The organism is Paraburkholderia caffeinilytica (assembly GCF_046030355.1).
In the GTDB taxonomy this organism is placed as follows: Bacteria; Pseudomonadota; Gammaproteobacteria; order Burkholderiales; family Burkholderiaceae; genus Paraburkholderia; species Paraburkholderia caffeinilytica_B.
Genome location: NZ_JAQQCQ010000001.1, coordinates 114,198 through 229,540, shown reverse-complemented (window position 1 = coordinate 229,540; position 115,343 = coordinate 114,198). Strand labels below are relative to the sequence as shown.

The 115,343-nt window shown below is 59.4% G+C and carries 94 protein-coding genes and 5 pseudogenes (1 of these 99 only partly in view); 55 read left to right on the top strand and 44 right to left on the bottom strand.

The features are described 5' to 3' along the window. Positions 1–303 precede the first annotated feature (303 nt). From gspD to gspF, 3 genes are read left to right on the top strand one after another with little or no spacing between them, the layout of a single operon-like run. Complete coding sequence (gene gspD / locus PQQ95_RS00995) at positions 304–2,682, top strand: type II secretion system secretin GspD (protein WP_408433828.1); 2,379 nt, start codon at positions 304–306, stop codon at positions 2,680–2,682. Next, positions 2,679–4,259, top strand: a complete 1,581-nt coding sequence (gspE, locus tag PQQ95_RS00990; protein WP_408433825.1) for a type II secretion system ATPase GspE — start codon at positions 2,679–2,681, stop codon at positions 4,257–4,259. The genes gspD and gspE overlap by 4 nt, the downstream gene beginning before the upstream one ends. A 4-nt stretch (positions 4,260–4,263) precedes the next feature. After that, positions 4,264–5,481 (top strand): type II secretion system inner membrane protein GspF, encoded by a 1,218-nt coding sequence (gene gspF / locus PQQ95_RS00985; protein ID WP_408433822.1) that lies wholly within the window; start codon positions 4,264–4,266, stop codon positions 5,479–5,481. Positions 5,482–5,695: 214 nt separating this feature from the next. On the opposite strand, the gene PQQ95_RS00980 is transcribed toward gspF, so the two are convergent. Further along, positions 5,696–6,109 carry a type II secretion system protein N gene (locus PQQ95_RS00980; RefSeq protein WP_200565611.1) on the bottom strand — a complete coding sequence of 138 codons (414 nt, stop codon included), beginning with the start codon at positions 6,107–6,109 and terminating at the stop codon, positions 5,696–5,698. Between the two features lie 258 nt (positions 6,110–6,367). On the opposite strand from PQQ95_RS00980, the gene gspG reads away from it, so the two are divergent. The 8 genes from gspG to PQQ95_RS00940 all read left to right on the top strand — a co-directional run bounded on the left by gspG (position 6,368) and on the right by PQQ95_RS00940 (position 13,193). Next, entirely contained in the window at positions 6,368–6,832 is a 465-nt protein-coding gene (gene gspG, locus PQQ95_RS00975; protein WP_408433818.1) for a type II secretion system major pseudopilin GspG, read from the top strand. 30 nt (positions 6,833–6,862) lie between these two features. Next, complete coding sequence (locus tag PQQ95_RS00970; RefSeq protein ID WP_408433816.1) at positions 6,863–7,441, top strand: GspH/FimT family pseudopilin; 579 nt, start codon at positions 6,863–6,865, stop codon at positions 7,439–7,441. Position 7,442: 1 nt separating this feature from the next. Further along, positions 7,443–7,859 carry a type II secretion system minor pseudopilin GspI gene (gspI, locus tag PQQ95_RS00965; RefSeq protein WP_408433813.1) on the top strand — a complete coding sequence of 139 codons (417 nt, stop codon included), beginning with the start codon at positions 7,443–7,445 and terminating at the stop codon, positions 7,857–7,859. Continuing rightward, positions 7,837–8,514, top strand: coding sequence for a PulJ/GspJ family protein (locus PQQ95_RS00960; protein ID WP_408433811.1), 678 nt, complete (start codon positions 7,837–7,839; stop codon positions 8,512–8,514). The genes gspI and PQQ95_RS00960 overlap by 23 nt, the downstream gene beginning before the upstream one ends. A gap of 565 nt (positions 8,515–9,079) precedes the next feature. Beyond that, positions 9,080–10,441 carry a type II secretion system minor pseudopilin GspK gene (gene gspK / locus PQQ95_RS00955; RefSeq protein WP_408434533.1) on the top strand — a complete coding sequence of 454 codons (1,362 nt, stop codon included), beginning with the start codon at positions 9,080–9,082 and terminating at the stop codon, positions 10,439–10,441. Between the two features lie 28 nt (positions 10,442–10,469). After that, positions 10,470–11,891, top strand: coding sequence for a type II secretion system protein GspL (gene gspL, locus PQQ95_RS00950; RefSeq protein WP_408433809.1), 1,422 nt, complete (start codon positions 10,470–10,472; stop codon positions 11,889–11,891). Further along, positions 11,888–12,391: a type II secretion system protein M gene (locus PQQ95_RS00945; RefSeq protein ID WP_408433806.1), complete on the top strand. Its 504-nt coding sequence runs from the start codon at positions 11,888–11,890 to the stop codon at positions 12,389–12,391. The genes gspL and PQQ95_RS00945 overlap by 4 nt, the downstream gene beginning before the upstream one ends. 22 nt (positions 12,392–12,413) lie before the next feature. Continuing rightward, positions 12,414–13,193: a type II secretion system protein N gene (locus PQQ95_RS00940; protein ID WP_408433804.1), complete on the top strand. Its 780-nt coding sequence runs from the start codon at positions 12,414–12,416 to the stop codon at positions 13,191–13,193. Between the two features lie 150 nt (positions 13,194–13,343). Here PQQ95_RS00940 and PQQ95_RS00935 read toward each other — a convergent pair whose 3' ends face one another. Both PQQ95_RS00935 and PQQ95_RS00930 read right to left on the bottom strand, forming a co-directional pair. Beyond that, the gene (locus PQQ95_RS00935) at positions 13,344–14,915 is read right to left on the bottom strand and encodes an efflux transporter outer membrane subunit (RefSeq protein ID WP_408433801.1); all 1,572 of its coding nucleotides are present in this window, start codon (positions 14,913–14,915) and stop codon (positions 13,344–13,346) included. A gap of 247 nt (positions 14,916–15,162) precedes the next feature. Then, complete coding sequence (locus PQQ95_RS00930) at positions 15,163–15,522, bottom strand: hypothetical protein (RefSeq protein ID WP_408433798.1); 360 nt, start codon at positions 15,520–15,522, stop codon at positions 15,163–15,165. Positions 15,523–15,774: 252 nt separating this feature from the next. Here PQQ95_RS00930 and PQQ95_RS00925 point away from each other — a divergent pair, with 252 nt between their 5' ends. Together PQQ95_RS00925 and PQQ95_RS00920 are read left to right on the top strand one after the other, a co-directional pair. Further along, entirely contained in the window at positions 15,775–16,317 is a 543-nt protein-coding gene (locus tag PQQ95_RS00925) for a MarR family winged helix-turn-helix transcriptional regulator (RefSeq protein ID WP_408433795.1), read from the top strand. A gap of 135 nt (positions 16,318–16,452) precedes the next feature. Beyond that, a complete protein-coding gene (locus PQQ95_RS00920) occupies positions 16,453–18,015 on the top strand; it encodes a DHA2 family efflux MFS transporter permease subunit (protein ID WP_408433792.1) in 1,563 nt (520 codons plus the stop codon). A 466-nt stretch (positions 18,016–18,481) separates the two neighbouring features. Here the strand turns inward: PQQ95_RS00920 and PQQ95_RS00915 are convergent, their stop codons facing one another. The 4 genes from PQQ95_RS00915 to ada form a co-directional block, all read right to left on the bottom strand. Next, complete coding sequence (locus PQQ95_RS00915; RefSeq protein ID WP_408433789.1) at positions 18,482–18,982, bottom strand: hypothetical protein; 501 nt, start codon at positions 18,980–18,982, stop codon at positions 18,482–18,484. 338 nt (positions 18,983–19,320) lie between these two features. Continuing rightward, positions 19,321–20,937 carry a glutamate--cysteine ligase gene (gene gshA / locus PQQ95_RS00910; RefSeq protein WP_408433786.1) on the bottom strand — a complete coding sequence of 539 codons (1,617 nt, stop codon included), beginning with the start codon at positions 20,935–20,937 and terminating at the stop codon, positions 19,321–19,323. Positions 20,938–21,176: 239 nt separating this feature from the next. Then, on the bottom strand, positions 21,177–22,094 hold the full coding sequence (locus tag PQQ95_RS00905) for a DNA-3-methyladenine glycosylase family protein (protein WP_408433783.1): 918 nt from the start codon (positions 22,092–22,094) through the stop codon (positions 21,177–21,179). Next, on the bottom strand, positions 22,091–23,266 hold the full coding sequence (ada, locus tag PQQ95_RS00900; RefSeq protein ID WP_408433780.1) for a bifunctional DNA-binding transcriptional regulator/O6-methylguanine-DNA methyltransferase Ada: 1,176 nt from the start codon (positions 23,264–23,266) through the stop codon (positions 22,091–22,093). Before ada ends, PQQ95_RS00905 begins: the two co-directional genes overlap by 4 nt. A 388-nt stretch (positions 23,267–23,654) precedes the next feature. Between ada and PQQ95_RS00895 the strand changes: the two genes are divergently transcribed. Further along, entirely contained in the window at positions 23,655–24,080 is a 426-nt protein-coding gene (locus PQQ95_RS00895; protein WP_408433777.1) for a VOC family protein, read from the top strand. A gap of 139 nt (positions 24,081–24,219) precedes the next feature. Here the strand turns inward: PQQ95_RS00895 and PQQ95_RS00890 are convergent, their stop codons facing one another. The 4 genes and pseudogenes from PQQ95_RS00890 to speG form a co-directional block, all read right to left on the bottom strand. Further along, the gene (locus tag PQQ95_RS00890; RefSeq protein ID WP_408433774.1) at positions 24,220–24,777 is read right to left on the bottom strand and encodes a YaeQ family protein; all 558 of its coding nucleotides are present in this window, start codon (positions 24,775–24,777) and stop codon (positions 24,220–24,222) included. Between the two features lie 151 nt (positions 24,778–24,928). Beyond that, positions 24,929–25,340: pseudogene (locus tag PQQ95_RS00885) on the bottom strand (LysR substrate-binding domain-containing protein); the annotation flags it as partial. Between the two features lie 352 nt (positions 25,341–25,692). Beyond that, a complete protein-coding gene (gene sap1 / locus PQQ95_RS00880) occupies positions 25,693–26,031 on the bottom strand; it encodes a surface attachment protein Sap1 (protein ID WP_408433772.1) in 339 nt (112 codons plus the stop codon). Positions 26,032–26,476: 445 nt separating this feature from the next. Beyond that, positions 26,477–27,019 carry a spermidine N1-acetyltransferase gene (gene speG / locus PQQ95_RS00875; RefSeq protein ID WP_408433770.1) on the bottom strand — a complete coding sequence of 181 codons (543 nt, stop codon included), beginning with the start codon at positions 27,017–27,019 and terminating at the stop codon, positions 26,477–26,479. A gap of 277 nt (positions 27,020–27,296) precedes the next feature. Between speG and PQQ95_RS00870 the strand changes: the two genes are divergently transcribed. Next, the gene (locus tag PQQ95_RS00870) at positions 27,297–27,476 is read left to right on the top strand and encodes a hypothetical protein (RefSeq protein WP_408433767.1); all 180 of its coding nucleotides are present in this window, start codon (positions 27,297–27,299) and stop codon (positions 27,474–27,476) included. 234 nt (positions 27,477–27,710) lie between these two features. Here PQQ95_RS00870 and PQQ95_RS00865 read toward each other — a convergent pair whose 3' ends face one another. Further along, complete coding sequence (locus PQQ95_RS00865; protein ID WP_408433764.1) at positions 27,711–28,136, bottom strand: HIT family protein; 426 nt, start codon at positions 28,134–28,136, stop codon at positions 27,711–27,713. 214 nt (positions 28,137–28,350) lie between these two features. Then, entirely contained in the window at positions 28,351–28,878 is a 528-nt protein-coding gene (locus PQQ95_RS00860; protein ID WP_408433761.1) for an Lrp/AsnC family transcriptional regulator, read from the bottom strand. A 152-nt stretch (positions 28,879–29,030) separates the two neighbouring features. On the opposite strand from PQQ95_RS00860, the gene mdeB reads away from it, so the two are divergent. Further along, complete coding sequence (mdeB, locus tag PQQ95_RS00855) at positions 29,031–31,910, top strand: alpha-ketoglutarate dehydrogenase (protein ID WP_408433758.1); 2,880 nt, start codon at positions 29,031–29,033, stop codon at positions 31,908–31,910. Between the two features lie 103 nt (positions 31,911–32,013). On the opposite strand, the gene PQQ95_RS00850 is transcribed toward mdeB, so the two are convergent. The 9 genes from PQQ95_RS00850 to PQQ95_RS00815 form a co-directional block, all read right to left on the bottom strand. Next, positions 32,014–33,123, bottom strand: coding sequence for a diguanylate cyclase (locus PQQ95_RS00850; protein WP_408433755.1), 1,110 nt, complete (start codon positions 33,121–33,123; stop codon positions 32,014–32,016). A gap of 71 nt (positions 33,124–33,194) precedes the next feature. Beyond that, the gene (locus tag PQQ95_RS00845; protein WP_408433752.1) at positions 33,195–34,211 is read right to left on the bottom strand and encodes a chemotaxis response regulator protein-glutamate methylesterase; all 1,017 of its coding nucleotides are present in this window, start codon (positions 34,209–34,211) and stop codon (positions 33,195–33,197) included. 17 nt (positions 34,212–34,228) lie between these two features. Further along, positions 34,229–36,751: a response regulator gene (locus PQQ95_RS00840; protein WP_408433750.1), complete on the bottom strand. Its 2,523-nt coding sequence runs from the start codon at positions 36,749–36,751 to the stop codon at positions 34,229–34,231. Continuing rightward, positions 36,748–37,416 carry a chemotaxis protein CheW gene (locus PQQ95_RS00835; RefSeq protein ID WP_408434531.1) on the bottom strand — a complete coding sequence of 223 codons (669 nt, stop codon included), beginning with the start codon at positions 37,414–37,416 and terminating at the stop codon, positions 36,748–36,750. The genes PQQ95_RS00840 and PQQ95_RS00835 overlap by 4 nt, the downstream gene beginning before the upstream one ends. Before the next feature lie 7 nt (positions 37,417–37,423). Next, on the bottom strand, positions 37,424–38,851 hold the full coding sequence (locus PQQ95_RS00830) for a CheR family methyltransferase (protein ID WP_408433747.1): 1,428 nt from the start codon (positions 38,849–38,851) through the stop codon (positions 37,424–37,426). Continuing rightward, positions 38,848–39,312: a chemotaxis protein CheW gene (locus PQQ95_RS00825; RefSeq protein WP_408433744.1), complete on the bottom strand. Its 465-nt coding sequence runs from the start codon at positions 39,310–39,312 to the stop codon at positions 38,848–38,850. Before PQQ95_RS00825 ends, PQQ95_RS00830 begins: the two co-directional genes overlap by 4 nt. A 77-nt stretch (positions 39,313–39,389) precedes the next feature. Continuing rightward, on the bottom strand, positions 39,390–41,015 hold the full coding sequence (locus PQQ95_RS00820) for a methyl-accepting chemotaxis protein (RefSeq protein ID WP_408433741.1): 1,626 nt from the start codon (positions 41,013–41,015) through the stop codon (positions 39,390–39,392). A 197-nt stretch (positions 41,016–41,212) separates the two neighbouring features. Next, complete coding sequence (locus tag PQQ95_RS36615; protein WP_494471473.1) at positions 41,213–41,371, bottom strand: hypothetical protein; 159 nt, start codon at positions 41,369–41,371, stop codon at positions 41,213–41,215. Next, positions 41,296–41,853 (bottom strand): BRO family protein, encoded by a 558-nt coding sequence (locus PQQ95_RS00815; protein WP_408433739.1) that lies wholly within the window; start codon positions 41,851–41,853, stop codon positions 41,296–41,298. Before PQQ95_RS00815 ends, PQQ95_RS36615 begins: the two co-directional genes overlap by 76 nt. A 289-nt stretch (positions 41,854–42,142) precedes the next feature. On the opposite strand from PQQ95_RS00815, the gene PQQ95_RS00810 reads away from it, so the two are divergent. Continuing rightward, positions 42,143–42,472: an ecotin precursor gene (locus tag PQQ95_RS00810; RefSeq protein ID WP_408433736.1), complete on the top strand. Its 330-nt coding sequence runs from the start codon at positions 42,143–42,145 to the stop codon at positions 42,470–42,472. Between the two features lie 96 nt (positions 42,473–42,568). Here PQQ95_RS00810 and PQQ95_RS00805 read toward each other — a convergent pair whose 3' ends face one another. Beyond that, positions 42,569–42,730, bottom strand: a complete 162-nt coding sequence (locus tag PQQ95_RS00805) for a hypothetical protein (protein WP_408433733.1) — start codon at positions 42,728–42,730, stop codon at positions 42,569–42,571. Between the two features lie 145 nt (positions 42,731–42,875). Here PQQ95_RS00805 and PQQ95_RS00800 point away from each other — a divergent pair, with 145 nt between their 5' ends. After that, a complete protein-coding gene (locus tag PQQ95_RS00800) occupies positions 42,876–43,091 on the top strand; it encodes a hypothetical protein (protein ID WP_408433731.1) in 216 nt (71 codons plus the stop codon). Here the strand turns inward: PQQ95_RS00800 and PQQ95_RS00795 are convergent. Next, a complete protein-coding gene (locus tag PQQ95_RS00795; RefSeq protein WP_408433728.1) occupies positions 43,088–44,299 on the bottom strand; it encodes a tyrosine-type recombinase/integrase in 1,212 nt (403 codons plus the stop codon). The genes PQQ95_RS00800 and PQQ95_RS00795 overlap by 4 nt on opposite strands. 177 nt (positions 44,300–44,476) lie before the next feature. Further along, positions 44,477–45,871, bottom strand: a complete 1,395-nt coding sequence (mnmE, locus tag PQQ95_RS00790; RefSeq protein WP_408433725.1) for a tRNA uridine-5-carboxymethylaminomethyl(34) synthesis GTPase MnmE — start codon at positions 45,869–45,871, stop codon at positions 44,477–44,479. 347 nt (positions 45,872–46,218) lie between these two features. On the opposite strand from mnmE, the pseudogene PQQ95_RS00785 reads away from it, so the two are divergent. Continuing rightward, positions 46,219–46,629, top strand: a pseudogene (locus PQQ95_RS00785) (transcriptional regulator); the annotation flags it as partial. Positions 46,630–46,805: 176 nt separating this feature from the next. Here the strand turns inward: PQQ95_RS00785 and yidC are convergent. The 4 genes from yidC to rpmH all read right to left on the bottom strand — a co-directional run bounded on the left by yidC (position 46,806) and on the right by rpmH (position 49,493). Next, complete coding sequence (gene yidC / locus PQQ95_RS00780; protein ID WP_408433723.1) at positions 46,806–48,467, bottom strand: membrane protein insertase YidC; 1,662 nt, start codon at positions 48,465–48,467, stop codon at positions 46,806–46,808. Positions 48,468–48,497: 30 nt separating this feature from the next. Then, the gene (yidD, locus tag PQQ95_RS00775; RefSeq protein WP_007180115.1) at positions 48,498–48,728 is read right to left on the bottom strand and encodes a membrane protein insertion efficiency factor YidD; all 231 of its coding nucleotides are present in this window, start codon (positions 48,726–48,728) and stop codon (positions 48,498–48,500) included. 118 nt (positions 48,729–48,846) lie between these two features. After that, positions 48,847–49,344, bottom strand: a complete 498-nt coding sequence (gene rnpA / locus PQQ95_RS00770; RefSeq protein WP_408433720.1) for a ribonuclease P protein component — start codon at positions 49,342–49,344, stop codon at positions 48,847–48,849. A 14-nt stretch (positions 49,345–49,358) separates the two neighbouring features. Continuing rightward, on the bottom strand, positions 49,359–49,493 hold the full coding sequence (gene rpmH / locus PQQ95_RS00765) for a 50S ribosomal protein L34 (RefSeq protein ID WP_004198824.1): 135 nt from the start codon (positions 49,491–49,493) through the stop codon (positions 49,359–49,361). Between the two features lie 394 nt (positions 49,494–49,887). On the opposite strand from rpmH, the gene dnaA reads away from it, so the two are divergent. The 4 genes from dnaA (at position 49,888) to PQQ95_RS00745 (ending at position 56,548) form a co-directional block, all read left to right on the top strand. Further along, positions 49,888–51,528 carry a chromosomal replication initiator protein DnaA gene (gene dnaA, locus PQQ95_RS00760; RefSeq protein ID WP_408433717.1) on the top strand — a complete coding sequence of 547 codons (1,641 nt, stop codon included), beginning with the start codon at positions 49,888–49,890 and terminating at the stop codon, positions 51,526–51,528. A gap of 219 nt (positions 51,529–51,747) precedes the next feature. Beyond that, complete coding sequence (gene dnaN, locus PQQ95_RS00755) at positions 51,748–52,851, top strand: DNA polymerase III subunit beta (RefSeq protein WP_408433714.1); 1,104 nt, start codon at positions 51,748–51,750, stop codon at positions 52,849–52,851. Between the two features lie 114 nt (positions 52,852–52,965). Next, positions 52,966–55,437 carry a DNA topoisomerase (ATP-hydrolyzing) subunit B gene (gene gyrB / locus PQQ95_RS00750; RefSeq protein ID WP_408433712.1) on the top strand — a complete coding sequence of 824 codons (2,472 nt, stop codon included), beginning with the start codon at positions 52,966–52,968 and terminating at the stop codon, positions 55,435–55,437. A gap of 796 nt (positions 55,438–56,233) precedes the next feature. Further along, positions 56,234–56,548, top strand: a complete 315-nt coding sequence (locus tag PQQ95_RS00745; protein WP_408433710.1) for a hypothetical protein — start codon at positions 56,234–56,236, stop codon at positions 56,546–56,548. 50 nt (positions 56,549–56,598) lie between these two features. Here the strand turns inward: PQQ95_RS00745 and PQQ95_RS00740 are convergent, their stop codons facing one another. From PQQ95_RS00740 to hsdR, 4 genes are all read right to left on the bottom strand, one after another. After that, complete coding sequence (locus PQQ95_RS00740) at positions 56,599–58,371, bottom strand: hypothetical protein (RefSeq protein ID WP_408433707.1); 1,773 nt, start codon at positions 58,369–58,371, stop codon at positions 56,599–56,601. Between the two features lie 426 nt (positions 58,372–58,797). Beyond that, positions 58,798–60,543, bottom strand: a complete 1,746-nt coding sequence (locus tag PQQ95_RS00735; protein WP_408433704.1) for a restriction endonuclease subunit S — start codon at positions 60,541–60,543, stop codon at positions 58,798–58,800. Further along, on the bottom strand, positions 60,540–62,009 hold the full coding sequence (locus PQQ95_RS00730) for a type I restriction-modification system subunit M (RefSeq protein ID WP_408433702.1): 1,470 nt from the start codon (positions 62,007–62,009) through the stop codon (positions 60,540–60,542). Before PQQ95_RS00730 ends, PQQ95_RS00735 begins: the two co-directional genes overlap by 4 nt. Before the next feature lie 18 nt (positions 62,010–62,027). Continuing rightward, positions 62,028–64,373 carry an EcoAI/FtnUII family type I restriction enzme subunit R gene (gene hsdR, locus PQQ95_RS00725; RefSeq protein WP_408433699.1) on the bottom strand — a complete coding sequence of 782 codons (2,346 nt, stop codon included), beginning with the start codon at positions 64,371–64,373 and terminating at the stop codon, positions 62,028–62,030. Positions 64,374–64,761: 388 nt separating this feature from the next. Here hsdR and PQQ95_RS00720 point away from each other — a divergent pair, with 388 nt between their 5' ends. The 24 genes and pseudogenes from PQQ95_RS00720 (at position 64,762) to PQQ95_RS00605 (ending at position 92,548) form a co-directional block, all read left to right on the top strand. Continuing rightward, positions 64,762–65,208 (top strand): helix-turn-helix domain-containing protein, encoded by a 447-nt coding sequence (locus PQQ95_RS00720; protein ID WP_408433696.1) that lies wholly within the window; start codon positions 64,762–64,764, stop codon positions 65,206–65,208. Positions 65,209–65,507: 299 nt separating this feature from the next. Then, entirely contained in the window at positions 65,508–66,206 is a 699-nt protein-coding gene (locus PQQ95_RS00715) for a TnsA endonuclease N-terminal domain-containing protein (protein ID WP_408433694.1), read from the top strand. Next, positions 66,187–68,214 carry a TnsB C-terminal domain-containing protein gene (locus tag PQQ95_RS00710; protein WP_408433691.1) on the top strand — a complete coding sequence of 676 codons (2,028 nt, stop codon included), beginning with the start codon at positions 66,187–66,189 and terminating at the stop codon, positions 68,212–68,214. The genes PQQ95_RS00715 and PQQ95_RS00710 overlap by 20 nt, the downstream gene beginning before the upstream one ends. 49 nt (positions 68,215–68,263) lie before the next feature. Continuing rightward, positions 68,264–69,280 carry a TniB family NTP-binding protein gene (locus tag PQQ95_RS00705; RefSeq protein WP_408433688.1) on the top strand — a complete coding sequence of 339 codons (1,017 nt, stop codon included), beginning with the start codon at positions 68,264–68,266 and terminating at the stop codon, positions 69,278–69,280. A gap of 22 nt (positions 69,281–69,302) precedes the next feature. Continuing rightward, positions 69,303–69,656, top strand: a pseudogene (locus PQQ95_RS00700) (TniQ family protein); the annotation flags it as partial. 48 nt (positions 69,657–69,704) lie between these two features. Continuing rightward, the gene (locus tag PQQ95_RS00695; protein ID WP_408434557.1) at positions 69,705–70,739 is read left to right on the top strand and encodes a hypothetical protein; all 1,035 of its coding nucleotides are present in this window, start codon (positions 69,705–69,707) and stop codon (positions 70,737–70,739) included. Positions 70,740–70,741: 2 nt separating this feature from the next. Next, a pseudogene (locus PQQ95_RS00690) lies at positions 70,742–71,098 on the top strand (TniQ family protein); the annotation flags it as partial. Between the two features lie 156 nt (positions 71,099–71,254). Further along, positions 71,255–72,091: a helix-turn-helix domain-containing protein gene (locus PQQ95_RS00685; protein WP_408434554.1), complete on the top strand. Its 837-nt coding sequence runs from the start codon at positions 71,255–71,257 to the stop codon at positions 72,089–72,091. A 27-nt stretch (positions 72,092–72,118) separates the two neighbouring features. Then, positions 72,119–72,616, top strand: a complete 498-nt coding sequence (locus tag PQQ95_RS00680; RefSeq protein WP_408433685.1) for a 3'-5' exonuclease family protein — start codon at positions 72,119–72,121, stop codon at positions 72,614–72,616. Between the two features lie 621 nt (positions 72,617–73,237). Continuing rightward, on the top strand, positions 73,238–74,332 hold the full coding sequence (locus tag PQQ95_RS00675) for a hypothetical protein (RefSeq protein WP_408433684.1): 1,095 nt from the start codon (positions 73,238–73,240) through the stop codon (positions 74,330–74,332). Positions 74,333–74,351: 19 nt separating this feature from the next. Beyond that, a complete protein-coding gene (locus tag PQQ95_RS00670) occupies positions 74,352–74,903 on the top strand; it encodes a MarR family transcriptional regulator (RefSeq protein ID WP_408433682.1) in 552 nt (183 codons plus the stop codon). 191 nt (positions 74,904–75,094) lie between these two features. After that, entirely contained in the window at positions 75,095–75,844 is a 750-nt protein-coding gene (locus PQQ95_RS00665; RefSeq protein ID WP_408433679.1) for a multiubiquitin domain-containing protein, read from the top strand. Next, positions 75,819–76,991: pseudogene (locus PQQ95_RS00660) on the top strand (ThiF family adenylyltransferase). Before PQQ95_RS00665 ends, PQQ95_RS00660 begins: the two are co-directional and overlap by 26 nt. Further along, positions 76,988–77,449, top strand: a complete 462-nt coding sequence (locus tag PQQ95_RS00655; RefSeq protein WP_408433677.1) for a ubiquitination-like system serine protease family protein — start codon at positions 76,988–76,990, stop codon at positions 77,447–77,449. The pseudogene PQQ95_RS00660 and the gene PQQ95_RS00655 overlap by 4 nt, the downstream one beginning before the upstream one ends. Positions 77,450–77,634: 185 nt before the next feature. Further along, on the top strand, positions 77,635–78,390 hold the full coding sequence (locus tag PQQ95_RS00650; protein ID WP_408433674.1) for a hypothetical protein: 756 nt from the start codon (positions 77,635–77,637) through the stop codon (positions 78,388–78,390). A gap of 60 nt (positions 78,391–78,450) precedes the next feature. Beyond that, a complete protein-coding gene (locus PQQ95_RS00645; RefSeq protein ID WP_408433672.1) occupies positions 78,451–79,536 on the top strand; it encodes a hypothetical protein in 1,086 nt (361 codons plus the stop codon). 9 nt (positions 79,537–79,545) lie between these two features. Beyond that, positions 79,546–80,088 carry a hypothetical protein gene (locus PQQ95_RS00640; RefSeq protein WP_408433670.1) on the top strand — a complete coding sequence of 181 codons (543 nt, stop codon included), beginning with the start codon at positions 79,546–79,548 and terminating at the stop codon, positions 80,086–80,088. Positions 80,089–81,309: 1,221 nt separating this feature from the next. Beyond that, complete coding sequence (locus tag PQQ95_RS00635; protein WP_408433667.1) at positions 81,310–83,868, top strand: type VI secretion system Vgr family protein; 2,559 nt, start codon at positions 81,310–81,312, stop codon at positions 83,866–83,868. Further along, the gene (locus tag PQQ95_RS00630) at positions 83,843–84,883 is read left to right on the top strand and encodes a DUF4123 domain-containing protein (protein WP_408433664.1); all 1,041 of its coding nucleotides are present in this window, start codon (positions 83,843–83,845) and stop codon (positions 84,881–84,883) included. The genes PQQ95_RS00635 and PQQ95_RS00630 overlap by 26 nt, the downstream gene beginning before the upstream one ends. A gap of 45 nt (positions 84,884–84,928) precedes the next feature. Then, positions 84,929–87,805, top strand: a complete 2,877-nt coding sequence (locus tag PQQ95_RS00625) for a T6SS effector BTH_I2691 family protein (RefSeq protein WP_408433661.1) — start codon at positions 84,929–84,931, stop codon at positions 87,803–87,805. Between the two features lie 8 nt (positions 87,806–87,813). Then, positions 87,814–88,548, top strand: coding sequence for a putative type VI secretion system effector (locus PQQ95_RS00620; RefSeq protein WP_347143851.1), 735 nt, complete (start codon positions 87,814–87,816; stop codon positions 88,546–88,548). 72 nt (positions 88,549–88,620) lie between these two features. Next, positions 88,621–88,872 carry a PAAR domain-containing protein gene (locus PQQ95_RS00615; protein WP_408433658.1) on the top strand — a complete coding sequence of 84 codons (252 nt, stop codon included), beginning with the start codon at positions 88,621–88,623 and terminating at the stop codon, positions 88,870–88,872. A gap of 104 nt (positions 88,873–88,976) precedes the next feature. After that, positions 88,977–91,814: a T6SS effector BTH_I2691 family protein gene (locus tag PQQ95_RS00610; protein ID WP_408433655.1), complete on the top strand. Its 2,838-nt coding sequence runs from the start codon at positions 88,977–88,979 to the stop codon at positions 91,812–91,814. Further along, positions 91,811–92,548, top strand: coding sequence for a putative type VI secretion system effector (locus tag PQQ95_RS00605; protein ID WP_347143848.1), 738 nt, complete (start codon positions 91,811–91,813; stop codon positions 92,546–92,548). Before PQQ95_RS00610 ends, PQQ95_RS00605 begins: the two co-directional genes overlap by 4 nt. Before the next feature lie 445 nt (positions 92,549–92,993). Here the strand turns inward: PQQ95_RS00605 and PQQ95_RS36630 are convergent, their stop codons facing one another. The 8 genes from PQQ95_RS36630 to PQQ95_RS00560 form a co-directional block, all read right to left on the bottom strand. Then, positions 92,994–93,680, bottom strand: a complete 687-nt coding sequence (locus tag PQQ95_RS36630) for an FRG domain-containing protein (protein WP_507022025.1) — start codon at positions 93,678–93,680, stop codon at positions 92,994–92,996. A gap of 297 nt (positions 93,681–93,977) precedes the next feature. Next, positions 93,978–94,415 carry a hypothetical protein gene (locus PQQ95_RS00590; protein WP_408433652.1) on the bottom strand — a complete coding sequence of 146 codons (438 nt, stop codon included), beginning with the start codon at positions 94,413–94,415 and terminating at the stop codon, positions 93,978–93,980. A gap of 260 nt (positions 94,416–94,675) precedes the next feature. Next, positions 94,676–95,578 (bottom strand): plasmid partitioning protein RepB C-terminal domain-containing protein, encoded by a 903-nt coding sequence (locus PQQ95_RS00585; protein ID WP_408433649.1) that lies wholly within the window; start codon positions 95,576–95,578, stop codon positions 94,676–94,678. Next, positions 95,575–96,477 (bottom strand): ParB/RepB/Spo0J family partition protein, encoded by a 903-nt coding sequence (locus PQQ95_RS00580; protein WP_408433646.1) that lies wholly within the window; start codon positions 96,475–96,477, stop codon positions 95,575–95,577. The genes PQQ95_RS00585 and PQQ95_RS00580 overlap by 4 nt, the downstream gene beginning before the upstream one ends. Next, positions 96,474–98,039, bottom strand: a complete 1,566-nt coding sequence (locus tag PQQ95_RS00575) for a recombinase family protein (protein ID WP_408433643.1) — start codon at positions 98,037–98,039, stop codon at positions 96,474–96,476. Before PQQ95_RS00575 ends, PQQ95_RS00580 begins: the two co-directional genes overlap by 4 nt. Positions 98,040–99,058: 1,019 nt before the next feature. Next, a complete protein-coding gene (locus PQQ95_RS00570; protein WP_408434529.1) occupies positions 99,059–99,706 on the bottom strand; it encodes a DUF4194 domain-containing protein in 648 nt (215 codons plus the stop codon). A 2-nt stretch (positions 99,707–99,708) separates the two neighbouring features. Beyond that, a complete protein-coding gene (locus PQQ95_RS00565; protein WP_408434526.1) occupies positions 99,709–100,335 on the bottom strand; it encodes a DUF3375 family protein in 627 nt (208 codons plus the stop codon). Positions 100,336–100,944: 609 nt separating this feature from the next. Continuing rightward, the gene (locus PQQ95_RS00560; RefSeq protein WP_408433640.1) at positions 100,945–101,811 is read right to left on the bottom strand and encodes an AraC family transcriptional regulator; all 867 of its coding nucleotides are present in this window, start codon (positions 101,809–101,811) and stop codon (positions 100,945–100,947) included. Positions 101,812–102,071: 260 nt separating this feature from the next. On the opposite strand from PQQ95_RS00560, the gene eat reads away from it, so the two are divergent. From eat to eutC, 3 genes are read left to right on the top strand one after another with little or no spacing between them, the layout of a single operon-like run. Further along, positions 102,072–103,475, top strand: a complete 1,404-nt coding sequence (gene eat / locus PQQ95_RS00555) for an ethanolamine permease (protein ID WP_408433637.1) — start codon at positions 102,072–102,074, stop codon at positions 103,473–103,475. A gap of 43 nt (positions 103,476–103,518) precedes the next feature. Then, the gene (locus PQQ95_RS00550) at positions 103,519–104,913 is read left to right on the top strand and encodes an ethanolamine ammonia-lyase subunit EutB (RefSeq protein WP_408433634.1); all 1,395 of its coding nucleotides are present in this window, start codon (positions 103,519–103,521) and stop codon (positions 104,911–104,913) included. After that, positions 104,910–105,695: an ethanolamine ammonia-lyase subunit EutC gene (gene eutC, locus PQQ95_RS00545; protein ID WP_408433632.1), complete on the top strand. Its 786-nt coding sequence runs from the start codon at positions 104,910–104,912 to the stop codon at positions 105,693–105,695. Before PQQ95_RS00550 ends, eutC begins: the two co-directional genes overlap by 4 nt. 67 nt (positions 105,696–105,762) lie before the next feature. On the opposite strand, the gene PQQ95_RS00540 is transcribed toward eutC, so the two are convergent. Both PQQ95_RS00540 and adh read right to left on the bottom strand, forming a co-directional pair. Continuing rightward, positions 105,763–106,158: a DUF779 domain-containing protein gene (locus PQQ95_RS00540; RefSeq protein ID WP_408434523.1), complete on the bottom strand. Its 396-nt coding sequence runs from the start codon at positions 106,156–106,158 to the stop codon at positions 105,763–105,765. A gap of 75 nt (positions 106,159–106,233) precedes the next feature. After that, a complete protein-coding gene (gene adh / locus PQQ95_RS00535; RefSeq protein ID WP_408433630.1) occupies positions 106,234–107,754 on the bottom strand; it encodes an aldehyde dehydrogenase in 1,521 nt (506 codons plus the stop codon). Between the two features lie 325 nt (positions 107,755–108,079). Here adh and PQQ95_RS00530 point away from each other — a divergent pair, with 325 nt between their 5' ends. Continuing rightward, a complete protein-coding gene (locus tag PQQ95_RS00530) occupies positions 108,080–109,123 on the top strand; it encodes a helix-turn-helix domain-containing protein (protein WP_408433627.1) in 1,044 nt (347 codons plus the stop codon). A gap of 82 nt (positions 109,124–109,205) precedes the next feature. Here PQQ95_RS00530 and PQQ95_RS00525 read toward each other — a convergent pair whose 3' ends face one another. Further along, positions 109,206–111,662 carry a heavy metal translocating P-type ATPase gene (locus tag PQQ95_RS00525; RefSeq protein ID WP_408433624.1) on the bottom strand — a complete coding sequence of 819 codons (2,457 nt, stop codon included), beginning with the start codon at positions 111,660–111,662 and terminating at the stop codon, positions 109,206–109,208. Positions 111,663–111,742: 80 nt separating this feature from the next. Between PQQ95_RS00525 and cadR the strand changes: the two genes are divergently transcribed. The 4 genes from cadR to PQQ95_RS00505 all read left to right on the top strand — a co-directional run. Then, positions 111,743–112,174: a Cd(II)/Pb(II)-responsive transcriptional regulator gene (gene cadR / locus PQQ95_RS00520; protein ID WP_408433622.1), complete on the top strand. Its 432-nt coding sequence runs from the start codon at positions 111,743–111,745 to the stop codon at positions 112,172–112,174. Positions 112,175–112,285: 111 nt separating this feature from the next. After that, the gene (locus PQQ95_RS00515; RefSeq protein WP_028197690.1) at positions 112,286–112,486 is read left to right on the top strand and encodes a hypothetical protein; all 201 of its coding nucleotides are present in this window, start codon (positions 112,286–112,288) and stop codon (positions 112,484–112,486) included. 53 nt (positions 112,487–112,539) lie between these two features. Continuing rightward, complete coding sequence (dbpA, locus tag PQQ95_RS00510) at positions 112,540–113,943, top strand: ATP-dependent RNA helicase DbpA (RefSeq protein WP_408433619.1); 1,404 nt, start codon at positions 112,540–112,542, stop codon at positions 113,941–113,943. A gap of 377 nt (positions 113,944–114,320) precedes the next feature. Next, a protein-coding gene (locus PQQ95_RS00505; protein WP_408433617.1) for a pyridoxal phosphate-dependent aminotransferase crosses the window boundary here: on the top strand, positions 114,321–115,343 show its 5' portion. 132 nt of this gene lie beyond the right edge of the window; 1,023 of the gene's 1,155 nt are visible here — the first part of the coding sequence; it begins with the start codon at positions 114,321–114,323; its stop codon lies beyond the right edge, outside the window.

Genomic DNA, 115,343 nt, shown 5'->3' with positions numbered 1-115,343 from the left:
GCGTAAAACGAAGCGCTTCTGCCGTTCGGCACACACCGGCGCACTTGCTTTCAATTGTTTGACAGTCCGCGGCGGTCTTTAGAGTAATCGCACGGGGCCGTTCGTTTTGTGACAAATCCGACATGAAAAACTGTTACTGTTCATTTTTTTCGGGCATTGGATGTCCGGCGTCCGGGGCGCCGATCGTCCGTGAGGCTGGCTGGCAGACCGACAGGGCGGCGGCCTGCTCAAATGTTCGCACTGCATGACCGTCGGCGGCTGAGGCCGTCGGCATCGATCCCACATTCCATGAGAAGAAATCGTATGGCATTGCGTCGCGTCGCAACGGCGCTGCTGGTGGCTGGATTGATCACCGCGCAGACAGCACAGGCACAGGTGACACTCAACTTCGTGAACGCCGATATCGACCAGGTGGCCAAGGCGATCGGCGCCGCGACCGGAAAAACGATCATCGTCGACCCGCGTGTGAAGGGTCAGTTGAACCTCGTGTCGGAAAATGCAGTGCCTGAAGATCAGGCGCTCAAGACCTTGCAGTCCGCCTTGCGGATGCAGGGCTTCGCGCTGGTGCAGGACCACGGCGTGCTGAAGGTCGTGCCCGAAGCCGATGCCAAGCTGCAAGGCGTGCCGACCTACGTCGGCAATAGCCCGGTGGCGCGGGGCGACCAGGTGGTCACACAGGTGTTCGTGCTGAAGAACGAATCAGCCAACAATCTGTTGCCGGTGCTGCGTCCGCTGATCTCGCCGAACAATACCGTGGCGGCCTACCCGGCCAACAATTCGATTGTCGTGACCGATTACGCCGACAACGTGCGGCGTATCGCGCAGATCATCGCGGGTGTCGATACGGCCGCGGGTCAGTCGGTCGCGGTCGTGCAGTTGAAGAACGCTAACGCGATCGACATCGCCACGCAGCTGACCAAGATGCTCGACCCCGGCGCGATCGGCAGCACCGACGCGACGCTGAAGGTGTCGGTCACTGCCGACCCGCGTACCAATTCGCTGCTGATTCGCGCATCGAACGGTGGCCGGCTCGCGGCCGCGAAGCAACTGGCGAAGGAACTCGACGCGCCGACCACCATGCCCGGCAACATTCACGTCGTGGCGCTGCGCAACGCGGACGCAAGCAGGCTCGCGAAGACCTTGCGCGGGATGCTCGGCAAAGGCGGCGATACCGGCTCTTCGGGTGGCTCGAGCGAAGCGAACTCGTTCAATCAGAATGGCGGTGGCGGGCTGGGCAGCAATTCGACGGGCACGTCGGGTACGCCGCCGCTGCCATCGGGCGGACTCAACAGCAGCTCGATGTCGTCACCCATGGGTGGTAGCGGGGGCGGTGGATATGGATCGAGCGGCGGATCCGGTTCCGGCGGCTTGCTCGGCGGAGACAAGGACAAGAGCGACGACAATCAGCCCGGCGGCATGATCCAGGCGGACGCTGCAACCAATTCGCTGATCATTACGGCTGCCGAGCCGGTGTACCGCAACCTGCGGGCGGTGATCGACCAACTCGACTCACGGCGCGCGCAGGTCTATATCGAGGCGCTGATCGTCGAGCTGAACTCGAATACCAACGCCAATCTCGGCATTCAGTGGCAGGTCGCAAACAATTCGATCTTTGCCGGCACCAACCTTTCCGCGCCTGGCGGCTCCGGCAACAGCATCATCAACCTGACGGCCTCGGCCGCGGCGGCCGCTGCAACCGGGGTCCCCGGTCTCGCTGGAGCGCTCGGTGGCGGGACGCTTCAGCAGGGGCTCAATGTCGGCTGGATTCACAATATTTTTGGCGTGCAGGGACTCGGCGCGCTGCTGCAGGCGTTGTCGCAAACCTCAGACGCGAACGTGCTGTCGACGCCTAACCTCATCACGCTCGATAACGAAGAAGCCAAGATCGTCGTCGGCACGAACGTGCCTATCCAGACGGGGTCGTATTCGAACCTCACGAGCGGCACCACGAGCAACGCGTTCAATACTTACGACCGTGTCGATGTCGGCCTGACGCTGCACATCAAACCGCAGATCACCGACGGCGGAATTCTCAAGCTGCAGCTCTACACCGAAGACTCGGCGATCGTGCAGGGTACGACCAACGCGACGACCAACCCGGCCGGCCCACAGTTCACCAAACGGTCGATCCAGTCGACGGTGCTTGCCGATAACGGCGAGATCATCGTACTGGGCGGTTTGATGCAGGACAACTACCAGGTCAGCAACAGCAAGGTGCCGCTGCTGGGCGATATTCCGTGGATCGGGCAGCTGTTCCGCTCGGAACAGAAGACGCGTCAGAAGACAAACCTGATGGTGTTCCTGCGCCCTGTGATCATCACCGATCGCGATACCGCACAGGCCGTGACGTCGAACCGTTACGACTACGTGCAAGGCGTGACGGGCGCGTACAAGTCGGACAACAACCTGATCAAGGATAAGGATGATCCGGTGGTTCCGCCGATGCCGATCGGTCCGAGTCAGGGCGGCTCGCCCGCGATGAATCTGTTCGATCTCGACAAGATGCGTCGTCAGCAGCTCATGCCGCCGCCAGTTTCGGCGCCGGTCACGAATGGCGGTGCTGTGACGACGAATCCGGTCATGAACAATGGTGGAACCGTGCAGCAGACGTACCCCGCCACGAATGGCGCCGCGGTGCAGACGAACCCGGTACCCACGGCGTCGCCCGGAGTGCAGCCGTGAGCACGCCGTCCACGCCGCCGTCAGCTTCGGCATCGTCCGCAGCGGCGCGAGCCGGCGCATCGACGCAGGCAGCCGCACAAGGCTCGGCGATCCCGCCCGCAGTCGTGGCGGAGCATGCCGAACGCGTCGCGCCGTCGGCGGTCGCGGCACGCCTCGTGCCCTACGGCTTTGCCCGCAGCGGCCAGATTCTGGTCGCGCATCAGCACGCTGACAGCCTCGAAGTCTGGATCAGCGAACGCACGAGTGACGCGGCGCTTGCTGAAGTCGCGCGCAATTTCGGCGCGTTGTCCGTGGTGCGTCTTCCGGCCGATGAACTCGCGCTCGCGATCAACCAGGCGTATGCGCGCCAGGACGGCAGCGCGGCGCAGGTGGTCGGCGAAGTGGAAGGCGAAGTCGATCTGTCGCGTTTGATGCAGGACATTCCCGAGATCGAGGATCTGCTGGAGTCGGAAGACGACGCGCCGATCATCCGCATGATCAACGCGCTGCTCACGCAAGCGGCGCGTGAACAGGCCTCGGATATTCACATCGAGCCGTTCGAGACATCTTCTGTGGTGCGCTTCCGTGTCGACGGCACGTTGCGCGATGTCGTGCGACCGAAAAAAGCTCTGCACGGCGCGCTGATCTCGCGGATCAAGATCATGGCGCAGCTCGACATTGCCGAGAAACGTCTGCCGCAGGACGGCCGTATCACGCTGCGTGTCGGCGGACGTCCGGTCGACGTGCGTGTCTCGACGCTGCCTACCGGCCACGGCGAACGCGCGGTGCTGCGTCTGCTGGAAAAGGACGCCTCGCGCCTGAACCTCGAAGCGCTCGGCATGGCGCCCGACACGCTCGGCAAGTTCGACAAGCTGATCGGCAAACCGCACGGCATCGTGCTGGTGACCGGCCCGACTGGTTCGGGCAAGACGACCACGCTGTACGCGTCGATGTCGCGCCTCGAGACCGCGACCACGAACATCATGACGGTCGAAGATCCGATCGAATACGACCTGTCCGGCATCGGCCAGACGCAGGTCAACGAGCGGATCGGCATGACCTTCGCGCGGGCGCTGCGCTCGATTCTGCGGCAGGACCCGGACGTCATCATGATCGGTGAAATCCGTGATCTGGAAACCGCGCAAATCGCGGTGCAGGCATCGCTGACGGGTCACCTGGTTCTGGCAACGCTGCACACGAACGATGCGGCATCCGCAGTGACCCGTTTGACCGACATGGGTGTCGAGCCGTATCTGTTGGCGTCGTCGCTGCTTGGTGTGCTGGCGCAGCGGTTGGTGCGGCGCTTGTGCCCGGTGTGCCGCGAAGAGCGCGTCGAAGAGGATGGCAGCGTGCGCTGGCATCCGGTCGGTTGTGACAAATGCGGGCAGTCCGGCTATGCAGGACGGCGCGGCGTCTACGAACTGCTGTTGATCGACGACGAAATCCGCGCGCTGGTTCACCGCAATGCATCCGATGCGGACATTCTTGCTTCGGGCCGCGCACAAGGCATGCGCACATTGCGCGAAGACGCGGACCGCTGGCTCGCCTCCGGATTGACGTCGCTCGAAGAAGTGATCCGCGTGACGGGCGGAGCATAAGCGCATGCCGGCATTTCGTTTCGAAGCGATCGATGCAGCGGGCAAAGCGCAAAAAGGCGTGCTCGACGCGGACAGCGCGCGCGGCGCGCGGACCAATCTACGTTCGCAAGGGCTGACCCCACTCGTCGTCGAACCGGCGGCGACGCGCACCCGTGGCGAGCGCAATCAACGCTTGTCGCTGGGCCGCCGTCTGTCGCAACGCGAGCAGGCCATTCTCACGCGGCAACTGGCCAGCCTGCTGACCGCCGGTCTGCCGCTCGACGAAGCGCTATCAGTGCTGACCGAGCAATCGGAGCGCGACTACATCCGCGAGCTGATGGCGTCGATTCGCGCCGAAGTGCTCGGTGGTCATTCGCTCGCGAATGCGTTGACGCAGCATCCCAAAGACTTCCCTGAGATCTATCGCGCCCTGGTGGCCGCCGGTGAACATACCGGCAAGCTCGGCCTGGTGCTCTCGCGTCTGGCCGACTACATCGAGCAGCGCAACGCGCTCAAGCAGAAGATCGTGCTCGCGTTCACCTACCCTGCGATCGTCACGCTGATCGCATTCGGCATCGTCACGTTTCTGCTGAGCTACGTGGTGCCGCAAGTGGTGAACGTGTTCGCCAGCACCAAACAGCAACTGCCGATCCTCACCATCATGATGATGGCGCTGTCCGGTTTTGTGCGGCACTGGTGGTGGGCAATGCTGATCGGTGTGGTTGTACTGGTGTATCTGGTGCGTTCGGTCCTGAAACAGCCTGGCCCGCGCCTCGCTTTCGACAGGTGGCTGTTGACCGCCCCGCTGCTCGGCAAACTCGTGCGCGGCTACAACACCGTGCGCTTTGCCAGCACGCTCGGTATTCTGACGGCGGCGGGCGTGCCGATCCTGCGCGCGCTGCAGGCTGCAGCTGAAACGCTCAGCAACGTCGCGATGCGCGAGAACATCGACGATGCCATCGTGCGTGTGCGCGAAGGCACGTCCCTGTCGCGTGCGCTCGGCAATACGAAGACGTTTCCGCCGGTGCTGGTTCACCTGATCCGTTCGGGTGAAGCGACCGGCGACGTGACGACCATGCTCGACCGCGCGGCCGACGGGGAAGCGCGCGAGTTGGAGCGTCGCACGATGTTCCTGACGAGCCTGCTCGAACCGTTGCTGATTCTGGCGATGGGTGGCGTGGTGCTGGTGATCGTGCTGGCGGTGATGCTGCCGATCATCGAGTTGAACAACCTAGTGCAGTAAGGCGGAGAAGTGCTGTGTTGCGCGGTTGCAGCGGCTAATGTGGCAACCGCGGTGGCAACTGCGGTGGCAACCGCTACGGCAAGTGCGATGACGATTGCGGTGATACCTGCGGCGGCAGTCGCTGCGGTAATGACGGTTTCAGCCGCATATGGCAGCCGTGAGGCGGCCACGACGGCAACCGCGCAATCAGCTGAAGCCAGGCAGAACGCCTAGTTCAGCGCACGTAGATCGTAGGACCTGCTGGATTAGCAGGCAGGAATACTTCGGAATGCGCGCCATTGCGGTCGATGATGATCGAGCGGGCGCGGACTTCGGAGAGTTTGGCGCCTTGCATGAGTGCGCTGCCGAGCGATACCGCATGCGGCGGTTCGCCGCCGACGCTGACGATGGCCGCGGCGCCTTCCCGTAAAGCGAGGATGCCGAACAGATGCACGTCCTGGTTGGCGCTGCGGGTGAGCTGGCCACCGAACAGCGTAGCGGCCTGGTCGGTCGAAACCTGCGTATGCGCGGCGGCAGCGGGCAATGGTGCGCCGGATGTCGTGGAGATCGTGATGACCCAGTAGGTCAGCGTCGCGCAGAACACAGCGAAGAGCGCGAGCGACAGAAGGCGGATTTGGATAGCGTTCATGCGCATATTGTACGGACTATTGTGAAAATTGCGTTGGGGGAAAGTGCCCCTAAGTTGGCGCTTGGCGCCTGGTCCGCGAGGGCGGTGATCCCCCAAGTGGACTTCTTGCGGAGCGGGAACCTGGATGGCCCGGTGTTTTCTAACCCTTCAAGAACATGACATTAAAATGACCGGCCGGGCGTGTTTAATAGCACCCAGATTGCCTGACACGCGAATCCTGCCCGATCGAAAATTTCACCTGAAAAGAGGTAGCAAGCTATGCAACTGTCGACCCTTCGCCGTCATGAAATCGCGGGTCCGCGCAGCCGTCGTCAACGCGGATTCACGCTGATCGAAATCATGGTCGTGATCGCGATTCTGGGCATTCTGGCCGCGTTGATCGTGCCGAAAATCATGAGCCGTCCGGATGAAGCGCGGCGTGTCGCCGCCAAGCAGGACATCGGCACCGTGATGCAGGCGCTGAAACTCTACCGTCTCGACAACGGCCGTTATCCGACTCAGGAGCAAGGCCTGCGCGCGCTGATCGAAAAACCGGGCACGGATCCCGTGCCGAACAACTGGAAGGATGGCGGCTACCTCGAACGTCTGCCGAACGATCCGTGGGGCAATAGCTATCAGTATCTGAACCCCGGCGTGCATGGCGAGATTGACGTGTTCAGTTATGGCGCGGACGGTAAAGCGGGTGGCGAAGGCAACGACGCCGACGTAGGGTCGTGGCAGTAGACAGGTAGTTCATCGTTCGTGGCCGGCACTATGCGACTGTCCGCTTGCAAGTCCTGTGTGGACACTCCGTGTACGGCGTCGCTGCCGGGCACGGAGTGCGTTGGCGCGCGCTTGCGCGGCCCGCATGGCGCACGTGGTTTCGGCGCAGGCCGCCCGAAGCGTGCGGCCGGTTTCACGTTGCTGGAAATGATGGTGGTGCTGGTCATCGCCGGCATTCTGGTATCGCTGACCGCGCTGACCATGACCCGCAATCCGCGCACCGATCTGAACGAGGAAGCGCAGCGTCTCGCGCTGCTGTTCGAATCAGCCGGTGACGAAGCCCAGGTACGCGCGCGGCCGATCGCCTGGCAGCCGCTCGATGGCGGCTTCCGTTTCGATCAGCGTACCGAAGACGGCTGGCGTCCGTTGCGTGACGACCTGCTTGGGCCACGCAACTGGGAAGGCGGCGTGACCGGCGTCACGATCGATTACCCCGGCTCGGACTCGCACCCGAGCCGCGTCGTGTTCGGCACCGAAGCCATCGACGTGCCCGTGCAGATCACCCTGTTTTCGGCGGCGGGGCGCGCGACGATCGTCGGCACCGGCAATGGCCGCTATGAGGTGCACTGAGATGCGTCGTTGCAGGGACCGGGGGGCACGCGCACTTGGCCGCGGTGCGCAGCGTGGTTTTACGATGATCGAAGTGCTGGTGGCGCTGGCGATCATCGCGATTGCGTTGGCGGCGTCGTTGCGCGCGGTGGGAAGTTTGGCGAACGGCGAGGCCGATCTGCATCGACGGTTACTGGCGGGATGGAGCGCGGACAATACATTGGCGCAATTGCATCTGACGCATGGCTGGCCGAACATCGGTTCGACGAGCTTTGACTGCTCGCAGGGCAATCTGGAGTTGATCTGTACCGAGCAGGTGAGCGCGACGCCGAATCCGGTGTTTCGTCGGGTGGAAGTGATGGTGACGATGCCTGGGCGTTCCGGCAATCTTGCCCAGATGGTCACGGTGGTTGCGAATGAAAACAACCGTTCGCTCTGAGCGCCGCGGCCGATCGGGCGCGCGTGGTTTCACGCTGATCGAGTTGCTGGTCGCGATTGCGATCATGGCGGTGATTGCCGTGTTGTCGTGGCGCGGGCTCGATCAGATCATCCGTGGGCGGCAGACGATCACGAATGCGATGGAAGACGAGCGCGTCTTTGCGCAGCTATTCGACCAGATGCGGATCGATGCACGGCAGGCCGCATCGGATGATGAATCCGGACAGGCGGCTATGTCGGTCAGCGGCAGCGGATTGCAGATCGTGCGGGAGACGGTATTGCCGGGGACGGCGCCGCGTTTGCAGGTGGTGAGGTATCGCGTGTCCGAGGGGCGCGTGGTGCGGTACGCGTCACCGCCGTTGGGGAATGTGGGCGAGTTGCGGAGTGCGCTGCGCGGTGGTGAGGGAGAAGGCTGGACGGCGATCCCTTTGATGGGAGGCGTCGGTGCTATTTCTGCACGTCTTTATGTGCCAAAGGTTGGTTGGACCACGCAGATGAAGGATGTGCAGAGTGCGATTACGGAGAACGATAATAATTTGAAGGTGCCCCAGCTGGGGAATGCTCCGCTGCCGCGGTCGGTGACTGGGCTGGAAGTGAGTGTTGGGGGGAAGTCGTTGGCGCGGCCTGTTACGCGGGTTTTTCTCGTCGGAGAATGAAATGAGGGTTTGTTTTTTGTCTCCGCGACGCGCTTTGCCTTTGCCTTTGCCTGTGCCCGTCCCCGGGCGGGTGGGGCTTTTGGTTTGTGCTTTGTCTGGTGCCTGGCGATTTGGTTTGTACGCTTGGGGTGTTGGCCTTTCCTTGTTTTCTTATTGGTTTATTAGCGTCGCCCCTGTGCGGGGCAGGCACCTACTTTTCTTTGCAGCCGCAAAGAAAAGTAGGCAAAAGAAAGCGGCTCAAACCGCTAATGCTAAGCGGGAACCGCGGTTCCCACAGGGCAGTGGTGCATCTGGAATCCGTGCTCTCGCACATTCAGCATCAGCGACAAGGCAGTCATACCTCCCGTCTCGCACGGCGTGCTCGCCGGAAGAGCAATTCAACGAACCAGTGGTCCAGTTGGTCCCACGTCACTCGCAATGGCTGCCTTTTACGCCGCGTGCCCGTACAACTCGCCACCCACGAATGAGGCACGTCGCCGAGGCGAAGCCGACGGCTCCCGCTGCAAAAAAATTAGACCCCTGGTTTTCTGAAGTAGGTTTCGGCGCGCGTAGCGCCGCCGGAAGAATGACGCCTTTGTCACTAGCGCAGAATGTGCGAGGGCACGGATTCCACGGAGCCACTGCCGGTTCTGGGCTACGGTTCCCGCTTAGCATTAGCGGTTTGAGCTGCTTTCTTTTGCCTACTTTTCTTTGCAGCAGGCAAAGAAAAGTAGGTGCCCCCCCGCACAGGGGGAACGCAAATAAACCAAAAGCAAAACAAGGAAAGGCCAACACCAGAAGCACCCAGCCAAAAGGGCCGGGCACGAGGCAAACAAGCCAAAAAACCCCCAACGCCGTAGGCAAACACCCAAGCACCGCGCACCCAACCCAACACGGAGCCGCAATCATCAGCGCCCTACTAGTAGTCGCACTATCAGCGATCCTGGTATCGGGCATGCTCTGGCGCCAGCAAGTCCAAATCCGAAGGATAGAAAACCAGCGCCTCCTCTCCCAGGCACAATGGGTCGCCCGTGGCGCGCTGGACTGGACGCGCCTGATCCTCCGCTCAGAGGGCGACACCTCAGCCGGCATCACCTACCTGGGTGGCCTATGGGGCGTCCCCATCGCCAAAACACGCCTGTCGGATTTCCTCGGGCAAATTGGCGAGGTCAGAGCCGAGCAAGGTCAGGCGACCTACCTCTCCGGTTCAATCGAAGACGCCCAGGCGAAATTCAACCTCCGCAATCTGGTCTCGAGCCCCGCGCCGGGCGTCATGCAGATCAACACGGAGCAGATCGGCGCCTACCAGCGCCTGCTGGTATCCCTCGGCGTGAATAGCCAACTGGCAAAGAACACCGCCGTGCAGATGCGCGCGAGCCTCGCTCAATCTGCGACCCGGTTCCAGACCGTCACGTCCGCCGCGGGTTCGACGGCGGCCCCGATCACCGCAGGCGGCGGCGCCACGAGCGGCAGCTTCACCGACAAACCCGGTATCGAAGACGGCGACGACAACGCGGCGGTCGCGCCGCTGCAAATGACCAGCGTCGATTCGCTGCTCGATATCCCCGGCTATACGCCGGAAATGATCGCGCGCTTGCGGCCGTTCGTCACCGTGCTGCCGACGGTGTCGGCCGTCAACATGAATACGGCCTCCGCCGAAGTGATCGCGGCAATCGTGCCGGGAATGAACCTGTCCGCCGCGCAAGCCTTCGTTGCGCGCCGGCAGACCGTGTTTTTCCGTAACGTCGGCGATGTGCAACTCGCCTTGCGTGGCGCCGGCGTCCAGTCGCTCGCGATCGATCCGAATGAAATGGATGTCAACACGAGCTACTTTCTGATTCACGGCCGCGTGCAGCACGAACGCGCGGAAGTGGACCGCACGACGCTCGTCTATCGCGACGCATTGACTCACACTACGCGTATCGTGCGAGTACAAGACCAACTATGAATAACGCCTTTCCCAGAGAGAGTGGCCTTTGAGCACACTGATCGTCCTACTGCCGCCGCGTGATCCGGCGGTGCCATCGCAGGAATGGCAACTGCCGGAGTTGCCGTTCGTGTTGCTCGACAAGTCGGGCCGCGCCCAACGCGCGGGCCGCTCGGCGCTCGCGCTGCTGCCGCGCGCTACGTCGACGGTGCTGATGGTCGCCGCCCGCGACCTGCTGATGATGCCCGCCAAGCTGCCGCCCTTGCGCGGTCCGCGGTTGCGTCAGGCGTTGCCGAATATCGTCGAGGATCAACTGATCCAGGACCCGCAAACCTGTCACATCGCCGTCGATCCGCAACCGGTCGCGGGCGGCCGGCAGTTGCTCGCGATCATCGATCGCGGCTGGTTCCGCTTCATCTGCGAGGCCTTTGCCGCCGCCGGCCATCGCAGCGTGCGTGCGGTGCCGGTCACGCGCTGTCTGCCGCAGGCGGTCGCGCTCGATACACCCGCCGAAGTCGCGGAAATGGTCAACGCAGGCGAGCCGGTTATGGCGGGCTCGGTGGGCGTGGCAACGTCGCTGCCGGGCGTGGCGCCGGTGGTGGCGCCTGGCGTCGCATCGGTCGTGCCGATGGTGGCGGCCGTGCTCGGCGCCGTCGTCCAGACCGCGCCCGCATCGCTGCTTGGGAGTGCGGTCGAAAGCGCGGTGGTCAGCGGTGCGCCGCGCGTCGAACTGGCTATCGCGCGCGGCGTGCAAGGCGAAGGGCTGGCGGTGCCGGCTAGTGCGGTGAACGCGACGCTCAGCGCGCTCGCCGGCGCGGCACCGATTTCGCTGTACATGCTGACCGAGGTGCCCGGCAACGAGCCGAGTCTTGCGGCAACCAGCCCGGCGAAGCTCGCGGCCCATATCCATGGCGCGAGCCCGTTGCCGTTCGAGCAACTCGCGCGCCGCGCACTGGAGTGCCGCTTCGACCTGTGTCAGTTCGAATTTGCCTCGCAGCCGTGGCGACTCGATCGCGCGACGCTGCGGCGTCTGCGCCTGCCGGTCGCGCTGGCGGTCGGCGCGCTGGTGGTCGCGATTATCGGCGCGAACGTGCAGTGGCTGATGCTCGCGCGTCAGCGCGACGCGATCAACACGCAGATGACCGAGCTGCTCCTCAACACCTTCCCCAAGACGACGGTCGTGCTCGATGCGCCCGACCAGATGTCGCGCCAGTTGCAACAGTTGCGGGTGGCGGCGGGCGAGTTGTCACCGGACGATTTTCTGTCGCTCGCCGATGGCCTGGCGCGTTCGTTGGCGCCGGTGCCGGTCAATGGCATTGCCGCGCTCGATTACCACGACCGGCGGCTCGATGTGACCTTCAAACCCGAGGTGAAACTCGATGCCGATTTCGCCAAGCGCCTCGCACGCAATGGTCTGACTGGCGCGATCGACAGCAATACCGGCAAGTGGACCATCAGGAACGGACAATGAAAGCTGAACTTGCCCAAAGCTGGGCTGGATTCTGGGACCAGCGCACCGAACGCGAAAAAACACTGCTGGCATGGGGCGGCGGGGTGCTGGCCGTGGTGATCGCGTGGTCGGTGCTATGGGCGCCGGCGCAGGATGGCCGCGCGCATCTGCGTGAATCGCTGCCCACCTTGCAGCGCCAGCTGGCGCAGATGACCGCTCAGTCGAATGAAGCGCGCCAGCTTTCCGCAGCGGCTCAAGGCGTCGCGCCAACCGGCGCGGCGCTGAAGGACGCGCTCACTGCCTCGCTCGGCGATCACGGCCTGGCCGCGACCCAGGTGCAGGTGATCGGCAACATGGTGCAGATCCAGATGAAGAACGTGGCCTTCCCCGCGTGGACAGCCTGGGTCGACGACGCGCGCAAGCAGTTCAAGGTGCAGGTTGCCGAGGCGCACGTGACCGCGCTCAAGGAGGACGGTCAGGTGGATCTGACGGTGTCGTTGCAGCCGTCCACCGCGAAATGACCGCGCCGTTACAGGATCTCGCATGACTTACTGGATGCGGCGCCTGCGCGCCGCGCTACCCTGGCTGGCGGTCGCGGTGCTGGCGAGCGCGGCCATGATGCTCACATTGCTGCCGGCCGCGTGGATTACGCCGCAGTTCGCCAAACAGACCCGTGGTCACATCAATCTCGTCGATCCGGCCGGCTCGCTGTGGCACGGCTCGGCCACGCTGATGCTCGCCGCCGGTTCCGACATGAGCGCGGCGACGCTGCTGCCGGGGCGGATCGAATGGCGCACGGCGTTCTGGCCGCTTTTCACCGGCCGCGTGCGGATGATCATGCGGCACAGCGAAGCGATGCCCGACCCGGTCACCGTCGATGCGACGCCGCGCAGCGCGACCATTACGCCGGGTGCGATGGCGGTGCCGGCTTCGTTGCTGAGCGGCCTTGGCGCGCCTTTCAATACGCTCGATCTGCAAGGCGACGTGCGTCTCGCATGGTCCGATTGGCGCACCTTCAATCAGGAAGCGTTCGGTCAGCTGACCGTGACGCTGAACGATGTCAGTTCGCGCGTCTCGCTGGTCAAGCCGTTGGGTTCTTACCGGCTGCTGTTCCAGGCGCAAGGTGTGTCGTCCACGCTGGATCTGACGACGCTCAAGGGGCCGCTGATGCTGACCGGCAATGGCACGGTGTCGGCCGGCTCGACCTCGTTTCATGGGACAGCTGGCGCAGCCCCGGAAGCGCGCGACAACCTCGCGGGATTGCTGAATCTGCTAGGCCGGCCGAGCGGACCGGATACGGTCGCGTTGACGTTCGTGCACTGAGGGGTACGCGTTGTGGTTGACGTGGCGGACACGATTCGCGCCGGCGTCCGCCGCGCGAATCAATGCGATTGGATGAGCTGAAAAAAGAGGCATGGCTGCATTTCGCGGCCGTGCCTCTTTTGCATTGCTTTGCTTTGACGAATCGCGCGCCTAGTTGCTCTGCGACGGTTGCGGCGCGGCTCCGCTTTGCGCCACGGGCGCCACCGGCGTCGCCGACGCTGCCGGTTGCGGCGCCGCCATATCGCCGGTTTCGCGGTTCATTTGCGACGCATCCCAGCCGCCGCCGAGCGCCTTCACCAGACCCACCGACGACACCATCCGCTGCCCGGCGATGTTCTCCAGCTTCTGCTCAGCCGTGAAGGCGGTAGTCTGCGCGGTCAGCACGTTGACGTAGCCGACCGTACCCGCCTTGTATTCATTCGTAACGATGGCCAGCGCCTGACGCGCTGAATCCACCGCCTGCCGTTGCACGACGATTTCCTGTTCAAGGATGCGCTGCGAGGCGAGATTGTCCTCGACGTCCTGGAACGCTGCCAGAATCGTTTGACGATACGTTGCGACGTTCTGGTCGTAGGCAGCGCGAGCGGCTTCGGTCTTTGCCTCGCGTAAACCGGCGTCGAAAATCGTGCCGGCCAGTTGCGGGCCGAGCGTCCAGAACCGCGACGGCGCGGTCAGCAATTGCGAGAACACCGAATTTTCGAAACCGCCCGTGGCCGATAGTGTCAGCGACGGGAAGAACGCGGCGATTGCGACGCCGATCTGTTCGTTCGCCGCTGCCGCCTTGCGCTCAGCCGATGCGATATCCGGGCGCCGCTCGAGCAGCGCCGACGGCATTTGCGCGGGCACGGCGGGCGGCGTGGCGGTGAGCGGCATCGGCGGAACCGAGAAGGTCGAGGCCGGTTCGCCGACGAGTACGGCAATCGCGTGCTCGTCCTGCGCGCGCTGCACGCCGTTGTCGATCGCGGCCGCCTGGGCCGATTGCAACTGCGTTTGCGCCTGAATCACATCCGAGCGCGCGGCGACGCCGGCTGCGTACTGGTTCTGCGTGAGTTGCAGCGAGCGCTGATAGGCCGCGACGGTGTCGTCGAGCAGTTTCTGGGTGGAGTCGAGCGCGCGCAACGAGAAATAGGTTTGCGCGAGCGTGGCCTGGGCTGACAGGCGCGCATTCGCCAGATCGGCGGCGGCCCCCTGCTGGCCGGCTTTCTGCGAATTGACTGAACGTGTGACCGAGCCCCACAGATCCGGCTCCCAGCTTGCGTCGAGCTGTACATTGAAGCTGTTATTGACGCCGGAGCGGCTCGACGCGATGGTCGAGTTGCCACTGGACGCCGAACCGTTGCCGGAGCGTGTGGCGCCCGCCGACGCACCGACGGTCGGGAAATACGCCGCGCGTGCTTCGCCAACCAGGGCGCGTGCCTGGCGATAGGCAGCGGCAAATTGGGCGATCGTCTGGTTCGACGCGTTCAACTTGTCTTCGAGCGCGTTGAGTTGCGGGTCTTCGTAAATGGTCCACCAGTCGCCGCGGTCGTGCTGATCGGCCGGCTGGGCGACTTTCCAGCCGGGCGCGGCTTCCTTGTAGGAAGCGGGGATCTCGGCCGCGGGCCGCTTGTAGTCGGGACCGACCACGCAACCGGCCAGCAAGGTGGCGAGGGCCGCGGTTACCGCGATAGTCAGGGCGCGCGGCGCAAGCGTCCGCGCGCGCGAGATTCGTTCAAACTGCATGCAATGGATTCCTTCTGGACGCCTCAGTGCGGTCAAGGGCGGCACTTCCGGCCGGGCGAGATCATGGCTCTGCCGGAATGTTAGCGTATGGGGCCGCTTGGGCGCGGGAAACCGAAAGGGTAATGCGGGGGAAGGCGGAGGTGTGTTACTTAGCGTGTCGGGATGGTTACGTGCTGTTACCGCTCTGGTTGCGTTAGGTGACAGAAGAGCACCGCACAGCAACCAGGACGGTTTGACGAGAAGCGAATTAAACCCGCGAATCCGATGACGCAGGCTGCCGGGCCAACTTGCCAGCCGCAGCCCGGCACGGCGCGCCTGAGCGTGCCGGGCAAGCACCCGCCGGGCTTGTTGCAGGGGCCGTAGCGACGACGCCCCCTGCCGCAATGGCCGATCCCACCGATTCCGCTGGCGCGGCCTGCGTCCCCTTCTGCCCTCGCCGATGTTCCACCCATGCCAGCACCGCGACGCCTACCGATCCACCGGGCAGCACGAACAGCGCGGCGAACAACGCCAGTTTCCACCAGCGATGCGGCCCTTGAAAGCTGTTCAGCGCGGAATCGGTCAGGGAGCGGCTCAAGCCGCCAAGGGTGTTTTTGAGGTACAGCATCGGGGAATCCTTTTCGCACGGCGCCATTGCGACGTGCAGGCAATCGGTCAGAACATGGTCTCGGGTGGCGCGGGTCGCGCGTAACTCGTTGCCTACAATAATATTGACTATGCAATTAAATTTCAAGATACTTTGCTCCACGCGCAGTTGCGGTGTTGTTTTTTGCGCTGTTCGCACGACGCCAAATGAAATTTGACTTGTCTGCTTAGGCAGCTAGAATCCGTTCTGCTTGACGATGTTCCCGGATACACGATGACCGACGGCCCCTACAACGCGGACGAGATTCACCTCGAATCGAGTCTTGGCTATTACCTGACGAAAGCGCGAAACGTGCTGGTCGAGCGGATGGATCGTGCGGTCAAACCGTTGGGACTGACCGCCCAGCAGATTGGCGTGATTCTGGTGCTATCCGCGCAACGCGCGAGCACGCCGTTCGAGTTGTCGCGCGTCATGTCATATGACAGTGGATCGATGACGCGTCTGCTCGATCGCCTTGAAAAGAAAGGCTTTATCTTGCGCACTCGTAGCGACGCCGACCGCCGGATGGTCAAGCTGGAGTTGACGCCGCAGGGTCACGAAGCGGCGCGGCAATTGCCCAGTCTGGGCGCGGCCGTATTGAACGAGCAGTTGCGCGGATTTTCCGCAGCGGACCACGCTGCCCTGCTCGACCTGCTCGGTCGTTTCATTGCGAACGGTATTGGCGAGGGAGCAAGCGCATGTTGCGGTGTCGGACCGCCGCCGGACTCCCCGGACGACTCACCGGAAGAACCACCGCCAGGTCACGGCGGGCAGTAACCAAGAGGCGCTTTTGAATGCGCCATCGTTTGAGAATATCTGTCTGGGCAGAGGGTGATCCGGCATGTAAGCGCTCCATTTGAAGGGCGCGATAAAGCTGCCGCGACAAGCTTTCCCGGCTGAGGAGAAACATACATGGCTGCCACGGCTTCTGCCGACGCCCTACCCGCTCCCGAACTCGCTCCACTCAAAGGCGGGGCGCTGGCGTTGCTCACCGTCGGTCTCGCGCTCGGCACGTTCATGGAAGTGCTCGACACATCGATCGCGAACGTCGCTGTGCCGACTATTTCCGGCAGTCTCGGCGTGGCGACCAGTCAGGGTACGTGGGTCATCTCATCGTATTCCGTTGCCTCGGCGATCGCGGTGCCGTTGACCGGTTGGCTGGCGCGGCGCGTCGGGGAGGTGCGGCTGTTCACGCTGTCCGTTCTGCTTTTCACGATCGCCTCGGCGCTGTGCGGCTTCGCGCACAACTTCGAATCGCTGATCGCGTTCCGGCTCGTGCAAGGGCTCGTCTCCGGGCCGATGGTCCCGCTTTCGCAGACGATTTTGATGCGCTCGTATCCACCGGAAAAGCGCGGGCTCGCGCTCGGCCTCTGGGCGATGACCGTGATTTGCGCGCCGATTTTCGGGCCCGTGATGGGCGGCTATATCACCGACAACTACACGTGGCCGTGGATCTTCTACATCAACGTGCCGATCGGTTTGTTCTCGGCGGTGTGCGCGTTCCTGCTGCTGCGTGGCCGCGAAACCAAGGTTACCAAGCAGCGTATCGATGCGGTCGGCCTCGCGCTGCTCGTGATCGGCGTGTCGTGCCTGCAGATGGTGCTCGACCTCGGCAAGGATCGCGACTGGTTCAATTCGACGTTCATCATCACGCTGGCGATTATCGCGGTGGTGTCGATTGCGTTCCTGCTGGTGTGGGAGATGACGGATAAGGAACCGGTTGTCGATCTTTCGTTGTTCAAGGATCGTAACTTCGCGCTCGGCGTGGTGATTATTTCGTTCGGGTTTATGGCGTTCTTCGGGTCAGTGGTGATTTTCCCGCTCTGGCTGCAGACAGTGATGGGGTACACCGCTGGGCTTGCCGGTCTGGCGACGGCGCCGGTCGGTATTCTCGCGCTGTTTTTGTCGCCGATGATCGGCAAGAATATGCATCGGTTGAATTTGCGTGTGGTGGCCAGCTTTGCGTTCATCGTGTTTGCGTTCGTGTCGTTCTGGAACTCGACTTTTACGCTCGATGTGCCGTTCAATCATGTGATCTGGCCACGGCTGGTGCAGGGGATTGGAGTGGCCTGTTTCTTTGTGCCGATGACGACTATTACGCTGTCCAGCGTGTCGGATGAGCGGCTTGCCAGTGCGTCCGGGTTGTCGAACTTTTTTCGGACGTTGTCTGGGGCGATTGGGACGGCTATCAGTACGACTTACTGGGAAAATGACACGATTTATCATCATGCGATGTTGACCGATTCGGTGAATGTCTATGCGGCTAATACCAATGCTTATACCAATGCGTTGGGTAGTCTTGGGCTCTCTGGGGATAGTCTTACCGCTCAACTGAATCAGGTCGTTACCGCGCAGGCTTATATGATGGCCACTAATGATTTTTTCCGTATTTCTTGTGCGGCGTTTCTTGTGTTGGCTGTGCTTGTTTGGGTTACTAAGCCCAGGAAGGGGGTTGGGCCTTCTATGGGGCATTGAAGTTTTTTTGCCTTCGGCGGTGGTTTTTTTTGGGGTGCTTGGGTTTTATGTTTGTGCTCCTCGCACGGTGCCTTTTCTTGATTTGTTATTGGTCTATTAGCGTTGCCCCTGTGCGGGGCGGGCACCTACTTTTCTTTGCCTGCTGCAAAGAAAAGTAGGCAAAAGAAAGCAGCTCACACCGCTAATTCTTAAGCGGGTCCCTCGCGCAGTTGCGGTAGTGGTGCATCTGGAATCCGTGCTCTCGCACACTCCGCGCTCGTGACAAGGCTGTCATTCTTCCGGCGACGCTGCGCGCGCCGAAGCGTTCTTCTTAAAAGCTTCGTTGTGCTTTTGCGCCGTTGGGGGAGTGTCTGGTTCTTTGTGCTTAAAGCCGATCAGATCGTCCTCCAGGTGGTATCTCGTCACGCGATCCTCGAGAGGATCGCGAACCGGTTTGTCGCTGACTGCGTTGCCGCTTTTTCCCTTCCTACTGTGTTACCGCTTCGCCACTTGTTCCTGGGATCGATTGTCCCTGTAATGCGTTCGGGTGCATCGCGGTTGGCGCAGGTTGGGATGGTCTTGCATCGCTCTCCGGTGCGCTCGCCGTATTGCCTCGTACGTATTCCTTGAAGTCGGCGCCCGCCTCCCATGGGTTGGGTTTGCAACCCATTGAGCCATCGCAATGCGCGGCGAAACCAATCGTTGCCGTGCCGTCCGGGTTCGCGGTGCGCGTGATCTGGTATGCCAGCGCTCGCTTGCCGCCGTCCGGTCCCGATGTCTGAATCAGCGTGTCAGTCGCAGACTCGATCTTGTACTTCGAATGGCTCGCTACCCACGTTTGAGCACGCTGCCACCAGACGTCACACTCGGCTTTGCTCGAACACGTCAACGGCGTCGTCGCGATCTGCATCACGTCCGGGTTCACCTGCCCTTGCGTCGAACACCCCGCCGCCGCTACGCATAATACGGCCAACAGACCTTTTTTCATCACGTTGAAGCCTCCCTCTCTGGAGCGTGTCGTCTAAGTTGGACCGCATCATCGGTACGGTGTTTCATACGCATTGGCGAATGGCTAAATGAATGGAGATTTTGCCGATAGGGCTCGACGTCCAGCATCGCGTTGCGTAGACGTTACCTGTGCGCAATAAAAAGCGGCCCGCTATGAAATGCACCCCGAAAGTTGGACCCCGATTCAACCTCTAAGGAGCCGTTCACTCAGGCCGCTTGCTGCTTCACAAATAAAAATGCCGTTCAGTGGTAACTGAACGGCATCGGTTCTTAGGGGTTCTCAGGGCCGCTTTTTTCAGCGTTACCTGCGCTCGTCGTTTAGACGCTAAACCGATTCAGTGTGTACGCCCGGTAGGCCGCGACGAATGCGTCGAATGAACCGACCTCTTCCCGTTCAAGCTTGGCTTGCTCGGCGAGCGACTGTGCAGCTAGGTCGGCGAATTCCTTCGTCTGCGCAGCGTCCAGCGGACGCGCGCGGAAATAGGCGGCGTGCGCTTCGCTTTGCTCGAGGCCAAACGCGAGGAAACTCTGCTGCTTGTCGCGCATCGTCTGTAATACGCGCGCAGATGGCGTGAGCGATGCATCTGCCAGTTTCGCCCGCTGAACCACCACGGCGCGTGCGTGCGAGTCGCCGCCATGCAGCGCGTCGAGCGTTGCCGCGGCGGCGTCGATCTTGACGAGCAATTCGTTCGACCAATCCGTCATGGTGATCGGCGTGCCGTCGCGCGTCAGTTCGAGGCCCGGTTTGCGGCCTTCCAGCGTTACGCGGCCGAAGTTCTGATTCGCCTCCGCATACGCATCCGGCGGCAGCGGCGCGCTGTCGTCGAGCGCGCAGACCAGCAGGTAGGCGTCGAGAAAACGCGACGTCTCCAGCGAAATGCCGCTCGGTTCGAACGGATCGATGTCCATGCAGCGCACTTCGACATATTGCACGCCACGCGCAGCCAGCGCATGCAGCGGACGCTCGCCTGGATGCGTGACGCGCTTCGGACGGATTGTCGAATAGAACTCGTTTTCGATCTGCAGCACGTTCGTATTGATCTGCACCCACTCGCCGTCGCGCTGGGTGCCAATCGCTTCATACGCAGGATACGGCTGGCTCACGGCCTTCGCGAGCGCGTCGAGATAGCCCGGCAGCGTGTCGTAGTCGGCGTGCAGCGCGGCTTGCGCGGTGGTGTTCGAGTAGCCGAGGTCGCTCATGCGCAAACTGGTCGCGTACGGGCGATACAGCGTGTCGGCATCGAAGGTTTCCAGCGTGTGCTGGCGATCGCGCAGGAACCGGCGATCCAGTGCCGGCGATGCGCCGAACAGGTACATCAACAGCCAGTTGGTGCGGCGGAAATTGCGGATCAGCGCGAGGTAACGCTCGGACTGGAAATCGACGGCGGTTGCCGTGGATTGCTGGTCGGCATGCAACACCCGCCACACTTCTTCGTTCAGCGAATAGTTGTAGTGAATGCCCGCAATGCACTGCATGGTGCGGCCGTAGCGGAGCGCGAGGCCAATGCGGTACACGTACTTCAGCTTGCCGATGTTCGACGTGCCGTAATGCGCGATCGGAATGCCCTCGTCCGTGTCAGGGAGCAGGCCCGGCATCGAGTTGTTCCACAAGATCTCGTTACCGAGTTCGGCGTAGACGAAACGATGCAGCGTATCGAGTTTCTCGAGCGTGATCGCGACGTCGTGTTCCGCCGGCGTGATCAGTTCGAGCAGCGCTTCGGAATAGTCGGTGGTGAGCGACGGATGCGTGAGCGCCGAGCCGAGCGCGCGCGGATGCGGCGTCATGGTGAGCTTGCCGTCGGGCGTCACGCGCAGACTTTCCTTTTCGATGCCGCGCAGGCCGCGTATCAGCGCGTCGCGCTGCGGGCCTGTGGTCAGCAGGGACAGGCGGTGCGAGAACGTGTCGTTCGTGCGGGAAGGTGTCGTGTTTGGCATTGATGCGAGTCGGGCGTTGTCGGCCGCCATGTGCCGCTTCACTGCATACAGGCAGTACTGCGCGGTCGACAACGTTCGGCGGAATTTTCGGGTAGCGGGCACTTTAACATCTCGCCACGACGGCTGCTTGAGGCTGCTTCGGCGGGCCCTCGGACGATACAACCCGGCCTGATTTCAGCGGGAAGCAGCATGCCCTGTGCCTCGCTACACTCCCCTTCATGCGCTTGACACGCGACACCTCAGCCGCCGCGCGCAGCGCCGGCCCGATCTGCCACCTCGTTCCACAGATGCATGGCCGCATACGCGCGCCACGGCCGCCACGCGTCGGTGCGGGCGCGTTGCTGCGTGGGCCGCACGAGCGAGGGGTCGCGCGCGCAGATCGACTGCATCAGCACGAGGTCCCATGCGGGCCAGGCGTCGGCATCACGCCATGCGCGCATCGCCACATATTCGACTGTCCATGGGCCGATGCCAGGCCGTGCCAGCAACGCCGCGCGCAGGCTGTCGGCGTCGGCGATACCGCTGTCGAGCGGCACTTCGCCTGAAGCGACTGCCTGCGCGAAGCCTTGCAACGCCGCTACGCGTTTACCCGGCATGCCGATCTTCTCCAGATCCACCGCCGCGAGCGCGGCGGGCGTTGGAAAGCGCCACGCGGTGTTCTCATGCGGATGACCTTCGATGCGTTCGCCGGCACGCTGCACCAGTCGTCCGATGATGGTGGTCGCCGCCTTCACGCTGACTTGCTGTCCGACGATCGCGCGCACCACCAGCTCGAAGCCCGACCATGCGCCGGGCACGCGCAAGCCCGGCACGGCTTCGATCAGCGGCGCGAGCCATGGGTCGGCGGCCAGTTCGGCGCCGATCTTCTTTGGGTCGGCCTGCAGGTCGAACATCCTCGCAATCGGCACGGCAAGTGCGTCGGCATGACGGCTCGCGGGACCGTCGATATTCGCCACGATGCAACGCTTGCGAGGATGCAGGCGCACGGTCAGCGTGCCGCTGTCACCGGCCCAATCGATCGCGCGACGATAGGCGCCGTTTTCCACGGCTTCGACGCCGGGTGTCGCGCGGCCGCCGAAAAAGCGCAGCAGGCGCGGCCAGTCGAAGGGCGGCTTGAAGGGCAGTTCGAGGATGGCGACGTCGTCAAGCGTGCTCACGCGGCATGGTCCAGGTTGGTGGTGGTTGCGATGGCCGTGTGTTCGCGGCGATTGGGTTCATCGTGCGAAATATCGCCTGCGTGCTGGGCTTCGTTCTCGAGCAGTGCAGCCTTGCGCGGCAGGCCCCAGCGATATCCCGCCAGCGCGCCCCCCTTCTGCACGACCCGATGACAAGGAATCGCCAACGCGACCGGATTCGTCGCGCACGCGCTCGCCACCGCGCGCACGGCCCGGGGTGAGCCGACCGCTTCCGCAATCTGGGAATAGCTGCGCGTCTCGCCGTAGGGAATGCGCCGCAACGCATCCCATACACGTTGCCGGAACGCGGTCGCGGCGATATCCAGCGGCAGATCGAAGTCCTGACGCGTGCCGTGCAGATAGGCGTCGATCTGCGCGATGAACGGTGCGAGCCGCGCCGCGTCTTCGACCAGTTCGGCGTTGGCGAACTCGCCGCGCAGATCGTCGGCGAGTAGCGCGGCATCGTCGCCGAAGCCGATTTTGCAGATGCCTTTGTCGGTTGCCGCGATCAGCACGAAGCCGAGCGAGGTCGGCGCGCTGGCGTAGCGCACGGTGAGCCCGGCGCCTTTGCGGCGAAACGCGGATGGCGCCATGCCCAATTCGGCCGACGCGCTGTCGTACATGCGCGATGGCGAGCCGAAGCCGGCATCGAGCGTGGCGCGCGTCACGTCCGCCCCGCTCTGCAGTGCATCGCGCAACGCGGCGCCGCGCTGCGCGGCCTGATACTGTCGCGGCGACACACCCACCACGCGCTTGAACAGGCGCTGCAGGTGAAACGGACTGACGTGCACCGCATCGCTCAATTGCGCGAGTGTGAGGCGTTGCTGCGGATCGGCATCCAATGCGGCACACGCGCGATTGACGATCTCCAGCTCGCGCGGCAGCCCGCCGGGCTGGCAACGCTTGCAATCACGGTAGCCCGCGGCGCGCGCGGCGTCTGCATCGGTGAAGAACGCGACGTTTTCGCGGCGCGGCTGGCGCGACGCGCACGACGGGCGGCAGAACACGCCGGTCGTTTTGACGGCGTAGAAGAACGCGCCGTCGGCCTGCGGCTCGCGCCGGCTGATGGCTTCCCAGCGTTCGGCGTCGGTGGCCCAGTGGTCGGTGCCGACGGCGGTTTCGCTGACGGTCTCAGTACGGTCGGTGCGGTTCATGATGGTCCCGGAAAGTCGGTGTCGATGCTCACCAATGTAGGCCGCATGCCAACACACTACGCTCCGGTTCTTGCTCTGTCATTGCACTTCCTCGTAGGTCGGAAGCCCCGCCAGGCGCTCGTTTCGCCGTAAACTGCGACAATTTGGCACGATATCGGGTTTTCCCTTAAAAAGTTATTGCGTCGCATCAACCCCGTGTGTATATTAGTACCTGTCTCCTCCATGTCTCCTCCTGATATGGATTCAGCCCGCTCCACATAGAGCGGGCTTTTTTTCGTCTGAATGTTTCTGGCCGATTCCTCGCCCGCTCTCGCGGCGCCCTCCTTTCTCCTACACTGGTGGCTATTCACCCGTATCCGTTCTGCGAGTCAGCCAAGGGGTGTTCGATATGAAAATCCACATTCGCGAGATCGATCACATCGTCATTCGGGCGTTGAACGTGCCGGAAATGACGCGCTTTTATTGCGAGGTGCTCGGTTGCAGCGTCGAGAAAGAGCAACCTGATCTGGGCCTGACGCAGTTGCGCGCGGGGCGCTCGCTGATCGACCTGCTAAAGGTCGGCGCAAAGCTCGATCACCCCGAAAACGGCACGCCGGGCGCGGGGCGAAATATGGACCACGTGTGTTTGCGCGTTGACCCGTTCGACGCCGAGGCGCTCAAGACGCATCTGGACGAACACGGCGCGCGGCCTGGCGAGGCGGCTTTGCGCTATGGCGCGGATGGGTTTGGGCAGTCGCTGTATCTGTTCGACCCGGAAGGCAATATGGTCGAACTCAAAGGGCCGCCTGAAGCGGCGCGCGTGACGTCACTGTGACGGGCGCGACCGCCTCCGCTCCGTAGCCGGTGCGGCACGCGGGCGTCGAGACGGACATGCACACTCAGACGTAGACGACCTCAGTCAACATGCGCGCGGTATTGCCAGTACTAACCGTGCTACCGGCGCGGCCTGGCGCCTACCAGGCGTTGGCGGGCGCCTTCAGCACCGTCCACTCGATCTTCACCGCATCAGCGTCGGCGCTACCGAGCCATGCTTCGCCGTCCTGCACGGTGCATTGCAGACGCATAGTCCGTTCAGCAAGCGAGCCGAGCGCGGCGGCGACGTCTTCGCCGAGCGTCCATACCGTCACGTTGCGCATGCGCTCGACCTTGCCGCGCACGCCTTGCCACCAGATGTCCGACGTGCGGCCGCCATAGGCGATCACGATCACCTCGTCGGAACGGCCGCTCGCTTTGGCAATGCGCCGTTCATCCGGTTGGCCGACTTCGATCCAGGTTTCGATCGCGCCGGTGAGGTCTTTCTGCCAGAGATCCGGTTCGTCGACATCCGACAAACCCTTGCAGAACTCAAGGCGTTCCTGCGCGAACAACGCGAATGCAGCGACGCGGACCATCATCCGTTCGTCGGTTTCCGAGGGATGGCGGGCGATCGTCAGGGAATGGTCGGCGTAATAGTGCCGGTCCATGTTGGCGATCTGCAGTTCCGCTTTGTAAATCGTTGATTTGAGAGCCATGCCGTTACTAAACCAGGCGCTCGCTCCACCGGAGCGAACAGAAAAAGAATCGTCGACGGCGCGTTGCCGTTTTCCGTGTTTGTTGTACATCGCGTGTCCCTCCCGAGCCTGACGTCGGCTGCAATTGCGGCTATTGCAACGGGAGAAGCATTTATCGCGCCACTGCCAGTTCGAACGCCGTGCCATAGACCCGACAGCGGCTTCCCGCAAGGCCTCGAGCACCCGAAGGCCGCCGGCGAAAGCAGATGCGACTGGCGCGTGATGATACCGAATGTATCCATTCTGCACGGTAAATCGGTCAGTACCTGCTTCTGGACACCGTACTGTTGGTACTGACCCGCCACTTCATCAGGTAAAACCGCCAACATGTCGCCTTGAAGTAATAAGCTCGAAATCGTCAGAAAATTGTTGGTATTGACGACGTTTTGGGACGGATTCAGTCCGATCTGCGAAAACATCAGATCAAAGTGAGGGCGCAAAACACTGCCCGGCGCGTGCAAAATCCAACTTTCGTTGACGATTCCGCATAGCGTCAAACCTGTTTCATTTTCGAGAGAATGGCCCAAGACACGACACCAAGCGCTGCGGCTCGTGGTCGAACGGTTAGTAACGGACTTGGCGACGATTGCGTCGGGTCCTCAAAGGCGCGGGATCGAAGAAATATCCGGGCTTTGTGGAGGTCGGAAACATGCGAGTGCTTGTGAGGAAGGCGTATTGCCGGTATGGATCGAAAGCCCACATCGGGTTTTTAACGGGCGTTACCTCATAGAAAACGCGCGCGCAAATAAAAATCGGCCGGGCACTCAATGCCCAGCCAATTTTTAACTCGCAGGTTCACAGCCCCTCAGTTTTAATGTCAGAGGGTTTATAGCGAAAATCAAACCCCAGCGTTTAGCCGGGGTGTTGGCGTTTAGCTTATTGTTTGATGAATCGATCGTTTGCCCAGAGGCCTTGCGTGTCGCTATTGCCGGAATTCACGAATTCGACGTCATGGCCGACCACGCGCACCACGCGGAAACTCGAGTTTTCCGGCGTTGAAACGCACTGATATCCGGAGAAGAATTCCTGCATCTTTTGCTGTTCGCCAGCTTGCGCATGTTGGTCGGCGGCGTCGAGTTTATCCTTCGACAGACAGCCATACGCGTTGGCCTTGAACTGGATAGTTTGCTGCGGCTTGACCATGGCGTCTTGCGCCTGAACAGAAGCGGCAGCCAATCCCGCAATGGCGAAAACAAGGGCGATTCGCGTTTTCATATTTTCCTCCGGTGCGGGTTAATTACTCAGGTTAGCTATGTATTTAACTTTAACGTCGAACCCGCACCTTGCACTTTAGGAGAACGCGCAAGAACGACAAGCACATCTTGTGTGCGGTCGCAACAGCGGCGAATTGTCGCACCACCTGTCGCACCTGCCTAAACCTTAAGCAGCAGATAAAACAGGGTGGATTGAAACGGATAACTAAAAGATGATCAGGGCGCATCGCTTTAACCAGTAAAGCTTTGCGGCGCGTATTCGCGTAAACGAGAGGCACCAATTAAGTGAGTTGCTACAATTAATGGATTGCGCTTGGTGCATTGCACACAAAGTCATTCACCCGACTAATCAAAAACCACGAAATAACGGTGTGTGTACAGAAGATAAACGGTGCCAGGTGTCCCAAGCGACGCAGCATGGCGTCCCTGGGTGACACAGGTTGAGGTCAGGCGCCGTGCTGATCGGCCTTGAAGAACTCGGACTGGAACATGCACATGCGCAACGCATTGTGATAGCGGCCGTTGCCGAAAAACTCCTCGATCAACTCGGCCTCATGCCGGAAACCGCACTTTTCATAGACGTGGATGGCAGCGGTATTCGATTTATCGACGATCAGGTAGACCTTGCGCAGGTTCAGCACCGAAAACGCGTAGTCGATCGCGAGTTGCGTGGCGACGGTGGCGTAGCCGCGGCCCTGCGCGTGCGGCGCAATGATGATCTGAAACTCACCGCGCCGGTGGATATAGTCCAGCTCGATCAACTCGACGACGCCGACGGTCTGGCCGTCGTTGTCGATCGCGACAAAGCGGCGCTCGCGCAGATCGTGCACGTGCTGGTCGTACAGCTGGGTCAGTTCAGAGAACGTTTCATAAGGCTCTTCGAACCAGTAACGCATGATCTTTGCGTTGTTGTTCACTTCGTGGACGAAGCGCAGATCGGTGCGCTCGAGCGGGCGCAGGGCTAGTTCGCTGCTGCGTTCGATAGTCATTGGATTCCCCTTGAGAATTATTGGTTTGATTGCGCAAGCTCAGTGTGAGCGCTCGAGCTTGCGTTTCCTGTTAGTCCGGGCTCAGCGCAGGGAGTTCTTACAACGCCTGATGCCCGCGCAGCGCGGTCTTGCGAAGCGTGAGGCGCCGCGCGGGTTCGGCACGGGAGGGGCGTCGCGTTGCCGCAGGCCGCTTATCGCAAATTTGTGAGGGGCGCGGCACCGTGCGGGAACATACGGTGCTCTACAATGAAATCATGCTCTTGCGATGGAGGCTACCGTGATCGAGCACTTGATATTAGGCGCCTTTCTGGTCATTCCGCTGCTCATCGTCGCGTTTCTTTTCTCCGACGAATTGTGGCAGGAGCATCGGCACCTGCATGACCTGCATCTTGAACCCGTGAAACCGCGCCGCATCGACTGGAGGCATCCGCTGCGCCGGTCGCGGCATCGGCTTTGACCCTTCACGGATGCGTGGATCAACGCATTGCAAGCGTCGCTGCGAGGCGAGGGTGGTTCGCGGATAAAACCTGCAAATAAAAAAGCCTGCCGTTTCGGGCAGGCTAAAAAGAGATCCACACTCAATGCCTTGCGGGTACAAGGCAGACGCCAGTCTAGTCGCATGGCGCGAGCGGGTGGTTTCACCGGCCTTTACACATATTACGGGGCGTGACCTGATGTGCCGCGTGTGAGGTCAGTGAGCGCGCCAATGGCTGCGAATGCGCTCCGCCAGCGCTTCGAGCGTGGCCGCGTCAGCAACTTCCCGCGCATGCATACGCAGCGGCTGTCCTTCCCAACGCGGGATCACGTGAAAATGCACATGCGGCACCGTTTGTCCCGCTGCGGCGCCGTTGAACTGTCCAATGAACACGCCGTCGGGGCGCAAGGCCGCGCGCACGGCGATGGCGAGTTTCTGCGTCATGCGCATGCAGGCCACCGTCGATGCATCCGACAACTCGAAAATCTCAACCGCGGCTTCCTTCGGTACGACGAGCACGTGACCGTCGGCTTGCGGCATCAGGTCCATAAAGGCTAGCGCGGCATCGCTTTCCGCCACCTTGATGCAAGGTAGTTCGCCGCGCAGGATCTTCGCGAAGGGATTGCTGTCGTCGTAGTTCATCACGCGTCCTCTAGGTTGCCGTCAGTATCAAGGTCAAACTGCTCTCGACGATATTGTCCACCACCTCTGTTACAACGCGCTTATGACGAGCGCAGAAAGGCGCGCCGCATCCGTTCAGGATCGAACGACACCAGCTTCGGCAGCGACGGCTTCCAGCGCGAGGCGTCCCGCTTCGAGCATGCCACGGGCAGCCTGATGCGTGCCCGGTGAGCACCTAGCGCCAATCGGTTGCAACGTCGTCGGGATCGACCAGCGTCAGTCCCGACGACGGCAGCGGCAGCGCCGTCTTATAACGCACCTGCTTGAGCGCAAAGCTCGAACGAATGTTGGAAATGCCGGGAATTTTTGTCAGGTGATCGACGATGAAGCGCTCCAGCGTCTGCATATCCGGCATCACCACGCGCAGCAGATAGTCGGCGTCTCCCGTCATCAGATAGCACTCCATCACCTCGGGACGTTCCGAAATCGCCTGCTCGAAACGCTGCAGCGCGTCTTCCACCTGCTTTTCCAGACTCACCTGAATGAACACGTTGATGCGCAGCCCGAGCGGCTCTGGATTGAGCAGCGTGACCTGCTGCTTGAACAGGCCGAGTTTTTCGAGCGCGCGCACCCGGTTGAAGCAGGGCGTGGGCGACAAATTCACCGAGCGAGCCAGATCCGCATTGGTGATGCGCGCGTTCTGCTGCAACTGGCTCAGGATGCCGATGTCGATGCGGTCGAGTCGTCTGGGTGGCGTGGTCATAGAGTAAATATTCTGTGGTGTTGGCCAAATCCGGAATAAATAGCCTATCTCAGTGCGGGATCACAAGCAAATGAGACGCTCATTTTGTGAGCACATGGTTACCATTGACCTACTCGATCTTGAACCGAACGCGTTGATGCGGGAGTGGAGCCATGACGGATTTGTCCAGCGGTAGCGAGCAGTTGCGGTCTTCGGATCGTCAGCGGGCGGAACGCGCGGAGCGTGAAGATACCGATCCGCAGGAAACCGCCGAATGGCTGGAAGCGCTCGATGCCGTCGTCGCGCATGTCGGCCGGGATCGCGCGCAGTTTCTGTTCGACAAGCTCGCTGGACATGCGCTGTCGTTAGGCGTGCAATCGGCGCGGACCAACGTCACGCCGTACCAGAATACGATCCCGTTCGATCAGCAGCCGCGCTATCCGGGCAATCTCGAACTCGAAGAGCGGCTGGCCGGCGCGCTGCGCTGGAATGCGCTGGCAATGGTGGTGCGTGCGAATCAGGCGTACGGCGAACTCGGTGGCCATATTGCGAGCTATGCGTCGGCAGCGGACTTGTTCGAAGTGGGCTTCAACCATTTCTTTCGCGCCGCGGCTCCGGGCGGCGAGGCGGGCACGGGCGACCTCGTGTACTTCCAGCCGCATTCGTCGCCGGGTGTGTATGCGCGGGCATACCTGGAAGGCTTTCTCTCCGAGGAACACCTGCAGCATTACCGTCGCGAGATCGGCGGCCCGGGGCTGTGCTCGTATCCGCATCCGTGGTTGATGCCGGACTTCTGGCAGTTCCCGACCGGCTCGATGGGCATCGGTCCGATCAATGCGATTTACCAGGCGCGCTTCATGCGCTACCTCGCTAATCGCGGCCTCGTGCAAACGGAAGGCCGCAAGGTATGGGGCTTTTTCGGCGACGGCGAGATGGACGAGCCGGAATCGACCGGTGCGCTGTCGCTCGCGGCGCGTGAAGGGCTCGATAACCTCGTGTTCGTGATCAACTGCAATCTGCAGCGATTGGATGGGCCCGTGCGCAGCAACGGCCGCATCATCGACGAGCTCGAAGCGCACTTCATCGGCGCCGGCTGGAACGTGATCAAAGTGGTGTGGGGCTCGGACTGGGACGCGCTGTTTTCACGCGATCGCACCGGCGCGTTGCTGCGCGCGTTCGCACACACCGTCGACGGCCAGTTCCAGACCTTCTCGGCCAACGACGGTGCATACAACCGCGAGCGTTTCTTCGGACAGAACCCGGAGCTGGCCGCGCTCGCCGCGCAACTGAGCGACGACGACATCGACCGTCTGCGCCGCGGCGGTCACGACGTGCGCAAATTGCATGCGGCGTATGCGAAAGCGCTCGCGCATCGCGGCCAGCCGACGGTGATCCTCGCGAAGACGATGAAAGGCTTCGGCATGGGCACCTCGGGCCAGGGCCGCATGACCACGCATCAGCAAAAGAAACTCGGCTTCGACGACCTCAAGGCGTTTCGCGACCGCTTCCGCGTGCCGCTGACGGATGAGGACGTCGAACAGGTGAAGTTTTACAAACCAGCGGACGACAGCCCGGAGATGCAATACCTGCATGCTCGCCGGGCTGCCCTGGGAGGCTACCTGCCCAGAAGGCGGAGAGTTGCATCGGAAGGACTGACCGTTCCGCCGATGTCCTCCTGGGGGCAATTCGCGCTGGACTCGAATGGCCGTGAAATGTCCACGACGATGGCGCTGGTCCGCATGCTGACCGCGCTGCTCAAGGACAAAGAACTGGGTCCGCGCGTGGTGCCGATCGTTGCGGATGAAGCACGCACCTTCGGCATGGCGAACATGTTCCGGCAGGTCGGCATCTATTCGCCGCTTGGGCAGCTGTACGAGCCGGAAGACCTCGGCTCGATGCTGTACTACCGCGAGGACACCCAAGGGCAGATTCTCGAAGAAGGGATTTCAGAAGCGGGCGCGGTGTCGTCGTGGATTGCGGCTGCGACCTCGTACAGTGTGCATAACCTGCCGATGCTGCCGTTCTACATCTACTACTCGATGTTCGGCTTCCAGCGGATCGGCGACCTGATCTGGGCGGCGGCGGATCAACGCGCACGCGGATTTCTGATCGGCGCGACGTCGGGCAAGACGACGCTCGGCGGAGAAGGGCTGCAGCATCAGGACGGCACGAGCCATCTGGCGGCATCGACGATTCCCAACTGCCGCGCGTACGACCCGGCGTTTGCTTATGAGGTTGCCGCGATCGTCGACGAAGGGATGCGCGAGATGGTCGAAGAACAGCGCGACGTGTTCTATTACGTGACGGTGATGAACGAGAACTACGCGCAGCCTTCGGTGCCGGGTGGTGATTTGAAGACGCTGCGTGAGGGCATTCTTAAGGGGATCTATCCGCTTGGCGCTAAAGTGCAAGACGTGACCTTGGCGACGCAAACGCAAACGCAAACGCAAACGCAAACGCAAACGCAAACGCAAACACCGGAGCCGACTTCCGCATCGCAAGCGCAAGCGCAGGAAACAACCCCAGCGACGCAGACGCACGCGGCAACTTCAGCCGTTTCAGCGCAGGTGCAGTTGCTCGGCGCGGGCGCGATCCTCGGCGAAGTCATCGCGGCGCAGCAGTTGCTCAAGGATGACTGGCAAATTGAAGCCGCCGTGTGGAGCGTGACCAGCTTCACCGAATTGCAGCGTGACGGCATGACGGCGGAAAGAAACGCGCGTCTTGGCGAGCCGACCGATGCACCCTACGTCACGACAGCGCTCGAAGCATCGCGCGGCCCGATCATCGCAGCGACTGACTATGTTCGCGCGGTGCCCGAGCTGATTCGCGCCTACGTGCCGCGCCGTTATGTGACGCTCGGCACGGACGGCTTCGGTCGCAGCGACACGCGCCAGGCATTGCGCGCGTTCTTCGAAGTGGACCGCAAGGCGATCGTGATCGCGGCGTTGAAGGCGCTGGTGGACGAGGACGCACTTGAACCCGGCGTGCTCGTCGAAGCACGTAGCAAGTATCTCGGCGATGCGCCTGCAGGTGCTGCTTCGTGGCAATGCTGATCAAGCTCCGCAGATGAACCCGCACTGCTTCAAACAAAAAACGCGCCCGGCGAGATGCCCGGGCGCGTTTCCATGAGCGGCGCTTGAACTGCGGATTGAACGATCAGTCACTCACCGCCACCTGATTCTTCCCATCCCGCTTCGCCCGATACAAGCCGACGTCGGCGGCCTCGATCAATGTCGTCACCGGCTCGGTTGCGGACGGCACGATGTTCGCCGCACCGATGCTGATCGTCACGATGCCCGCAGCCGACCCTGCATGCGGAATCGCGAGCCCTTCGATTGCGAGGCGGATTTTCTCGGCGAGCAGCCGCAAGCCGCCCGACGACGTCCCCGGCAACACCACCGCAAACTCTTCGCCGCCAAACCGCGCAGCGAGATCGGGCGAGCGTCCCAGACATGACTCGATGGTGTGCGCGACGCGCTTCAGCACTTCATCACCGGCAACGTGCCCGTAGGTATCGTTGTAGACCTTGAAGTTATCCACATCGATCATCAGAAAGCCGAGGGCCGTGCTGTCGCGCGTGCCGCGACGCCATTCGGCGGCCAGGTACTGATCGAGGTAACGTCGATTCGACAAACCCGTCAATCCGTCAGAATGCGTGAGCCGCTGCAGTTCCAGATTGGTCGCGAGCAACTGCTGTTGCGACTGGCGCAGCGCTTGATACGCTTCGTCGCGCTGGAGCAGATTCAGATACGAGCGCGAGTGATAGCGAATCCGCGCGATCAACTCAATGCGATCCGGCAGCTTCACGAGGTAGTCGTTGGCGCCTGCGGCGAAGGCCGCGCTTTTCACCAGCGGCTCTTCCTTGGTCGACAGCACGATGATCGGAATATCGCGCGTCGCCGGATTTTGCCGGTATTGCCGCACGAGGGTGAGGCCGTCGGTGCCGGGCATCACGAGGTCCTGCAGGATCACGGTCGCGCGGGTCTCCTCGGCGCAACGCACCGCCTCTTCAGGCGACGCGCAGTAATGGAAGTCGACGCTCGCTTCGTCGGCCAGCGCCTGGCGGATCGCCTCGGCGATGATCGCCTGATCGTCGACCAGCAACACCATGATCGGACACTCGGCGGCGGGCGGATTGCCGAGGATGCGCGCTAACGCGTCGTCGATGGCGCTATTGGGTGCGTCCTCCGCGTATGTCCGCGCGTTCGCGTCGTGTTCTGCGAGCTTCGGCGCGGTGGCGGGCTGATGCGATTTCGGAGTGTCCATATGGGTCAGCCAGAATGAGTGTCAATGAATCGTAGCGGGCTAATGTGCGGCTAGTGTGCGCCTACCGGGCCTTAACGTGTGCCGACGGCGGTGGCGAGCGCCGCGGCAATCCGGGGCAGCGGCAGGATCGCGGCGGCGGCGTCGAGCGCGGCGGCCGCCTTCGGCATGCCGTACACGGCGCAGGTTGCTTCGTCCTGCGCGATCGTGTGAAAGCCCTTGGTGCGCATCGCCTTGAGTCCGATTGCGCCATCCCGGCCCATGCCGGTCAGCAGGACACCGATCGCCCGCGCCGGCCAGCGTGCCACGACACTATGAAAAAACACGTCGACGGAAGGCCGGTAGGGGGTTTCCGCCGGCACGTTCGTATAGCCGAGCACGTTCGGCAGCTTCAGGTGCAGATGATCGTCGGTGGCGGCGAGCAGCGCGACGCCGGCTTGCGGCCGGTCGCCTTCGCTGGCGATCCGCACCGGCAGCGCGGACTGCTGGTTCAGCCAGTCGGCCATGCCGGCGGCGAACGCCGCGTCGACATGCTGGACGATGACGATTGCCGCCGGGAAATCCTTCGGCAAGCCGGCGAGCAAGGTGGCGAGCGCCGCCGGACCGCCCGCCGACGCGCCGATCGCAACCAGCGGCGTATCGCGATTCGTCGTGCTGCTGGGCGCCCCCACTGCCGCCGCGCGAGGCGCGTTGCGCTCCGTGACCAGCGCGGCGATGCGATCGATCTTGGCGATCAGGGTGGCGATGCTTTTATGCGCGTCCGGACCGCTCAGCGAAGGGGTATCCACCGCATCGAGCGCGCCCGCACCCATCGCTTCGTAGACGCGCCATGCGTTCGCGCCCACGTCGACGGTGACGATCAGGATCGCGCACGGCGCCTTCGCCATGATGCGGCGCGTGGCCTCGATACCGTCGACGTTCGGCATCACCAGGTCCATCAGCACGATGTCGGGCCGCTGCGCGGTGCAGAAATCGACCGCTTGCTGGCCGTCCTGCGCGACCCACAGCACCTCGTAGTCGTGGCGCGCAGCCAGCGCGCGGCGCAGCGCCTCGACGGCGAGCGGCAGGTCATTGACGATTCCGATTTTCATCCGTGTCACCCGTGGGTTTAACCGTAAGCTTCGCCGATCAGATCACGCACTGCATCGAGCAGCGCTTCGTCGTGGAAACTGCCTTTCGCCAGATAATAATCCGCGCCGGCGTTCAGGCCGGCGCGGCGGTCCTCTTCACGATCCTTGTACGAGACGATCATCACCGGCAGCGATTGCAGGTGTGGATCGCGCTTGATGAGCGTGACGAGTTCGATGCCGTCCATCCGCGGCATGTCGATGTCGGTAATCACGAGGTCGAAGCGCTCGCCGCGCACCGCGTTCCAGCCGTCCATGCCGTCGACGGCGATCGTCACGTCGTAGCCGCGCGTCGCCAGCAGCTTGCGTTCGAGCTCACGCACAGTGAGCGAATCGTCGACCACCAGCACGCGTCGCGTGACGCGCCGGGCGGCGAGGGGCGTGCCGTGCTGCGTGTGTTTCAGATCGCCGCCCGCCACGAGCCGTTCGACCGAACGCAGCCAGTCGTCGACATCCGCGATCAGCACCGGGTCGCCGTTTTCCATCAATGCGCCGGCGGTAATGTTCCTGATCTTGCCGAGGCGGCGGTCGAGCGGCTGCACCACCAGCATCCGCTCGCCGAGAAAGCGATCGACCACCACGCCATAGGTTTCTTCGCCGTCGCCGATCACGATCAGGCTGACGGTATCGCCTTCGTTGGCGGGCGGCGCAGTGTCGAGAATCTGATGTGCCGTGACGACGCCGATGCGGCGGCCGTCGAAGGCAATGTGCTGATGGCCTTCGAGCAGTTCGATATCGGCGCGGCTCACATGCAGCGTGCGGTTCACATGCGCGAGCGGCACCGCGTACGGCTCGCCCGCGACTTCGACGAGCAGGCTGCGAATCACCGAGAGCGTGAGCGGCAACTGCAACTGCACGCGCGTGCCGACGCCGGATTCGTGCGTGATGCGCACCGTGCCGCGCACGCGCTTGACGACGTCGTGCACGGCGTCGAGTCCGACGCCACGGCCCGATACCTCGGTGACCTGATCGCGCAGCGAGAAGCCGGGCAGAAGGAGGAATTCGAGCAACTCGGTTTCGGACAGGCGCGCAGCCGTTTCCGCACTCGCCAGTTTTTTGTGGACGATCGAGGTGCGCAATGCGTCGAGATCGATGCCCGCGCCGTCGTCGGAAACGGTGATGAGCAGGGCGCCGGCGGTGTGACGGGCGTCGAGCGTGAGTGTGCCTTCTTCGGGCTTGCCGTACGCGAGACGGACCGCAGGCGCTTCGATGCCGTGGTCGATGGCGTTGCGCAGCATGTGGCCCAGCGGCGCTTCGAGCAGATCGAGGATGTCGCGGTCGACCTGAGTCGATTCGCCAACCAGTTGCAAGCGTACCTTCTTGCCGAGCGAACGCGCAACGTCGCGCACCATGCGCGCGAGGCCGCCGGTGCCGTCGCCGAAGGGGCGCATCCGGCATTGCAGCGCGGCGTCGTAAAGCTGTTGCGATAGATGCGTCGAGCGGCGGTCGAAGCTCTCCAGATCGGCCAGACGCTCGGCGAGCAGATGCTGTGATTCTGCGGTGAGGCGGCGCAATTCTTCGAGTGCGGCGTGCGCGCGCGGATCGAGCTTCAGGTCGGCGAGCGTTTCGTGCAACTGATCCAGCGCGCGCGTGCCGTCACGTTGGACGCGCTTGACGCGCAGCATCGATTGCGCGAAGGGTTTGAGCCAGCGGGACTCGACCAGCGATTCGCCGGATAGGGACAGGAGCCGGTCGAGGTTGTCGGCGCGCACGCGCAGCATGCGGCCGGGGTCAGTTGCCGGGGCGTTAGTTTCGGCCGGCGTGGAGACGGTGGCGGTCGACGGCCCGGAGGCGCCTGCAGGCCCGGCCAAGGTTGCGGCGGTGGAGGTTCGGGCGCTCGCAGGAGCAAACGAAGTTCCTGAAGCGGGCACAGACGCATTTTCGGTCGCACTGGACGGCGCGGTTGAGGCAGGTGTCGCTTCGGCGCGGAGGGCGTTGGCTAGTAGATTGAAGGTGGCTTCAGCGTCGTGATCAGCACCGGTCGATACCGCTTGCGGTTCGGTGGCGAGGCTGGGCGCCGATGCATCTGCCGGTCCGGCGCCGCGAGCAGGATTGGCAGTAGCCGAAGAAGCCGGCGGCGATACAGACTCACGCCGCATTACCGCTCCATGCGGCACCACGCCCGCCATCCGCGCTTGCAACGACGCTACACACACGCTAACCGCGTCACGCGCCGACTCGTCCTCATCATTGCCGAGGTGCGCAACGATATCGACACCGCGCAGCAACGCATCGATCCAGGCGGCGTCGAGCAACGTGCGTCCTTCCTGCGCGGCGACGAAGCAGTCTTCCATGGCGTGCGCGAGTTCAACCCCGACCTGTACGCCGACGATCCGCGCCGCGCCCTTCAGCGAATGCGCCGCGCGCATGCAGGCCTCGAGCGCGGCGGCATCGCGCGGCGCGCGGTCGAGGGTGAGCAGGCCGTCGTTGAGCACGCGTGCCTGAGTCCGCGCTTCTTCGCGGAAGAGATCGATCAGCGACGGGCGGCGCGGGTCGTCCGTCATCCGAGACTCCGGTTCAAGGTATCAAACAAGGCATCGGCGTCGAGCAGGCCTACCGTCATGCCGCGCCACGGGGCCACGGCACGTGTATGCGCAGCGGCGGCTTGCGAGAGCGTCGCGGGCGGCGGGCAAAAGCTGGAGACCGCGATCCGATGCACGCCGTCAACCTGATCGACGGGCAACACCGCGTGCTCTTCGGCGCGCGAGACCACCAGCAAGCGCGGCAGATCGTGGCGCGCTTTGTCGTCGTTTGCCGGGGTGTCGGCCTCGAAACCCAGCAGATGCGCGAGCGACAGGCACACCAGCAAGTCGCCCTGTACATTCACCACGCCTAGCACCGCACGATGCTGCCGATGCGGCAACGTATGAATCGGCCGCGTCTGCACGATGCGCTTGAAGATCGGCGTGGGCAGCGCGAGCCATTCTCCACCGATACGGAAGACGAGGAACGACTCGCTCGCGCCTTGCGGATCATGCCGTTGCGGCTGCGCCGGCACGCGGGTCTCATGCTGCGAGAGATCCACGAGCGGAATCGGCCGCTCCAGCAATTTGGCCGCGGCTGTTTCGAACACCGGGCAATTCAGACAGCGCACGTATTCGGCCAGCCGCTCGCACGACGAATCGCCGCGCACGCCGATGCGGTTCCAGCAATCGTCGATGGTCACCATGCGGTCTTCAACCACGTTGCGCTCCCCGTGCGCGCGACGCGCGATCCATCAGCAGGCGCGCGCCGTTGCGATCGCCTTCGAGTTCGAGCAGCGTCGCCAGATGCGCGAGCGCCTCGGCGTGCTGCGGTTCGAGATAGAGCGCCTTGCGATACTGGCCGCGTGCGAGGTTTGTATCGCCGCTGGCGTCGGCCAGCACGCCGAGCAGATAGAACGCGTCGGCGTGCGGTGCGTGCTGTTCCAGATAAACGTTGATCGCGTTCGCAGCTTCCGTCAGGCGGCCCGCATCGGCCAACGCCTGCGCGGCTTGTAGCGTGTCGCGTGCGGCGCTGGTCGGCGAGGTGATGTGCGGTGACAAGAACCCGTGCGACTGCGATACGGATGTGTACTGTTTCGGCGTGTGTTGCGGAATATCGTTCGAAAGCGTGCGCTGTGAAATGTCGTTCGGCGGTGTGAACGGCGTCCGCGCAACCGGATCGGGCCACGCGAAAGGCTCGGCTGAGAACACTTGCAGCGGCGCGAGCGCGGGCACCGGCGAATGCGTCATCGCGAGGGCCGCAGCGGTGGCGAGCGGTGCGGTGTGCCAGCCGTTGAGCTGCGCTTCAGCCGGCGCGGCGTGGTGGAACGCAAACGCCAAAGGAATCTTCGCCGACTGCATGCCATAACGCATCAACAGCCCGGTTTCCGCGGGACCAACAAACAGCGTGCCGTTTTCAGCCAGCACGGTGCTGAGCGCATGCAAGGCCGTTTGCTGTGCGTCGCGGTCGAAGTAAATCAGCACGTTGCGGCAGAACACGAAGTCGTAAACACCGAGTGCCGTGGCATCGAGTTGCATCAGATTGGCGCGCGAAAACCGGACCGCATCGACGATGCGCGGGGCAAGACGCCAGCCGTCTTCGGTACGCGTGAAGTGGGCGTCGCGGAATGGAAACGCATTGCCGCGAAACGAATTGCGGCTATACACGGCACGCTGCGCGATGGCCAGCGAGCGCTCGCTGATATCCATTGCGTCGATGCGCATGTGCGCCGCGTCGATGCCGGCGTCGAGCAGCGTCATCGCGATTGTGTACGGCTCTTCGCCGGTCGAGCAGGGCAGACTCAAAATCCGCAGCGGCAGCGCGGTGCCGCGCTCGTCAAGGCGTTCGTGCGCGAGACGCGCCAGCGCCCTGAACGCGTCGGCGTCGCGATAGAACCAGGTTTCCGGTACCACCACCGTTTCGACCAGCGCCTGCAGCATTGAGGGCGATGCGTGCGCGGCTTCCCAGTAATCGGCGAGGGTGGCGTCGGCGTGACCGTCCGCGTACCAGGCCGCAGCGCGCTGGTCGACCGCTCGCTCGATCGATTGATGACCGAGCGACGCTGCGTCGAGCCCGATGGTTCGGTGCAGCAGATCGGCGAAGCGTCGATAGAGCGGCGCGTGATCGTGATGCGCGTTCATGCGTGCGCCTCGGGAAACAGCAGGGCTTTGACGTCGTTGGGCAGCAGATGCTCGACGCGAATCCATTGCACCAGACCGCCTGCTTCGCTCGCCACCGGGCCTAGATAGCGCGCGTGCGGCGTGTCGATGCCGGCGTCATGAAACGCGTCGGCGTTCAGGCGGATGGTGCGCGTGGCGCCTTCGAGCAGCAGCGCGAGCAGGCGCACCGTGCCCGCATGCGGATAGCGCACCAGCACGACGCGTGTCGACATCAACTGTTCGGCGGGACGGCCGAGCGCGAGCGCCGGCAGGTCGATCACCGGCAGCGGCGCGCCTTCGTGATCGAGCACACCCGCGACCCATGACGGTGCGCCGGGAATCGTCTTCGGCGGCGACTGCGGCGTGAGCGGTATCAGACGCTCCACCTGCGTCGCGTCGATCACGTAGCGTTCGTTATCGAGCGTGAAGAGGATGAAGAGCATCGGCGTGGGCTTGAGCTGTAGGAGCGGCGTGGAGGCGGACCGGTGTCAGCGTGCTTCAGTGAGCCCGACGCGGCGCGTCAGGCCACCACCTTGAAGCGCGATACGCCGGTGCGCAAGCTATTGGCGACGTGCGTCAGATCGTCGATGGCCTGGGTCGACTGGCGCAGCGATTCCGCCGTCTGCTGCGCGGCCTCCGAGAGCTGCGTCAGCGCCTGGGTAATCTGCTCGGCGCCGGTGGCTTGCGTCTGCATGCCCTCGTTGACCATCGAGAAGCGTGGGGCGAGTTGCTGCACCTGCTGGATGATCTGCGTGAGATGACCGCCCACGTTCTGCACGTCGAGCATGCCGCGCCGCACTTCTTCGGAGAACTTGTCCATGCCCATCACGCCGGCTGCCACCGCCGACTGGATCTCCTTGACCATCTGTTCGATGTCGTAGGTCGCCACGGCCGTTTGATCCGCGAGACGGCGAATCTCGGTCGCCACGACCGCGAAGCCGCGGCCGTATTCGCCGGCCTTTTCTGCTTCGATCGCCGCATTCAGCGAGAGCAGGTTGGTCTGGTCCGCGACCTTGGTGATGGTGGCGACCACCTGGTTGATGTTGCTGGCCTTCTCGTTGAGGATCGCGAGCTTTGCATTGACTGAGCCGGCCGCTTCCATCACGAGGCGCATGGTGTCTTCCATGCGCGCGAGACCGGCGTGGCCGGTGCCGGCGAGCGCCGCCGACTGGCCGGCGACTTCGGAGACTTCGTTCATGGTGCGCAGCAGGTCGCGCGAGGTTGCGAAGATTTCGCGCGACGTAGCGCCGATCTCGGTGGTGGTCGCCGCGGTTTCGTTCGCGGTGGCCTGCTGTTCACGCGAGGTCGCGGCGATCTCCGTCACCGACGTGGTGACCTGAACCGCCGACTTCTGCGCCTGGCCGACCAGCGCGGTGAGCTCGTCGGTCATGCGGTTGAAGCCCGCTTCCAGCGCGCCGATTTCATCCGCGCGGTTCAGTTGCAGACGCTGCGTGAGGTCGCCCGTGCGCATGACGTCGACGACTTGCAGCACCTTCGCCATCGGCGTGGTGACCGCGCGCAGCAGCCAGTAACCGGCCAATGCAGCGGCGGCGGCGGCGATCAGCAGCATCACGAGCAGCACGACGCGCGTCGCCTCGACCGAACTGCGGATGTTTTCGGCGGCTTTGTCGGCGTCGGCCTTGTTGTTGTCGACCAGCTTGCGCACCGAGACGCGACCGGTTTCCCAGATCGACGTGAGTTGCGTATTAAAGATGCGCGCGGCGTTTTCTTTCGAACTCGGCAAGGTGTTCAACAGGGATGCCTGGATCGGCAGGTACTGCGCGTGTTGCTGGCGGAAGTCATTGAAGGACTCGCGATCGTTGTCGCGGAAGATGGTCGCGCCGTAGTCGCCGAGGAGCTTCTGGAGTATTTGCTCAGTCTCCTGCAAGCGGGCGGTGTCGCGCTTGATGGCGTCGGGGTCCTCGTCGACATAGATGAGACGCTGCGTGACGGTGTAGTTCTCGAACCAGGCCGCGCGCATCGCGGTCGCGTAGTAGAGGCCGGGCATTGAGTCTTCCTGCTGACTCTTCGCGTCGCGGTCGATGCCGCCGAGTTGCTCGAAAGTGACAATTGCCATTGCCAGCATCACGATCAGCACGATCCCGAAGCTGCACAGAATCCGTTGCCGGATGGTCCATTGTTTCACGCGCACGCCCCTTAACTTTTTTTGGCTTCGGCTCGACGCCCGAGGTCGACTTACAGGTCTCAGGGTCGAAGGATCGGAAAGCTTTATGGGTCGTCGGATTTGTCCGACGGGTCATGCGGCGAATTTTACATTGATCGTGGGAATGGGGGGCTGCTCTCGTTCCTGAACGGCTGGTGCGGACGAAAGCGCTCGGTGATTTAGCCCTCCGGTTTTTTGCTTTCCCTTGCAAGGTGCCGAATGCTTGTTTTGGGTGTCGGCAACGCTTCGGGCATGGTTCCGCCTAGCTCCCGGATCGTGTCGCGGACTTTGCCGCCAACTTCGAAGTGCGTCTGATTGGCTTGCTGCTTGCCGTGCACACCATCACGCCGGAGTTTTTCTTCGGTTTGTGTCGCGCGGAAAAGGTTAATTTTTTGTTGTGGTGAGTGAGCTCGCCGCGCAGCATCAGTCTGCGCTGATCTTCCACTATGCCGGCAAACGCTTTTTCGTCGCCGAGTTCCTGGCGCCGTGTCTGAAGGGCAAAGTAGGTCTGGCCGTTTGCGATGACGGGTTTCGATGGATCACCGTTCTGGACGACCAGGTAGCATGCGTAGCGGGAAAGCCGGAAATCCTCGACGGTACGCTGGGCGCCCGAACCCAGGATGACCATTTTTCCCACTTGGGAAAAATGGTCATCGACGCGATGGCCTGAGCGCTCGCACGCCTCGCTTGCCTTTTCGATGACACGCTTGAATTTGTCCCATGTCGCGTATTCAAGAAGCGGCTGAAGTTCTCGCGCCGACCAGAATTCGGCATTCACTTCGTTGACCTGCTTGATTTTGTCAAAGCTGTGATTCGTCATCGTGACCTCCTAATCCGTTGCGCAGGAAGGCAGCTATAGGCTTTGTTAACCTTCCTGAGTTGCGCTGTGATTCTATACAGCGGACCCTGTCTCGGCGATCGGGCGGAGATGACAGAGCGTCAGCGCATTCCTCGCCGGAAAGAGCGGATTTCCTACGCCACTCCTTGCGAGGTCGTAGCTGCCTTGCTCGCGCGACGTTACATCGGTAATGGCCGGTTACCAACTGCAGCATCTATTTCCGTGCGTACCCCACACAATCTGTTCCATGCCTGAACGGCGGGAGCGAAACATGAAAAAGATTGCGGTGGCGTTGTTGATGGTGGGGAGCCTGAGCGTGGCGGGTCAAGCGTCAGCGCATGGCAATGGCGGCGATGTGGTCGGTGCGCTGATCGGTGGCGCCGTGCTGGGTGCGGTGGTGACATCCGTGCTGAATCCGGCGCCTGTGGTCGCTTACCAGCAGCCGGTTTATGCGCAGCCGGTGTATCAGCCGGCGCCCGTGTATGCGGGGCCGCCGCCGGGATACTGCTATGACCAGTACCAGCGTGCGTACGTCGCGTGCGGTGCGCCACCGCCCGCACAATATGGGTATCCGCAGCAGCCTCAGCAGCAGGGCTGGTAATGATGTCAACTGGCACGCGCAGCTTCGATGCTCGCGTGCTACAGAGAAAAAGGCCGTCGCAGGATGCGACGGCCTTGTCTTGTTGGGTATCTCTGCTCAGTGCTTGTGATGCAGCCACTCCGCATAATGCGTATCGAGCCAGCGCTCGAGGCGCTCCGGCTTCGTCTTTTCGTGATAGTGGGACGCCGCCCAGATCGCCACGCCGACCACCAGCATCACCAAAGGTCCCAGCAAATAAGCCATTAACGATTCAGACATGACGCCTCCGTCCCGACGTGCATCGATGTTCTAGTTTAGGCGATGAACGGCGGGAAAAAAGGACGCGGTGAAGGGTTGGCCGGTGGCGCGGCGGGATTGACGTGAATGGGCTTGCGGGGCGTAAGATGAGACGATTGAGAACCTAATGAAGAAAGTATTTTTATTTTTTAAGACAATGGCTTGTCTGTGGTTCTGCTTCATTTGTGTACCATCAGATGCATTGGTGGCCAATGCCAATGCCAATGCCAATGCCAATGCCAATGCCAATGCCAATGCCAATGCCAATGCCAATGCCAATGCCAAGGCGCGTCGTGGCAACCAGCCCGACCCCCATCGCGTTTATCGCATCTGCTGCTCTTAGCCGGTCACACCTTGTCGGCCGGCGTCGATCTGGGCATCGACGAAATCCGCCCACAGTTGGAGCGCCTGGCGCCGTTCCGTGGCATGCCCAGCGTGATGCTCTCCGCCCGGAGCGTCTTTGACGGTATGCGCCAGCGCGATCTCAATGGCGTCCACGGGCTGTCCCATCTCGCGTAGGTGGGTCGCGGCAGTGCGTCGAAAATCGTGCAGGACGAAATGCTCCACGTCGAGTCCGAGCGATTTGACGGCTTGATTGAGCGTGCTCTTCGCGATCGGCCGATCGTCACCCCGGACGCTGGGGAATACGAAATTCCGGCTGGTTTTCGTGTCCTGAAGCTCGCGGAGCAGGGTGACCGCCTGATGCGGGAGATGCACCACATGCTTACGGTCCTTATTCATGCGTTCAGCCGGGATCGTCCATCGCGCGGCGTCGAGATTGAATTCGGACCAGGCCGCTTCGACGAGGTCCGATTTCCGCACCATTGTCAGCACCAGCAGATGCAAAGCCAGTTTCAGTGGGCGTCTAATGTTCGAGGCGTAGATCGCCCGGAGCGTGGCGCCTATCTCGTCAGGATCGAGCACGCGGGTGCGGCTGTCCGGCGTCGCGATGAAGCGTGCGGGGATGAGTTCTGCCGGATTGGTCGTGGCGAGTTGCCGGGCGATCAGGTACTCATAGAGCCGCTTGACGGCGTTGCGCGTGTGCAGCGCCATCTTGGGCGAGCCGCGGCTTTTGATCTGGTCGCATATCGCGCGGATGTCGTCGTCCGTCACCGCTTTGATCGGCTTGGCGCCGATGGCGGGGAGGACGTCCTTTTCGAGCGCGCGCCGCGTGGTGCGCTGATACTCGGCCGACTTGCCGGCCATCTCCGTTGCGAGATAAAGCTCGGCGCCTTCGCGCAGCACCTCTGCTTTGCTTTCCGCGCCGCGGTCGCGCCGCGCGGTGGCCACCGGCGAGATGCCGCTCGCGACCATCTCCGCGTACCTCTGCGCCTTGGCGCGTGCGACTCGCAGCGAAATCATCCGGTAGTCGCCGATCGTGGCCAGCGGCTGACGCTTGCCGTTCAGCGTATAGCGGAAGCGCCAGACCTTGGTGCCGGTTGTCATGATTTCGATGACGAGGCCGTTGCCGTCTGCGACGCAATATCGGGTGGCGCGTGGTTCAAGCGCACGGATCTGCGATTCGGTAAGGGGGACGGCTAGTTTTGGCATGGCGGATCGGTTGATACACGGACAGCGGGGATTTTAAACCGGTTGTTCTTTGTGTACCAAAGGAATGCGGTGTTTTAGGTTAACAGATGAGGCCTGGCACAGGCTCAGAGGACTGTGGTGAAAGGCCGTGTGAGGCCTTTTAAATAAGCCTTTCTGCCCGATAACTGCGAACTCGATCTACTTGCCGATACAAAACCGGCTGAAAATCACCCCAAGCAAATCGTCCGAGCTGAATTCGCCGGTAATCGAGTTCAGTTGATCCTGCGCGAGACGCAGCTCTTCAGCGAACAGATCGAGCGCCTGAGAATTCTGATCGGCATGCGCTGCAGCCGTCGCCAGATGCTCCTGCGCCGCGCGCAGCGCAATCAGATGCCGCTCGCGCGCGAGGTAGACGCTCTCCGCGCCGGCCTGCCAGCCGGCGATGCGCAGCAATTCCTCACGCAGCAACGCGACACCATCGCCCTGTTTCGCCGACAGCCGCACTTCGCTGAGTTCGAGATCCGCGTCGAGCGGCGTTACGGTCGGCGCGAGGCCGGTCAGATCCGTCTTGTTCAGCACGCGCACCACCGGCACACCGCTCGGGAAGCGCGACGCGATCGTTTCGTCTTCGGCGGTCATGCCGATGCGTGCGTCGAGCAGATGCAGGACGACGTCCGCACGTTCGATCTCGTTCCATGTGCGCGCAATGCCGATCTTTTCCACCTCGTCTTCGGTATCGCGCAGGCCGGCGGTGTCGATCACATGCAGCGGAATGCCTTCAATCTGGATGGTCTGCGCGACCTTGTCGCGTGTCGTGCCGGCGATTGGCGTGACAATGGCCAATTCCGCGCCGGCGAGCGCGTTCAGCAGCGACGACTTGCCGACGTTCGGCTGTCCCGCCAGCACCACCGACAAACCCTCACGCAGCAATGCGCCTTGACGCGCTTCGCTCAGCACGTGCGCGAGGCGCTCGCGAATCCGCGCGAGCTTGCCGCGGGCGTCGGCGGCTTCGAGAAAGTCGATTTCTTCTTCCGGGAAATCGAGCGTGGCTTCGACCAGCATCCGCAGCGTGATGACTTCTTCGACCAGCGCGTGGATGTCGCGCGAAAACGCACCGTCGAGCGAGCGGCCCGCCGAGCGTGCGGCTGCCTCGGTGCTGGCCTCGATCAGATCGGCGACGGCTTCTGCTTGTGCCAGATCCAGCTTGTCATTGAGAAACGCGCGCCGCGTGAATTCGCCCGGCTCCGCCAGCCGCAGACCGAACGCACGGCCGGCGTCGATGCAACGCTGCAGTACCAGTTGCAGCACGACCGGACCGCCGTGACCTTGGAGTTCGAGCACATGCTCGCCGGTATAGGAGTGCGGCGCGGGAAAGTACAGCGCGATGCCGCGGTCGAGCGCACTGCCGGCGTCATCGAGGAACGGCACATAACTCGCGTGACGTGGCGCAAGTGCCTGCCCCGTGAGTGCTTGCATCAGCGGCTGTGCGGCGGCTTCCCCGGCGCGGCCAAACGAAATCCGCACGACCCCGATCCCGCCTCGACCGGGTGCGGTGGCAATGGCGACGATCGGATCGGAATCGGTGGCGAGCATGAGAACGGGTTGTCAGAAGAGATTGAATGCGCATGAGTGGGCGCCGGGCATTGTAACGCGGGCGTCCTCTCGCTCTGGATTGGCATCCGACTCCTAATGTCGCCCCATTCCTCATAAGACAAATAAGGATTTATCTCGCACAAGCTAAGATAGCCTAAGACGAACTTGCGACTGATCGACGCATCAGAATGCCTAAAACGCACACTGCACAAGGAAAAGACGGTGTTCGACAAAATCGTGAAACACGTTATTCGGTGGCGATTTCAGGCTAAAAATAGCTTATTTAAGCAATAAAATTGCGCAACTGGTTGTCCACTGATTATGCGCCGAATTGCACAATCGGGCCCATGCCGACCTCCAAAGAAAAAGCAGCTTTCGCCAAACGGCTGAAAGACTCACTCCCCAAAGATATTAAGGGTGGGACCGATTTGGCCAGGGAATTCAACCTGCTTTATAGCAATGGCCCTGCCGTCTCACCACAAACCGCGCACAAATGGCTCGCGGGTACGACGATTCCAAAGCGCGATAAGTTGCAGGTTTTAGCGACGTGGCTGCAAAAGGACGTTCACTGGCTCCACTACGGGCCGACGCCATCCGGTAAGGCGAAACCACTTGGCCGTGGCGAGAAATATCCGATGACGCCGGAAACGATCGAGCTGGTAACGAAGATGGCTAACCGCTTTGTGGGTTTGTCGCCGAGGCAGCGCAATCTGGTGGAAGAACTGATGACGGAATTTGACGGCGGCACGCAACAGGAAACCGACGCCGCGCCTGAGGACGCATCGGCATCGGCATCGGCATCGAAAGATAAGGGTTCGTCCACCGAGGTATAAAAAAAGCCACCCGGCGCAAACCGGGCGGCTTTTTTATAACCAGCTTCTGTTTTTGCCTGTCAGCGGGCGCTACCGTCAACCCGCTTCAGGCAAGACATCTATCAGGCCGCTTTCGCCTTCGACTGACCCATCATCCGCGTGATGTAGTACTGCTGGGCGATCGACAGCACGTTGTTCACGACGTAGTACAGCACCAGACCGGCTGGGAAGAAGAAGAACATGACCGAGAACGCGATCGGCATGAACATCATCATCTTGGCTTGAACCGGGTCCGGCGGCGTCGGGTTCAGCTTGGTCTGCAGGAACATCGAGACGGCCATCAGCACCGGCAGGATGAAGAACGGATCCTGTTGCGACAGATCGTGAATCCAGAGAATCCACGGCGCGCCGCGCATTTCAACCGACGACAGCAGCACCCAGTACAGCGAGATGAACACCGGAATCTGAATCACGACCGGCAGACAGCCGCCGAACGGATTGACCTTCTCGGTCTTGTACAGCTCCATCAGCGCCGAGTTCATCTTCTGCGGATCGCCCTTGAAGCGTTCACGCAGCGCTTGCATGCGCGGCGTAATCGCCTTCATGCGCGCCATCGACTTGTAGCTCGCTGCCGACAGCGGGAAGAACACGGCCTTGATCAGCAGCGTGAGCAGCACGATCGACCAGCCCCAGTTGCCGACATAGCTGTGGATCTTTTCGAGCAGCCAGAACAGCGGCTTCGCGATGATCGTCACCCAGCCGTAGTCCTTCACCAGTTCCAGACCCGGCGCGATGCCTTCGAGCATGCGCTCTTCTTCCGGACCGGCGAACAGGCGTGCAGAGACGTCAACCGATTGTCCCGGGGCGATGGCCGCCACCGGTTGCTTCACGCCGACGCGATACAGCGTCGGATCGATCTTCTCGACATAGATATCGCGCTTCGCGCCTTGCTGCGGAATCCACGCCGACGCGAAATAATGCTGCACCATCGCGATCCAGCCGTTGTCGGCCGAATTGACGAAGTCTTCCTTGTTCTTGTCGATGTCGCTGAACGTCATCTTCTGGAAGTGGTGCTGGTCGGTGTAGACAGCCGGTCCGATGAACGTGTGCGAGAAGCGCGGCGTTTCCACCGGCGTGTCGTCACGCACCAGTTCCATATAGACCGACGGCGTGACCGGCGCGGTGCCGACGTTCTCGATCTTCGTGTCGACGCCGATCACATAGCTGCCGCGCGTGAACGTGTAGGTCTTGATGACCTTCACGCCACCCTTCACCGCCGACTCGAGGCTGAGCTGGAACGACTTGGCGTCGCCCGTCAGATCGTGCGGCTGGTTCGGCACCGGCGTGAAGATGTCGGTGTGGTTCGGGAAATCACCGCCGAGCAGACCGGTGCGCGCCAGATACGTATGGTTCGCGGTGCGGTCGAACAGCGTGATGACCAGATCGGGCTGCTTGCCGTCGCCTTGCTTGACGAGCGACAACTTCGACAGCGTGCCGCCGCGGGTGTCGATCTCGCCGTTATAGACGTCGGTGCTGAAGCTGATCAGTTGGCCTTGGGCCGCGGCAGCCGGCGCGGTGCCCGGCGCTGCTGTGTTGGTGGCCGGCAGATCGGCGGATTGGGTTCCCGGCGTCGTGGTTCCCGGTGCGGCGCTACCGACGGTCTTGGTCGGGTTGGCGCTCGGGAAGAACATCGACGGGCGTCCGTGGTCGCGTTGCCAGTTGTCGAACAGCATGACCGCTGACATGAAAAAGATGACCCATAGGACGGTGCGTTTGATATCCATGCGTTGTCTCAGTGTCGATGGAACGGCGCGTCAGCGCTTTTCAGAAGTGGGAGGCGGGACGAGATCGATGCCGCCCGCGGAAAACGGGTGGCAGCGGCAAATACGCCTGGCGGCGAGATAAGTCCCGCGCGCGGCGCCATGATACTGGATTGCTTCGCGCGCGTAATCAGAGCAGGAAGGGTAAAAACGGCACCGGTTGCCGAGCATGGGGCTCACAGCAACTTTGTAAAACCGCAGTAAAGCGATGAGTACCGTTTGCATGGCTGGTGCGGCCGGACGGCGCCGCGCAATGTGGAGTACCGGGTGAGGCCCGCGCAGCTTGGCTGCCGTAGCTATCCCGGCGAACCGGATAGCTGCGAAGCGGGTACTCACTTGAGCGTCATTCCGTCTTGGGCGCTTCCGCGGGCGGCGCCTCGCGACGGATAATTTCGCGCGCTGCCTTGTCGAGCAGCGCCTCTATCTCGCTGCGGCACAGCGCCCTCAACGGCGGCGACGAAGCGCTCGGTAAAGCCTTCTTGTCGAAGCGCGTGTGCAGACGCAGCAGCACATCCCAACCGCCGAATTCCGCGCGACGCAGCCGAAAGGCTTCACGCGCGAGTCGGCGTACCAGATTACGCGTGGCCGCGCGCGGCGCATACTTCTTGCCGATCACGAGACCCAAGCGAGCGTCGTTGCCGGTGGGCCGGCCGTACACCACGAAGTGCGCGGTGCGGCGCCACGGGCGCAAACGAAAAACGGATGAAAATTCATCCGTTTTCAGTAGCCTTGCGGCTTTGGGGAAGGCGGCTTGCGCTCGCAACGGAACCGAGCCCAGTTGCGGCGCCCCTGCCGCTCCCGCTTCGCCGCGGGCATTGCCAGCCACAGACGGAGCGCGCAATCCGCTCGCCAACCTTAGATGGCGAGGCGCTTGCGGCCCTTCGCGCGACGTGCGTTGATGACCTTGCGGCCACCTGCGGTCTTCATGCGAACGCGAAAGCCGTGGGTGCGCTTGCGACGGGTAACGGAAGGTTGGTAAGTACGTTTCATGTTGCTCTCACTTGATCGAAAAATAACCGCGCGATCATCGCTGAAAGCGCAATGGCCGGAGGTTTACTGAATTGGTTTTCGCGGAACCCGCTATTTAAACCGGTTTTTCGTTGACCGTCAATAGTTTAGCCTGGTTCAGCCTGTCCCCAGGAAGAGTTCACAAGATGATCCGTCCCTGTGGATAACTCCCTTTCGCCAACGTTTTGGCGTTAGAATCTCGCCTTACTTCCCAAAAATTCTGCACGCCGCTCCGGCTCGCTTGCCCCGCAAACCCTTGTGGCACAAGCGCCTGGAGCCATTACGCCTGGTTCGGCCTGGCTGCTCAGGGCCTTGTTGCGTATGTGCGACAGGGGCAGCGGCGAACCGCCGTGCACACCATAACGACAGCAACTCGATGAACGATTTCTGGCAACACTGTTCCGCATTGCTGGAGCGCGAGCTAACGCCCCAGCAGTACGTGACGTGGATCAAACCGTTGGCCCCGGTCGCCTTCGACGCCGCTGCGAACACGCTTAGCATCGCTGCGCCGAACCGCTTCAAGCTCGACTGGGTCAAGAGCCAGTTCTCCGGCCGCATTTCCGATATGGCACGCGACTTCTGGCAGACGCCAGTCGACGTGCAATTTGTGTTGGACCCCAAAGCCGGCATGCGCGCGCCGGCGGCGACTTCGTCGCCGGCCCCGTCGCGTCCGTCTTCCGCGCCGGGTTCGATGGGCGCTGGCCATTCGCCGTCGGGTGCAAACGGCGGCGGTGCCGCAGTGGACGCCGCTGTTGGCGCCGTGCAATCGGCACAGGCCGCGCGCGCCAATGGCGCGAACAGTGCGATGGCGACCCTCAACGCGAATGCACGCGCAGCGGCTGACCACAACGCAAGCGCACGCGCGGCGGCTGACGATGCCGCCGACCTCGATCTCCCCAGCCTCGACGCGAACGAAGCCGCGGCCGCCCGCCGTACATGGCGTCCAGGCCAAAGCGCCAGTTCGAACGGCAACGGCGAGAACGACTCGATGTACGAGCGCTCGAAGCTCAACCCCGTGCTGACCTTCGACAATTTCGTGACCGGTAAGGCCAACCAGTTGGCGCGCGCCGCGGCGATTCAGGTCGCGGACAATCCCGGCATCTCGTACAACCCGCTGTTCCTATATGGCGGCGTGGGTCTGGGCAAGACCCACCTGATCCACGCGATCGGCAACCAGCTTCTCATGGACAAGGCCGGCGCCCGGATTCGCTACATCCACGCGGAACAGTATGTGTCCGACGTGGTGAAGGCCTACCAGCGCAAGGCGTTCGACGATTTCAAACGCTACTACCACTCGCTCGACCTGCTGCTGATCGACGATATTCAATTTTTCTCAGGCAAGTCGCGCACACAAGAGGAATTCTTCTACGCGTTCGAGGCGCTGGTTGCGAACAAGGCGCAGGTGATCATCACCAGCGACACGTATCCGAAGGAGATCTCCGGTATCGACGACCGCCTGATCTCGCGCTTCGACTCTGGCTTGACCGTGGCGATCGAGCCGCCCGAGCTGGAAATGCGCGTCGCGATTCTGATGCGCAAGGCGCAATCCGAGTTCGTGAGCCTGAATGAAGACGTCGCGTTCTTCGTCGCCAAGCATCTGCGCTCGAACGTCCGTGAACTGGAAGGCGCGCTGCGCAAGATCCTCGCGTACTCAAAGTTCCACGGCCGCGAAATCACGATTGAAGTGACGAAAGAAGCGCTAAAAGACCTGTTGACGGTGCAAAACCGGCAGATTTCGGTGGAAAACATCCAGAAGACCACGGCTGACTTCTACAGCATCAAGGTTGCGGACATGTATTCGAAGAAGCGTCCGGCGAACATTGCGCGGCCGCGGCAGATCGCGATGTATCTGGCGAAGGAGCTGACGCAGAAGAGTTTGCCGGAAATCGGCGAGCTGTTTGGCGGGCGCGACCACACCACCGTGCTGCACGCAGTGCGCAAGATCGCCGCCGAGCGTGGCACGGACGCGCAGCTGAACCACGAACTGCACGTGCTGGAGCAAACGCTGAAAGGTTAAGCAGCCTGGAAGGAAATTTCGATCTGTTTATTTCGGAAGTCGCCCCCATTTTAGTGGAGCGGTTCCGTTTTCAGGCACAATACAGGTTTAACCGCCCGGCGGCCGCGGGCGGAATTCACGCCGTGACAGGCGCTGCGTGGCGCCGGCGGGGAGCCGCGGTTGCGCGCTGTAAGGCTGGCAAGTCAGGCGCGCAGGCCGTTATATCAACGAAGGAACTCTATGCAACTGGTCAAGACCGAACGCGATAACCTCCTCAGGCCGCTGCAAACCGTGAGCGGCATCGTCGAACGCCGCCATACGTTGCCGATCCTCGCCAATTTGCTGATTACCAAGAACGGCCCTGACGTGTCGTTCCTGTCGACCGACCTCGAGTTGCAGATCACCACGCGTGCCGATTTTGGCGTGGGCGGCGATTCGGTCGCGACCACGGTGGCAGCAAGAAAGCTCCTCGACATTCTGCGCGCCATGCCCGACGGGCAGGTCACGCTCACGCTGAACGACAAGCGTTTGACCGTGCAATCCGGCAAGAGCCGCTTTGCGCTGCAAACCTTGGCGGCCGACGAGTTCCCGACCGTTGCTCAGGCTAAAGACTACGGCGCGAACCTGGTGGTTCCCCAGAAAACGTTCCGCCAGTTGCTCGGCATGGTCCATTTTTCGATGGCCCAGCAGGACATCCGTTACTACCTGAACGGCATGCTGCTGGTGGTGGACGGCGACCAGCTGATGGCAGTCGCAACCGACGGCCACCGCCTCGCGTTCTCGTCGATGAAGATCGAAGGCTCGTTCGCGCGCCAGGAAGTGATCATTCCGCGCAAGACGATTCTGGAACTGCAGCGTCTCCTGGAAGACATCGACGACACGCTGAAGATCGACATCGCCGCGACGCAGGTGAAGTTCACGTTCGGCCAGGTCGAACTGGTGTCGAAGCTGGTGGAAGGCAAATTCCCCGACTTCCAGCGCGTGATTCCGAAGTCGCACAAGAATCAGTTTGTGATCGGCCGTGAAGAACTGCAGCGCTCGCTGCAACGCGCCGCGATTCTGACGTCGGACAAATTCAAGGGCGTGCGCTGCATTATCGAGCCGGGCCAGTTGAAGATCATGTCGACCAACGCCGATCAGGAAGAGGCGCAGGAAGAACTGGAAATCGCGTACGACGGCGACAGCGTCGATATCGGGTTCAACGTCACGTATCTGCTCGACGTGCTCGCGAACCTGAAGGTCGACATGTTGCAAGTGAGCCTTGGCGACGCCAGCTCCAGCGCGTTGATCACGATTCCCGAGAACGACGAATTCAAATACGTCGTGATGCCGATGCGCATCTAACGCGTCCAAAACCAAAGAACACACCAAGGGGCGCAGCGCCCCTTTGGCGTTTTTATGGTGTTTTGAAAAGTCCCGAGCAGCAACCTGGCAGCAACGCAGAACCGGAAAAAATCCATGACTGAAACGAACAATTCGCAACCCGATAACAGCTACGGCGCCTCCTCGATTCAGATCCTCGAAGGTCTGGAGGCGGTACGCAAGCGGCCGGGAATGTACATCGGGGATACGTCAGACGGGACCGGTTTGCATCACCTCGTATTCGAAGTGCTGGACAACTCCATCGACGAAGCGTTGGCGGGGCATTGCAACGATATCCAGGTGATCATTCACGCGGACAACTCGATCTCGATCACCGACAACGGCCGCGGTGTGCCGACCGGCCTGAAGATGGACGACAAGCACGATCCGAAGCGCAGCGCCGCTGAAATCGTGATGACCGAACTGCACGCCGGCGGCAAGTTCGACCAGAACAGCTACAAGGTGTCCGGCGGCCTGCACGGCGTGGGCGTCTCGTGCGTGAACGCGCTCTCCGCGTGGCTGCGCCTGACCATTCGCCGCGACGGCAAGAAGCACTTCATGGAATTCCACCGTGGCGTGCCGCAGAACCGCGTGATCGAAGAAATCGACGGCGTGGCTGTCTCGCCGATTCAGTTGATCGGCGAAACCGAAAACCGCGGCACCGAAGTGCACTTCCTGGCGGACGAGACGATTTTCGGCAGTGTCGAATATCACTACGACATTCTGGCCAAGCGGATTCGCGAACTGTCGTTCCTGAATAACGGCGTGCGAATCAAGCTGACCGACCAGCGCACGGGCAAGGAAGAAGATTTCGCGTTCGTGGGCGGCGTGAAGGGTTTTGTTGAGTACATCAACAAGAACAAGGCCGTGCTGCACCCGAACATTTTCCACGTGAGCGGCGAGAAAGACGGCGTGGGCGTGGAAGTGGCGATGCAGTGGAACGACAGCTACAACGAAAACGTGCTGTGCTTCACGAACAACATTCCGCAGCGCGACGGCGGCACCCACCTGACCGGGTTGCGTGCGGCAATGACGCGCGTGCTGAACAAGTACATCACCGATCACGAAGTTGCGAAGAAAGCGAAGGTCGAGACGGCCGGCGACGACATGCGCGAAGGGCTCTCGTGCGTGCTGTCGGTGAAGGTGCCGGAGCCGAAGTTCAGCGCGCAGACCAAGGATAAGCTGGTGTCGTCGGAAGTGCGCGCGCCGGTGGAGGATGTGGTCGCGAAGGCGCTTGAGGAATTCCTGCTGGAAACGCCGAACGACGCGAAGATCATTTGCGGCAAGATTGTCGATGCTGCGCGTGCGCGGGATGCGGCTCGGAAGGCGCGTGAAATGACGCGGCGGAAGGGTGTGCTGGATGGGGTTGGGTTGCCTGGGAAGCTGGCGGATTGTCAGGAGAAGGATCCGGCGAAGTCGGAAATTTATATCGTCGAGGGTGACTCGGCAGGTGGGTCGGCGAAGCAGGGACGGGATCGGAAGTTTCAGGCGATTTTGCCGCTGCGCGGCAAGGTGCTCAATGTGGAGAAGGCAAGGTATGACAAGCTGCTTTCTTCGGAGCAGATTGTGACTTTGATCACTGCCTTGGGTTGCGGCATCGGCAAGGAAGACTACAACCTCGACAAGCTGCGTTATCACCGCATCATCATCATGACCGATGCTGACGTGGACGGCGCGCACATCCGCACGCTGCTGCTGACGTTCTTCTATCGTCAGATGCCGGACATGATCGAGCGTGGGTATATCTATATCGCGCAGCCGCCGCTGTTCAAGATCAAGGCGGGTAAGGATGAGCGGTATTTGAAGGATGAGGCTGAGGTTAATGCTCACATTCTGAAGCTGGCGTTGCAGGGGTCGGAGCTGTTGGCTTCTGAAGGGGCTACGCCTATCACCGGCGATGCGCTTGGGGAGTTGGCTCGGGCTTATTTGTTGGCTCAAGCTGTTGTGAACCGTCTGAGCCGGTTGTATGACGCTGGGGCGCTTGAGGCTGTGATGGATGGGGTTGCGATTGACCTTTCCTCCGAGGAAGCGGCTGCGGTTTCGGCTGCGGCGCTTGAGGCTAAGTTGCGGGATGATGCGTTGAAGCCTGAGGTTAAGGTCACGACGATGTATGACCCGGTGCGCGAACTGCGCTCGCTGCGCGTTGCCCGGACTCATCACGGGAATCAGAAGATTTCTGTGTTGGATCAGGATTTTCAGCTCACTGCTGATTACCAGCAGCTGATCAATACCGCTAATACGTTTAAGGGGTTGATTGGTGTTGGGGCGGTGATCAAGCGTGGTGAGCGGAGTATGGCTGTTACCGACTTCAAGAGCGCTATGAAGTGGTTGCTGGCTGATGCTGAACGTAATATTTCCAAGCAGCGATACAAAGGCCTGGGCGAGATGAATCCTGGGCAGCTTTGGGAGACGACGATGGATCCGACGGTGCGTCGTTTGCTTCGTGTGCAGATTGAGGACGCTATCGCGGCTGATGGCATCTTTACGACGCTCATGGGGGATGATGTGGAGCCGCGGCGGGCTTTCATTGAGTCGAATGCGTTGCGGGCAGGGAATATTGATGTTTGATAGCCGCAAGTGCAGGGAAACGGAATTCGCGAGACTGCAGCACAGTTCGTGAGACTAGAAAAACCGAAATGGTGAGACTGGCAGGATAACGCCCGGGTCAGTGCTCTTCGTGGTTGCTGTTGCGACTTGCGATCGAACGCTTGTTTCTCCGGCAATCAACCCAAAGGGTTAGCTTCGGCTGACCCTTTGTCATCTCAGCGGCGACGAGCATCGCCGGTTGAAGTGCGCAATATTTGCGCCGTGTAAGGCCGGAAGAGTTCCGCGCTGCATTGGGCTTCGCGATCTACCCTGCTTGGCTGAAACGCCGGCGGTTCAAAGTGCCCTGGCCGCGCTGATTTTTGCCCGGATTCGGGAGGTCGCAGACACCGACCGATTTATCCCGCACTTCTCAGTTCGGTGCGAGTGAGGGCGGTCCCGCCCAGGCGGTAGTCTCTGGGAGACAGGACGTGCGGAGGAGGCTCGCCGACGTGACGTCGGTTCGCGGCCAAGTTTGTGGTCTCGAACCCGTAAGTGCGTAGCGATCATCTCAGCTGGCCGCCCATATCTGCCCCGAGACTCGCCTCGTCCGTACAGGCTAAGACGATTGTTGACGACGAGTTACTCCCCAAACTGGACTGCGACCAAAATCACGATCTGGCTGCACGCTACCTCGAAATTCTCGGAAGCATTTTCCGCCAGACTGCCGGTAGTTGTTGCGATCACTGAGCCAGCCGGATCACACCCTGATTTACAGAAATAGTCCGCCGACTTATCATCTTCCTGAGCCACCCAGCGAACGAAATTCAAAGGCTTAACTGTGACCTACTCTATCATCCGCGTTGAACTACACCGGGACGAGCGGCGCACACCGCATGAGCTGTCAGCTCAGTGCTACCAGACGCTCCATGAACTAATGGCGAACGCCGGCTACAGACGCTCGTACTCGACAACTACAGGGAAGACGTTCGAGTTACCGCCGGCGGAGTACATCAAATATGGGGATGATCCGGCAGATCAACTGAAGAATGCCGTGGCCGCCATAGCCAAACGGGTAATGGATCACGAGAAGCTGTTTTCGATCATCGTCACCAAGGCGACAGACTTTGCATCGCATAATCTAAAGCTGCTGTAATCCTAGCCGACGCGGGAGTCTCGCCCGCATCGTTCAAGCAAGTACTTCCGTCACCCACGCGAGCGCTGCGCAACATCAACGCCGGGCGCTCTATCTTTGTCCGCATCGATTAATCGTGGTAACTCGTCTTTATAAGGCATTACTGGTTGATATAGGTCATGGTACGCTGATCCAATCGCGCCCTCGAATAGTTGTAATTCTGGCTTCATGGAGCCGGAACCGAGCACATGAGTAATTGCGATACCAGGGTATGGGTCAATATAGAAAATCTTACGAATGCCGAGCTGATATGCCTTTTTGGCGCATAGCTCGCATGGGCTAGCGGTAGTGAATAGATATCCGCCTGCAATAGACTGGCCCCCGTATTTTGCAATCTGCAGGAATGCGTTTTCTTCGGCATGCAAAGAGCGGGTATGGACCTGGTTGTTACCGTCGGGCGAAATTGCGTTGTAGGCCGTTTTGAAACAATAGCTTAAATTACGCCCTTTGAAACTGTCTTTGCTAGGATTCCAGTTGTAAGTGAGAACTACAGACTCTCGAAACTTTGCATTCGACCGCTCAAAATCGCTGTAAGCGGGCCGGTCGTAGTTTCCTTGCATAAGATGACCAACATTGCGCAACACACAGGGCACTTGCCCTTGCGGTACGTCGTTCCATCCGATTGACTTGACAGAAAAATGTTCGTCGGTCACCACCGCACCCACCTGCCGGGATATGCAACCGGAATTCGCACGCGCAGTAATTGCAGCCTGCATGCATCTCTCGATCGCAGTAGGGGTGATGAGACCCGGATGTTGCATGAGCGCGACATACCGAACTAGCTGCCGGGTCAGATCAACGTGTGGACCGTTATTACCATTGGCATTAGATATGTAAATGTCGGCTAGCTCAAGGCATGCCTGAATGTTCTGCTTTACCAACTGCGAGTAGTCTGTCGCTTTCCCGATTTTGTTCGGATATTCAATGTCGCTGAGCTGTTTAACCTGCTCGTCTGTCATTTGCAATGAATGCAGACGGCGCTCCCTTTCCTCGTCCGTCGTGCTGACCGCGACGGTGTAGAAAGACGAGATACGTTCGCGCAAGTATCGGATTTCGTACGGATGACGAAGAGCATCGATCACTATGTACTGTTGCGCTATGTCTTCCATTTTGAAGTAGACCCGCAAAACATCTATCACCAATACGATAGTCGCTGGGATGGTAAAAATCTTATCTGGGTCGATATCGTCTTTTGTTGGTGAGCCGGAACGGCGCACATTGTTTCCCAAAAGTTGAAATAGCTGCGTGTATGCAGTACGACTCGAAAGTAATGGCTTTAGTGCGTCTAGCGCGGTAACGATACCAGTTGTCAGTGTCTTCGCCGCGTGCGCGGCAGCGTGTCTGCGCGGGCCATGAATATCATTGGCCACATCGAAAGCATTCTTTACATCGTTCTCGTACGGCGTCAAAAGTCCCTGAATTGGAGCTAGGTCAGCGCCAGTGTCGACTCGCTGTATCACGTCCAGTAGGTTGGAAAGGCCGTCCTTCAGCGCGAGGGCGAGGATGACCGCAGTAGCGCTTATGGTCACGAACGGACGCCAGTGAGTCTCCGCCCACAAGCGAACAATCCTGAGCTTCCTGTCTTCGTGAGATCGCGGTGGGTTCTGGACGGTTGGCAGGGCTAGCGAGGCGAAAGATGGAGTTGCTAAAATTTTTGCGGCTGTCGTGCAGCCACTCCCCGTGCGGCCCGTGAGACCAATCACAAGAAAGTTTTTGCGGTGCTCGAAAACCTTGTCAATGCCGCTCGCGATCAACGCGTAATCGTTACCGCTGGTCTCGCCCATACTGCTCTCCTGAATGTAAATTCTTATTGTTGCAGCATCATATTATCGCTAACTCAGATCAGCGCGAAAGCAGTGGTCTTTGAGGGAGGTAGCTGTGGTTTGCGAAGCATGACACACTGAATAACCGATTTCACACTTTCTCAGTAACAGTCGCAAATGAACACCCGCGGCTCGACTGCAAATTAGAGATCGCGCCTTGAGTACGCCCGTCGCAGCAGTTTGGTCGCCAATAAGAGCCGGCACGACGCTGAGATGGACTGGGACGCGTTTTCCACCAAGTTTTTGGATAAGACGGTAGTTATTGAGATCCTGTATTATCAATAGCTGATGGACCCCTTTGGAGCGACCAGGCCGCGGCCGGCGGCCCGATGCCAACCGGCCCGCCACCTGCCGCGACGCGGCCGTCCTTTCGACGCTGGCCATTCCTCAGGCGGCCGCTGCTAGGTCATCCGTGCATGTCGCCGACGAAGCGGTGGGCGCAGCCTGCCCAATAACGACTTCGGCGAGACGCGCCAGGCATGTTTGGCGTGCAGTCAGGCGTTCGCGCAACGCGGCGCATAGAAGACGTAATTTGCCAACACGGGCGACTATTCGGACTTGTTCAGCAACCGGAGGTAAGGGGATGCAATATCTGGATAGTTCTTGCCCGGCGAAGTGCTTGATGGTCGCGCCCGTAAAGTACTGTTCAAGCCGAGAGGAATTGGCGTCACTTTCTAAACATAGAGTCAAATACTCCGGAGATACCCCACCCAGCGCACGGACTCGATGGAGTGCTTTCTGGAAGTACATATCGGAAGACTCTTCGCGCCAGATCGCACAACGCCCCGGCTCCCCGCCTTCGCAGATCATGAGATCTCCAGCGCGGAGGCGATACTCGTCCAGCTCGTAATCCTCCAACTGAATGGTCTTGATATCGTCAAGTTCAAAACGGTTCCATTGGACATTGGTGTTTCTGAGATAGGGGTATGGCGCACCAGTGTTTTTTGCTTTATCCAGCATTTTCCCGAGGCGGCTTTCCGCGATTTGCGGTGTCCTTGCCCAGGTCCATCCGGCTGGCACCTCAAATGGTCTTTCATAGTCCGCAATCGGCTCAGTCGGTTTGTCGCGCTTGATTTTTCCATCCGCAATCAAGCGATCCTTCTCCAAACGAATCTTTCGAAGCAGCTCACTGGCCGGTTCATCATTTGCATCCTGCGGGACCAACAGACCACGCACGGCGAGCTGCAGGATCGTCTGCTCGAGTGCGTCGATCGCTTCCGGGCGGTCGAGCAGCAGATCGAAATGCGCGGCGACGCGGGCCCAGTTTTCACCGAGCGCGTGCGGCGACTCGCTGGCCGCCAGCGCATCGAACAGTGTCGCGGTCAGCCGCGCGTGCTGCTCGGCCTCCAACCGGCCACGATTTTCCAGCTCATCGCACAGGTGCATCAGTTCGTCGACCTTGGCGACAATACGATGCTGTTCGGTCAGGGGCGGCAAAGGGATGACAAGCGAGCCGACGTGTCCTTGATTTACCGTCTTTTGACCGGCGGTTGTGACGAACAAGCTTGAGATTGCGTTTCTTACGAGTCCAGAGTCACTTATGGTAGCGAGATATGACGGCGAGATCCACGAACCGTTCACTCGTATGCGGATGAAGTGGTCGCAATATATTGCGTCCAGCTGACTGTCGTTCAGAATAAGCCGTCCGACAAGATCAGCACTGCCATTCACGCGGATAGCAAGAATGTCGCCCGTGGCAAGGTTGTACTTGTCAATGTCGCGAGCAGCGATCGCAATTTCACGCGTGTCATTCAGGTAAATTCGGCCATTTTTAATGTCTGCCAGCCGCAATACCGTTGTTGGGACGCCATCCTTATCTCCTCGGCTGGATGCCCCGTTTTGGAATTCGGGCAAGAGGTTGCTGAGGCGTATCCACTCCCAGGTATCCGGTAAGTCGTACGGCTTTTCTTGATCGGTGATCTCCTGAAGCGACATTTCACGCTTGATTTTCCCTTGGCTGATCAGCCGGTCTCTCTCCCGGTGGATTTGACGAAGAAGCTCGTTTGCAGCTTCTTCGTTGGGGTTTTGCGGTACTAATTTTCCCCTCACGGCTAAGTTCAAGATCAATTCGCGCAGGCGTGTGACTCCATCCGGCGCCGTAGCCAGCAGTTCAAAGCCATCCCTGAGGTTCATTGCTGGCCCTCCAGCGCAGCCGCCAAGATTCCCTTGAGCCGGTCGCGCAACGCCTGCGCCTGGGCTGCCAACTGCTGGTACTGGATCAACAGTTCGTCCGGGTCATGGCTAACTTCATCGTCCTTGTGCGGGTTCTTCTGGTCGAGGTTGTAGCCGTTCGCCTTCAGCGTCGCGATGTCTACCTTCCACGCAAACTCTGTCTCGACGCGACTGGCAAACCCATCTGCGTTGCTGCCCCACCATGCCTTCTCTCCTTCGAACTCCTCGATCCGGACCGGCTTGGTTTTCGAATAGCTCTTGTATCCGGCCGGGTACGGGTGCTCGTAGTACCAGACCTCGCGCGTGGGTGTGCCCTTTGTGAAGAACAGCAGGTTGGTCCTGATACCGGTGTACGGTGCAAAGACGCCGTTCGGCAATCGCACGATCGTGTGCAGGTTGCACTCGGTCAGCAGCCTTTCCTTGATACGAGCCTTCACTCCGTCACCGAACAGCGTGCCGTCCGGTAACACGACTGCCGCGCGGCCGTTGTGCTTCAGCAGTTCGACGATCAGCACCAAGAACAGGTCGGCGGTTTCACGCGTGCGCACATCGGCCGGAAAATTCCCTTCGATGCCAGGTTCTTCGGTGCCGCCGAATGGCGGATTGGTCAGGATCACGTCGACCATGTCGCGCGTGCCATAGTCAGCGAGCGGCCGGGCCAGGGTGTTGTCGTGACGGATCAACGACGGTACCTCGATGCCGTGCAGCATCATGTTCGTGACGCACAGCAGGTGCGGCAGCTGCTTCTTTTCGACACCGTTAATCGCGTTCTGCACCACGATGTCGTCCTCGACGCTTCTGCGCTGCGCTTTCAGGTGCTCGAGCGAGCACGCCAGAAAACCGCCGGTGCCGCACGCCGGATCCAGGATGCGCTCGCCGAGCCGCGGGTTAACTTGGTCAACCATGAACTGCGTCACCGCCCGCGGTGTGTAAAACTCCCCAGCGTTGCCGGCGCTCTGCAGGTCCTTGAGGATCCGCTCATACAGGTCGTTGAACAGGTGACGGTCCGCGCGATTGTTGAAGTCGATCTCGTTGATCCGGTTGATCACCTGGCGCAGCAAATGGCCGGACTTCATGTAGTTGTAGGCGTCGCTAAACACTTCGCGCGCCACGAAACCGCGCGCATTACGCTTCGGGTCCGCATTGAGTGCCTTGAACGATGGAAACAGATCGGTGTTCACAAACGTCAGCAGTTCATCGCCGGTGATGCCCTCCGGATCCGCCGCCCAGTTGCGCCAGCGCAGCCGCTCGGGCAGTGGAGACCTGTAGGCGTCGCGCATCAGTTCGAGCTCGGTTTCTTGGTCGTCGAAAATCTTCAGGAACAGCAACCAGGTCAGCTGCGAGATCCGCTGCGCGTCGCCGTCGACGCCTGCGTCCTGGCGCATGACGTCCTGCACGGACTTGATAAAGGTGGAGCTGATTGTCATAGGTGAGCCGGTAAAACCTTATTGATAGAGCGAGCGTTCAAGCTCGCGGATCGCGGCCTGATATTGGGCCCGGCCGCCAAATGCCTGAACCAACTCGACGGGCGACCCGAGCTGGTCGAGCGGCGCGAGCCGCAGTACTTCTGGGCGTTCAATGTTCTCAATGCCGTCGTCGGCATATTTCTCGAGCAGCGCCTGCAACACCTGCCGCGCGGTGTCGCCGTACTTGCCGAAATAGTCGCGCTTCCTGACGTTCTCGGCGCGCTCCCGCCGGGTCAGCGGCTTCTGGCCAAACGCGATATGGCAAACCAAGTCGAACGGGTCGAGGTCCTTGCCGGCCTCTTTCGCCAGTTCATCGAACAGGATGCCCTGTTCCTCGAGCTCGGCGACGATCGCCTGCTTCCTGTCGGCATCGTTCCAGGCCTGCAGGAACGCGTCGAGCGACACGAAGCGCTTGCCGATCTGGATCCGAGTGAAGTCGCGCAGCGACTCGGTGATCAGTCTGCCGTCGGGGCCCAGATACTGGACCCGTTCATTGACGACATACACGGGCACTTCGTCAATGACGTATCTGGTTCGACCTGTGCCGGGCCCGTCAGGCCCAATTGGCATGCCGCCAACCTCTCCGTCCAGACCGCCAGCGGGATCGCCCACCGGATCGTTATCCTCTTCCGGCGGAACGACGGGTTCGTCAGGCTCGGGTTCGAACACCACGACCGGATCGCCGTCAAAAGCCGGGTCGGCAAACAGTTCGGTCGCCTTCTTGAAGTCCAGAATCGTGAACCACAGCTTGCCGTACTCCTCGTCGATCCGCGTGCCGCGGCCGATGATCTGCTTGAACTCGGTCATCGACCTGATCGTACGATCGAGTACAACGAGCTTGCAGGTCTTCGCATCGATGCCGGTCGTCATCAGGCGCGACGTGGTGGCAATCACCGGATAGTCTTTGCGGGGATTGATGAAGTTGTCGAGCTCGAGCTTGCCTTCCAGGTTGTCGCCGGTGATCTGCATTACGTACTTCGGATTGGCGCCCGCCAGGTCGGGGTTCGCGTTGATCAGCGCCTGGCGCATCCGGGCCGCGTGGTCGATGTCCTCGCAGAACACAATGGTCTTCGCCATCCGGTCAGTTGCGTGCAGGAATTCGGTGACGCGTTTCGCGACCGCTTCGTCACGGCGCGTCAGCACTAGCGACCGGTTCATGTCGGACTGGTTGTAGATCCGGTCTTCGACCAGCTGCCCCAGCCTGTCGACCATCCCGGCCTTGGGCCGCCAGCCCAGATCCTTGTCGAGATCGACCCGAATCACCTTGTACGGCGCCAGAAAGCCGTCCTCGATGCCTTGCCGTAACGAATACGTATAGACCGGTTCACCGAAGTAGGTGATGTTCGACACCTCGGCGGTTTCCTTTGGCGTCGCGGTCAGCCCAAGATGGGTTGCCGAACTGAAATAGTCGAGAATCTCGCGCCAGGCCGAATCCTCGGCCGCACTGCCGCGATGGCATTCGTCGATCACGACGAGGTCGAAAAAGTCGCGGCTGAACTGGCGGTAAATGTTCTGTGTTTCTTCCGTGCCAGTCACCGCCTGATACAGCGACAGATAGATCTCGTAGGACTTGTCGACTTCGCGATTCTCGATCTTGGTCATTGCACCGGCGAACGGTTTGAAGTCGTTGGTCTTGGTCTGGTCCACCAGGATGTTGCGGTCGGCGAGGAACAAGATGCGCTTTGCCGCTCGCGCCTTCCACAACCGCCAGATGATCTGGAACGCTGTATAGGTCTTGCCGGTGCCTGTTGCCATCACCAGCAGGATCCGCGACCGCCCCTTCGTGACCGCTTCGATCGCGCGGTTCACCGCGTTCAGCTGATAATAGCGCGTCGGCTTGCCGGGGTAGTAGTCCTGCGCGTAGACTGGCTCCGCCTCCGGCCCGATGCCCTTCCACGCGAGGTAGCGCTGCCACAGCTCAACTGGCGACGGAAACTGGTCCATCGCGATCTCGCGCTCGAGCACGCCGTCATGCAGGGTCTTGTCGTGCCAGATGAAGCCGTCCCCGTTGCTCGAAAAAGCGAATGGGACGTCGAGCATGTCGGCATAGGCAAGCGCCTGCTGGATGCCGTCGCGTACCGTGTGGTTGTTGTCCTTCGCTTCTACGATCGCGAGCGGGATGCCGGGCTTGAAGTACAGCACGTAGTCCGCGCGCCGGATAGTCTTTTCATCTCGCTTCGCCTTATTGCCTCGAACCACCACCCGGCCACTAGTTAGCGCTGCTTCTTCGAGTAACTGATTGTGCAGATCCCATCCGGCCGCGATGAGCGCTGGGGTGATGAACTTGCTGCAGATGTCTCGCTCAGACAGCGATTTCTTTTCCATTGTCGATCATCCCGATTCACTCAACGGCCTAGCCCTGTTGCGTGTTCTCCATTTCTGGGGCATATGGCTTGCTCGCCCTGAGCGCTGCCTTCAAACCTTTTTCGTCCGGTACAACGATACGGGCGACTGTGCCGGGGCCGCTTGGGGATTATAAATGGCCGAGGCGAAAAGCCTTGAAATGGCTTCAGATAAAGCAACGGTGCGATAGGCGTCTGTCGCCGAGCAGCGGCATCGGGAAATCCCCGTTCACTGAGCCTGACGCGTCGCCACGGACTTCCAACGTCGGAAATCGGGCAGCACTCGATAGTGAAATAAATAAATTACTCTTTATAATCAAACACTTGTGTATTGGCTGAATTTTTCCTTTGGTCTATGGTTGGTATGCCGTGTGTCCATCTATCGTCATTTCGCCATGTCAACGCCAATCGGAATTTACCTCCGAACCCTTCGATTGCGAGCTGGTCTGCGGCAGCAGGAGCTTGCCGAGAGGCTTGGATATGACGCATCGCATGTGTCGGGCGTAGAAGTGGGGCGCAAAAATCCGTCTCAAGAATTCTTGGAACGTTTCGCCGATTCGTTGCAGCTCGCGCCTGACGAGAAAGCAGGATTGGAGAGGGAGCTCTCGGATTCACCGACGAGCATTCAACTGATTCCGGATTTGCCCACCGACGAGTACCGCATGTACGCGGAGCTTAGCCGCAAGCTCGGAAGGCTGTCGCCAGGACAAATCGCAACCATTCGTACAGTTGCCGGGCTTGACGAGGAGATACGTTCGCGCCCGGTGTATCAGCCGTATCGCATAAAACGACGATCGAAAGAGGAGGCGCCAATGTAAAAAACGGGACAAGACCTTGCGGCTTGCCCCGTTGCGAGCTAGCGAACGACACTAACCCGGTTGACGCCTTTAGTATCGTCCGCACCCCCGCGACAGTCAAGCCGCTTTTCCTCGATTCATGGGAAAACACACGGGACAGAGATGCCCGTGTGGGGACACTATTTCGCCCTGATTCGGGCAACTTTGTCATCTGGGCAGCGAGCGGCGCTGCCTGGTGGCACAGCTCGTCCCTGCCGTGAATCGCCCCAGAAAACTGCTCGTCACGTGTGACGAGCGGCGGTTCAGTCGTAGGAGCAAACATGGACGTCACATATCCTGGCGGCGGCGCCAATCGCCGTAACACCCCGCCACCTCCAACTTCCAGACTCCCGGCGCGCAATCCTGTTACGCCGTCAGGCAGAGGGTTCCGTGCCAAATTTTTCTCGCCAAAGAACAACCGGCTTGTCCGCTGTGAGAGTCTTCTCGAATTTGACTGTCTGCACCTGTTCGAATTTGCTCGAGGTGTCGTCCGGTTCATCGAGCAGCCGAAGACTATCCGATATCGCCTTGGGACGCGTTCGCGAAGCTATACGCCGGACTTCGCAGTCGATTGGAGCGACGGTCGCCGTTGGCTCATAGAGGTGAAGCCGGCCGAGACACTTGCCGAGCCACAAAATCAGGAAAAATTCGATCGGCTTTCCGACATGTTCAAAGGTCAAGGTGAGAAATTCGTTATCCTCACTGACTTGAATATTCGAAAACCGATGAGATTGACTCAGGTCAAACGGCTGCTTCAAATCCGTTACGGGAAATGGCTCGATGGGACAACTCAGTCCGCTGTCCCGTCGAGTCTTGAGAATCGGACTATCGCTGAGGCACTCCGCATTGGTGCGTCGGGCCGTGCGATTGTGCATAAACTTGCATCGCGCGAGCTGGCGTGCTACCTGGACGCGGAGATCACAGCATCGACGCTGTTGTTGCCCTTTGAGGAGAGTCACGATGACGCGCTATTCGTTTAAGGTTGGGGAGTTCTTTTCGCTGCAGCAGGTGAACTATCTTATAGAACAGGTGATCGATGAAACCGTGCACGTTGTGGCTATCGGCGAAGGAAGTAAATCCGCATACAAGATTGACGAGCTGCTTTCACGCTTCGCGAACGGAGACCTGAGATTTCTGTCCCGTGAAGAACTCAGCACCGCAACGGCCGACCCCACTCCAGAGCGGTGTGTCGAGCGCAGTCTCTCCAATTTTCCGCAGCGCGTTCAGCGACAAGCAATAGCAAAGTGGAGGTATCTAGAGGCAATTTGCCCCGACGGACGGCTGGGATACCCGCGCCAGGTAGTGGCCGATCTCCTCCGCAAGGTCTGGACTGAGCTTGACCCAAAGTATCGTGGCGACCGTCCGCCGTCTCCGCCAAGCTTTTACCGATGGAGGGCGAGGTGGGTATGGTCGAATTTTGATATTCGCGCCCTCATAGACAAGTGGGAACTTCGGGGACGACGGCAAGCGATTCTGCCAGACAAGCTCTCTGAATTGATCGACGAGGGGATCGAAAAAGTCTATCTGACTCCGCAGCGGGAGTCGCTTCGTGAGGCGCTCGAGTGGGTCCAGCACGAAGTCGAAAAGGAGAACCGGCGTCGAGCGCCCGAGGATACGCTGCCCCGGGTTACTCGGCGCATGTTCAATCGCGCCCTTGCGCGGATCGATCGGTACGCGATTCTCCAAGCGCGGTATGGCGAAAGATACGCTAAGGACGCGACCCGCATATATGGAAAGGGGCCAGCGTGCACGCGACCGCTCGAGCGGGTGGAAGTTGACCACACCCCAGTCGATATTCTTGTGGTTGACTCCAGCACGGGACTTCAACTTGGCAGACCATGGATAACGGTAATGATCGATGCATATTCACGGATGATCGTCGGCATCCATGTATCTTTTCGCAAGCCAAGCGTACGGTCTGTACTGCGATGTCTGAAGCACGCGATCTTGCCGAAGTCATACGTCAAGGAGCGGTTCCCGAAAGTGACTGGGGACTGGGATGCCTACGGACTGATTGACCAACTCGTCTGCGACAACGGTCTCGAGTTTCACGCGCAGGATCTGGAAGCGGCGTGCGCCGAGCTCGGCACCCACGTGATCTATTGCCCGACCCGGGCACCGCAGATGAAAGGGCGCATTGAACGCTCTCTCAAGACGCTTAATTACGGATTGGTTCATCTGCAGCCAGGAACAACGTTCGCAACGTATGACAAGCGACACGCCTACGATTCTGAACGGACTGCGGTGCTAACGCTTGAAGCGCTACAAGAACTAGTTCACCGCTGGATCATTGACGTCTATTCCGTGAATTTTCATCGAGGAATTCAAACTACTCCAAAACAGAAATGGGACGAGGGCGTCGCAAAGTTCCCGAGACGGTTACCGCCTTCAACCGATGTTGTAAATGTCTATCTCGGAAACACTGCGAAACGCATTCTCAGCAAAAATGGTATCGAAGTGCATGCGCTGCAGTACGCGTCACCCGCGCTTCAGGATCTACGACGGCGACGCGGCGACATTGAAGTCACGGTGCGTACCGATCCCGACAATCTCGGCACTATTTTCGTTTTCGATGAAGAAGCTCGGCAGTACATCGAAGCGAAAAGCACGATGCCCGAATATGCCGAGGGAATTACTGCCGAGCAGCACAAGTGGATGCTCGCGAAGGCGCGAAAGGAGTACGAGGCGTCTCCACTTCGTCTTGCCCTACTTGCCGCCAAGTCCGCATTACGTGACGACACCGCTCGGCTTATCCAAGGGGGGACTCCGTCAAAAACAAAGTCGAAACCCGTGAAAGCGGCCAACGCCGACAGGGAGGCTTTAATGCAGCGAGAAGAGACGCGCCAGGCACAGTTACCACTTGAGCCGACCGACGAACCCGATCTGCCAGACAACGATCAAGGCGATGAACCGGATGTCCCCTTGTTTCCGATTAGGCGCGGAGCGAATTCGTCAAACTTTGTGAATCGAAAACCGACTGGAATCTAACAAACCTTTTCTTGGCAAGCCGCAGATGCGGCTTTCGTGGAGCGATATCATGAATAGTACAGTCTACAATGATTCGGATAACGAATTTAATGAAAGAAATGATGACACTAAAAGCCCGATCAAGGATCCAATCGACAAGAAGTATGAGTCAGTGGCCTCGGTGCGTGAGACGCTTATCGAACATCCGGCGTTTGCGTTGGGCATCAGCGCTGTCAGACGATGCCATCGAATGGGCCGCTTCGGACTTGAGGAGCCGGGATGCCTCCTGATTACGGGCGTATCCGGAAGTGGCAAGTCTACGCTGCGCAAGGAATACGCGAAACATTATCCGCGGCGCGAGACCGATGACGGAACGGTCATTCCCGTTCTGCATCTTGAGCTACCGGCGCAGCCGACGATAAAGAACGTTGCGGAACGGATCCTTATAGCCTTGGGCGATCCGCTGTTCGCCCGGGGGTCGGCAGAAACTATGACCGCTCGCATTGTGACGCTCTTCCGCAACTGCCGGGTAGAACTGGTTATCCTGGACGAGTTTCAGCACTTCATCGACAACTCGAGCGAGAAGATCGAAACGAAAGTCGCCGATTGGCTGAAGCACCTCGTGAACGTAACGAGAGTTCCGTTCGTGCTCATGGGTTTGCGCCGCTGCCGTCGTATCCTCCAGGGGAACGAGCAGCTACGCAGACGCTTCTCAAGGCAAATATCGCTGGAGCCGTTCGGTATCGCGGACAAAAGATCCAGGCGCATCTTCGATACTCTGTTGCGCACTATATTTGGCAGCTTGCCCGTTACATGCGTTCCGGAACTTACCAGCGACGGAGACCACATCGAGCACATCCACTACGCAACGTACGGTTTGATGGGCTACGTCATGACGCTAATTACCGCCTCGGTCGAGATAGTACTCGAGGAAGGCCGCCCCGCAATTGATCGTGATGTCCTCGGCAGGGCATTCTCCGAATCGATCTGGCCCGAGGGCCGTGGTCGTCTGAACCCGTTTCACGCTCGCTTTATCAATCGACCGCTAACGAACGCCGGGGAGCCGTTCTTTGGATACAAGAGCTAATGTTGCAACTGCCCGCTTTCTCGTGCGTCCAAGACCGGCATATGACGAGCACCCGACGAGCTTCCTGTTTCGACTGGGTGAGGCGAATGGTTACACGGGGCGGGCCGCCTTGCACACCTTCGTGAACACTGCAATGCGGAAAATGCGAACGCGAAGTGGTTTGCAGGACGTTGCGGATCGCACGGATGTAGATGTCCATGAACTGAACGAAATGCTAGACCGACCTCAAAGAATTCCGGGCAGCGCTGAAAGGCCTGGTCAGTTCGCCCGGCGCTGCTTCTTCAGGGACTGCTACATCGCTTTCTGCCCAGCTTGCGTCCGGGAGCGAGGTCTTTTCAGGTCAATCTGGAACTTTCGTGCGGTAGCCGCTTGCGAGGTACACGGTCTATGGCTCCTGGATCGATGTCCGCAGTGTTCCCACGTTGTGAACTGGAAACGCAATGGCGCAACTCTGTGCACCTGTGGACTCGAACTGGGACAGGCGGAGGCGCTGCAAGCATCAACTGACGTGGCATTCGTAACAAAGCTCATGGTGGGCGCGCTCCTAGGTACATCGGAAGGTGACATGCTGGCGCTTTCGCCTTTCTGTCCTGACCTTGTAAATATGAGTGCGTTGGAGTGGCTGGCATTATTCAGCTACTTTGCGACTACCTCACGAACGACGAGAAAGTTCCATCCGGACGGCAAAGATCAGTTGCAAGTCGAAAGGGATGCCGTTGTCATCGTTGCGCGAATTTTCCGTCAATGGCCCGCCAGGATAATTGAGGAGATCAGCACATGTTGGCGTCGGATAGACCTTCGGGCCAGCGGGTCCCCGATCATTTCCTTGCGGGAGCTGCGGTCGCGCGATCCCGTTCGACACGCGGATAGGTTGCGCGGCCCGATGGATCTGCCAAGATTTCTGCGCGATGCGATTGATAGTTATCTAAGCGCGCTCACAGTCCACTCCCAAGGCAATGGGTTGGCAGTTAATCCAGACTGGCTCGCGTTCGGTGCCGATGGGATTCCGGCCATTCAGGTTCAAGAATCGAACACCCTTTCCATCGCGAGCACAGGAACAACCCGTAAGTCAAAACCCCGCAGTCTGACGCGGGTGGTCGAGGAACTCAGACAGGCGAAAGTTGTGCTTCATGATCTCCGGTTTGTGGAGCAACTTTTTCGTGCGACTTCGCATCAGCGTCTTTTATTGGAACGTTGTGGATTTCTGCGGTCCACGTATGCAGGCAAGTTGATTCCCTCGAGCGAGGTTGACAAACTTAAATATTGGTTTAGGTGTACAGGCTCGCTGACGAAGCCCTCGTCTACACTTGTTCCCCTCAGCGCGTTCTCGATGAAGGGCGGAGTGACATTGCAGCGTGTCATTCTCGCCATCCAGTCTCGGACGATGCGGCTATTTCGCTCGTCGGACGACGATATAGGACTGGACACCTGTTTTGTTGCTGGCGATTTTCTAGGCTAACCATGACCAAGCTCTTAATACGCCCAGCGCCCATACTGAACGAGAGTGCTACCGGCTACCTGCTTCGGCTCATCGAAGGGAATGGTTTCGCGTCTATGCACGACCTCAATTTGCTGGCGTCGGGGGCAGCAGGGGGAAACGGATTGGTGCGCGTAAGTACCATGCTTGACGGAATGTCGATGACCAGGCTGCGTGGGGCTATCACACGGTTTCCGCATCTGAAGGCGGAGGATACCGGTGGGTGGGAACAGCAATTCTGGAATGGTCGACGGCCGAGATGTTGTGCTGCTTGCCTCGCCAGCGATCCATACTGGCGCGCCTCGTGGGAAATTACACTCGTGACTGCCTGTCCCATTCATCGGGCAGAACTGCTCGATTCATGCAGCACCTGTCATCAACCACTGTCGTGGAAAAGAAGTCACGTCGCGACTTGCGATTGTGGGGCGTCGCTTGCTGGCATGCCGATGGTGCCAGCGTCAGCCGGGTGCATCTTAATTAGCAGATACATCTCGTCGATGCTTGAGGCGGTATCCTCTGCCAGTCAAGTTTTCACTCTGTCGCCGCCATTCGACCATCTCAGCGCGCAGGATTTTCTCGCCCTATGTGTCTTTCTCGGCGGATACGCACGGAACAACTCAAAAAAGCCGACGAAAATAGCGGACCTTCATGAGATCGCGGTTGCCCGCACAATCAGTCAGGCGGCAGGAGATGCGCTTATTAACTGGCCGGCTGGATATCACCATCGGCTTGGTAGCCTATTGTCAAGGGGATGTAGCGAAGCGTACTCAACCCGCTTGACGAAGCGCTTTGGCTATTTCTACACGGCCTTGTACAAGCGCTTCGCACACAAGCAGTTTGATTTCCTGCGCAGCGAATTCGAATCGTATATCCGGGAAGAGTGGCCCGGACAACTGGCGGAAAGAAACCGCCGACTATCAAGATCGACGCGAGTCGAGCATAAATGGGTTCCACTTACCACCGCGGCAAGGCAGCTCTGCGTTAAACGCAGCGTTGTGTGTTCTTTCATTGAGCGGGGAATGCTCAGTGGTCAAATTCATGCGACTGTGACCGGCCGCATCTCGGGGACGGTCCGGCGAGATACACTCGACTTGCTCTGTGCGCAAAAGACGCGCTGGCTGACTTTAACTGAAACACGCGAGGCATTACAGCTATCGCGCAAAGGCGCATATGCTCTCCTCAAGTCCGGGAAGCTGCGGCCGATTAGTGGACCGACAGTTGACGGACGCACGGTCTGGAGGTTTGCACCCGCTGATGTGACTGCATGTGCTCAGCATCTGACGGCCCAGTCGGCAGACACGGACAATTGCCGGCCATTGATTCGACAGGATTAAACTGTCAGAGAACGCTGAGGTAGACTGATGTTGTTCTTCCTGGATACTGAATACACCGGACTTGGACAGGGTGTGCCGAAGCTGATCAGCCTTGGGATCGTCAGCGAGGATGGCAGACGCGAGTTCTACGTGGAGCTTGCAGATACGTGGCGGGACGACGACTGTTCGGGCTTCGTCAAACGGGAAGTTCTACCGCTGCTCCAAGGAAACGCGATTCCCGTTTTCGTCGCGCGCGAACGTTTAATCAATTGGTTTGCGGATGGTCCGCGTTCACTGCAGGCGGCATGCGATTCGATAACGGATTTCGATTTTCTGCTGCATTTGCTGGCGGATGCGCGCCCACGCAATCTGAAAATGACCTATTACGATCTTCGTCCATTGATCGATACGACGGTCTATCACCGGGCGGTGATGGCGCACTACGAGAGCGACCATCGCGAGCATCACGCCTTAGCTGACGCTCGAGCTTATCGAAAAGGTTGGCTTGCCTGGATGGATGCCCGGAAAATGGCACAAATGCGTTAGCGTCAGCATAGATGCTCTTGTATAAGACGTCGTTATGAGCACGATACCCCCTTGGGAACGCCGCATAGATATCGATACTGAATTTACGGATATCGCGGCACCGCGCTTGATAAGCATCGCAATGGTGTCCGAGGACGGACACGAGTTTTACGGCGAGCTTGGGGCGTTTGACGAGGAGAGTTGCAGCGCTTTTGTGCGAGCCCATGTATTGCCTCAGCTCAGGAAGTATCCGGAGCGGACAATGACGCTCGACTTCCTGGCCGAGGCAGCGCGAAACTGGATGTCGAAGTTTAGCGGCCTTAGACAACGGCCTGTCATCTGCTGCGACCATCCGATAACCCCCCCCTGCTTTTGTGGGAACTCGTTGGCGGAAAGCCTGCGGGTTGGAAAGAAAAGCTGATTAGCTTCAGAATCGATCTAGTTCGGAGAGAGCAATACTTCAGCGAGCACGGTGGACGACACCATGCGCTTCATGATGTGCGGGCCAACAGAGCCGCAGTTCTGTAGCGATATATAGCATGTGTCCCACGACAACCGTTGAGTACGTTGAAGGCAAAATTCGGTGTAAGCTCACGCTTCAGAAAATTTTCGCTTTGACTGTACGTCAACGATGGCATGGTTATGCATAACGAAATAGAAAAGCTGCTGCGTAAGGAGCCGGGGATAAAAGCTCGCGTGATTGCAAGCAGGATTGGCCAGGACCGGAGTGCCGTGAATGCGTTTTTGCATGAAAATCGCGAATATTTTGTAAAGGACGAAGCGCATTGCTGGTCCTTGGTAAAACCAACGGAGCTCCGTATTGTTCTTCCCTCCGCAAAATGGGTCACAGCGGAACTCTTCGAAAATGCGCTCGAGTCGGTCGAGTCGCCCCTCGTCGCTGCTTGCAACGGCGTGGTGTTTGTCCTTGCAAAGAACAGCAAACTCTTGCTGGAGGCAACCGCTCGTCTGCTCGCAATTTGCAATCAGCTCGTGTTCGATCGAAAGGCTGTTCAGATCGATTTCAGTGATTGCTACCCCACATTGGATTACTTCAACCGGATTGGCTTCTTTGACTTCCTAGACCCGACGGTTGCGGTGATCCCTTCTCGCCCAAAAGTATCGAAGGCTGGGCAGTACAGGGGGGCGAACGAAGGGGTCGTAGAAGTTGCAGCGATTGACCCGGTGGCACCCGACGAAGAAATCCCTGGGCGACTGCAAAAGAGCTTCATCAACTGCGCAGGGACCCAATATACGGTGGGCGCCTTTACGGTATTGTCTGAGCTGTTCGGCAATGTACGGGATCACTCGAAATCACCCATTCCGGGCTTTGCCGCGCTGCAGTTCTACCCCAAAAGCCGCAGACCGCACATTCAGGCGGTCATCTCGGACAGTGGACGGGGCATCCTTGGCACGCTCGCGCCGGTGCTGGAAACGGAATACCCGGAGCTCGCAAAAAGAATTAGTGCTTCGAGCGTCCATCCCGGTGTAGCGCTGGTTGAGGAAATTTTCCGGAATGGCGAAATCAGCAGCAATCGGGACGAAGCGCGCGGTCTCGGGCTCAAACGTTCAGGCGAAGTCGCTAACAAATTCAATGCCAACATTTCGGTGCGGCAGGAAACGTTCGAAGTGAAGGTGTTTTACGAAAATGGCGAGATCCGGTTCTCACATCGCCTGAACATGCCTCTGCTCAGGGGCACACACATCTGTTTCGACTTCCTGCTTGACGCCAAGGCCTGATTCTCATTAAATTACCGGCATGAACCAGACCTCCATGCGCATCAAGTTGCGCGATTTCACCGAGACGTCCCAACCCTTCGGGAACGTTCAGGGGAAACAATCTTACGCCAAGCTTTCGGATTTTGTCGGCCGTCACGCCGATGTTTCTGTATTCGGTATATCACTGAAAGGCATCGAGGCTACGGACGCGTCTTTTCCGCGGGAAAGCGTGATCTCTGTCGCGAAACAATACAGAGGGGAAAGGGGGTTTTTCCTCGAGGATCTCGATGATCGCGATCTGATCGACAACTGGAAGTACGCGGCCCAGGCAAAAGAGCAGCCGCTGGTCATCTGGCGCAACGAAGCGTTTGAAGTGATCGGACCGGAAATCAGTTCTTCCGGCAAAGACCTTCTGCACTACGTTTTGGCCAACCGCTCCGTTCTCGCCTCTCAGGTCGCAACTGACCTCGACCTGTCTGTGCAAAATGCCAGCACCCGCCTCAAGCGACTGGTGGCTGACGGCTATATCCTGCGTGCCGAAGATATCGCCAGCAGCGGCGGCATCGAATACAAGTACGTGGCGATCCGGTAATTCTGATTAAACTGCTTGCATGAAGCAGAATTGTGGTGATATGCTTCGTCCATGTCCTCCCGGGCTGCCCTACATTCTCGATTAAACAGAATCATTTAATCAGAATTTGATGGTGCCAGACGGGAGGGTTCCGAAACGTACTGCAGTCGGGCACTGAGTCTGACCAACCCGACAGGACATTGGACACATTTATGGAAACCACAGAAAACATCGAAGGCGTTGCGGGCGGCAATCGTGAAGGTCAAGGCCTGCACGCAGCTCGCGCATATCACATCCTCTTCGCGCAGGAGAGCCTCGACTTCCGTCCGATCGAGATCGACGATCCCGTGCCACTTGGCCGGCAGTTGTTGATTGCGGCGGGTCTGAGCGCCTCCGAAGACTACAGCCTCTTTGCCATTCTTGAGACCGGCGATTTCGAGGATGTTCGCCTCGATGAAACCTTTGATTTGCGGGGGCGCGGCGTCGAGCGGTTCGTCGCGTTTCTGACCGACCGCGATTTCAGGCTGACCGTCAATGACGCAAAGATCACCTGGGGCAAATCGACGATCACGGGTGTCGTTTTGTATGAGCTCGCCAAACCCCGCGAGGACGAAGCGGTTTTTCTGAGCGTTCGCGGCGGCGCAGACCGCGAGATCCACCCTGATGAAACGGTGGACCTTTCGCAGCCTGGAGTCGAACACTTCATCACAGCGCTCAAGCACAAACCGAAGATCGAGATTGTGGTCAATGGCCGCGAAGTCGAAGTCGCAGAGCCCCACGTGACATTCGAACAACTGGTTTCGATTGCCTATCCTGGTGAGCCGCCCACACCGGACATCAAGTATTCGATCACTTATCGAGGAGCGGCATCCAAACCGCACAGCGGCGAGTTGGCCACCGGTGGTTCTGTCGAGGTAAAAAACGGGAGCATTTTCAATGTCGGCCGCACTATTCAATCTTAATCAGGACCTCAAGCGGCTGCGCGAAGAGGGCTACTTCGTGCGGATCACGGGAGGTTGTCTTGTGATGCACGAAGTGCCGTATGTCAATCTGCGGCGTGAAGTGAAGACGGGCACGATCACCTCTACGCTCTGTCTGTCTGGTGACATCACGCAGAAGCCCGAGCCGCATACTGTCCATTTCAAAGGTGAGTATCCCTGTAATGCCGACGGAACACCGATCCGGGGGATTACGCCGAGCGGCGCAGTCCCTCCAGATCTAGGTACCTTTGGAGAGCATATGCTCTCCAGCAAGCCGGGCCCACAGGGCTACTAGGACTACTATCAAAAGATGTCCACCTACGCGACTATCATCTCCGGCGCGGCTGCGGTGATAAGCCCGGGTGCAACTCCGCGCCTGTTCCGGCAGCCGGATGTGGAGGATGAAAGCGTATTCAACTATCTCGAAACGGCGTCGGACCGCGCGGGAGTTGGAGCGCTGACAGCGCGGCTGGAAAGCGAACGAATCGCGATCGTTGGCGTCGGCGGCACTGGCTCGTATGTACTCGACCAGGTGGCAAAGACGCCAGTCCGCGAAATCCACGTGATAGATAGCGACGAATTCCTGCAACACAACGCATTTCGAGCACCTGGCGCGCCGTCGATTGATAACCTTCGCGACGTTCCGAAGAAGGTGGATTACTTCGCCAACATTTACGCACGGATGCATCGCGGCATCGTGCCGCACGCAGTTCAACTGGACGCGAGCAGCATTCACCTTCTGGACGGCGTCACCTTCGCTTTCCTATGTATGGACGCGGGCGAATCCAAGCGGCTTGCGGTACAGAAACTCGAAGCGCTTGGCGTGCCTTTCGTGGATGTTGGCATGGGCCTTGAGCTCGTCAATGGTTCACTGGGGGGCATTTTGCGCGTCACCGCTAGCACGCCGCATAAACGCGATCACGTCAGGACGCGCGTCGGGTTCGACGGAGGAAATGCCGAAAATATTTACGCCTCGAACATTCAGGTTGCCGACCTCAACATGCTGAACGCAGCGCTCGCCGTGATCAAGTGGAAAAAGATCAGGGGCTTTTATCGCGACCTGGAAAATGAGCACCACTGTTCATATACAACTGACGGCAACATGCTGTTGAATGGAGATCAGCAATGATCCAGCATTTGCAGCTCACACCTCGTTTCGTCAAGGGCGTTCCGCGGGAACTCGAGCCAGGGGTGCTCTATGTGTCAATGGAGTACGGCACTGTGGTTCACAGTTGCTGCTGCGGGTGTGGACAGGAAGTGGTTACGCCGCTGACTCCGACCGACTGGAAGCTCACTTTCGATGGCGAATCCATTTCGCTTCATCCATCCGTCGGAAATTGGAATCTCCCATGCCGGTCACATTACGTGATCAGAAACAATGGGGTCATTGAGGCGGGGTCGTGGGATCAAGCGAGAATCAAGGCAGAGCAGAGGCGGGACAAAGCAGCCAAGGCCGCCTTTTACGCGCAGCCTGCCGAACTGCCCAAACCTCGCGCGGCCATATCGACGGACACGGCTCCCGCTACGACTAAGCCTGGCCATGCCGACAAGGGCCTCTGGGCAAAATTGCGTCGATGGTTCTGTTAGTGATGTGACGGTGTTACCGCTGAGTGCCCGCTCAGGTTGGGCCAGTAGCCGTCGCGTCAGCGAAAGCATCTGAAATCGGGTGCAGCAAGAAGCTGTCGCAGCGGATTCTGCCAGTCCGTCCGATACTCAAAACATAAATGCTGCACCTTGCGCCGACTGGCGCAGCGAGAATAACGAGGAACGAAATGCCATTTGGTGCGTTGAATCTTTTATCTCCCGTAATCAGCTTTGCCTTGGGTACGGGATATGCACGCTGGAATGATCGCCGTCGAATCAAATACTGCGCTGACGGTGAGACCGTCATCCACAAGCGCGACGCTATGGACGGGTTGGTGGTATCCCATCACGGCGAACCCGTTGATCGGATCACCAGGTCCTTTGTCTCGATCTGGAACGCGGGTAAAGGGCCCATCAAACCCGAAGACATGGTAGCTGACAATCCGTTGCGGCTTACTCTGGAGGACGATTCAAGGATCCTCTCGGTCAGAACGGTTCACCGTGACGACGACGTAGTAAAAGTAGCGGCCGTTTCATCTGACGACGGAAGCTGGCGGATCGAATTCGCGCATTGGGAACGGGATGCAAGCGTCGTCCTTGAGGTGATTCATACATCACCGAAGCTGGTTCCAAAGCTGATCGGAACGATCAGTGGCTTTCAGCCAGTCAAGTGCCTGGGCCGGGTTACGACGGGCGCGTTCCTGCCCGCTCGCCGACGATGGCTGTATCGACTGGCACCTGCGCTTGCAATCCCGCTATTTGCTGCCGGAGTATGGGCGGTCTCGGAAATGAAGCTCATGCCCGATCCGAAAACAATTCTCGGATTGCTTTTGATTGCTCCAGGAGAATTTTTACTGATCGTATATGGCATTGAATTTATCGTGAATCTTCGCGTACCACGGAGCGTTCGGAGATTCTCCATCGACAGCATCAGCAAGCAGTAACGGACCATTTGTGCAGCAGACTGGCGCTGGCCAAATAGACTCAATCACTAAATACCCCAAATGAACTCTCCTCTGTTCAACATTGACAAACAAATCAAGGCTGTCGGATTAGTGGATAGCGATGGCCGCAGTATCGATGGCCACATCGCAACGCTTGCCTTTATGTTTGTCGAATACGCAAAGCACCCGGAGTGGCTGCTCCAACAGGTTACCGAATCGCCCAAATTATGGAGCACGCTTCGACTGCATGCTGACCGATGGATCCGATTGACGCGTGAAGGCATCGAGCTCGCTCTCTACGGGCCACGCGAGAATTGCGGCTTTACCCGCACCTACCGATATCGGAGGTCGCCGACCGCTACACGAGCTCATGGTGAATCCGACACTCAACAGATACGTGTCGAAGAGTTCTCAGACGAGCGAGCGTTGATCAGTACGCTACATACCGAGACTACAATTCAGACATTTCGGAATTGGCGGGATGAGCAATCACGGATCTATGCGGCTGCGACGAAGATGGCCGAAGGACGTATCAGCAACACCTCCGTACAGCGAGCGGTCATTCTTGGAAGCGGAAAGGGCTGCATCGTATGCGGCGCTCCTGCGACGCGCTATGCGCATTCGACCGTTGGTAGCGACACCGCTGTCATGTTTATGTTGCAGCTATGCGCTCCTCATCTGGAAGAGGTCCAGTCGCACCCGTCTGTACTTGCATTTATGAATACAGTTTTTTCAATGGGTATGGACCTCTCAAGCCTCATCAGGAGCAACTCGATACCGAAAGAGTTAATAGACCCCCTCGCCGAATATATGCGAGCAAACTTGGGCGCGACTTCAGTGGAGAGAGACGACCGGGATAACGGAATTCATCTCAGCTTTACTTACCCGTCCACATGGCGATGGACGCTTCGGCTGCAGTCCTTTACCGACTATGCTTACGTTCTGATGGACCCTTCCGAAAATCATAGAGCGAAGATAGACTCGGCTTCCCATCACCCTGTCGTACCCTTTGGTCCAGACCATTGGCATGTAAACGCGACGAAGAAGGTAAAGCGCGACACGATTTTGCCGAGTTTTACCTATGGCTTACCGCTGTTCGACTTTGGATTGTTGGATCGGATTGCGAGGGAAAAGGGGGCAATTTAGGCTTGGCGAATGACTAATATTTTCATTGCTGGTTCGATCAGCATCAAACATCTCGATCTGAAGGTGAAGAGGCGCATCGACAATATTATCGATGCCAATCACACCGTCCTGGTTGGGGATGCCGATGGCGTCGATTGCTCGATTCAGAAGTACCTGTCTCAGAGAGGTGCCAAGCATACCATCGTATATTGCAGCGGCGCTGAGCCGCGCAATAACGTCGGCCGCTGGCCGGTGAACAGTGTACAGGTCGAGCATGCAGCGCCAGGCTCTCGTGCGTTCTTCACGGCGAAGGATATAGAGATGGCAAAAGCTGCAGACTTCGGTCTGATGATTTGGGACGCCAGAAGTACCGGAACACTTGGCAATGTCCTCGAGTTGCTTCGTCGAAAGAAAAAATCTGTCATTTTTATCAACACTGCGAAGCAATTTTGGACAGTCGGAGACGTAACGCAGCTCGAACGTCTGTTGAGTTTTATGTCTGAATCGGCAATGCGCATCGCCAACGACAAAATCGGACTTCACGACAGGATCAATGATCTAAGGCACAAGTAGTCCACGGTCCATACGTAGTCTTCAGTTCGTTAAGTTGCATGCCGCGCGACCGGCTTTCCGGGTTATCCACAGGTCGCCCAGAGCAAATGGTGTAGTGACCTGGACGGCGTTTTCCGTCAAACCCCGGTATCGGGTGTCCATGCAGGCAAACCGCTGCCAGAGGAGGCGAAACGGATGTTCGATCTTGGCGTGGATGCTAGCCTTCGAGCGTTTGATCTAATCGAATATCGCGTCCGGGTGATCGCGGAGGTCTAATTGTCTGCTGCTACATGGTTCCATCGTGATATGCCGGTAGCCCGCCCAAATCGCGCACAACGCGACCACGACCCAAAGGTCGAGGCAAGGTCTGTAAGCACCGCTGTCTCCCGATGCTGGCGAGCGAATCACCGCACTTCCAGATAATCGTCAACACTATCCGTTATTCCAATCGAAACCTATTTGCGCGGTCAATACATGCGCGCTGCAGTTCGATAAATTATGTAAATTCGATCTCTGATCGATTTTCTGGCCAGGCAACTGGACTGTGATTCGGAGTTTTATAACGAGCGACAGAAGGAACGACACGTGGGGCGTAATTGCAGAGAACGGCTTCCGACAGGGCAATTGCGCGGCAGACTGCTTAGCTGACGTGCCGTTGTCGCACACTTCCGCTTGTATGCGTGCCCGCTCATACTGCGCTGCGCCTTGCTCTACGGGCAGCCGGAGCCGGCTGGCACGACAGAAGGCATCGAGACCCGACTTCGTCCTACACCAGCGTAATAGTTCGGAGAAGGTGGAAATGCAGATCATATTTGCGGTGACGGTAACGTGGTTCGTGACACGAGATAAACAATAATTCTGCTTCGCCGGCGGTCTGTCGCTCGAATCCGTGAAGTAAAAAATCCCCTGGCAACAGGTATGCGGACCGCCTTCCTGCAATAAATACCGGTTTAACAATTGATTTTCCAGTTCAGATTGCAGTTTTCGTCTTACCTTTTGTATTATCGCGGACAATACTGCGGACTTAACGCGCGGCGTCATGTCATGCCATTCGCATATCCCATTCGAGACCAATGTGGATCAGCGTTTGGGCACAGATTTGACCAGCCGCAATTGATGCATTCAGCAGATTGGAATCGCGTCCGGCTATTTTTCAGAATTCCTGTTGGTCTTCACTAGATCGAACGCAATAGCCGGACGGGCCTTCCATCCACAAGAAAGCAAAAAACGAAAGGATTCGCGATGAGCACGCAAGACGGGATAAGCGCCATCACGGGCGGATTAATTCAGCAAGACCGCCTGCTTAAACTGGATACGTCGCTGGGGGCAAACACGCTGGTACCGCAGCGTGCGGTAGGCCGCTCGCGTATTGGCCGCCACTTCGAATTCACCATCGACGTAGTATCCACGTCGAGCAGCGTCGAACTCAAGACCCTGATCGCACAGCCGGTCACACTGTGGATCCAGCAAGCCGACAAGTCCTATTTGCCGCACAACGGCTACGTGCACACCGCACGACGTCTCGGATCTGATAGTGGGCTCACGAGCTATCAATTGGGTTTCGCATCGTGGATGCATTTCCTGAGGTTTCGTCGTGACCAACGCATCTGGCAGGACAAGAGCGCCGATGAAATCGTGACGGACGTATTCAATACGCATCCCCAAGCGCAAGGGATGTTTCAGTTCGCCTTGTCACAGCCGCTGCCGTCCCGTTCATACTGCCGTCAGGATGAAGACGACTGGAACTTCGTGCACCGCCTGCTGGAGTCAGAAGGTCTGTTTGGTCTCTGGCAACAGGCGCAGGACGGCAAATCGCATACGCTGGTGATCACGGACCGGTTGGCGACGGCGAAAGCCATGTCTCCGGAAACGGTCAAGTTCTACCGGGCGGGGACCAGCAGCGAGACTGACGCGCTGACGCAATGGTCAGGCACGCGCACGTTGCAGAGTACAACGCTCACCACGCGCACGTTCGACTACAAAAGCCCCTCCACCCAGTTCAACCCGAAAGGCACCAACGTGCCGACCATGCCCAACCAGGGCTCGCTGCCAGATCAGGCCGAAGTGTACGAATACACGGGCGCGTACACCTATCCGAAACAGGATCGTGGCGACCAGCTGTCCAAATTCCGGATGGAAGAATGGGAATCGCGCGCAAAGCGCTTCCATGGCGAGGGGGGATTGCGAGGAATCGACGCCGGACTGCGCTTTACACTGAGCGGCCATCCGGATCACGATCGAGACGCGGCTGATCAGAAAGAGTTCGCCGCGATCGAGACCGCGTGGGTAATCGAAAACAACTTGCCGATCGGCGGCCCGGCGGCGGGTTTTCCGAACAGCTTGCAAGCGACATTGTTGCAGGTACGCGACAGCCACACGGGTGTGAGCACATTCAAGGTGCCGCACGCGGATGGCTCGGAAGGGTTTTATCGCGTGGAGATAGAAGCTCAGCGCACGACGGTCCCGTATCGCAGTCCATTCGAACACCGGAAGCCGCAGACGCATCTCGAGTCGGCGATCGTCGTCGGGCCAAGCGGTGAAGAGGTCTATACCGACGAGCTGAACCGCATCAAGGTGCAGTTCATCTGGGACCGCCTGAACAGCGGTGACGAACAGGCTTCATGTTGGGTGCGGGCGGCACAGGCGGATACCGGGAACGGCTACGGCGGCGTTCACATGCCGCGAGTCGGTGAAGAGGTGCTCATCGATTACGTCGGCGGTGATTGCGACAGGCCGGTTGTCATATCGCGGCTCTATAACGGCGCGACGAAGCCGCAATGGCATTCCAACGGTTTGCTGTCTGGCTACCGCTCGAAAGAGTACGGCGGCACCGGTTACAACCAGATGGTGATGGACGACGCCACGGGCCAGAACCGTGTGCAACTCTACAGCAGCAGCGCGAATTCGCAATTGCACCTCGGTTATCTCGTGCAGCACACGGATAACAACCGTGGTGCGTTTCTCGGTAACGGCTTCGATCTGAAATCGGATGCCTACGGCGCAATCCGTGCGGGTCAAGGTTTGTACGTGTCGACCTATTCGGCAACGGTCAATCAGCCGCTTGATGTGAGCCAGGCGAACAAACAGCTGGTCAGCGCGGAAAGCGTGGTCGAGATGCTGTCGGAGGCAAGTAGCGCGAATCAGGCGGAGAGTCTCGAGGACGGTCAGAACGCGCTGAAGAAGTTCACTGATGCCACCCAATACAGCACGTCGGGCAGCAGCGGCTCCGGTGGACACACTGCGGGCGGTGGCACGGGTAACGCCAACGGTTTCTCGACACCGATCATGCTGGTGGCGAGTCCCGCCGGCCTGGGCCTGTCGACGCAGGACTCGACGCAGATCACGGCCAATCAGCACGTCAACATCGTAAGTGGGCAAAGTACTCACATCGCAACGGGCAAGTCTTTGCTCGCAAGCGTTTCCGAGAAAATCAGCCTCTTCGTGCAGAACGCCGGAATGAAGTTGTTCGCGGCCAAGGGCAAAGTCGAAATCAAGGCGCTAAGCGATGAGATGACGCTTGCCGCGCTCAAGGATTTCACGATCACCAGCAGCGAAGGCAAGCTCGTGCTGTCGGCCGACAAGGAAGTCTGGATCGGCGCAGGCGGATCGTATATCAAGATCACGCCCGACGGGATCGAGAACGGGACAACGGGCAAGATCCTCGAAAAATGCGCGGCGTGGGACAAGCCCGGGCCTGCGTCGATGCGTATTCCTTCGCCCCTCACTAGCGTTGTGAAGGGTTGTTCGTGGAAGACCGCGGCGGCATCGGCGGACAGTGCGTCCAGCGTCATCCTGGATTGAGGCGACCATGGAATCGTTAAACTATCGCAATGCGAGTGCGCCGCGCGTTGCGGCCAATACGAAAGAGCAAGCGGCTGAAGTTTCAGCCGTCGACCAGACCGTCGGCGTGCTGAGGGCGTACTTCAGCCAACGTCCTGATATGCATTGTCTGGTCGTGATCGATCCAAGTCGACTCGGTTTCCCGGAGAGTCTGGAGCAAAAGATCCCTGTCTTCGAACAACCGCACGCGATCGTAACGATCGCGCACGAAGCGTTTCCTGACGAACACCGCCCCTACCTCGTCGAACTCAATCTCTCAACGCCGGACGGCGTGGAACTGCTGGCGGAAAGCGTACGCCTTGCATTCGAAGACCGGCATCCGGACTCCGTAGCCCAAGGCCTTGGACAGCGTGTCGGCGGCTGGCTGGCCAGCAACGGCTCGGCGGACGTCGTCGCCGCTCACTGGTCGCAACAAATATTGCAGACGGATAACCGCGGGCGCCAGTGCGCATTGCGCTTTTACGACTCGCGCGCGCTTAGCCTGCTTTGGTCGATGTTGTCACCCGGCCAGCGACAAGCGCTACTAGGGCCGGTGAGTGCTTGGCACGCATTGGATGCGTGCGGCAAGCCATGCATTTACACGAGTACGGATACATCACTAGCCGATCTGACTCTAACCGATGCACAGTGGCAGGCAACTCACCGTCACGGACTGGTCAACCGGGCACTTGGCCTGCATATGCAGGCCATGGAGCGGCAGCCCGATCCGCAAGAGGTCGAGGCCGCAGTCGCTAGCGCCGCTCGCGCGGAGCAATATGGCTTAAGCGACCGCGATGACATCATCGCGTTCATCGGTCATGCGCTGGCCTGGCATCCGCAATTCGATCGATATCCGAAAGTGACACTGGCATTGCAACAAAGGGAGCCGGACGACTTTTATACGGCGACTGTCAATGAACTGTCTCCGGACGAGATAGAAGAAATCCGGCGCGGTAACTGGGTTAACGAGAAGTCACTTTCGTCTGCGGCGCGGTAATCGACCTCAAACCATTTTCAAGCCGTCAGAGTATGAAAAGAGTGTATGGATCCGACCGAACAACACTGCGCTAATTGCAAAAAAACTGGCTTGCCCATCTTGCCGGTGCGCTATACCGTGCTCCCAAAAACCGTTACCGCGAAGCTGCCGGGCGGTATTAGCGGTACAGGTGTCACGAATATCGAGTTGCATGAGCATCACTACGGCTTGCGCGCATTGCGTGAAGGCTGGCTATACCTGTTTTACGTCAAGGGGGCGCGCGGCAGTAACTACTGGGAGGCGTACAAGGTCACACAAGATGGTCGTTTGTGGAAGCAAACGTTGCCCCTCACGACCACGCCAACGATACATCCCGCCTGTGCGCAAAAAAGCATTGCCGTGCCGATGGACCTGATTGCGATTGAGCAGCCGGAGAAATGTACGGGGCGCGTCTATATCGCGTTTTCGGAAATCACCTGGCATAGCGATATCTTTAAGCAGTACGCAGACAACGAGACACTGCGAAATAAGCGGATGCAGTGGATCGAGCCGGCGAGATGGATCACGGGCAGCAAAGACGAAAACGGACATGCCGTGATTGCGACGGAGGCGAGTATCGACGATGTCGTCGAGTACATGCCCGGCCTGGATCCGAAACTGCTGGAACCTCAGCGGTTGCTGGAACCCAAAAACGCAGCGTTAAGCGATGAGAGCGGCAATTACAAAGAAGAGTGGGTGAAGAAGGAAGCGACGCGGTATCCTCTGCACGTCCGTCAAGCTACCCCTGCGTCCGCGAGCGGCTCACTCGTCAAACTAATGAACAGCGTCGGCGAGACGGAGGACGGCAAGCCTCAGCCGCCAATGCTGCTGGCCTTATGGGACGGTATCGGTAACGCTCACGAACTGAACGGATTCCGCAACGATCCGGCATCGTGGTTCGATCAGTACGTCACCGAGCGCGCGCTGCAGGTCACTGCAATGCACAACATCGATACCGCGCACAAGATCGTTCAGTCCCGTCAGGAGCAAGCGCTCAATGACCAGGAGAGCATGGCGAGGCAAGCGCATGAGATGACTCCGCTTGGCCGACCGGAGGCGCAGACGGCACTCGCCGCGCAGCGAGCGCGCGCGCTCGCCGGTGCGGACGCGGCGCGGGCGACCCAAATCAACGCTTATTACGATGACATGAACTGGATGGCTGCCAACAATATTCCGGGCAGCTATCAGACGCAGTTGATCCAGATGGGGCGGATGAGCAGCGCGGGGAGTGCCAGCTCGAGCGCGCCTTATACCGGTGCATACCGCGATGATGTCATGAACAAGGCACGCGCTTATGCCCAGGCGCGCCCCGGATTCCACGATCGCAATGTCAAGGACAGCACGAAGCGTGCGTGGTCAGTGTACGAAGCACGACTCAAACGGGACGACATTGAGACCTTCCGAAAAAAATACGAAGACTTGCAGTCGACCGTTTATCAGTTGCAGGAAACTCGTAGCGATGACGTAGGGAAATGGGTCAATGCACCGCTGCTAATAACCGCGCTCGAAGACTGCCACCCAGCCGACATGCACGATGCGTTGGTCTTCGAAACCGTTGTGTCCGACGCGGTCGTCGGTCTGGCGTCCACCCCAAAGGGTAAGACGGTTGTGGATGGTTTGCTCACCCAATGGGATCCGACGCAACCCGGCAGCCTGATCTGGCGTGTCGTGGCCATGAATCAGATGGACGCCCGCCAGGAACTCGGCCAGGCGCTGAAGGCCGCGCAAGCGCATAAGGCTACATCGCTGGAAACAGGCTTCGAAACGTTCGCGTCGATTGCGGCTTCCACCAAGAAACTGGTTGGCTACTATAAAAGCCTCGCTCAAACGGCGCTGGAAACTGACCCCAAGAAAATCACGCCGCTCGCAGGGTTATTGCAACGCCTCGGCGCGGATCAGTTCGGTATGAGCGTCGGTGATGCGATCTTCGCCAAGTTCAGAGTCAACCAGATTGGTGATTTTGTCGGTGAAAAATTTATCCAATCGATTCTGTTGCAGCGCGCCGGCGTGCCCTACGAGGACGCTATCGCACTGGTTCGCAAACAGGCTGAGCTCGAGAAAATAAGCCGCCTCGATACGATCAAACGTTTGCTGGTGGCGCGCGCGGCTTTGCGCAGCGCTGCTCCTGAGGGGGCATCTAAAGCAACGAAAGAGTTGTACGAAACCTGGGACAAGGTCAAGTTAGCTGACGAAGGCAAAAAACCGCTTCTCATGGGACGTATTGCGGTTGTAAGCGCACTGCTAGAAACGGTGAACTTCGTCCATCTTTTAGCCGGGGCACAGGACAAAGATACCAGGCTCAAGCTGATTCAATCGGGCGCGTCTCTGTGTTCGTCGCTTATTACAATCAGCATGACACCATACTACGCTGTGCTTAAGAACTCAGTGCGATCTCAGAGCTGGAAGCTGGTCGGAGGCGCGCTGGGGAGTGTGGGAACAATGATCTCTGCATGGCTAGATGTTGAAAAAGCCGGGGAAGGCCGCGATAAGGGCCAATACGACACCGCCACTGTTCTCTACGTCAAGTTTGGACTCGGGACCCTGGCAGGCACAGCCATGCTGATCGACGCAGTCAGTACGGCTGCGCCATTGCTTAAGAAACTGGCGGCACGGTATGGCAGTGAAGTCGTTATGGGTGCGGTCGAGACCATAACTGAGCGAGTAGCGATTGTGGCTGGCCTACGTGCAGTGGGTATGCTCATCGGCTGGGAGGCGACTATCGGTCTGCTGCTTCTTCAGGCGCTAGCGGATTGGCTTACTCCAGATGCATTGGAGGCATGGTGCTCCCGCTGTGCATTTGGTACTGGGCGCGAGACCATCTTGCGAGTCACAGATCATAGCGTGGCTCGCAGCACAGACGCAGCACAGCAGGACAAAGACTTTACTGACGCGATGGCCAGGTAAGCCAAATCATGAAGAAAAACGAATCGACTTTGCAAACCGTCCTGTTGCGCGGGACGATTGCCAACCTGCAGCGCTCCCGGCGTACTCATGATTTTGTGCTCACTCAATTCCAGCAAAATGCGGTCGGCGCAACCGCCGTGGGTGCGGCCGCAATGGGTTTGGGCGCAGCTGGTATTGGACTCGTGAATATGGCATCCAACGCAGACGAGGAAGCCGACTGGGTCGAGTTCGAACTGGACGGAATGCAGATGCAAGGCTGGCTTTGGCTCTTGCCGATGCGCAATGGCGACGTTGTAGAAGTCGTAGCCGAGAAGGTGGGAGAAAGCCGGTACGTCGTCTATTCGGTCAAGCGAGACGGAGACGATATCGTTTCCGTCTATCCGCATGCTACCGCGGGCCGCAAGCAGCACTATCGCAGCATGGCAAAAATCATGTTCTGGGCTTTCGTGCTCGTCAACGCAATCGGTGTGTTTGCGATGCACAGGCCGGGAGATTTCGGCGAAAAATTTCTTTCGTTTGCTGCGTTCATGGGCGTCGCGATGGCGGCAACTCTTGTCGTCTTTGCAATTATTTTTTACCGTGTCACCCAAAAGATGATGGGCTTTGTTCGGCTTGCCGAAGCTATTTTCAGAACCTATGGCTGGCCGGACGTGGAAAACATCAACCTTCGCAAGACCTCACGCGAGCACCGCGGAACCAATACCCTCGCGAATTACGGTCGCTATTACTTCCGTTACAAGTAAATCGTTCGTAGAGGACGCAATGGACACCAATAAGGTCTGGCAATGTTTCACGGTAGAGAAGGAGACGACTCCATGATGAATCTCATTCGTCTCGATGACGATACCGATCATGGCGGCAAGGTGATCACCGCATCGCAGACCATGTCTTTCGATGGCCGCTTTGTTGCTCGCAAGGGCGACGAAGTCTCCTGTCCAAAGCATGAGGACGTCAAACCCAATGTCATCGTTGAGGGTGACGAATCGATGATGGACAACGGTGTGCCCATAGCGCGCCATGGCGATCAGGCAACCTGCGGATGCAGGCTGATATCGAGCCTCATTTGAATGCGACGAGTCTGTGATCCCGTGAAGCACAGCGTAACCATTGAGTAGCGACGGCGTGAAAGACTCTGACCATTGCGTCCAATAATCGAACACAAAAAATCATCATGGCAACGACCGATCAAAAATGCGCTAACTGCGAAAAGGCGGGTTTACCGATCCTTCCGGTGCGGTATACCGTACTGCCGCAGACCGTGGGGGCGAAACTGCCGGCCGGCATTAGCGGTAAAGGCGTAACGGATGTCTCTCTGACGGCGCATCACTACGGTCTGCGCACATTGCGCGAAGGGTGGCTCTACCTTTTCTATGCGAAGGGCGCGCGTGGCAGCAACTACTGGGAAGCCTACACGGTAACCGAGGATGGATGCTTGTGGAAGCAGCCCCTGCCACTTATGACTGCTCCGGCGATTCATCCCGCCTGCGCTCAGAAGAGCATCGCCGTGCCAATGGACATTATCGCGATTGAACGTCCGGAAAAGTGTGGCGACGTTTATATCGCCTTCTCTGAGTACCCGTGGCACAAGGACATCTTCAAACTGTATGCGGGCGACGCAACACTTCGCGCGCAGCGCATGCAACGCATCGAACCGGCGAAATGGATCACAGGTGCAAAAGATGAACACGCTGCGGTTGCGACCGAGCAGAGCATCGATGCCGTCGTCGAGTACATGCCAGGTTTCGATCCCAAGTTGTTGCAATTGCCAAAACAAAAAGTCAGCAACCCAAACGGTAGTGTTAACGCGGACGTGTTGAAACACGAAGCGACGCGCTATCCGTTGCATATACGCCAGGCGACACCGGCTTCAGCGAGCGCCGCGCTTGTGAAACTGATGAATGGCGTTGGTGAAACCAAAGCAGGCAAGCATCATCCCCCAATGCTGTTGGCACTTTGGGACGGCATCGGTAACGTGCACGAACTGAACGGTTATCGCAACGACGCTGCCGTCATGATGACACGCTATGTACAGGAATTGCCCAAAGAGATTGATGCGTTGCAGTCGATCGAAGCGGCGGAGGTCGCGGTAAAAAATGGCGCAGTTGCTTCAAAAAGCCGCTGGCGTTCGGCTCGTCAAGCAGGCTGGGAGGCGATGATCAATTCGCCTGGCGCGATGGATGGCATACCGTCGATGCCGTCGCCCGAACAGGAAGCGGCGTCGGAGAAGAACATCGAGGACGCGGGAAAGATCAGCCCGGCGGAGGCTAAAGAGATCGGCGAGGCAGAGTGGCCGAAATATCTGGATAAGCTTAACAAACCCAGGTTCCAGCAGTTTCGCGGCGCGTTCCAATCTATGCAAGCTACCGTGAACCAGTTACAGGCTGACCGTACGGCGGACGTTGCCGCGTGGCTGAAAGCACCGCTGTTGCTTGCTACTCTTCACGATTACCACGAGAACGACATTCCCAATGGTACTGCGTTCGAGGGCGTGGTGAACGAGGCGATCACCGGGCTGCCGTCTGAAGAGAAAGGCGCCCAGGTCGTGGTCGATCTGGTGAACAACATGGATCCCACCCAGCCGACGAGTCTGGTTTGGCGAGCCTTCGCGTTCAACCAGAAACAACCGAAGGTGGAAATTAAAGAATTGCTCGCAAAGGCGACGGCGTACAAGGCAACGCACGCAGAGGAGATCGCGGAGATTCTTGAAAAGATCGCCAAGCCATTGGAGAAGTTGAAAACGTTTGTCGAATTTCGCGAAAAAATGGGCGAAGTCAAGGAGCATGAGTACGCAATCTCGGCTACCGAGCGTGCCGTAAAAAAACTTCAAGTCGACCGGCTGAGCATTGCGATTGCCAATGCGCTTTTCAAGTGGACGGGGATGGGTAAAGTGAGCGACTGCGCGGGGGCATTTCTGATACGCGGTGCGCTGATGATGCGGGTCGGCATAAGTCAGACCGACACCCTCGATCTGGTCAAAGAATCGGCGAACGTCGAACCGAAGTTGCGTGCCAAGCTGGAAAGCGGCTACCGCGCATTGCGCGCAAAAGGCGTGAAAGCTGCGGAGGCATATGCGCAGACTCTCGAGACTTTGGCATCAGATGAAAGGGGCCTCGTGCTCCGGGCGAAGTGGAATGCTGTCAAGCTGACAAGCGAGGGTGCGGAGGCTGCTACAGGGATTCGAATCGCCGGAACGTTGGCGATTATTGAGCTGTTTGGTTTTGGTGCGAGTCTGGCAAAAGTCGACAAAAGTGGAGAAGACTATGCGATGCTCGTAGCGAGCGGATTTTCAGCTTCATCTGCCTGTTTGCAAGCCTCCAGCAAAGCAATGGCGGCGATGGCGAAAGATGCAGCCCAGACTGCGGCTAATTTAAAGGCCATCACAGGTTATTTTGGTGGCGCATCGGCAGCGATTGGCGCGTTCTTCGACGCGAAAAAAGGTGTGGCGCAAGCGCAGGACAGCAAGATCTGCCTCGCGTCACTCTATTTCATTAAGAGCGGTTTGGGATTTACTGCCGCCGCTGCTAACCTCTTGACGGCGCTAACATCAAGCGCACCAATGATCGCGAGAATCACCGGTGGGCGCGGCGTCGTGTGGCTAGGCAAGGCGAGCGCTGGTATTGCCGGAGCGACGGCAAGAACTGCCAGCCTGGCAACAGCCGCCGAAGAAGGTACGACGGCAGCGGCTCGGGCGGCCGCAGCAAATGCAGCCGGCAGAGAAGCAGTTGGTGTGGCAGCAGGAGAAGTTGTCGTGGCAGTTGGCGAGCGCGGCGCGTTGCTAATGATAGGGCGAGTTGCACTCTTCATGGCAGGCTGGGAGGTCGCTGTGGTAATCACAGTGATTCAAGTCCTGATCTGGTATTTCTCGGATAACGATTTGCAGGGCTGGTTTGAAAAATGTACGTTTGGCAAGTCGCCGAATAGTCCTCCATGGGAAGCGGGCAAGCAGCATGAGGAATTCGAAAAGGCACTCAAGAGCGTTGGGTTGACGGCAAGTGAGGGTTCGGAATGACTATTGAAGCAACATCGTCGGCGCCCGCAAAATTGTTGCGCGGCCGCATCACCAATTTGCGTAAAACACGTCGCAGCCAGGACTTTTTCTTTACCGACTCCGACCGAAAAAAAATGGGTGCAACGGCAATTGCGGCTGGGCTGGCAGGGTTGGGCGGCATCGCTGTTGGCTTAAGCGGTATGGCAATGGATACGACTGAGGAGGCAGATCTTCTGGAATTCGATCTGGACGGTAAGCCCATCAAGGCGTGGGTGTGGCAGTCAGTCTTCGATGAAGGTGATGAAGTCGAAGTTGTCGCCGAGCAATGGGGTGACACTTGGCAGGGGTACGGCATACGACGTATCAGCGACAAGATTGTGGCTCTGCATCCACATTGCAGTAGGGGTAGATATGCTCACTACAAGGCTTCACTGCGGTTGTGGCTGAAAGTCTGCCTACCGCTGCTCTTGTTTATGTACCTTTTAACTGGCGCGATAGCTTTCTTTGACTCGGTGGATAATTGGACGGGTATCGTGCAAATGTGGGCCTTGGGTGGGTTGGGTATCCTGGCAATACTTGGCGTGATTGCCTACCGGATGTCACGCAAGTTCATGGGCTTTGTTAGTCTCGCCGAAGGCATTTTCCAAGGGTTTGGCTGGAAGGACGTCAAGGACATTGATCTGCCGGCGATCACCAAGAAGGGCAAAACATCAGGTGAACCAGGTGCGCTCGGGATTCTCTATTTTAGATATTGATAGTGCGAGACATCGCCAGTGGGTCAAATGGCGGCTTTAATAGATGAATGCGCAACCAAGTTCGGTGATCGGAAAGTATACGAACTCCGCTCCTCGCTGGAGGAGCGTCAATCGAAGGCGGCGGAGCTCAAGCTTGCTGCCTGTCATCAATTCGGCCCGTTCTCAAAAACTGACGCCCTCGAAAAACGGCGGACGACATGCCGTTTCAAAGTCTAATGTAACGCCATGCATCGAAATGGCGATGCTAAGACCAGCTAGGTGAGAACGCTAAACTGCTGCTGCCCAAGCGAGACTGTCTCGACAATCGTTTTTTGTGAATACGATGTTCCCAAGACCTTCAACGCTACTCAAGACGGGATGACCAGTCGCCTTGCTTGCACGGCGCAAAACGTCCATGCTTCTCTTCCGGACAGCCAAGTGTTCCTTTCAGGGCCTCGGCCTGGTCTCATAGCATTGATGACGCCGGATATTTCCAATACTCCTGAGACTCGATCGTCCAATTGATGTGGCTTGAAACGCCGTCGAGTCCTGGAAACAACGTCGCATCATTGAAACCGTAATAAGACAGCTGAGCACGCAGCTTGGGTCTGAACGCCTCGGCTATGCGAATCGCCTCCAATCCGAGGACGCCCGTGGAGTCTGAGCGAATGGCCGAAGTAGGATCTGGATGGATCGTGAACAGGCCACCCTGACTCGTTATCCGGTCGGCTATTCGATGCGTACGGAACACTGCCAGTTCGCGAAATTCCTTCGGGCTTCCCTTCGCCTCCGGGGGAACCGCCGATTTGAATTTTGCGGCGTACACGACTGCATCACCCGGCAAAGAGTCCCGTACAGCGAAGTAGCTCGCCACAAGCGGATTGGAGGACCAATCAAGGAGACGAGTCGCAAGACCGTGATGCTGAGCTACTGCGAGCCACTCCCAATCGTTTTGCGGTCGCACACTTACATACGCGACAGCCTGGCGGCGCCATGAGTGGAATACGACTTGATCGTCTATCGTCCTATATGGATCTCGTCCGGCTTTGGGTATTAGCGTCCAGTCTAAATGTGCGTGACCCCGAAAGAGCCAGCGCTTGTCCGCCCGGAACGACTCGAATGCAGCGTGCAACTGCTCGAAGGAGGAAATCATCGTCAAAGCGACCAAGTTATCGTTAGTCCATCAATGTTGGGGGCTGTTGTCGTAAATAGTATCGGCAACGTATCCCGCAAACTTGAGTGTATCTGCCGGAAAGTCGGTGACTGTTCACTGCGGGACGTTGCGCAGCCACGCTCACGGGCGATTCGGCGACTACGCCGGACAGCAAATATCGAGTATTGCCGCCTCTTACTGAACGACCTCTGCGTCCAGCGGCTACGCGATTGCTCAGGCGAAATGCACACACCAAATACAAGCGGAACCACGTCATGCAAAGCTAGGGCACTTAAATTAGTGCCCCGACAACAAAGAGGTCACAGCGGATTTAAGTATTTCCTTTACCCCGTCCTTGAGGGAATCCTTCCCAACCTCAACAAAAAAATCGCCAATGTTGCGATTTTTCGCTTTCAGTGAACTAGGCATCCTTTGAAGAGCTGCGAGTCCCTTGCTGGTCAAACAGCACTCGTGTACTGGCGTATACGGCGGTCTTACTTCGCCGCGAATGTATCCTTCCTCTAATAGAAAGTAAGCGGTATGGTTGTACAAATTGACAAGGTCGAACCATTGCTGCATCTCGGCGTGGTAGAGCTGCTCATCTTGGTTCAGCGATCCTTGCGGAGGCATTGGAAAGTCGCCTGCTGCTAGCGTAATTTTTGTCGGGAAATTTTGGTAAAGCTCGCCCAGCAGCGATGCCACGGCGGAGTTGAAGTGTTCGATGTTGCTACTCATTTCCTCGGTCAGCTAGTTTGTTCGCTACCACGTTAGCCGTGGTGCTTTGATGCGTTTCGATTGTACGATAGCTGGCAGGGTCTGGCAGCGAAGCAGTTGTTCAGGTGATGAATCGCGCGCTTGGGCGATTGACGGCGAATTGACGAAACTGAGCCCTATGCGTCCCATTCTCAAAACTAACGCATTCTAATAGCGGAGGCTGCCTTCAATTTCAAGGTCTAATATGACGCCATGCACCGCATTCGCGATGCTAAGAGCAGCTAGGTGAGAACGCTGAATTGCTGCTGTTCGAGCGAAACTGTCTCGACAATCGTTTCGAACTCAGCCAGCAGGTCTGGCTGACGTTGCTGCAGGTATTGAGCGACCAGTTCGTTCTCCAGGAGCCTGGCGAGATATCCCTTTGCGAGCACCAGGTTCAGCACATCCTGTCCGTAGGTCTGCTCGACAAGTTTGTATTGCCCCTGCAGATTACTCATCTCCCGCTCCATCTTCGCCATTTGCTCAGGCGTGACGCCGGTCAACTTCGGTGGTTTCTTTCCGTCGACCAGTCGCGCTGAGGGTGTCGCGACAAGCAGCGCTTCGGCATAAGGCACGGTCACATTGTTTGCCGCGATCATCAGTTCGACGCATTCTACCTGCCGCGTCGGTTTCATTTTTCGAATTGCACGGGCAAGCTCTACGGAAAACTGACGATCCCCCAGAAGTTCGGCGGCTTCAGGGCATATGCCATCCAGCAATGAAAGTTTCTTGAGAATCTGGGACACGTCCATGGCAAGCGACTTTGCCAGCCTCTCCGGCGATACACCCCGTTCGACGACGCGCCGGATCATATAGTGCTCCTGGATGGTCGACAGCCGATTGACGCGGTTGTTGTAGGTGTAGCTTTCGTCATCGGTTGCAACCAGACATGATGCGTCGACAAATCCAAGTTCCTGCATCGCAATGAGGCGCAGGTGACCATCAAGCAGCACATGTTGACCCGTACTCTGATGCGCTGCCGTGACGGACAGCGGCTCGATCAGGCCGATCTCCTCGATCGAGGCCTTGATCTGTTTGAACTTGCGGGAGTCGATGATTGTCGCCGGCGTTTTGCGCGACGGCAGGATGCACACTAATGGAACGGATAGCGGCTCAGGAATGAAACCGAGCGTCACGCCTGTCATGCGACGCTCCCGCCCGACCAGACACGCTCGGCAAGATATTTCGGCAACGTTGCCAGTCCTTCTGCACGTAGCAGATTGACGAAGTTTTCATCGGCGAACATTTGCCGGAGTGCGCCCACGACGAACATGAGCCGCTGCTGCGCAAATTCGGCCTTACGCACCATCGACTTCTGGCGTTCGACTTCATGCTGGTAGGTCCGCACCAGGCTCGATGTCGTTACATCCGTGAGCTTGCCCGACATGTTGTGGGCGGCGGAGCGCCCAAGCGTTTTCCGTCGTTCGATAATCCGTCGGGCGTCTATCAATTGCTTGCCCCGTAACTTGCCGGACTCGTAAGCTTCCTGCAGAGCAGCCTGTATTGCCGTGTCGTCGTCACCGGCGCCGACAATAGAGAGTGCGGCGTTAAGTGGAATCCGCCCCTTCTCCACTGCTATGACCAGTCGTTCCTCACCACGGTGCAGAAGCATCAGGATACCTTGGATATAAGATTGCGTGAGCCCCGTTTTTTCCGCGATCACCTTCGACGTATATCCCTGCTCCTGCAATTGCCGGATACCGGCGAGGAGTTCGAGCGGCCTGCACTGACGACGCGCAATGTTCTCCGCTAGGCTCATGATGAATGCGTCTTCGTCGCTGACATTCACAACGATCGCCGGGATGGTCGTCTCGCCGAGTGAACGGAAAGCCTTCAGGCGACCCTCGCCGCACACAAGCAGATACTTCTCGACGCCATCTGCTGTAGCACGCGGCGTAACCTTGATCGGCTTTTTCAGGCCGATCTCCCTGATGTTGCCGACGATTTCGTTGAAGATGCGGTTGTTACGCTCACGAGGATTGATGACCTCGATCTGGTCGACCGGAATCATCCTCACTTCACCGGTTTGTTGCTGCGGGTTCATGCCACCCTCCGGAGGCGAGCCCGCTCTGCCATGCCATAGAGATAATCAAGCGTGTCAAAACGGTAGCTGTCGAACTCAATCCTGTTCTGGTCGGCGAGGCTGATGCGCGGCTGGCCGAAATCCAGACGCGGCAGGAGGTAATAATCGAGCGCTGCGGAATTCGCGTGGTCGAGCCTAACGGCTACCGTAATGTCCGGCAGCAGGCTCGTGTCAAACCGGACCTTCCAGTGATGCCGCCCATTTTCGCGTGTCTGGCAACGGGCGAGAACGAGGCAGGTAGTGAACTCATCGTTGACGGTGAGCATATCTGTGGCTGGATCGCGTAGCACTGCGCCACCGAGATCGGCGATCTTCTTCTCCGTCTGCGCAACGATTTCAGGGTGTAACTGCCGGAGGAAGCGATTGGTCTCGAGATAGCGGTAGTCGCGACCAGGCGTGAAACCCACGGTCTGGTATGCGCGGATCAGGCTGCCGAACCTGTACATGTAAACGGAGCTTGATGGCATGCCATCAGTCTCGTCGATAACCAGGCCGGACAGGAAACCACGGTTGCGGTACAGGTTGCGCAGACGCTCGATGAGCTCCTCATTCGAATAGCGCCGGGCGCGCGCCCGCATGATGCCCTGCGCCGTGTAAAACACTTCGCTTGGTACGATTGACTGGAATGCTCCTTCCTTCCGGATCCACATGTCCGGTGTATTCACGACGCGCATTTTCTTGAGCTTGAATGACACGCGGTTGTAGACGTTGTTGCCGATGTATTTCTCGTTGGTCAGTACCTCCCGTACTGTCGCTCGTGTCCACTCGCGATCGAGATTTGTGTGAACACGCATGCCATTCAAGCGGGCCGCAATCTCGCATTCATTTAACGATCCGTCGATAAACCAGTTGTAGATGAGATTGATAATCCGGATTTCGCTCTCGGGCCCTGGCATAAGGATGACCCGATCGGTCTGCAGGCTTTTGTGCTCGCCTCGCTGAAGTTCTCCTTTCATGATCCCGTGCTGGTCAATGAGCACACGACGCAGACCATAGCCGGCTGGCCCTCCCTGCCGGAAGCCGAGTTCGATCAGCCGGCACTGGCCGGCAAACACCTTGGCCGACAATTCCCGGCTGTATTCGCCGGCCATTGCCCGCTTCACTCCTTTCACGATGGTGGATACCGGCGAGCCGTCGTTTTCAAACTGTTCGGCGCAATAGGCAACCTGGATGCCGGCACGCCGGCAGACATACTCGTAGTACGCACTTTCATCTGCGTCCTGAAATCTCCCCCAGCGACTCACGTCATAGACGAGGATCACCTGAAAATCCGCACGACCGCTTTCGACGTCCTTGATCAACTGCTGCAGCGCCTGCCGCCCGTCGATACGCAGACCGCTTTTACCCTCGTCGGCGTAGGTGCGAACGATCTCGAGACCGCGCCGCACGGCGTACTCCCGGATCCTGTCGCGCTGGTTCTCAGTCGAGTACTGCTGGTGCTCAGTCGACATACGAACGTATTCGGCCGCCCGTACCGAGGGGGCCTGCGCGACGACGGTATCGCCTAAGTGATCGAGTGACACGGTCCTGCTCCCGCTGCTTCGAATCCTCGCTCCCCTGAGCTTGCGTGCCCGGCATCGCGTCGGACACGCAGGTCGTCACTTTCGAAACGCAACCGCGTCGCAACTGCGGTGGTGTCTGATTCAGAGCGGGTACAAGGCAAAGGTAGCAGGCGTGGCGCGGAAGTCGATCACGTCATCTCTTTGCAATCACGTATGGGTGGCCCGTTTGGTGCCGACAGCACGGCGATATGGACGGTGCACGCGTTCATCTTTGCAATGCCCGTTTCGACCGCACGGCGCAGTATGTAGAAGCCTGATGCGAGCGGGTGTAAAGGCGGTGACGCGTCCATGTTTGCAACTGGACTGGAACTTCGTCGCGCATTCCGCTCCCGTTGCATCGCGCAATTTCGTTCCCGATAGGCCGGGTGCGTCGCGCGGTATTGACGCCAGTAGCCCGGGTGACGAGCGCGCCATTTGGCCTGCGCCCGCGCCTGGTTGTCGCGATAGTCGGGATCACTTCGAAGTCGCTGCTGTTGCCAGCGTCGGCGTCGCTCTCGCTGGCAGCCCATGGCAGAACAGAATCGTTGATTTGGGATGTGGGACAAAGGACGGAAGAGGCTGCCACAGGCAACGCAACGGCGAGCGTTATTCATCACGCGCTCCATACGTAAGGTAGCAATCTGGAGCACGTTGGCAGCCGGGCATCCAACCCGCCTGAGAAATGCTGATGTGCAATCGGCGAAGGCTGCGAGCGCTCAATCAGCGCGTTTTTTGGGTGGGTGACTCAGTCTAACGAATTCGCGACACAAATCCGGGTAGTCCAACTAATTCGGTTCGGGGGCTGAAAACAATTGGACCGAAAAAGTTAGCAAGTTATTGATTAATAAGGGATGCCAGTCTAACGAATTCCGTTTCCCTGCACAAGTGTGCAGGGAAACGGAATTCGTTAGACTCCCACGCTTCTTGCGAGACTAGAAATGCTGAGATGGTAACCGGACAATGCGTCGTCGGCGACGAAATCGAGTCCGGGCAGTTGCATGTCAGTCATCTGTGTTCCTTGATGCTGCTGCTCCGAGTTGCGCTTGATAGACCGCGAGCCGTGTGTCGAAATCGGCGAGCCACTGGGCGTCGACAAACGCTTTGAGGATTCGCTGTACTTCGAACGCGGTGGCTTGGCCCTCGCGCTTGCCGGCGCCCGGTTTCAGCTTGCGCAAGAAACCGAGTTCGACGATCTTGTTTATTTGTGTGTCGATCTGGTCAATCAGTTTGGCTTCGTTGCTGCCTGACGGTAAAAATACGCGAATCATTTCCACCATCTGCTCGCGCGTGAGAATGAGGCGAGTGTCACCCCCGCCGGCGTCGGACTCGGCGAGCTTCTTGCGCAGCAACGCCAGCATCAGACTCACCGGAAAAGACAACGGGCGTCTTGCGACAAGACGGGGCAATACGGGCGAATCGTCATCGCCGTCATCGGGGCGGGAGCGCAGGAACGCGTAACCTTCCGCTTCGTCGAGCACCAGTTCGAGATTCAGCACCGTGACGTAATCCCTTACGCGCGCTTGTAAGTCGAGCAGGGCGCTCCATAGGACGGCATCCGCGTCCCGGTAAATCACGCCTTTAAGCAACGGAATCAACAGGCTCGACAGATCGTGCGTTGAGGCCGTTGCGTCATGTTCCTGTTCCACTATCTTTATCTCACGAAAATAACGCGTGGCAGGCTTGCCTGCCGGGTCTGTTGTTCGCCGCTGTCTTTCCGGCTACGCCAGACGATTGTTTCGCTGACCTGCTCGTCCACGACCGTGCTGAACGTGTCGCCGGCAAGTTGCAAGTAAGCGACCAGTTCAGCTAAACCTTGCTGCAGAGGCTGGGTGTCGCACAGCTCGCGCAGCGTCACTTGCGAACGGTCCTGCAGAACATGACGGATAAGCAAGCGCGATTCAGTACCGACGAAACTACGTTCCGTCAAAGTGCCAAGCCACGCAATGGCCTTTTCCGTAGCGGGCGTGAGATCGAATTGGGGTTCGTCCGAATCCTGACGATAAAACTTGCGTAGCCAGCCTTTGTCGTTGGCGGCCCAGTCGTTTAGATAGTCGGATGCTGCTTTTGGAAAGGCGGTGGGGCCGAGCTGCTCGCGCAATGCATACAACTCGTCTTCCAGCGCTTCGGCCAGGTCCGCTTGCGATATCACACGCACATTGGGCGCTGTGAAAGTGCGATGCAGAAAGCTTGCGACTAGCGGCGCGTGATCCGAGCGCAGCAGCCGCCATGCCGGATGATTCTGGCGCAATACGTCGAGCGTGGAATAGTCGAAGTTCATGGTGTAGGGGTGGGAAAAGCGGAAACGATCGGGAGGGCGAGCAACGATTCCGCACAATCGGTTGCAATCAAACCGTCCACGACCAGAAGCGGCGAATGCAGCCGTTATTCTCCGCATTTTACGCGGGGAATAATTTGCGTTTGCGGGGAAATCTTCCCCGCTGAGGCGCATCCAACCAGCACGATTAGTGCCGGGACAAGTCGGCCCGTTCCTGGGCAGCGCTGGACGAGCACGGCGAGCGACAAGTCAAACTGACCGCTGAATGCTGGATAAGTCATCCCACTTATCCACATCCCCCTCTGGACAACTTTTGTACAAACCACCTGACACGTTGTGGGCGAAACTTTGATAAACCAACAACCTCGCCAGGCCAGTCAAAAGTTTTCCCTGGCTTCTTGCCTCTGTCCGCGCACGCTCCGCAGACTTATCGATTCCGCAGCTCCTTGATCCGTAAACGAAGATCCAAGTTATCCACAGAAAAGTGAGGTGCTTGTTAACTATTACTACGTATACATATACAAAGACTATAAAAACCAGAGAGGCATCCGCGAACCTCGCTGCGTAAACATGCACAACGCAAGCACAACCACCCAACCAGAACCAAACCCCTCAAACCAACGGCAAACAAATCTCCGTCAGTAACTCAGCAGGCGCAGTCTCCTTAGGGCTATTCAAATACTCCTCAAACACCGGTGCATCCGCCGCTTCCCGCCCCGATTGCACAAGCCACGTCCCATACAACCACTCATAAGCCGCCCGCATATCGCTATACGGTCCCTTATGCCGCAACACCGCATACTCCCCGCCCTTCACATGCGCCACCGAAACCGGCGGACTCACCGTCACCGAAGCCTGCACCGGATGCGGCAACAACACCCCTGCCTTAGACCGCAACTCATCCTCAGCAACAACACCCGGATCGTCGTAGTAAATCCCGATCATACGCATTTGCCCCGCCAGCAAATTATGTTTCGCCAACCAGCCGAATAGACCGTCGAACGCCTTGCCGATCTGCATATACGGCCCAACGTGATCCACCGACAAAACCTCCATCGGCTCCACGTGTCGAATCACCACTTCACGCATCGTCATTTGATCGTCTCCTGAAAGTGCCGGACGAAACCGGCTATGCGTACCCTGCTTGCGATACTGCGCCGGCGGAATGCCAAAAACCGCGCGGAAGGTGCGAGAGAAAGATTGCAAACTGCTATAGCCCGAGCGCTCGGCAACTTCAGCGATCGGCATCGAACCATTCGCGAGATATCCCGCCGCACGATGCAGTCGCAAACGTCGCACGGTCGTCGCGACCGTCTCGCCATACATCGCCTGAAAGATGCGATGCCAGTGATATGGCGACATGCAGGCGATTTCCGCTAAACGATCGATATCCAGCGGTTCGTCGAGATGATCGTAAATATGGTCCAGCACGCGGCCAAGCCGCGTTTCGTAGCGCGCCCGATTGTCCGATTGGTTCATGGCTGAGTGACTAACTAACCGAAAGAAGAATGCCGGATGGCATGCGAATCAAAGTACCACGCTCTCATTTACCAAATCCTGCGATCTTCGCCAAAACGCGCACGAACGGAATTAAGCGTCCACTGACACAATCGCGCCCGAACTTTGCCGAATTTCGATAACACCTCGAATAATGGCTCACTACCATCGGCTGAAGCCTGTCGGCCCATGCACCGCAAAGCCTTGCGGCGTCGAGCAAGCGGCAACATCTGGAGCGCCCGATGAAATCAGAGTCCAAAAGTCAGCACGTCGGTAAAGTCACGCATCACGAGTTGAAGCAGACACTCGGCACATGGCAACTGTGGGGGATCGCGGTCGGTCTGGTCATTTCCGGCGAGTATTTCGGCTGGAGCTACGGCTGGGCAAGCGCCGGCACACTCGGCTTCGTCATCACGGCGGTTTTCATCGCCGCGATGTACACCACCTTCATTTTCAGTTTCACCGAGCTCACCACGTCGATTCCGCATGCAGGCGGCCCGTTTGCCTACGCCCGTCACGCTTTTGGTCCGACCGGCGGTTATCTGGCGGGCGCGGCGACGTTAGTCGAATTCGTGTTCGCCCCACCCGCGATTGCACTCGCGATCGGCGCCTATCTGCACGTACAGTTTCCCGGTCTCGAGCCGAAACACGCGGCGATGGGCGCGTATCTGGTCTTCATGGCGCTGAATATCGTCGGCGTGCAGATCGCCGCGGCCTTCGAGTTGTGCGTGACGCTGCTCGCGATCTTCGAGTTGCTGGTGTTCATGGGCGTCGTGTCGCCGGGCTTCCAGTGGTCGAACTTCACGAAGGGCGGCTGGTCTGGCGCGGACACGTTCAGCATGGGCTCGTTCCACGGCATGTTCGCGGCGATTCCGTTTGCCATCTGGTTTTTCCTCGCGATCGAAGGTGTCGCGATGGCCGCCGAAGAAGCCAAGAATCCGAAGCGTTCGATTCCTATCGCCTACGTCGCCGGCATTCTGACACTGGTGCTGCTCGCCATCGGCGTGATGGTATTCGCAGGCGCGGCAGGCGACTGGACCAAACTGTCGAACATCAACGATCCGCTGCCGCAGGCCATGAAATTCATCGTCGGCGAACATAGCGGCTGGATGCATATGCTCGTGTGGCTCGGCCTGTTCGGGCTCGTCGCCTCGTTTCACGGCATCATCCTCGGCTACTCGCGGCAGATTTTCGCGCTGGCTCGCGCGGGTTATCTGCCGGAGTGGCTCGCCAAGGTGCATCCGCGCTTCAAGACGCCGCATCGCGCAATCATTGCGGGCGGCGTGGTCGGCATCGCCGCGATCTATAGCGACGAGCTGATCCAGTTCGGCGGCCAGACGCTGACGGCGAACATCGTGACGATGTCCGTATTTGGCGCTATCGTGATGTATATCATCAGCATGTTGTCGCTGTTCAAGCTGCGCCGCTCGGATCCGAACATGGAGCGCCCGTTCCGCGCGCCGCTGTTTCCGTTCTTTCCGGCGTTCGCGCTGGTGGCCGCGGTGATTTGTCTGGCAACAATGGTCTACTTCAATTTCCTGGTGGCCATCGTGTTCGCGATCTTCCTCGCGCTCGGCTACGTCTACTTCCTGTTGACGCGCCATCAACGCGAAGCAGCGCCGTCGGACGCTTTGCTCGAAGAGTGACGGATCGAGCCGCTGCGCAAGCAGCGGCGATGGAGTCGTAAAGATGAGCTACACCGAGACAATCGGCAGCCGCACTTATCGTTTTGCCGACCTGAAAACGTTGATGGCGAAGGCCAGTCCGCAGCGTTCCGGCGACCAGCTCGCGGGCGTCGCGGCGGCGAGTGAAGAAGAGCGCGTTGCGGCCAAGATGGCGCTCGCTCAGACACCGCTGCGCACGTTTCTCAACGAAGCGTTGATTCCGTACGAGAGCGACGAGGTCACGCGCCTCGTGATCGACGATCACTCGCCGCAAGCGTTCGCCGAGATCTCGCATCTGACGGTCGGGGATTTCCGCAACTGGCTGTTGAGCAGCACGACCGATGCGGCCGCGCTCACGCGGATCACCGCCGGCCTCACGCCGGAGATGGTCGCGGCGGTCTCGAAGTTGATGCGCAATCAGGATCTGATCACCGTGGCGCGCAAACGTCCGGTGATTACGCGCTTTCGCAATACGATCGGTTTGCCGGGCCACATGTCGGTGCGTCTGCAACCGAATCATCCGACCGACGACGTCAAAGGTATCGCTGCGTCGATGCTCGACGGGCTGATGTACGGCTGTGGCGACGCGATGATCGGCATCAATCCGGCCAGCGACAATCTTGCCGCGATCACCAAGCTGCTGCTGATGATCGACGACTTCCGCCAACGTTATCAAGTGCCGACGCAATCATGTGTGCTGACTCACGTCACGAATACGATCGCGGCAATTGAAAAAGGCGCGCCGGTCGATCTCGTGTTTCAGTCGATTGCCGGTACGGAGAAAGCGAACGCGGGCTTCGGTATTTCGCTTGCGCTGTTGCAGGAAGCGTATGAAGCAGGGCTTTCGCTGAAACGCGGCACCGTCGGCCATAACCTGATGTATTTCGAAACGGGTCAAGGCAGCGCCTTATCGGCCGATGCGCATTTCGGCGTCGATCAACAGACGTGCGAAGTGCGCGCCTATGCAGTCGCGCGCAAGTTCAATCCATTTCTGGTTAACACGGTGGTCGGCTTCATCGGACCGGAGTATCTGTACGATGGCAAGCAGATCACACGCGCGGGTCTCGAAGATCACTTCTGCGGCAAGCTGCTCGGCGTGCCGATGGGTTGCGACATCTGCTATACGAATCACGCAGAAGCCGATCAGGACGACATGGATAACCTGCTCACGTTATTAGGCGTGGCGGGCATTAATTTCATCATGGGTATTCCGGGGGCGGACGATGTGATGCTCAATTATCAAAGCACCTCTTTCCACGACGCCCTCTATGTGCGCGATGTGCTCGGCTTGCGCCGTGCGCCGGAATTCGAAGAATGGCTGGAGTCCATGCAGATCACCGACGCACGCGGCGCGTTGCTGAGTGCATCGTCACAGCAACCGCTGCTGCAAGGCGCAAATGACTGGATAGGCATTGCATGAGTGACTTCCTCGAAAAGAATCCGTGGAATGCGCTGCGGCAGTTCACCAATGCGCGCATCGCGTTAGGTCGCGCGGGCAACAGTTTGCCGACTGCACCGTTGCTGGCGTTCAACCTCTCACATGCGCAAGCGCGCGACGCGGTGCATCATCCGCTCGATACGAACGTACTGCACGAACAGTTGCGCACACTAGATTTCAGCACACTGGATGTGCATAGTGCCGCGCCCGATCGCGAGCATTATTTGCGGCGTCCTGATCTCGGCAGGCGTTTGAGCGATGAGAGTCGCGCAGCGCTCGGACAATTCAAGGTCGAGTCACCGGAGGTCGTTTTCGTCATCGCCGACGGTCTCTCCGCATTCGCTGCATCGAAACAATCGATTCCGCTGCTGCAAGCCGTTTGCACCAAACTCACAGACTGGAAGATCGGCCCGGTAGTAGTCGCACGGCAGGCCCGCGTCGCGCTCGGTGATGAAATCGGCGAACTGCTCAAGGCCAAACTAGTTGTGATGTTGATTGGCGAGCGTCCGGGTTTGAGTTCGCCTGATAGCCTCGGCATCTACCTGACGTACGCCCCTAAAGTGGGTTGCAGCGATGCGCAACGCAACTGTATTTCGAATGTTCGGCCTGAAGGTCTCAACTACGAATCAGCGGCGCACAAGTTGCACTATCTGCTGACGCACGCGCGGCGCCTGGGTCTCACGGGCGTTGGTTTGAAAGACGATAGCGATGCGCTGCTAGCGAGTACACCGACAACACCGGTAGTCGGCGCCGATTCAAATTAAACACGTGCTCGCTGACGAGCACGCGCGCGGCCAGCGACAATCCGAACTCAGGTGCGGTATAGAAACGCTAAGCATCCGCCCGTTCTACCGGGTGGGTTTCCAGCCACGCGTTTTCGTCGTCTTCGAACAGTCGCGAGCGTGTCAAAAACCGCAGCCCGCTCGGCCGCTCCAAAGAAAACATTCCGCCATTCCCCGGCACCACGTCGATGATCAACTGCGTGTGCTGCCAGTATTCAAACTGCGATTCGCTCATATAGAACGGCACGCCGGCAATGGTGCCGAGTTTCACATCGGACGAGCCGACCATGAACTCACTCTGAGGGAACATCATCGGCGCGCTGCCGTCGCAGCATCCGCCGGATTGGTGAAACAGCACGGCCCCGTGTTCGGCGCATAGCTTATCGATCAAATCGATCGCCGCAGGCGTGGCTATTACACGCGAGACTTGCTTCTCATCAGCCATCATAAGCCCTCGCTGAAAAAGAGCGAGCCGCGCAAAGCGGCCCGCTCGAACGGAATTGCTAACGCTTCGTCAAGCTTAGAAGAAACCGAGCGGCTTATCGCTATAGCTGACCAGCAGGTTCTTGGTCTGCTGATAGTGATCGAGCATCATCTTGTGATTTTCGCGGCCGATACCCGATTGCTTGTAGCCACCGAACGCAGCATGTGCCGGATACGCGTGATAGCAGTTGGTCCACACGCGGCCCGCCTGGATTTGCCGGCCGAAGCGATAGGCGCGCGTACCGTCGCGAGTCCAGACACCGGCGCCCAGACCGTAGAGCGTATCGTTGGCGATCTCGAGCGCTTCGTCTTCGTTCTTGAAGGTCGTCACGGAAACGACCGGCCCGAAGATTTCTTCCTGGAAGATGCGCATCTTGTTGTGGCCGCGGAATACGGTCGGCTTCACGTAGTAGCCTTTGCTCAGTTCGCCGTCGAGCGTATTGCGTTCACCGCCGATGAGACACTCCGCACCTTCCTGCTTGCCGAGATCGACGTACGAAAGGATTTTTTCCAACTGTTCCTGCGAGGCCTGTGCGCCGATCATCGTCTTCGTGTCGAGCGGGTGGCCTTGCGTGATCGCTGCCACGCGTTTCAACGCGCGCTCCATGAAACGGTCGTAAATCTTTTCGTCGATCAGCACACGTGAAGGACACGTGCACACTTCGCCCTGGTTCAGCGCGAACATCGTAAAGCCTTCGAGCGCTTTGTCGAAGTAGCTGTCGTCTTCGTTCATCACGTCGGCGAAGAAAATGTTCGGACTCTTGCCGCCGAGTTCTAGCGTCACCGGAATGATGTTCTGGCTCGCGTACTGCATGATCAGGCGACCGGTCGTTGTCTCGCCCGTGAACGCGATCTTCGCGATGCGTTTGTTCGACGCGAGCGGCTTGCCGGCTTCGAGGCCGAACCCGTTCACCACGTTCAGCACGCCCGGCGGCAGCAGATCGTGGATTAGTTCGAGCAGCACGAGAATCGACGCAGGCGTTTGCTCGGCCGGCTTCAGCACGACGCAATTGCCGGCGGCCAAGGCGGGCGCGAGCTTCCACACCGCCATCAGGATCGGGAAATTCCACGGAATGATCTGACCGACCACGCCGAGCGGTTCATGAAAGTGATAGGCGACGGTGTCGTGATCGATCTCGGATATCCCACCTTCCTGCGCACGCACGGCGCCGGCGAAATAACGGAAATGATCGATGGCCAACGGAATATCCGCAGCCATGGTTTCGCGCAGCGGCTTGCCGTTGTCGATCGTTTCAGCCACGGCGATGCGCTGGAGATTCGCTTCCATCCGGTCGGCGATACGGTTCAGGATGTTCGCGCGCTCGGTGGTCGACGTCTTGCCCCACGCTGCCTTCGCACGATGCGCGGCGTCGAGGGCGAGTTCGATATCGGCTTCGCGTGAGCGCGGGATCGACGTGAACGGCTCACCGGTGATTGGCGATACATTGTCGAAGTACTCGCCACCCACCGGTTTCACCCATTCGCCGCCGATAAAATTTCCATACTGTTTTTTGTACGGGAATTCGGTAGTCAGAAACTGCATCTCTGCGTGATTCATCTGTGTGCTCCTCACATGTTTGAATGGGCTATATTCGGCGCGATATTTCGCTGGCCGCGACAGACTAGAGCCAGAACTGTGCCAATGCACCGTGCTGGTGAGCGGCGCACGCGTAGCAAGCACGCCCGCGAAGCATGGCGCGCGGCATTGCTCACGTTGCCGATGAATGAACGATTCGTTTCTGAGCAGTGTGCATCGCCCTGTTCATAAATTGAACAGGGCGTGAGCACCTGCCGGTGAGATCAAGGCAACGTAAGCGGCAAATCTTTTCGGCATGGGAATTGCCTTCTTTTTCCGCTCGATATCCTGTTTTCGCAGATCCGGTATGACGATTGAATTCCGAAACGACAGCCTGACAGCACCGGCGCATGCGCAGCAGCCGAGCTTTTGCGTGCAGACCTGCGTCGCCTACGACGCCGACGAGCAAGCGCGTAATCTTCACGGCTGGAGCCAGACCTACGACCAATTGACCGCAGGCCGTTTCGTCGGCGGTTTGACGGAGTTGTGCCTCGACCACATGCAGGTATTTGTCGAAACCACCAGCCATACGCTGCGGCAGACCTGCGAGGTGCAGGAGGACGCCTACTGGTTCGGCATTCCGACTTGCCCCGAAGGATCCGGCCGTATCGACACACAGGTGATCGCGGGCGACGCGCTCGCATTTCGTCCAGGCGGGATCGAATTCGAATTGCTGACGTCGGCGGGCTACGAGATTTTCGGTGTGGTGGTGAAGGGTGACGTGCTGCGGCGGTACGCGGCCGACGTGGAGCGGGTCGGCCTGGCCGACCATCTGCCGAACACGGAAGTCGTGTCGATCGGCAAGGCTCGCAAGGAGCGCCTGTGCGCATCGCTGCGCCAGTTGCTTGATGACGGCGCCGCGAACGGTGCGCCGTTGTCCTCATTCGCACGCAACAATTTGCAGGCGTCGGTGCTGGCGTCGTTATTCGATGTGGGCGCGTTGCCTGCCGCGGAGCAGGTTGCAATGCCTGCGCGTGGGCGGCGTCAGTCGATTGTGTCGGAAGCGCGCGAGTATGTGCTGGCCCATCGGGACCGCGCGATCAATGTGCCGGAGTTGTGCGAACGGCTCCATGTGAGCCGCCGCACGTTGCAATACTGCTTTCAGGACGTGCTCGGCATGGCGCCCGCCACGTACCTGCGCACGATTCGCCTGAACGGCGCGCGACGCGATCTGTGCAATGCATCGCGTGAATCGCGTTCGGTTCAGGACATCGCCGCGGCGTGGGGCTTCTGGCATTTGAGCCAGTTTGCGACCGATTACCGGAAGCTATTCGGCCTGCGGCCTTCGGATACGTTGAAGGCCGCGAACAACGGTCGCGTGCAAACCGAAGATTATTCGTTCGCGCATTAGAGACGTTGGCGCCTGATCCGCTCTGGTGAAATTCGATTAATCCCCGCCATGCGTAAAGACGAGCAGACTCGAATGCGGCGTGTCACTTGCGCAATAGCCGCAAGCCATTCGCCACCACCAGCAGACTCGCGCCCACGTCGGCGAATACGGCCATCCACATCGTGCCCAGACCCATCACGGTCAGCACGAGGAAAACGCTCTTGATGCCCAGCGCCAGCGTGATGTTCTGCACCAGCACCGAATGCGTCGCCTTCGACAGACGAATGAACAGTGGAATCTTGCGCAGATCGTCGTCCATCAACGCGACGTCGGCGGTTTCGATCGCGGTGTCGGTGCCCATTGCGCCCATCGCAAAGCCGATGTCGGCGCGCGCCAGCGCGGGGGCATCGTTGATGCCGTCGCCGACCATGCCCACCGTCGCGCCTTCCTGCGACCACTGCGCCACCGCGTTCAGCTTGTCTTCGGGCAACTGATTGCCGCGCGCTTCGTCGATACCCACTTGCTGCGCGATCGCGGCGGCGGTATGCGGGTTGTCGCCGGTGAGCATGGCGGCTCGTACGCCGAGACGTTGCAACTCGGCAATGGCGGCGCGGCTCGTGTCCTTCACCGTATCGGCGACGGCGAACAGCGCGAGCACACGTTCGGCATCCACCAGCATCACGACGGTTTTGCCTTGCCCTTCGAGCGCGTCAAGCCGCGTTTCGAGCGACGCCGAACAGCGTCCGAGTTCTTCGACCAGCCGATGATTGCCGAGCCAATACGGCGAGCCGTCGATATCGCCGCGGACGCCGCGTCCTGCCAGCGCCTCGAACGCCTCGACTGTGGCGCTGGTGCTGACGATGCTTTCGCTTTTTGCCGCTGCCGCGATCGCCATCGACACGGGATGGTCCGAACGGCCCGCAAGGCTCGCCGCGAGTGACCTGCAACGAATCACGTCGACGTCGGCCAGCAGCTCGAACTCGGTTTGCACCGGCTTGCCGTGCGTGATCGTGCCGGTTTTGTCGAGTGCGAGCCAGCTCAGCTTGCGGCCCTGTTCGAGATAGGCGCCGCCTTTGATCAGAATGCCTTTGCGGGCGGCGGCAGCGAGACCGCTGACGATCGTCACCGGCGTCGAGATGACGAGCGCGCACGGACAGGCGATCACCAGCATCACCAGCGCCTTGTAGACCCATTCGTGCCACTGTCCGCCGAACAGCAGCGGCGGCAACACCGCCACGGCGAGTGCGGCAGCGAACACGATCGGCGTGTAGACGCGCGCGAACTGGTCGACGAAACGCTGTGTCGGCGCTTTGGTGCCCTGTGCTTCTTCGACCGCGTGAATGATGCGTGCGAGTGTCGTATTGCTGGCCGCGGCCGTGACGCGGTAGTCGAACGAACCGGCCTGGTTGATCGTGCCGGCGAACACCGCGTCGCCCACGGTCTTGTCGACAGGCAGGCTTTCACCGGTGATTGGCGCCTGATCGACGCTCGAGCGACCCGTGACGATTTCGCCATCGAGCGCGATTCGCTCGCCTGGCTTCACGCGTACTACCGCGCCGAGCACGATCGCCTTGAGGTCCATGAGACGCCAGTTGCCGTCGGCCTGCTGCACGCTCGCCTGCTCAGGCGTGAGTTGCATCAAGCCCTGGATAGCATTGCGGGCGCGGTCGAGCGACTTCGCTTCGATCAGTTCGGCGATGGTGAAGAGCACCATCACCATCGCGGCTTCCGGCCACTGCTGCAGGATCAGCGCGCCGGTTACCGCAATGCTCATCAGCGCGTTGATGTTGAGATTGCCGTTGCGGATCGCGAGCCAGCCCTTCTTGTACGTCGTGAGGCCACAGGAGGCGATCGCGATGAGCGCCAGACCCGCTGCCAGCCAGACAGGGGCGCCAAGCCAGCTGGAGGCCTCTGAGCTCACCGCAGCGATGCCCGCGAGCGCCAGCGGCCACCACGGCTTGGACGGCGCGCGAGGGGCGGTGGTTGCCGTGTCCGGGTTCGCGTCTGCCAACTCGGGCGTGAAGTCGAGCGAACGGAGCGCGGCGAGGATCGAACCGAGGGCATCCGGCGCGTGCACGACGGTCAACACGCGCTGCATCAGGTTGAAGTCCATGCTGCGCACGTACGGCATGCGGCTGAATTTCTTGCGGATCAGCGCTTCTTCGGTCGGACAGTCCATCTGCAGGATGCGGATCGCGGTGCGCACGTCGCTGCCAACGGCTTCCGATTGCGGGAGCTTGACCGGTGCGGCTGCCGCGTGCGCCGTTCCGCAACAGGCTGCTTCGGAGCTATGGTCGTGCGCTTTGGCGTCATGGCTGCAGCTGTCGCCGTGTTCGTGCACGTGTTCATGCTCCGGTTCGCGTGCATGTGCTTTGGGGTCATGATCGCAGCTCTCGCCGTGCTCGTGAGCATCTTCACATGCCACCGCTTCATGGCTGTGACCGCAGCTTTCGCTACGACCGTGACCTTCAGTGCTTTCATCGGCATGCCCGTCATGCCCGTGGGCACAGGCTTTGGCCCGTTCTGGACGGTCGGCTTCGGCGAGATTGGCGTGAGGCATGGGTGGCTTCCTGGTTCGATTTGTGGTCTAGTAAACACCTTGAAGCCACTACAAGGTCAAGGCCGCAATCCGGAGGGACCATGAAAATTGGCGAACTGGCGAAAATCGCCCATTGCACGACCGAAACCATCCGTTTCTACGAAAAAGAGGGTCTGTTGCCCGAAGCGGAGCGAACCGAGGCCAATTACCGCAGTTATTCGGCCCGACATGTGGAACGGCTGCGCTTCATCCGCAACTGCCGCGCGCTCGACATGACCCACGACGAAATCCGTGCGTTGCTGCGTCTGACAGACGCCCCGGCAGACGGCTGCGGCGGCATCAATAGCCTGATCGACGAGCATATTGCGCACGTCGACACGCGTATCGACGAATTGAAGCAACTGAAGGCGCAACTGACCACGCTGCGCGAGCAATGTCACGGCGAGCAGGCCGTTGAAGACTGCGGCATCGTCCAGGGCCTCACCGATATGGATGTAAGCGCCACGCGTGCGCGACATACCCATCTGGGTTGACGCGCACTGTCCATGTTGCCGGCGCCGCCGGCCATGGCAGTGACAGCATTCCCGGCTGGGCCCTGTATCCGGCCCACCCAATAAACAATCGAATCCAGTTGGAGAATCAACGTGTTTACCTGTAGAAACCAACCCTGCGGCGAGCAGTGGGAAATGTCGGACGTCGTCATCAAGAATGAAGGGCAGGGACTCCTGTTCCGTTGCCCGATGTGCGGCGCGCGTAATTACGTCGAACGTTTCGACGGAGAAGATGGCTCGGTGCTGTACGAGCAGATCGAAGGCCGCCCCGCCACCGGCCCCATGGCCGAATAGGCCCTGAGCGTCAGTCTCTTCAGCCTCTTCAGTCGATAGCGAGCCCACACACTATGAACACTCCCACTCAAGCCGGCGCGCCGTTTAGCCAGCTACCGCTACCGCCCGCTACGCTCGCCAATCTGACGCAGCTCGGCTACGTCGAGATGACGCCGATTCAGGCCGCGAGCCTGCCGATCGCGCTGGCCGGCAACGATCTCATCGCCCAGGCGAAAACCGGCAGCGGCAAGACCGCGGCCTTTTCGCTGGCGCTGCTCAACCGCCTCGACGTGCGCAACTTCGCCGTGCAGGCGATGGTGCTGTGCCCCACGCGCGAACTCGCCGATCAGGTCACGCAGGAAATCCGCCGTCTGGCGCGCGCCGAAGAAAACATCAAGGTGCTGACGCTGTGCGGCGGCACGCCAATGCGTCCGCAAACGGCCAGCCTCGAACACGGTGCGCATATCGTGGTCGGTACGCCGGGCCGGATCATGGATCACCTCGAGCGCGGCAGCCTGCCGTTGCAGTCGCTCAACACGCTGGTGCTCGACGAAGCCGATCGCATGCTCGACATGGGTTTCTTCGACGACATCGCCACCGTCGTGAAGCAATGCCCGAAAGAGCGGCAAACGCTGCTGTTTTCCGCGACATACCCGGAAGGCATCGTCAAGCTGAGCCAGCAATTCCTGCGTAATCCAAAGGAAGTGAAGCTCGCCGAGCGGCACGACAACACCAAGATTCGTCAGCGCTTCTATGAAGTGACCGAAGACCAGCGTCTGCATGCCGTCGGTCTGCTGCTGAACCACTATCGTCCGGTGAGTACGCTGGCGTTTTGCAACACCAAGCAGCAATGCCGCGATCTGCTCGACGTACTGCGCGCGCAGGGTTTTCATGCGCTGGCGCTGCACGGCGAACTCGATCAGCGTGAGCGCGATCAGGTGCTGATCCAGTTCGCGAACCGCAGTTGCTCGGTGCTGGTTGCCACCGACGTCGCTTCGCGCGGTCTGGACATCGCGGAGCTTGAAGCGGTGATCAACGTCGACGTCACGCCGGATCCGGAAGTGCACGTGCACCGCATCGGCCGCACGGGTCGCGCCGATCAGGAAGGCTGGGCGCTCAGTCTCGCCAGCATGAACGAGATGGGCCGCGTCGGCAGTCTCGAGCAGGCGCAGAAGCGTGAAGTCGAGTGGCATAAGCTGGCTGATCTCAAACCGGCGAGCAATGAACGGCTGCTGCCGCCGATGGAAACGCTGCAGATTCTCGGCGGCCGCAAGGAAAAAATCCGTCCGGGCGACGTGCTCGGCGCGCTGACTGGCGAAGCAGGTTTCGCCGGTTCGCAGATCGGCAAGATCAATGTGACGGAAATGTCGACCTATGTGGCCGTGGAGCGCAGCATTGCGCGCGACGCGTTGCGCAAGCTCAGCGCCGGCAAGGTGAAGGGCAAGAAGGTCAAAGTCCGCATGATGGACGACGCCTGATCCTCGATTAGTTTGCTGTTGACGGCTGCGACCGCCTGGTCGCAGCCGGGTTGGGCTGAAGCACTGCCGCGCGCCGTCGTAGCAAATAGCGGCAAATCGCAACGCCTCCTCACCGCCGTGCATCACATTACGTCATACCTCGACTGCTTTCCGCGCTCCCCCCGTGGCTGCATTTCTCCCGCTAAACCCCCGATTTCATTGCCTTAGCCTGCCCCAGCACGACATTGCGCGCGCCATGACGTAAACGCATGCCGCGCATGACAAAGTTTCGATTGTGACCGTTCTTTGGCTGATGCCTAATCATCGAACCGGATGGGATCGCCACGTTGTGGGCAGTCCGCGAATCCGCTGCCGGATGGAGAAAGGGAGATAGCCTTATGCAGAGCGCCATGCAAGCCCGCTCGAAACTGCCTGATGTAGGCACGACGATTTTTACCGTGATCGGCCAACTGGCCGCACAACACAATGCGCTGAATCTGTCGCAAGGTGCGCCGAATTTCGCGCCCGACGCGAAACTGATCGACGGCGTCGCGCAAGCCATGCGTGCCGGTCATAACCAGTACGCGCCGATGGCCGGCATCGCCGCCCTGCGCGAAGCGCTCGCCGACAAGGTCGAGACGCTGTACGGCGTGCGCTACGACCCGTCGAGTGAAGTCACCGTGATCGCCAGCGCCAGCGAAGGCCTGTATTCGACGATCAGCGCGCTGGTGCATCCCGGTGATGAGGTGATTTACTTCGAGCCGTCATTCGATAGCTACGGCCCGATCGTTCGCCTGCAAGGCGCAACGCCGATCGCGATCAAACTGTCGCTGACCGATTTCCGCGTGGACTGGGACGAGGTCGCCGCCGCGATCACGCCGAAGACGCGCATGATCATCATCAACACGCCGCACAATCCGACCGCGACCGTGTTCAGCGAGGCCGACATCGCGCGTCTGAAGGCGGTGACGCGCAATACCGACATCGTGATTCTCGCCGACGAAGTCTACGAACACGTGGTGTTCGACGGCGCCAAACATCAAAGCATGGCCTGCGATTCCGAACTCGCCGAACGCAGCGTGATCGTGTCGTCGTTCGGCAAGTCGTATCACGTGACCGGTTGGCGCGTTGGCTATTGCCTCGCGCCCGCCGCACTCATGGACGAGATTCGCAAAGTCCATCAGTTCATGGTGTTTTCTGCCGATACACCGATGCAGTACGCGTTTGTCGATGCATTGGCCAATCGCGAGAGCTATCTCGGGCTGTCCGCGTTCTATCAGAAGAAGCGCGATCTGCTCGCTAATGCGCTGCGCGAGTCGCGCTTCGAGTTGTTGCCGAGCGAAGGCAGCTTCTTCATGCTTGCGCGTTTCCGCGGCTTCTCGGAGGAAAGCGATAGCGATTTCGTGCTGCGCCTGATTCGC

Excerpts from the sequence above, each read along its gene's own strand:
- speG (WP_408433770.1), bottom strand. The coding sequence starts at position 27,019 with ATGACTATCGAACGCAGCAGCGAACTAGCCCTGCGCCCGCTCGAGCGC.
- PQQ95_RS00710 (WP_408433691.1), top strand. The coding sequence starts at position 66,187 with ATGACGCGCTATTCGTTTAAGGTTGGGGAGTTCTTTTCGCTGCAGCAG.
- PQQ95_RS00615 (WP_408433658.1), top strand. The coding sequence starts at position 88,621 with ATGATGAATCTCATTCGTCTCGATGACGATACCGATCATGGCGGCAAG.
- PQQ95_RS00935 (WP_408433801.1), bottom strand. The coding sequence starts at position 14,915 with ATGCAGTTTGAACGAATCTCGCGCGCGCGGACGCTTGCGCCGCGCGCC.
- PQQ95_RS36630 (WP_507022025.1), bottom strand. The coding sequence starts at position 93,680 with ATGATTTCCTCCTTCGAGCAGTTGCACGCTGCATTCGAGTCGTTCCGG.
- sap1 (WP_408433772.1), bottom strand. The coding sequence starts at position 26,031 with ATGAAAACGCGAATCGCCCTTGTTTTCGCCATTGCGGGATTGGCTGCC.
- PQQ95_RS00540 (WP_408434523.1), bottom strand. The coding sequence starts at position 106,158 with ATGGCTGATGAGAAGCAAGTCTCGCGTGTAATAGCCACGCCTGCGGCG.
- dnaN (WP_408433714.1), top strand. The coding sequence starts at position 51,748 with ATGCAACTGGTCAAGACCGAACGCGATAACCTCCTCAGGCCGCTGCAA.
- PQQ95_RS00530 (WP_408433627.1), top strand. The coding sequence starts at position 108,080 with ATGACGATTGAATTCCGAAACGACAGCCTGACAGCACCGGCGCATGCG.
- PQQ95_RS00810 (WP_408433736.1), top strand. The coding sequence starts at position 42,143 with ATGAAAAAGATTGCGGTGGCGTTGTTGATGGTGGGGAGCCTGAGCGTG.
- PQQ95_RS00945 (WP_408433806.1), top strand. The coding sequence starts at position 11,888 with ATGAAAGCTGAACTTGCCCAAAGCTGGGCTGGATTCTGGGACCAGCGC.
- gshA (WP_408433786.1), bottom strand. The coding sequence starts at position 20,937 with ATGCCAAACACGACACCTTCCCGCACGAACGACACGTTCTCGCACCGC.
- PQQ95_RS00845 (WP_408433752.1), bottom strand. The coding sequence starts at position 34,211 with ATGAAAATCGGAATCGTCAATGACCTGCCGCTCGCCGTCGAGGCGCTG.
- PQQ95_RS00560 (WP_408433640.1), bottom strand. The coding sequence starts at position 101,811 with ATGAACCAATCGGACAATCGGGCGCGCTACGAAACGCGGCTTGGCCGC.
- gspK (WP_408434533.1), top strand. The coding sequence starts at position 9,080 with ATGACGCCTTTGTCACTAGCGCAGAATGTGCGAGGGCACGGATTCCAC.
- yidD (WP_007180115.1), bottom strand. The coding sequence starts at position 48,728 with ATGCAAACGGTACTCATCGCTTTACTGCGGTTTTACAAAGTTGCTGTG.
- PQQ95_RS00525 (WP_408433624.1), bottom strand. The coding sequence starts at position 111,662 with ATGCCTCACGCCAATCTCGCCGAAGCCGACCGTCCAGAACGGGCCAAA.
- PQQ95_RS00635 (WP_408433667.1), top strand. The coding sequence starts at position 81,310 with ATGAGCACGCAAGACGGGATAAGCGCCATCACGGGCGGATTAATTCAG.
- adh (WP_408433630.1), bottom strand. The coding sequence starts at position 107,754 with ATGAATCACGCAGAGATGCAGTTTCTGACTACCGAATTCCCGTACAAA.
- PQQ95_RS00590 (WP_408433652.1), bottom strand. The coding sequence starts at position 94,415 with ATGAGTAGCAACATCGAACACTTCAACTCCGCCGTGGCATCGCTGCTG.
- mdeB (WP_408433758.1), top strand. The coding sequence starts at position 29,031 with ATGACGGATTTGTCCAGCGGTAGCGAGCAGTTGCGGTCTTCGGATCGT.
- PQQ95_RS00860 (WP_408433761.1), bottom strand. The coding sequence starts at position 28,878 with ATGACCACGCCACCCAGACGACTCGACCGCATCGACATCGGCATCCTG.
- PQQ95_RS00970 (WP_408433816.1), top strand. The coding sequence starts at position 6,863 with ATGCGACTGTCCGCTTGCAAGTCCTGTGTGGACACTCCGTGTACGGCG.
- PQQ95_RS00940 (WP_408433804.1), top strand. The coding sequence starts at position 12,414 with ATGACTTACTGGATGCGGCGCCTGCGCGCCGCGCTACCCTGGCTGGCG.
- PQQ95_RS00675 (WP_408433684.1), top strand. The coding sequence starts at position 73,238 with ATGCATAACGAAATAGAAAAGCTGCTGCGTAAGGAGCCGGGGATAAAA.
- PQQ95_RS00580 (WP_408433646.1), bottom strand. The coding sequence starts at position 96,477 with ATGAACCCGCAGCAACAAACCGGTGAAGTGAGGATGATTCCGGTCGAC.
- rpmH (WP_004198824.1), bottom strand. The coding sequence starts at position 49,493 with ATGAAACGTACTTACCAACCTTCCGTTACCCGTCGCAAGCGCACCCAC.
- PQQ95_RS00705 (WP_408433688.1), top strand. The coding sequence starts at position 68,264 with ATGAATAGTACAGTCTACAATGATTCGGATAACGAATTTAATGAAAGA.
- PQQ95_RS00930 (WP_408433798.1), bottom strand. The coding sequence starts at position 15,522 with ATGCTGTACCTCAAAAACACCCTTGGCGGCTTGAGCCGCTCCCTGACC.
- PQQ95_RS00735 (WP_408433704.1), bottom strand. The coding sequence starts at position 60,543 with ATGAACCTCAGGGATGGCTTTGAACTGCTGGCTACGGCGCCGGATGGA.
- PQQ95_RS00685 (WP_408434554.1), top strand. The coding sequence starts at position 71,255 with ATGCTTGAGGCGGTATCCTCTGCCAGTCAAGTTTTCACTCTGTCGCCG.
- PQQ95_RS00655 (WP_408433677.1), top strand. The coding sequence starts at position 76,988 with ATGATCCAGCATTTGCAGCTCACACCTCGTTTCGTCAAGGGCGTTCCG.
- PQQ95_RS00645 (WP_408433672.1), top strand. The coding sequence starts at position 78,451 with ATGAACTCTCCTCTGTTCAACATTGACAAACAAATCAAGGCTGTCGGA.
- PQQ95_RS00620 (WP_347143851.1), top strand. The coding sequence starts at position 87,814 with ATGAAGAAAAACGAATCGACTTTGCAAACCGTCCTGTTGCGCGGGACG.
- PQQ95_RS00665 (WP_408433679.1), top strand. The coding sequence starts at position 75,095 with ATGGAAACCACAGAAAACATCGAAGGCGTTGCGGGCGGCAATCGTGAA.
- PQQ95_RS00850 (WP_408433755.1), bottom strand. The coding sequence starts at position 33,123 with ATGGACACTCCGAAATCGCATCAGCCCGCCACCGCGCCGAAGCTCGCA.
- PQQ95_RS00980 (WP_200565611.1), bottom strand. The coding sequence starts at position 6,109 with ATGAACGCTATCCAAATCCGCCTTCTGTCGCTCGCGCTCTTCGCTGTG.
- gspG (WP_408433818.1), top strand. The coding sequence starts at position 6,368 with ATGCAACTGTCGACCCTTCGCCGTCATGAAATCGCGGGTCCGCGCAGC.
- gspD (WP_408433828.1), top strand. The coding sequence starts at position 304 with ATGGCATTGCGTCGCGTCGCAACGGCGCTGCTGGTGGCTGGATTGATC.
- eutC (WP_408433632.1), top strand. The coding sequence starts at position 104,910 with ATGAGTGACTTCCTCGAAAAGAATCCGTGGAATGCGCTGCGGCAGTTC.
- PQQ95_RS00740 (WP_408433707.1), bottom strand. The coding sequence starts at position 58,371 with ATGGGCGAGACCAGCGGTAACGATTACGCGTTGATCGCGAGCGGCATT.
- PQQ95_RS00550 (WP_408433634.1), top strand. The coding sequence starts at position 103,519 with ATGAGCTACACCGAGACAATCGGCAGCCGCACTTATCGTTTTGCCGAC.
- PQQ95_RS00605 (WP_347143848.1), top strand. The coding sequence starts at position 91,811 with ATGACTATTGAAGCAACATCGTCGGCGCCCGCAAAATTGTTGCGCGGC.
- gspI (WP_408433813.1), top strand. The coding sequence starts at position 7,443 with ATGCGTCGTTGCAGGGACCGGGGGGCACGCGCACTTGGCCGCGGTGCG.
- PQQ95_RS00920 (WP_408433792.1), top strand. The coding sequence starts at position 16,453 with ATGGCTGCCACGGCTTCTGCCGACGCCCTACCCGCTCCCGAACTCGCT.
- cadR (WP_408433622.1), top strand. The coding sequence starts at position 111,743 with ATGAAAATTGGCGAACTGGCGAAAATCGCCCATTGCACGACCGAAACC.
- hsdR (WP_408433699.1), bottom strand. The coding sequence starts at position 64,373 with ATGGAAAAGAAATCGCTGTCTGAGCGAGACATCTGCAGCAAGTTCATC.
- PQQ95_RS00565 (WP_408434526.1), bottom strand. The coding sequence starts at position 100,335 with ATGAACTTCGACTATTCCACGCTCGACGTATTGCGCCAGAATCATCCG.
- PQQ95_RS00925 (WP_408433795.1), top strand. The coding sequence starts at position 15,775 with ATGACCGACGGCCCCTACAACGCGGACGAGATTCACCTCGAATCGAGT.
- PQQ95_RS00805 (WP_408433733.1), bottom strand. The coding sequence starts at position 42,730 with ATGTCTGAATCGTTAATGGCTTATTTGCTGGGACCTTTGGTGATGCTG.
- PQQ95_RS00730 (WP_408433702.1), bottom strand. The coding sequence starts at position 62,009 with ATGACAATCAGCTCCACCTTTATCAAGTCCGTGCAGGACGTCATGCGC.
- PQQ95_RS00830 (WP_408433747.1), bottom strand. The coding sequence starts at position 38,851 with ATGAACGCGCATCACGATCACGCGCCGCTCTATCGACGCTTCGCCGAT.
- PQQ95_RS00715 (WP_408433694.1), top strand. The coding sequence starts at position 65,508 with ATGGACGTCACATATCCTGGCGGCGGCGCCAATCGCCGTAACACCCCG.
- dnaA (WP_408433717.1), top strand. The coding sequence starts at position 49,888 with ATGAACGATTTCTGGCAACACTGTTCCGCATTGCTGGAGCGCGAGCTA.
- PQQ95_RS00670 (WP_408433682.1), top strand. The coding sequence starts at position 74,352 with ATGAACCAGACCTCCATGCGCATCAAGTTGCGCGATTTCACCGAGACG.
- PQQ95_RS00795 (WP_408433728.1), bottom strand. The coding sequence starts at position 44,299 with ATGCCAAAACTAGCCGTCCCCCTTACCGAATCGCAGATCCGTGCGCTT.
- eat (WP_408433637.1), top strand. The coding sequence starts at position 102,072 with ATGAAATCAGAGTCCAAAAGTCAGCACGTCGGTAAAGTCACGCATCAC.
- mnmE (WP_408433725.1), bottom strand. The coding sequence starts at position 45,871 with ATGCTCGCCACCGATTCCGATCCGATCGTCGCCATTGCCACCGCACCC.
- ada (WP_408433780.1), bottom strand. The coding sequence starts at position 23,266 with ATGAACCGCACCGACCGTACTGAGACCGTCAGCGAAACCGCCGTCGGC.
- gyrB (WP_408433712.1), top strand. The coding sequence starts at position 52,966 with ATGACTGAAACGAACAATTCGCAACCCGATAACAGCTACGGCGCCTCC.
- PQQ95_RS00625 (WP_408433661.1), top strand. The coding sequence starts at position 84,929 with ATGGATCCGACCGAACAACACTGCGCTAATTGCAAAAAAACTGGCTTG.
- PQQ95_RS00815 (WP_408433739.1), bottom strand. The coding sequence starts at position 41,853 with ATGACGAATCACAGCTTTGACAAAATCAAGCAGGTCAACGAAGTGAAT.
- PQQ95_RS00960 (WP_408433811.1), top strand. The coding sequence starts at position 7,837 with ATGAAAACAACCGTTCGCTCTGAGCGCCGCGGCCGATCGGGCGCGCGT.
- PQQ95_RS00650 (WP_408433674.1), top strand. The coding sequence starts at position 77,635 with ATGCCATTTGGTGCGTTGAATCTTTTATCTCCCGTAATCAGCTTTGCC.
- PQQ95_RS00840 (WP_408433750.1), bottom strand. The coding sequence starts at position 36,751 with ATGACGGACGACCCGCGCCGCCCGTCGCTGATCGATCTCTTCCGCGAA.
- PQQ95_RS00610 (WP_408433655.1), top strand. The coding sequence starts at position 88,977 with ATGGCAACGACCGATCAAAAATGCGCTAACTGCGAAAAGGCGGGTTTA.
- gspF (WP_408433822.1), top strand. The coding sequence starts at position 4,264 with ATGCCGGCATTTCGTTTCGAAGCGATCGATGCAGCGGGCAAAGCGCAA.
- PQQ95_RS00915 (WP_408433789.1), bottom strand. The coding sequence starts at position 18,982 with ATGAAAAAAGGTCTGTTGGCCGTATTATGCGTAGCGGCGGCGGGGTGT.
- PQQ95_RS00680 (WP_408433685.1), top strand. The coding sequence starts at position 72,119 with ATGTTGTTCTTCCTGGATACTGAATACACCGGACTTGGACAGGGTGTG.
- PQQ95_RS00865 (WP_408433764.1), bottom strand. The coding sequence starts at position 28,136 with ATGAACTACGACGACAGCAATCCCTTCGCGAAGATCCTGCGCGGCGAA.
- PQQ95_RS00640 (WP_408433670.1), top strand. The coding sequence starts at position 79,546 with ATGACTAATATTTTCATTGCTGGTTCGATCAGCATCAAACATCTCGAT.
- dbpA (WP_408433619.1), top strand. The coding sequence starts at position 112,540 with ATGAACACTCCCACTCAAGCCGGCGCGCCGTTTAGCCAGCTACCGCTA.
- PQQ95_RS00800 (WP_408433731.1), top strand. The coding sequence starts at position 42,876 with ATGAAGAAAGTATTTTTATTTTTTAAGACAATGGCTTGTCTGTGGTTC.
- yidC (WP_408433723.1), bottom strand. The coding sequence starts at position 48,467 with ATGGATATCAAACGCACCGTCCTATGGGTCATCTTTTTCATGTCAGCG.
- PQQ95_RS00890 (WP_408433774.1), bottom strand. The coding sequence starts at position 24,777 with ATGGCTCTCAAATCAACGATTTACAAAGCGGAACTGCAGATCGCCAAC.
- PQQ95_RS00835 (WP_408434531.1), bottom strand. The coding sequence starts at position 37,416 with ATGGTGACCATCGACGATTGCTGGAACCGCATCGGCGTGCGCGGCGAT.
- PQQ95_RS00585 (WP_408433649.1), bottom strand. The coding sequence starts at position 95,578 with ATGACAGGCGTGACGCTCGGTTTCATTCCTGAGCCGCTATCCGTTCCA.
- PQQ95_RS00895 (WP_408433777.1), top strand. The coding sequence starts at position 23,655 with ATGAAAATCCACATTCGCGAGATCGATCACATCGTCATTCGGGCGTTG.
- PQQ95_RS00825 (WP_408433744.1), bottom strand. The coding sequence starts at position 39,312 with ATGCTCTTCATCCTCTTCACGCTCGATAACGAACGCTACGTGATCGAC.